Annotated in this window: 104 protein-coding genes and 4 tRNA genes (1 of these 108 cut by a window edge); 53 read left to right on the top strand and 55 right to left on the bottom strand. The window is 70.3% G+C overall.

The features are described 5' to 3' along the window. A protein-coding gene (locus ACZ6S4_RS21555) for a hypothetical protein (protein ID WP_465476627.1) crosses the window boundary here: on the top strand, window positions 1–653 show its 3' portion. Its footprint begins 571 nt before the window's first position; only the last 653 of its 1,224 coding nucleotides appear in the window; its start codon lies off the left edge, out of view; it ends in the stop codon at window positions 651–653. 67 nt (window positions 654–720) lie between these two features. Here the strand turns inward: ACZ6S4_RS21555 and ACZ6S4_RS21550 are convergent, their stop codons facing one another. Next, the gene (locus tag ACZ6S4_RS21550) at window positions 721–987 is read right to left on the bottom strand and encodes a hypothetical protein (protein ID WP_465476626.1); all 267 of its coding nucleotides are present in this window, start codon (window positions 985–987) and stop codon (window positions 721–723) included. Window positions 988–1,083: 96 nt separating this feature from the next. Here ACZ6S4_RS21550 and ACZ6S4_RS21545 point away from each other — a divergent pair, with 96 nt between their 5' ends. From ACZ6S4_RS21545 to ACZ6S4_RS21500, 10 genes are all read left to right on the top strand, one after another. Beyond that, window positions 1,084–1,425 carry a hypothetical protein gene (locus ACZ6S4_RS21545; protein ID WP_465476625.1) on the top strand — a complete coding sequence of 114 codons (342 nt, stop codon included), beginning with the start codon at window positions 1,084–1,086 and terminating at the stop codon, window positions 1,423–1,425. Between the two features lie 871 nt (window positions 1,426–2,296). Beyond that, complete coding sequence (locus ACZ6S4_RS21540; protein ID WP_465476624.1) at window positions 2,297–2,494, top strand: hypothetical protein; 198 nt, start codon at window positions 2,297–2,299, stop codon at window positions 2,492–2,494. Between the two features lie 524 nt (window positions 2,495–3,018). Next, complete coding sequence (gene pdhA, locus ACZ6S4_RS21535; RefSeq protein WP_465476623.1) at window positions 3,019–4,158, top strand: pyruvate dehydrogenase (acetyl-transferring) E1 component subunit alpha; 1,140 nt, start codon at window positions 3,019–3,021, stop codon at window positions 4,156–4,158. Then, entirely contained in the window at window positions 4,155–5,138 is a 984-nt protein-coding gene (locus ACZ6S4_RS21530) for an alpha-ketoacid dehydrogenase subunit beta (RefSeq protein WP_465476650.1), read from the top strand. The genes pdhA and ACZ6S4_RS21530 overlap by 4 nt, the downstream gene beginning before the upstream one ends. 5 nt (window positions 5,139–5,143) lie before the next feature. After that, a complete protein-coding gene (locus tag ACZ6S4_RS21525) occupies window positions 5,144–6,679 on the top strand; it encodes a dihydrolipoamide acetyltransferase family protein (protein ID WP_465476622.1) in 1,536 nt (511 codons plus the stop codon). 166 nt (window positions 6,680–6,845) lie between these two features. Continuing rightward, window positions 6,846–6,983: a hypothetical protein gene (locus ACZ6S4_RS21520; protein ID WP_433723510.1), complete on the top strand. Its 138-nt coding sequence runs from the start codon at window positions 6,846–6,848 to the stop codon at window positions 6,981–6,983. 1,191 nt (window positions 6,984–8,174) lie between these two features. Next, window positions 8,175–11,699, top strand: a complete 3,525-nt coding sequence (locus ACZ6S4_RS21515) for an LppU/SCO3897 family protein (RefSeq protein ID WP_465476621.1) — start codon at window positions 8,175–8,177, stop codon at window positions 11,697–11,699. A gap of 69 nt (window positions 11,700–11,768) precedes the next feature. Next, window positions 11,769–13,553, top strand: coding sequence for an NHL domain-containing thioredoxin family protein (locus ACZ6S4_RS21510; RefSeq protein ID WP_465476620.1), 1,785 nt, complete (start codon window positions 11,769–11,771; stop codon window positions 13,551–13,553). Between the two features lie 52 nt (window positions 13,554–13,605). Then, on the top strand, window positions 13,606–14,283 hold the full coding sequence (gene trhA / locus ACZ6S4_RS21505; protein ID WP_360813998.1) for a PAQR family membrane homeostasis protein TrhA: 678 nt from the start codon (window positions 13,606–13,608) through the stop codon (window positions 14,281–14,283). 7 nt (window positions 14,284–14,290) lie between these two features. Then, window positions 14,291–15,106: an alpha/beta fold hydrolase gene (locus tag ACZ6S4_RS21500; RefSeq protein ID WP_465476619.1), complete on the top strand. Its 816-nt coding sequence runs from the start codon at window positions 14,291–14,293 to the stop codon at window positions 15,104–15,106. Here the strand turns inward: ACZ6S4_RS21500 and ACZ6S4_RS21495 are convergent. Further along, window positions 15,088–15,444 (bottom strand): winged helix-turn-helix transcriptional regulator, encoded by a 357-nt coding sequence (locus tag ACZ6S4_RS21495; RefSeq protein ID WP_465476618.1) that lies wholly within the window; start codon window positions 15,442–15,444, stop codon window positions 15,088–15,090. The two genes, ACZ6S4_RS21500 and ACZ6S4_RS21495, sit on opposite strands and share 19 nt — an antisense overlap. A gap of 131 nt (window positions 15,445–15,575) precedes the next feature. On the opposite strand from ACZ6S4_RS21495, the gene ACZ6S4_RS21490 reads away from it, so the two are divergent. Then, window positions 15,576–16,421: an SDR family oxidoreductase gene (locus ACZ6S4_RS21490; protein ID WP_465476617.1), complete on the top strand. Its 846-nt coding sequence runs from the start codon at window positions 15,576–15,578 to the stop codon at window positions 16,419–16,421. Between the two features lie 64 nt (window positions 16,422–16,485). Here ACZ6S4_RS21490 and ACZ6S4_RS21485 read toward each other — a convergent pair whose 3' ends face one another. After that, the gene (locus tag ACZ6S4_RS21485) at window positions 16,486–16,782 is read right to left on the bottom strand and encodes a DUF6458 family protein (RefSeq protein ID WP_360546830.1); all 297 of its coding nucleotides are present in this window, start codon (window positions 16,780–16,782) and stop codon (window positions 16,486–16,488) included. A 103-nt stretch (window positions 16,783–16,885) separates the two neighbouring features. Here ACZ6S4_RS21485 and ACZ6S4_RS21480 point away from each other — a divergent pair, with 103 nt between their 5' ends. Further along, window positions 16,886–17,401, top strand: coding sequence for a SixA phosphatase family protein (locus ACZ6S4_RS21480; RefSeq protein ID WP_465476616.1), 516 nt, complete (start codon window positions 16,886–16,888; stop codon window positions 17,399–17,401). 59 nt (window positions 17,402–17,460) lie between these two features. On the opposite strand, the gene ACZ6S4_RS21475 is transcribed toward ACZ6S4_RS21480, so the two are convergent. Further along, window positions 17,461–19,314, bottom strand: coding sequence for an acyl-CoA dehydrogenase (locus ACZ6S4_RS21475; RefSeq protein ID WP_465476615.1), 1,854 nt, complete (start codon window positions 19,312–19,314; stop codon window positions 17,461–17,463). Between the two features lie 260 nt (window positions 19,315–19,574). Between ACZ6S4_RS21475 and ACZ6S4_RS21470 the strand changes: the two genes are divergently transcribed. Continuing rightward, complete coding sequence (locus tag ACZ6S4_RS21470) at window positions 19,575–19,763, top strand: hypothetical protein (RefSeq protein WP_465476614.1); 189 nt, start codon at window positions 19,575–19,577, stop codon at window positions 19,761–19,763. On the opposite strand, the gene ACZ6S4_RS21465 is transcribed toward ACZ6S4_RS21470, so the two are convergent. Then, the gene (locus ACZ6S4_RS21465; protein WP_465476613.1) at window positions 19,760–20,887 is read right to left on the bottom strand and encodes a PP2C family protein-serine/threonine phosphatase; all 1,128 of its coding nucleotides are present in this window, start codon (window positions 20,885–20,887) and stop codon (window positions 19,760–19,762) included. The two genes, ACZ6S4_RS21470 and ACZ6S4_RS21465, sit on opposite strands and share 4 nt — an antisense overlap. 101 nt (window positions 20,888–20,988) lie before the next feature. On the opposite strand from ACZ6S4_RS21465, the gene ACZ6S4_RS21460 reads away from it, so the two are divergent. From ACZ6S4_RS21460 to ACZ6S4_RS21450, 3 genes are all read left to right on the top strand, one after another. Beyond that, window positions 20,989–21,537, top strand: a complete 549-nt coding sequence (locus tag ACZ6S4_RS21460; RefSeq protein ID WP_465476612.1) for a phosphoribosyltransferase — start codon at window positions 20,989–20,991, stop codon at window positions 21,535–21,537. Between the two features lie 65 nt (window positions 21,538–21,602). After that, window positions 21,603–21,908, top strand: a complete 306-nt coding sequence (locus ACZ6S4_RS21455) for an SCO4225 family membrane protein (RefSeq protein WP_465476611.1) — start codon at window positions 21,603–21,605, stop codon at window positions 21,906–21,908. A gap of 22 nt (window positions 21,909–21,930) precedes the next feature. Continuing rightward, window positions 21,931–22,863, top strand: a complete 933-nt coding sequence (locus ACZ6S4_RS21450; RefSeq protein WP_465476610.1) for a phosphotransferase — start codon at window positions 21,931–21,933, stop codon at window positions 22,861–22,863. Between the two features lie 20 nt (window positions 22,864–22,883). Here ACZ6S4_RS21450 and ACZ6S4_RS21445 read toward each other — a convergent pair whose 3' ends face one another. Further along, window positions 22,884–23,165 carry a YciI family protein gene (locus tag ACZ6S4_RS21445; RefSeq protein ID WP_360813978.1) on the bottom strand — a complete coding sequence of 94 codons (282 nt, stop codon included), beginning with the start codon at window positions 23,163–23,165 and terminating at the stop codon, window positions 22,884–22,886. A gap of 115 nt (window positions 23,166–23,280) precedes the next feature. After that, a complete protein-coding gene (locus ACZ6S4_RS21440; RefSeq protein WP_465476609.1) occupies window positions 23,281–24,024 on the bottom strand; it encodes a hypothetical protein in 744 nt (247 codons plus the stop codon). A gap of 159 nt (window positions 24,025–24,183) precedes the next feature. Between ACZ6S4_RS21440 and ACZ6S4_RS21435 the strand changes: the two genes are divergently transcribed. Continuing rightward, complete coding sequence (locus tag ACZ6S4_RS21435) at window positions 24,184–24,450, top strand: ester cyclase (protein ID WP_465476608.1); 267 nt, start codon at window positions 24,184–24,186, stop codon at window positions 24,448–24,450. Between the two features lie 172 nt (window positions 24,451–24,622). Here ACZ6S4_RS21435 and dcd read toward each other — a convergent pair whose 3' ends face one another. Further along, window positions 24,623–25,201, bottom strand: a complete 579-nt coding sequence (dcd, locus tag ACZ6S4_RS21430) for a dCTP deaminase (protein WP_465476607.1) — start codon at window positions 25,199–25,201, stop codon at window positions 24,623–24,625. A gap of 75 nt (window positions 25,202–25,276) precedes the next feature. Here dcd and ACZ6S4_RS21425 point away from each other — a divergent pair, with 75 nt between their 5' ends. The 5 genes from ACZ6S4_RS21425 (at window position 25,277) to ACZ6S4_RS21405 (ending at window position 28,129) form a co-directional block, all read left to right on the top strand. Beyond that, a complete protein-coding gene (locus ACZ6S4_RS21425; RefSeq protein WP_465476606.1) occupies window positions 25,277–25,792 on the top strand; it encodes a pyridoxamine 5'-phosphate oxidase family protein in 516 nt (171 codons plus the stop codon). A 136-nt stretch (window positions 25,793–25,928) separates the two neighbouring features. Beyond that, window positions 25,929–26,002: transfer RNA gene (locus tag ACZ6S4_RS21420), tRNA-Gly, on the top strand. Window positions 26,003–26,123: 121 nt separating this feature from the next. Then, window positions 26,124–26,615: a hypothetical protein gene (locus ACZ6S4_RS21415; protein ID WP_465476605.1), complete on the top strand. Its 492-nt coding sequence runs from the start codon at window positions 26,124–26,126 to the stop codon at window positions 26,613–26,615. Window positions 26,616–26,672: 57 nt separating this feature from the next. Further along, window positions 26,673–27,242 carry an NUDIX domain-containing protein gene (locus tag ACZ6S4_RS21410; RefSeq protein WP_465476604.1) on the top strand — a complete coding sequence of 190 codons (570 nt, stop codon included), beginning with the start codon at window positions 26,673–26,675 and terminating at the stop codon, window positions 27,240–27,242. A gap of 470 nt (window positions 27,243–27,712) precedes the next feature. Beyond that, complete coding sequence (locus ACZ6S4_RS21405) at window positions 27,713–28,129, top strand: hypothetical protein (RefSeq protein ID WP_465476603.1); 417 nt, start codon at window positions 27,713–27,715, stop codon at window positions 28,127–28,129. An 11-nt stretch (window positions 28,130–28,140) separates the two neighbouring features. Here ACZ6S4_RS21405 and ACZ6S4_RS21400 read toward each other — a convergent pair whose 3' ends face one another. The 3 genes from ACZ6S4_RS21400 to ACZ6S4_RS21390 all read right to left on the bottom strand — a co-directional run bounded on the left by ACZ6S4_RS21400 (window position 28,141) and on the right by ACZ6S4_RS21390 (window position 31,460). Then, entirely contained in the window at window positions 28,141–29,031 is an 891-nt protein-coding gene (locus ACZ6S4_RS21400; protein WP_465476602.1) for a LamG domain-containing protein, read from the bottom strand. A gap of 76 nt (window positions 29,032–29,107) precedes the next feature. Further along, complete coding sequence (locus ACZ6S4_RS21395; RefSeq protein ID WP_465476601.1) at window positions 29,108–30,133, bottom strand: hemolysin family protein; 1,026 nt, start codon at window positions 30,131–30,133, stop codon at window positions 29,108–29,110. Further along, a complete protein-coding gene (locus tag ACZ6S4_RS21390; protein ID WP_465476600.1) occupies window positions 30,126–31,460 on the bottom strand; it encodes a hemolysin family protein in 1,335 nt (444 codons plus the stop codon). Before ACZ6S4_RS21390 ends, ACZ6S4_RS21395 begins: the two co-directional genes overlap by 8 nt. Before the next feature lie 108 nt (window positions 31,461–31,568). On the opposite strand from ACZ6S4_RS21390, the gene ACZ6S4_RS21385 reads away from it, so the two are divergent. Continuing rightward, window positions 31,569–32,228 (top strand): GOLPH3/VPS74 family protein, encoded by a 660-nt coding sequence (locus ACZ6S4_RS21385; protein ID WP_465476599.1) that lies wholly within the window; start codon window positions 31,569–31,571, stop codon window positions 32,226–32,228. Window positions 32,229–32,233: 5 nt separating this feature from the next. Here ACZ6S4_RS21385 and ACZ6S4_RS21380 read toward each other — a convergent pair whose 3' ends face one another. Beyond that, window positions 32,234–34,372, bottom strand: coding sequence for a (Fe-S)-binding protein (locus ACZ6S4_RS21380; RefSeq protein ID WP_465476598.1), 2,139 nt, complete (start codon window positions 34,370–34,372; stop codon window positions 32,234–32,236). Window positions 34,373–34,583: 211 nt separating this feature from the next. Next, entirely contained in the window at window positions 34,584–34,847 is a 264-nt protein-coding gene (locus ACZ6S4_RS21375; RefSeq protein WP_360546788.1) for a cell division protein CrgA, read from the bottom strand. A gap of 168 nt (window positions 34,848–35,015) precedes the next feature. Here ACZ6S4_RS21375 and ACZ6S4_RS21370 point away from each other — a divergent pair, with 168 nt between their 5' ends. The 4 genes from ACZ6S4_RS21370 (at window position 35,016) to ACZ6S4_RS21355 (ending at window position 39,291) form a co-directional block, all read left to right on the top strand. After that, on the top strand, window positions 35,016–35,825 hold the full coding sequence (locus ACZ6S4_RS21370; protein ID WP_465476597.1) for a DUF881 domain-containing protein: 810 nt from the start codon (window positions 35,016–35,018) through the stop codon (window positions 35,823–35,825). 1,115 nt (window positions 35,826–36,940) lie between these two features. Further along, window positions 36,941–38,341, top strand: a complete 1,401-nt coding sequence (locus tag ACZ6S4_RS21365; RefSeq protein WP_465476596.1) for a class E sortase — start codon at window positions 36,941–36,943, stop codon at window positions 38,339–38,341. A 9-nt stretch (window positions 38,342–38,350) separates the two neighbouring features. Continuing rightward, window positions 38,351–38,632 carry a hypothetical protein gene (locus tag ACZ6S4_RS21360; RefSeq protein ID WP_465476595.1) on the top strand — a complete coding sequence of 94 codons (282 nt, stop codon included), beginning with the start codon at window positions 38,351–38,353 and terminating at the stop codon, window positions 38,630–38,632. A gap of 8 nt (window positions 38,633–38,640) precedes the next feature. Then, complete coding sequence (locus tag ACZ6S4_RS21355; RefSeq protein ID WP_360813944.1) at window positions 38,641–39,291, top strand: aminodeoxychorismate/anthranilate synthase component II; 651 nt, start codon at window positions 38,641–38,643, stop codon at window positions 39,289–39,291. A 63-nt stretch (window positions 39,292–39,354) separates the two neighbouring features. Here ACZ6S4_RS21355 and pknB read toward each other — a convergent pair whose 3' ends face one another. The 7 genes from pknB to ACZ6S4_RS21320 form a co-directional block, all read right to left on the bottom strand. After that, a complete protein-coding gene (pknB, locus tag ACZ6S4_RS21350; protein ID WP_465476594.1) occupies window positions 39,355–41,157 on the bottom strand; it encodes a Stk1 family PASTA domain-containing Ser/Thr kinase in 1,803 nt (600 codons plus the stop codon). Then, window positions 41,154–42,536, bottom strand: coding sequence for a serine/threonine-protein kinase (locus tag ACZ6S4_RS21345; protein ID WP_465476593.1), 1,383 nt, complete (start codon window positions 42,534–42,536; stop codon window positions 41,154–41,156). The genes pknB and ACZ6S4_RS21345 overlap by 4 nt, the downstream gene beginning before the upstream one ends. 1 nt (window position 42,537) lies before the next feature. Next, complete coding sequence (locus tag ACZ6S4_RS21340; protein WP_465476592.1) at window positions 42,538–44,040, bottom strand: peptidoglycan D,D-transpeptidase FtsI family protein; 1,503 nt, start codon at window positions 44,038–44,040, stop codon at window positions 42,538–42,540. Beyond that, window positions 44,037–45,491 carry an FtsW/RodA/SpoVE family cell cycle protein gene (locus ACZ6S4_RS21335; RefSeq protein WP_465476591.1) on the bottom strand — a complete coding sequence of 485 codons (1,455 nt, stop codon included), beginning with the start codon at window positions 45,489–45,491 and terminating at the stop codon, window positions 44,037–44,039. The genes ACZ6S4_RS21340 and ACZ6S4_RS21335 overlap by 4 nt, the downstream gene beginning before the upstream one ends. Window positions 45,492–45,571: 80 nt before the next feature. Then, the gene (locus tag ACZ6S4_RS21330) at window positions 45,572–47,002 is read right to left on the bottom strand and encodes a PP2C family protein-serine/threonine phosphatase (RefSeq protein ID WP_465476590.1); all 1,431 of its coding nucleotides are present in this window, start codon (window positions 47,000–47,002) and stop codon (window positions 45,572–45,574) included. Next, window positions 46,999–47,481: an FHA domain-containing protein FhaB/FipA gene (locus ACZ6S4_RS21325; RefSeq protein ID WP_203769348.1), complete on the bottom strand. Its 483-nt coding sequence runs from the start codon at window positions 47,479–47,481 to the stop codon at window positions 46,999–47,001. The genes ACZ6S4_RS21330 and ACZ6S4_RS21325 overlap by 4 nt, the downstream gene beginning before the upstream one ends. Window positions 47,482–47,486: 5 nt before the next feature. Beyond that, window positions 47,487–48,272 (bottom strand): FhaA domain-containing protein, encoded by a 786-nt coding sequence (locus ACZ6S4_RS21320; protein ID WP_203769381.1) that lies wholly within the window; start codon window positions 48,270–48,272, stop codon window positions 47,487–47,489. Between the two features lie 168 nt (window positions 48,273–48,440). Here ACZ6S4_RS21320 and ACZ6S4_RS21315 point away from each other — a divergent pair. The 4 genes from ACZ6S4_RS21315 to ACZ6S4_RS21300 all read left to right on the top strand — a co-directional run bounded on the left by ACZ6S4_RS21315 (window position 48,441) and on the right by ACZ6S4_RS21300 (window position 51,685). Next, window positions 48,441–48,523: transfer RNA gene (locus tag ACZ6S4_RS21315), tRNA-Leu, on the top strand. 304 nt (window positions 48,524–48,827) lie between these two features. Next, window positions 48,828–49,901 carry an NAD-dependent epimerase/dehydratase family protein gene (locus ACZ6S4_RS21310; RefSeq protein ID WP_360828558.1) on the top strand — a complete coding sequence of 358 codons (1,074 nt, stop codon included), beginning with the start codon at window positions 48,828–48,830 and terminating at the stop codon, window positions 49,899–49,901. Then, entirely contained in the window at window positions 49,901–50,704 is an 804-nt protein-coding gene (locus tag ACZ6S4_RS21305) for a WecB/TagA/CpsF family glycosyltransferase (protein WP_465476649.1), read from the top strand. The genes ACZ6S4_RS21310 and ACZ6S4_RS21305 overlap by 1 nt, the downstream gene beginning before the upstream one ends. Window positions 50,705–51,007: 303 nt before the next feature. Further along, window positions 51,008–51,685: a hypothetical protein gene (locus tag ACZ6S4_RS21300; RefSeq protein ID WP_465476589.1), complete on the top strand. Its 678-nt coding sequence runs from the start codon at window positions 51,008–51,010 to the stop codon at window positions 51,683–51,685. A 65-nt stretch (window positions 51,686–51,750) separates the two neighbouring features. Here the strand turns inward: ACZ6S4_RS21300 and ACZ6S4_RS21295 are convergent, their stop codons facing one another. The 3 genes from ACZ6S4_RS21295 to ACZ6S4_RS21285 all read right to left on the bottom strand — a co-directional run bounded on the left by ACZ6S4_RS21295 (window position 51,751) and on the right by ACZ6S4_RS21285 (window position 53,489). Beyond that, complete coding sequence (locus ACZ6S4_RS21295; RefSeq protein WP_465476588.1) at window positions 51,751–52,203, bottom strand: hypothetical protein; 453 nt, start codon at window positions 52,201–52,203, stop codon at window positions 51,751–51,753. Between the two features lie 216 nt (window positions 52,204–52,419). Continuing rightward, window positions 52,420–52,644, bottom strand: coding sequence for a DUF397 domain-containing protein (locus ACZ6S4_RS21290; protein ID WP_360830576.1), 225 nt, complete (start codon window positions 52,642–52,644; stop codon window positions 52,420–52,422). After that, complete coding sequence (locus tag ACZ6S4_RS21285; RefSeq protein ID WP_465476648.1) at window positions 52,608–53,489, bottom strand: helix-turn-helix domain-containing protein; 882 nt, start codon at window positions 53,487–53,489, stop codon at window positions 52,608–52,610. Before ACZ6S4_RS21285 ends, ACZ6S4_RS21290 begins: the two co-directional genes overlap by 37 nt. 472 nt (window positions 53,490–53,961) lie before the next feature. Between ACZ6S4_RS21285 and ACZ6S4_RS21280 the strand changes: the two genes are divergently transcribed. Continuing rightward, window positions 53,962–54,261 (top strand): hypothetical protein, encoded by a 300-nt coding sequence (locus ACZ6S4_RS21280; RefSeq protein WP_360546758.1) that lies wholly within the window; start codon window positions 53,962–53,964, stop codon window positions 54,259–54,261. 6 nt (window positions 54,262–54,267) lie between these two features. Here the strand turns inward: ACZ6S4_RS21280 and ACZ6S4_RS21275 are convergent, their stop codons facing one another. Then, window positions 54,268–55,131 carry a PASTA domain-containing protein gene (locus ACZ6S4_RS21275; protein WP_465476587.1) on the bottom strand — a complete coding sequence of 288 codons (864 nt, stop codon included), beginning with the start codon at window positions 55,129–55,131 and terminating at the stop codon, window positions 54,268–54,270. Window positions 55,132–55,237: 106 nt separating this feature from the next. On the opposite strand from ACZ6S4_RS21275, the gene ACZ6S4_RS21270 reads away from it, so the two are divergent. Further along, window positions 55,238–57,265 (top strand): hypothetical protein, encoded by a 2,028-nt coding sequence (locus ACZ6S4_RS21270; protein WP_465476586.1) that lies wholly within the window; start codon window positions 55,238–55,240, stop codon window positions 57,263–57,265. A 1-nt stretch (window position 57,266) separates the two neighbouring features. Here ACZ6S4_RS21270 and ACZ6S4_RS21265 read toward each other — a convergent pair whose 3' ends face one another. Together ACZ6S4_RS21265 and ACZ6S4_RS21260 are read right to left on the bottom strand one after the other, a co-directional pair. Next, on the bottom strand, window positions 57,267–58,745 hold the full coding sequence (locus tag ACZ6S4_RS21265) for a glutamate-cysteine ligase family protein (protein ID WP_465476585.1): 1,479 nt from the start codon (window positions 58,743–58,745) through the stop codon (window positions 57,267–57,269). Between the two features lie 210 nt (window positions 58,746–58,955). Beyond that, window positions 58,956–59,531, bottom strand: coding sequence for a YceI family protein (locus tag ACZ6S4_RS21260; protein WP_212992285.1), 576 nt, complete (start codon window positions 59,529–59,531; stop codon window positions 58,956–58,958). Between the two features lie 92 nt (window positions 59,532–59,623). Here ACZ6S4_RS21260 and ACZ6S4_RS21255 point away from each other — a divergent pair, with 92 nt between their 5' ends. Next, a complete protein-coding gene (locus ACZ6S4_RS21255; protein WP_465476584.1) occupies window positions 59,624–60,133 on the top strand; it encodes a MarR family winged helix-turn-helix transcriptional regulator in 510 nt (169 codons plus the stop codon). 245 nt (window positions 60,134–60,378) lie between these two features. On the opposite strand, the gene ACZ6S4_RS21250 is transcribed toward ACZ6S4_RS21255, so the two are convergent. The 13 genes from ACZ6S4_RS21250 to ACZ6S4_RS21190 all read right to left on the bottom strand — a co-directional run bounded on the left by ACZ6S4_RS21250 (window position 60,379) and on the right by ACZ6S4_RS21190 (window position 78,581). Then, window positions 60,379–62,838, bottom strand: coding sequence for an ATP-binding protein (locus ACZ6S4_RS21250; RefSeq protein ID WP_465476583.1), 2,460 nt, complete (start codon window positions 62,836–62,838; stop codon window positions 60,379–60,381). Window positions 62,839–62,951: 113 nt separating this feature from the next. Next, complete coding sequence (locus ACZ6S4_RS21245; RefSeq protein ID WP_465476582.1) at window positions 62,952–64,109, bottom strand: acyl-CoA dehydrogenase family protein; 1,158 nt, start codon at window positions 64,107–64,109, stop codon at window positions 62,952–62,954. A 12-nt stretch (window positions 64,110–64,121) separates the two neighbouring features. After that, complete coding sequence (locus tag ACZ6S4_RS21240) at window positions 64,122–65,603, bottom strand: acyl-CoA carboxylase subunit beta (RefSeq protein ID WP_465476647.1); 1,482 nt, start codon at window positions 65,601–65,603, stop codon at window positions 64,122–64,124. 271 nt (window positions 65,604–65,874) lie between these two features. Then, window positions 65,875–67,131, bottom strand: coding sequence for a chaplin family protein (locus ACZ6S4_RS21235; protein WP_465476581.1), 1,257 nt, complete (start codon window positions 67,129–67,131; stop codon window positions 65,875–65,877). 291 nt (window positions 67,132–67,422) lie between these two features. Continuing rightward, window positions 67,423–68,523, bottom strand: coding sequence for a hypothetical protein (locus ACZ6S4_RS21230; RefSeq protein WP_465476580.1), 1,101 nt, complete (start codon window positions 68,521–68,523; stop codon window positions 67,423–67,425). Window positions 68,524–68,699: 176 nt separating this feature from the next. Further along, window positions 68,700–69,578 carry a hydroxymethylglutaryl-CoA lyase gene (locus tag ACZ6S4_RS21225; protein ID WP_465476579.1) on the bottom strand — a complete coding sequence of 293 codons (879 nt, stop codon included), beginning with the start codon at window positions 69,576–69,578 and terminating at the stop codon, window positions 68,700–68,702. Window positions 69,579–69,583: 5 nt separating this feature from the next. Next, window positions 69,584–70,945: an acetyl-CoA carboxylase biotin carboxylase subunit gene (locus ACZ6S4_RS21220; protein WP_465476578.1), complete on the bottom strand. Its 1,362-nt coding sequence runs from the start codon at window positions 70,943–70,945 to the stop codon at window positions 69,584–69,586. A 77-nt stretch (window positions 70,946–71,022) separates the two neighbouring features. Then, window positions 71,023–71,625, bottom strand: coding sequence for a TetR/AcrR family transcriptional regulator (locus ACZ6S4_RS21215; RefSeq protein WP_465476577.1), 603 nt, complete (start codon window positions 71,623–71,625; stop codon window positions 71,023–71,025). A 52-nt stretch (window positions 71,626–71,677) separates the two neighbouring features. Next, window positions 71,678–74,536, bottom strand: a complete 2,859-nt coding sequence (locus ACZ6S4_RS21210) for a tetratricopeptide repeat protein (protein ID WP_465476576.1) — start codon at window positions 74,534–74,536, stop codon at window positions 71,678–71,680. Beyond that, on the bottom strand, window positions 74,533–76,293 hold the full coding sequence (locus tag ACZ6S4_RS21205; protein WP_465476575.1) for an HSP90 family protein: 1,761 nt from the start codon (window positions 76,291–76,293) through the stop codon (window positions 74,533–74,535). Before ACZ6S4_RS21205 ends, ACZ6S4_RS21210 begins: the two co-directional genes overlap by 4 nt. Window positions 76,294–76,329: 36 nt before the next feature. Beyond that, a complete protein-coding gene (locus ACZ6S4_RS21200; RefSeq protein WP_465476574.1) occupies window positions 76,330–76,866 on the bottom strand; it encodes a VanZ family protein in 537 nt (178 codons plus the stop codon). 36 nt (window positions 76,867–76,902) lie between these two features. Next, the gene (locus ACZ6S4_RS21195) at window positions 76,903–77,802 is read right to left on the bottom strand and encodes a sulfurtransferase (RefSeq protein WP_465476573.1); all 900 of its coding nucleotides are present in this window, start codon (window positions 77,800–77,802) and stop codon (window positions 76,903–76,905) included. Window positions 77,803–77,807: 5 nt separating this feature from the next. Continuing rightward, window positions 77,808–78,581 (bottom strand): SGNH/GDSL hydrolase family protein, encoded by a 774-nt coding sequence (locus tag ACZ6S4_RS21190; protein ID WP_465476572.1) that lies wholly within the window; start codon window positions 78,579–78,581, stop codon window positions 77,808–77,810. Window positions 78,582–78,710: 129 nt separating this feature from the next. On the opposite strand from ACZ6S4_RS21190, the gene ACZ6S4_RS21185 reads away from it, so the two are divergent. From ACZ6S4_RS21185 to ACZ6S4_RS21170, 4 genes are read left to right on the top strand one after another with little or no spacing between them, the layout of a single operon-like run. Next, the gene (locus ACZ6S4_RS21185; RefSeq protein WP_465476571.1) at window positions 78,711–80,432 is read left to right on the top strand and encodes a proline--tRNA ligase; all 1,722 of its coding nucleotides are present in this window, start codon (window positions 78,711–78,713) and stop codon (window positions 80,430–80,432) included. Window positions 80,433–80,483: 51 nt separating this feature from the next. After that, entirely contained in the window at window positions 80,484–80,876 is a 393-nt protein-coding gene (locus tag ACZ6S4_RS21180) for a CBS domain-containing protein (RefSeq protein WP_465476570.1), read from the top strand. 24 nt (window positions 80,877–80,900) lie between these two features. Further along, window positions 80,901–81,371 (top strand): SufE family protein, encoded by a 471-nt coding sequence (locus tag ACZ6S4_RS21175; RefSeq protein ID WP_465476569.1) that lies wholly within the window; start codon window positions 80,901–80,903, stop codon window positions 81,369–81,371. Continuing rightward, window positions 81,368–82,009 (top strand): DsbA family oxidoreductase, encoded by a 642-nt coding sequence (locus tag ACZ6S4_RS21170; RefSeq protein WP_465476568.1) that lies wholly within the window; start codon window positions 81,368–81,370, stop codon window positions 82,007–82,009. Before ACZ6S4_RS21175 ends, ACZ6S4_RS21170 begins: the two co-directional genes overlap by 4 nt. Before the next feature lie 77 nt (window positions 82,010–82,086). Here the strand turns inward: ACZ6S4_RS21170 and ACZ6S4_RS21165 are convergent, their stop codons facing one another. Further along, on the bottom strand, window positions 82,087–82,605 hold the full coding sequence (locus ACZ6S4_RS21165) for a GNAT family N-acetyltransferase (protein WP_465476646.1): 519 nt from the start codon (window positions 82,603–82,605) through the stop codon (window positions 82,087–82,089). A gap of 256 nt (window positions 82,606–82,861) precedes the next feature. Beyond that, window positions 82,862–83,410 carry a YbaK/EbsC family protein gene (locus tag ACZ6S4_RS21160; protein WP_465476645.1) on the bottom strand — a complete coding sequence of 183 codons (549 nt, stop codon included), beginning with the start codon at window positions 83,408–83,410 and terminating at the stop codon, window positions 82,862–82,864. 93 nt (window positions 83,411–83,503) lie between these two features. Here ACZ6S4_RS21160 and ACZ6S4_RS21155 point away from each other — a divergent pair, with 93 nt between their 5' ends. Then, window positions 83,504–83,920, top strand: coding sequence for a hypothetical protein (locus ACZ6S4_RS21155; RefSeq protein WP_465476567.1), 417 nt, complete (start codon window positions 83,504–83,506; stop codon window positions 83,918–83,920). A 5-nt stretch (window positions 83,921–83,925) separates the two neighbouring features. Here ACZ6S4_RS21155 and ACZ6S4_RS21150 read toward each other — a convergent pair whose 3' ends face one another. The 3 genes from ACZ6S4_RS21150 to ACZ6S4_RS21140 form a co-directional block, all read right to left on the bottom strand. Further along, complete coding sequence (locus ACZ6S4_RS21150) at window positions 83,926–84,321, bottom strand: NUDIX hydrolase (RefSeq protein ID WP_360814312.1); 396 nt, start codon at window positions 84,319–84,321, stop codon at window positions 83,926–83,928. A gap of 141 nt (window positions 84,322–84,462) precedes the next feature. Continuing rightward, entirely contained in the window at window positions 84,463–85,749 is a 1,287-nt protein-coding gene (locus tag ACZ6S4_RS21145) for a class I SAM-dependent methyltransferase (protein ID WP_465476566.1), read from the bottom strand. Window positions 85,750–85,838: 89 nt separating this feature from the next. After that, window positions 85,839–86,357: an excisionase family DNA-binding protein gene (locus ACZ6S4_RS21140; RefSeq protein WP_465476565.1), complete on the bottom strand. Its 519-nt coding sequence runs from the start codon at window positions 86,355–86,357 to the stop codon at window positions 85,839–85,841. Between the two features lie 26 nt (window positions 86,358–86,383). Here ACZ6S4_RS21140 and ACZ6S4_RS21135 point away from each other — a divergent pair, with 26 nt between their 5' ends. From ACZ6S4_RS21135 to ACZ6S4_RS21120, 4 genes are all read left to right on the top strand, one after another. After that, on the top strand, window positions 86,384–86,980 hold the full coding sequence (locus ACZ6S4_RS21135; RefSeq protein WP_465476564.1) for a GNAT family N-acetyltransferase: 597 nt from the start codon (window positions 86,384–86,386) through the stop codon (window positions 86,978–86,980). 34 nt (window positions 86,981–87,014) lie between these two features. Continuing rightward, window positions 87,015–87,386, top strand: a complete 372-nt coding sequence (locus ACZ6S4_RS21130; RefSeq protein WP_465476563.1) for a YciI family protein — start codon at window positions 87,015–87,017, stop codon at window positions 87,384–87,386. Between the two features lie 91 nt (window positions 87,387–87,477). Beyond that, window positions 87,478–87,789, top strand: coding sequence for a hypothetical protein (locus ACZ6S4_RS21125; protein ID WP_465476562.1), 312 nt, complete (start codon window positions 87,478–87,480; stop codon window positions 87,787–87,789). Between the two features lie 58 nt (window positions 87,790–87,847). Beyond that, window positions 87,848–88,294, top strand: coding sequence for an SRPBCC family protein (locus tag ACZ6S4_RS21120; RefSeq protein ID WP_465476561.1), 447 nt, complete (start codon window positions 87,848–87,850; stop codon window positions 88,292–88,294). Between the two features lie 17 nt (window positions 88,295–88,311). Here the strand turns inward: ACZ6S4_RS21120 and ACZ6S4_RS21115 are convergent. From ACZ6S4_RS21115 to gyrB, 6 genes are all read right to left on the bottom strand, one after another. Next, window positions 88,312–88,384 (bottom strand) — tRNA-Ala (locus ACZ6S4_RS21115). 13 nt (window positions 88,385–88,397) lie between these two features. Further along, a complete protein-coding gene (locus tag ACZ6S4_RS21110; protein WP_360546700.1) occupies window positions 88,398–88,526 on the bottom strand; it encodes a DLW-39 family protein in 129 nt (42 codons plus the stop codon). 38 nt (window positions 88,527–88,564) lie between these two features. Continuing rightward, a tRNA-Ile gene (locus ACZ6S4_RS21105) sits at window positions 88,565–88,641 on the bottom strand. A 99-nt stretch (window positions 88,642–88,740) separates the two neighbouring features. Then, window positions 88,741–89,637 carry a DUF3566 domain-containing protein gene (locus ACZ6S4_RS21100; protein ID WP_465476560.1) on the bottom strand — a complete coding sequence of 299 codons (897 nt, stop codon included), beginning with the start codon at window positions 89,635–89,637 and terminating at the stop codon, window positions 88,741–88,743. 3 nt (window positions 89,638–89,640) lie between these two features. After that, window positions 89,641–92,151 (bottom strand): DNA gyrase subunit A, encoded by a 2,511-nt coding sequence (gyrA, locus tag ACZ6S4_RS21095; protein ID WP_465476559.1) that lies wholly within the window; start codon window positions 92,149–92,151, stop codon window positions 89,641–89,643. Window positions 92,152–92,289: 138 nt separating this feature from the next. Then, window positions 92,290–94,242, bottom strand: coding sequence for a DNA topoisomerase (ATP-hydrolyzing) subunit B (gyrB, locus tag ACZ6S4_RS21090; RefSeq protein WP_465476558.1), 1,953 nt, complete (start codon window positions 94,240–94,242; stop codon window positions 92,290–92,292). Between the two features lie 532 nt (window positions 94,243–94,774). Here gyrB and ACZ6S4_RS21085 point away from each other — a divergent pair. Further along, window positions 94,775–95,341, top strand: a complete 567-nt coding sequence (locus ACZ6S4_RS21085; RefSeq protein ID WP_360546693.1) for a hypothetical protein — start codon at window positions 94,775–94,777, stop codon at window positions 95,339–95,341. A gap of 13 nt (window positions 95,342–95,354) precedes the next feature. On the opposite strand, the gene ACZ6S4_RS21080 is transcribed toward ACZ6S4_RS21085, so the two are convergent. The 5 genes from ACZ6S4_RS21080 to dnaA all read right to left on the bottom strand — a co-directional run bounded on the left by ACZ6S4_RS21080 (window position 95,355) and on the right by dnaA (window position 103,825). Continuing rightward, entirely contained in the window at window positions 95,355–95,825 is a 471-nt protein-coding gene (locus tag ACZ6S4_RS21080; protein WP_465476644.1) for a DciA family protein, read from the bottom strand. A gap of 442 nt (window positions 95,826–96,267) precedes the next feature. Beyond that, entirely contained in the window at window positions 96,268–97,395 is a 1,128-nt protein-coding gene (gene recF / locus ACZ6S4_RS21075; RefSeq protein WP_465476557.1) for a DNA replication/repair protein RecF, read from the bottom strand. Window positions 97,396–97,476: 81 nt separating this feature from the next. After that, window positions 97,477–98,349, bottom strand: a complete 873-nt coding sequence (gene gnd / locus ACZ6S4_RS21070; RefSeq protein WP_465476556.1) for a phosphogluconate dehydrogenase (NAD(+)-dependent, decarboxylating) — start codon at window positions 98,347–98,349, stop codon at window positions 97,477–97,479. A gap of 37 nt (window positions 98,350–98,386) precedes the next feature. Further along, window positions 98,387–99,520: a DNA polymerase III subunit beta gene (dnaN, locus tag ACZ6S4_RS21065; protein WP_465476555.1), complete on the bottom strand. Its 1,134-nt coding sequence runs from the start codon at window positions 99,518–99,520 to the stop codon at window positions 98,387–98,389. 2,328 nt (window positions 99,521–101,848) lie between these two features. Then, window positions 101,849–103,825 (bottom strand): chromosomal replication initiator protein DnaA, encoded by a 1,977-nt coding sequence (gene dnaA / locus ACZ6S4_RS21060; protein ID WP_465476554.1) that lies wholly within the window; start codon window positions 103,823–103,825, stop codon window positions 101,849–101,851. Window positions 103,826–104,437: 612 nt separating this feature from the next. Between dnaA and rpmH the strand changes: the two genes are divergently transcribed. The 8 genes from rpmH to ACZ6S4_RS21020 all read left to right on the top strand — a co-directional run bounded on the left by rpmH (window position 104,438) and on the right by ACZ6S4_RS21020 (window position 111,018). After that, entirely contained in the window at window positions 104,438–104,575 is a 138-nt protein-coding gene (gene rpmH, locus ACZ6S4_RS21055; protein ID WP_125812322.1) for a 50S ribosomal protein L34, read from the top strand. 34 nt (window positions 104,576–104,609) lie between these two features. Continuing rightward, a complete protein-coding gene (gene rnpA / locus ACZ6S4_RS21050) occupies window positions 104,610–104,966 on the top strand; it encodes a ribonuclease P protein component (protein WP_360814991.1) in 357 nt (118 codons plus the stop codon). After that, window positions 104,963–105,232 (top strand): membrane protein insertion efficiency factor YidD, encoded by a 270-nt coding sequence (gene yidD / locus ACZ6S4_RS21045; protein ID WP_360546678.1) that lies wholly within the window; start codon window positions 104,963–104,965, stop codon window positions 105,230–105,232. The genes rnpA and yidD overlap by 4 nt, the downstream gene beginning before the upstream one ends. Before the next feature lies 1 nt (window position 105,233). Next, window positions 105,234–106,277, top strand: coding sequence for a membrane protein insertase YidC (gene yidC, locus ACZ6S4_RS21040; RefSeq protein ID WP_465476553.1), 1,044 nt, complete (start codon window positions 105,234–105,236; stop codon window positions 106,275–106,277). Window positions 106,278–106,438: 161 nt separating this feature from the next. Beyond that, on the top strand, window positions 106,439–107,014 hold the full coding sequence (locus tag ACZ6S4_RS21035; RefSeq protein ID WP_360546674.1) for a Jag family protein: 576 nt from the start codon (window positions 106,439–106,441) through the stop codon (window positions 107,012–107,014). 6 nt (window positions 107,015–107,020) lie between these two features. After that, a complete protein-coding gene (rsmG, locus tag ACZ6S4_RS21030; RefSeq protein ID WP_465476552.1) occupies window positions 107,021–107,848 on the top strand; it encodes a 16S rRNA (guanine(527)-N(7))-methyltransferase RsmG in 828 nt (275 codons plus the stop codon). Between the two features lie 831 nt (window positions 107,849–108,679). Further along, entirely contained in the window at window positions 108,680–109,945 is a 1,266-nt protein-coding gene (locus ACZ6S4_RS21025; protein WP_433732400.1) for a ParA family protein, read from the top strand. After that, window positions 109,942–111,018, top strand: coding sequence for a ParB/RepB/Spo0J family partition protein (locus ACZ6S4_RS21020; RefSeq protein WP_465476551.1), 1,077 nt, complete (start codon window positions 109,942–109,944; stop codon window positions 111,016–111,018). The genes ACZ6S4_RS21025 and ACZ6S4_RS21020 overlap by 4 nt, the downstream gene beginning before the upstream one ends. The last annotated feature ends 2,399 nt before the right edge of the window (window positions 111,019–113,417 follow it).

Here is a 113,417-nt window from a genome sequence, read left to right as displayed (position 1 = left end):
AGGTGGGCAAGCACCTGGAGATCACCGACGGTCTCAGCGACCTGCCGGCGGACGGCAACCTGGCCACCGACCGCGCCCTGGCCACGGCCCGGCTGGCCCTGCTGCCGGCCACCACGGTCCCGCCCCTGGCCGAGCCCCCGGAGCTGAGCGCACCGGAGCGCGAACGCCTGCTCCGCGACTTCCTGTCCTCACCGGAGGCGGCCCGCTTCGCCCTCGGCGACGTGTCGGCCGACGACGAGCTGGCCTCACTGCACTTCTGCCTGAGCCTGCTGCTGGACCACGCGGCCAGCCTCCCGGAGCCGAACCCGCTGCGCTGGAGCCCGGCGGTGGCCGGCCTGTTCCTGCTCGACTGGGTGCACCGGCGCGCGGTCCTCGACATGGACGACGCGGCGATGCTCCCCCGGGTGACCCGAGCCTGGTCGGCGTACGCAACCCGCAAGCGCGGCCTCCCGGCGGCAGCAGCGGAACAGACGGACACAGTGGTCGAGGAAATGATCCCGGAGTTCGCCCGCCTGTACGCAACGGGCGAGAAGCGCAGCCCGGCGACGGCGGCTGTGGCTCAGCTGATCTCGGAAGGCGTCGACCCGAACGACGCGGAAGCCATCGACGCCTGGATCGAAACCAACCGCCACCGCCTCACCGACGACTCCTGATCAAGGCGCCGCTGTTCGGCCCGCCTCGCCCGGCGAACCTCCACGTCGCCGGGTGAGGGCGGGCCTTTCACCAGCCGTTCTGCTGGTGGTCCTGGTTCTCCTGCTGCTGCTCCAGGTGGTGACGGCCCATCCGGGAGCTGCGGTGGTGCGCGCCCGTGCGGTCGTCGACGCGGTGCATGCGTTCGGAGCGGTGGGAGCCGCGGTAGGCGCGGGTCGCGGTTGTGGTCTGGGTGCCGCCTTCGCCACGGTCGGCGGCGGACGGCTGGTAGCGGTGACTGTTGTGGGTGCGGTCCGCGTTGCGGGCGGGCCGGACGTTCTGCGGGCGTTCGGTCACTTCTGACCTCCGGCGGGAGTCGGATCCGGCGGCCTCGGCCGTCCGGCGGCTGATGGAACGGATGAGCTGTTCGTGCTCTTTCGGCGAGCGCTTGTCTTGGCTCTTCGCCTGGCGGGTGCGCTCGTGGCGTTCGGTTGCCCGGCTGCCCTTGTCACGGTGGGCGGCCACCCGGCCGGTCCGGCCCTCGTCGCCGGCTGCCGGGCCGTTGTCCCCGTCCCGGGCTACCTGGTCGGAATCACCGCCGCGGGCTACCTGGCCGGAATCACCGCCGCGGGCTACCTGGCCGGGGTCACCCCCGCGGGGCGCCTGGTCGTTGTCACCATTGCCGGCCGATTGGTCGTCGCCGTGGTCGCGGGCCGCCCGGTCGTCATCGCGATCACGCGCCGCTTCGATGTGGACGGTGATCCGGCGATCGGCGGACCGACGGCGGTCGGATGACCGGCGGCGGTCACCAGACCTGGCGCGGTCAGCGGACCCGCGGCGGTCGCGGTCGTCACAAGCCCGATCACGCGCCCGGCCGGAATCATCCCGGTCACCCGCCCGATCGGCGTCGTCCCGATCACGCCCGTGGCCGGAGTCGTCCCGATCTGAGTCGTCCCGGTCACCGACCTGGTCCGAGTCGTCCCGGCCACCGACCTGGTCTGAGTCGTCCCGGTCGTGCGGCCGGTCCGGGTCATCCTGCTGACCCGGGTGGTCGTGGTGGTGCGGCCGGTCCGGGCGCTGGTGGTGCGAAGGCCGCCAAGAGCAGTCCGTCCGATCCCAGCACCAAGGCGGCCGAGCGGGCTTCCGCGGCGGATCCGGCGTCTCCCCACCCGGCGAGTCGTCCGAGTCCCCCGGCTGCTGCGGCCTGACCGGCACCGACGGCCAAGACGGCCGCACCGGCGGACGAACCGGAGCCGGCTTCCCGCCACCGGACGAGCCGGACGAACCGGAGGACGAGCCGGACGAGCCGGACGAACCGGAGGACGAGCCGGACGAGCCGGACGAACCGGAGGACGAGCCGGACGAGCCGGACGAGCCGGAGCCGGACGAGCCGGACGAGCCGGAGCCGGACGAGCCGGACGAGCCGGAGCCGGACGAGCCGGACGCGGACCCGGACCCAGAACCCGAGCCGGACCCCGACGACCCGGGCCGCCAGGACTCCCCACGATCACCCGAAGGACTGGAAGATCCAGAAGAATCCGAACCCCGCGCCGGCGCCACCACCCCCGAGGACCCGTTGCGCGTGCTCTGGCCGTACCCCTTGCTGGTTTTGATCGGCGCGGCCGGCCGCGGCTTGGCCTTGCGCCTCTGAGCCTGGCCCTGCACCGTGCCGGAGCCGCTCGGCGAGCCGGTGCCCGCCGATGCCGTCGGCGCCGGCCGGACCGGTCCGGTCGAGGCCGGCGGGATGAACGGGACGTCCATCGCGCCGGTCCGGTCGTCGTCGAGTTCGCGGGAGCCGGCGGTGATCGCCGCCAGGGTGGGCAGCGACGCGAGCCCGACCAGCATCGCCACGATGAGCACGTAGCGCCGGGTCGGCCCGGAGAAGCCCTCGGCGCTGTAGACGCCGTTGAGCCGCTTGCGCATCACCTTGATCGGCGGCACGAGCCCGTCGTCGTCCGGTTGCTCCGGCACGGCCAGCACCCCCTGCGTAAAGATCAACTTGGATCTGTCTCGGCTATCGGGGTGAACGACGCATGGCCGTTCGGGCAGCGGTGAAAGTTGTCCGTTCCGACAGAAGTGATGGCACGAAAACCACTTAACCGGACAAACATGGGCACGAATGACTCCGCAAGATTTCGGATCTGTGATCGACCTGACCTGTGGCGCCACTCACGTTCTCTGCGAGGATGGGGGCGACGGCACCGCCGCCGTCGCGGCTGGACCAAGCAGCGGGACGCGGTGGGAGCCGTCACTCCCCGGCGGGGTCTGTGATCACGCCGAACAGCCGCGCGGCAACCTCACCCGGGCCAGGCGCGGCGAACCCCAGCGGTCAGCCGCGCGGACGGGCAACACCCGCCGTGGGCGCAGAGATGAAACAGGGAGACACGGATGGCGAACGGCGAAAGCGAAGTCGGGGCAGACGCTCCGGCCGGCGGCTTCGTTCAGCTACTGACGCCCGACGGTGAGCGCATCGACAGCGTCACCACGGCGGACGGCGTTACCTACTCGGTCGACTTCACCGACAGCGAGTACCGAGAGCTGTACCAGGACCTTGTCACGGTCCGCCGCCTGGACGCCGAGGCGACCGCCCTGCAGCGGCAGGGTGAGCTGGGGATCTGGGCCAGCCTGCTGGGCCAGGAGGCCGCTCAGGTCGGCTCCGGCCGGGCCCTGCGCCCGCAGGACATGGCGTTCCCGACCTACCGCGAGCACGGCGTGCTCTACACCCGCGGCATCGACCCGATCATGCCGTTCGGCCTGTTCCGGGGCGTCGACCAGGGCGGCTGGGACGCGAACAAGTACAAGTTCAACGGCTACACGATCGTGATCGGCTCGCAGACGCTGCACGCCACCGGCTACGCCATGGGCGTCACCATGGACGGCAAGACCGGCACCCCGGACGGGGAGGCCGTCATCGCGTACTTCGGCGACGGCGCCACCAGCCAGGGCGAGGTCAACGAGGCGTTCGTCTGGGCCGGCGTGTTCCACGCCCCGATGGTGTTCTTCTGCCAGAACAACCAGTACGCCATCTCCGAGCCGCTCGAGCGGCAGACCCGCATCCCGCTGTACCGGCGCGCGGCCGGCTTCGGCTTCCCCGGTGTCCGGATCGACGGCAACGACGTGCTGGCCACGTTCGCGGTGACCCGGGCGGCACTCGACCAGGCCCGCAACGGCCAGGGCCCGACGCTCATCGAGGCGTACACGTACCGGATGGGAGCGCACACCAGCTCGGACGACCCGACCCGCTACCGCATCGCCAGCGAGGTGGAGTCCTGGAAGGCCAAGGACCCGATCAGCCGGCTCAAGGCGTTCCTGACCAAGCAGCAGCTCGCCGACGACACGTACTTCGCCGAGGTCGACGAGTCGGCCCGCAAGCTGGCCTTGGACCTGCGCGAACGCGTGCTGGCCATGCCCGACCCGCAGCCGGTCACCATGTTCGACCACGTCTACCCGAACGGCTCGCCCGAGCTCGACCAGCAGCGCGCACAGTTCGCCGCCTACGAGGCCTCGTTCGAGGGGAGCGCCCACTGATGAGCGAGACGATCACCCTTGGCAAGGCCCTGAACCACGGCCTGCGCCGCGCGCTCGAGAACGACCCCAAGGTCGTCATCATGGGCGAGGACGTCGGCAAGCTCGGCGGCGTCTTCCGGATCACCGACGGCCTGCAGAAGGACTTCGGCGAGAACCGGGTCATCGACACCCCGCTGGCCGAGGCCGGCATCGTGGGCACCGCGGTCGGCCTGGCCATCCGCGGCTACCGGCCGGTCTGCGAGATCCAGTTCGACGGGTTCGTCTTCCCGGCGTACAACCAGATCGTCGCCCAGGTGGCGAAGATGTACTACCGGTCGCTGGGCAAGGTCCGGGTGCCGATCGTCATCCGGATCCCGTACGGCGGTGGCATCGGCGCGGTCGAGCACCACTCCGAGTCGCCCGAGGCCTACTTCGCGCACACTCCCGGCCTCAAGGTCGTGACCTGCTCGAACCCGGCCGACGCGTACGCGATGATCCAGCAGTCGATCATCTCCGACGACCCGATCGTGTTCTTCGAGCCGAAGCGCCGCTACTGGGAGAAGGGTGTGGTCGACCTCGACGCGCCCGGCGACTTCCCGCTGCATGCTTCGCGGATCGTGCGTGACGGGTCGGACGCCACTGTGATCGCGTACGGGCCGATGGTCCGTACCGCCCTGGACGCGGCGCAGGCCGCGGCCGAGGACGGCCGCAACCTGGAGGTCGTCGACCTGCGCACGCTCTCCCCGCTGGACCTGGGCCCGGTCTTCGAGTCCGTCCGGCGGACCGGCCGGGCCGTGGTCGTGCACGAGGCCCCCGGCAACCTCGGCCTCGGCGCCGAGATCGCCGCCCGGATCACCGAGGAGTGCTTCTACTCCCTGGAGGCGCCGGTGCTGCGCGTGACGGGCTTCGACGTGCCCTACCCGGCCGCCCGCGTCGAGGAGGAGTACCTGCCCGACCTGGACCGGGTGCTGGACGCCGTCGACCGTTCGTTCGGCTGGTGACGCCGATGTCCCGGATCAAGGAGTTCACGCTGCCCGACCTGGGCGAGGGCCTGACCGAGGGCGAGATCCTGGCCTGGCTGGTCAAGGTCGGCGACACGATCGAGCTGAACCAGCCGATCGTCGAGGTGGAGACGGCCAAGGCGGCCGTGGAGATCCCGGCCAAGTGGGGCGGGGTCGTCACGCAGATCTTCCACGAGGCCGGCACGACGGTCGAGGTCGGTGCGCCGATCATCTCGATCGACACCGATCCGGGCGCCGGCCCGGTGCCGTCCGCGGAGTCACTCGCGGCGGTCGAGATCGCGCCCGAGGAGGGCTCGGTCGAGCCCGGCATGATCGGTGGCCCGGCTCCGGGCGGCCGCACGGCCGTGCTGGTCGGTTACGGCCCGAAAACCGCAACTGCCAAACGCCGACCCCGCATCGGTACGCCCACAGCGTCGACAACCGCAGCACCGCCCACCGCACCTCCGGCAGCTGCACCGACGCCCGTGGCCCAGCCGACCCCGGCTACCTCCCGCCCCCCGGCGGCCGCAGCGCCCGCACCGCCCCAGCCCGCTCCCGTGACACCGGCTCAGCCGGCCGCGGGCGCGACAGCCCGGCCCACCGGACCGGTGCTCGCCAAGCCGCCGGTGCGCAAGCTGGCCCGCGATCTCGGGGTCGACCTGACCACGATCGCCGGCACGGGCCCGCTCGGCTCGATCACCCGCGACGACGTCCAGCAGGCGGCTGCTTCCCCGTCGGCGCCGTCCTCGACGCTCGATTCGGCGCTCGCAGAGACGGACGTCACTGAGTCGCTCGTCACCCAACCGGCGCCCGCGTCGGCCGCGGTGTTCGACGCCTCGCGGGAGCAGCGCATCCCGATCAAGGGCGTCCGCAAGCTGACGGCCGAGAACATGGTCGCGTCGGCGTTCACCGCGCCGCACGTGACGGAGTTCCTGACCGTGGACGTGACCCGGACGATGAAGTCGCTGGAGCGGCTCAAGGCCCGGCCGGAGTTCCGTGACGTGCGGATCTCCCCGCTGCTGTTCGTGGCCAAGGCCGTGCTGCTGGCGGTCAAGCGGCACCCGATGGTCAACTCCACCTGGTCCGCGGCGACGAACGAGATCGTCGTCAAGGACTACGTCAACCTGGGCATCGCGGCCGCGACCCCGCGCGGCCTGATCGTGCCGAACATCAAGGACGCGGGCCGGCTGACCTTGCGTGAGCTGGCGGACACCCTGACTGCCCTCGTGCAAACGGCCAAGTCGGGCAAGACCCCGCCGTCCGACATGTCCGGCGGAACGTTCTCGATCACCAACGTGGGTGTCTTCGGCATCGACACGGGAACGCCGATCCTGCCGCCGGGCGAGGCGGCCATCCTGGCCTTCGGTGCCATCCGGCCGACGCCGTGGGTCCACAAGGGAAAGATCAAGATTCGCCAGGTCACCACCCTCGGGCTCTCGTTCGACCACCGGATCATCGACGGCGAGCTGGGCTCGAAGTTCCTCCGCGACATCGGTGGCTTCCTGGAAGATCCAGAGGCGGCAATGCTCTCCTGGACCTGATTTTCGTCGGCAACCGGTTTTCCCAGCCTTCGATCCTTAGGCAGGTAAGCGGGATCACCCCTTAAATCGTTGGCGGTACGTGTTCCGGCGCGGTTCAATGGAGTCAGCGCCGGAACACGGCACCACAGCAACGAGGCCAGCGATGGCCCAAGGGAGTGAGCACCGCATGAGCACCATCGAGCGCATCCGCAACCGCCGCATCGCCAAGCGCAACGCCCGCGCGATCGACCGCGCGTGGAAGTCGGCGCCGACGCAGTCGATGCGGGACGAGATCGCGATCCTCAGCCAGCAGCGCATGTACTGAGCACCTGCTGAGCAACACGGCACTCGACGGCCCGCCCGGTTCTCCGAGCGGGCCGCCGTCGTTCCAAAAAGGGCAATTGACTACTAAAGGGTGCCCTCTTCCGTGATTTACGACGCACCGCCACGCTCTCCACGGCGTACACCGGGATTTCTTCCGCCCGCGACGCCCGGTACGGTTGGCGACGGTCACCTGCCCGGCTCGGCCGGCCGGGCGGGGCAGTGACCGGGCGACGCCCAGCTCTGCAGGGTCGGCCGCGTCCGTGGCAAGCTGGCACGGCCGACAGTCATGGAGGAGGCGCGTATGACGTCCGAGGGCCAGCACGCCGGCCACCAGCCGGGGGCCACGTCGGGCAGCGGAGCCGACCCGTTCGGCACCGACGGCTTCCCGCCGGACGCCTTCCCGCCGGACTCCGACGGTCACAAGACCGCCGACCGGCCCCCGTCGTACCCGCACGCCCAGGAATCCTTCCCGAGCGCGTACGCCCCGCCGCCGCACGCCACCCCGAATGGCGGCTCGCCGTTCGTGGTGCCCGCGGTGCCGCCGGCCGGCCAGCAGCCGGCGCCGCAACAGCCGCCCGGCTTCCCGCCGCCGCTCTCGCAGCGCGGATCCCAGCAGCCTGGGTCCCCTTCCGGACCCTCGTCGCCCGGCGCCGCCACTCCACTCGCGCAGCGCGGCTCCCAGCAGCCCGTGTCGCAGTCGTCCGGATCTTCCTCGCCCGGTTTCCCGCCCCCGCTCTCCCAGCGCGCACCGCAGCAGCCCGGATCCCCGGCGTCCGGACCGTCATCGCCCGGCTTCCCGCCGCCGCTCTCGCAGCGCGGACCTCAGCCCGGGTCGCCGTCCTTCCCAACCCCGCTGTCTCAGCGTGAGCCCCAGTCCGGGTCGCCGTCTTTCCCGGCCTCGCTGTCTCAGCGTGAGCCCCAGCCCGGGTCGCCGTCCTTCCCAACCCCGCTGTCGCAGCGCGAGCCCCAGCCCGGGTCGCCGTCCTTCCCGCCGCTTTCGCAGCGTGGACCGCAGCAGCCGGGTTCCCCGGCCGGCTTCCCGCTGTCGCAGCGGGAGCCTGGCTCCCCTGCGGCACCTGACTTCCCCCCGCCGTCCGCCGGCCAGCAGGGGCCGGATCCGGCGCGAACGCCGGGCCCGGCGTTCGGCCCGGGTGCGGCCCAGTTCGCGTCGAACTCCAGCGGCTCCGCCCGCGTGCCCGAACCCGGCGCCCTGCCCCAGCGCCCGCCGGCCGCGGCCCAGGGCAACCCCGACTCGTCCGCCGCGCCGGAGTCCGCGTGGGCGCCCCCGCCGTCGGCCCAGCCGGCCGGCGCAGCCCAGGACAACCCGTTCGCCCGCGCCGCCGAGCCGCACCCGTACCGCGGCGGTGGCGAACTGCCTCAGCGTTCGCCCGGCATCGCCGGTGGCCCGCTGGACGGCCCGGTCGGCGAGTTCAACGGCTTCACCCCGACCCGCCAGCCGGCCGAGTCGGCACCGGACGTCGCCCGTCGCCCCGGCGGCTCGCCCTTCGACCGACAGGAGCCGGCCCCGGCCGACCAGTCACCGTCCGCTCCGGCTGAACGGTCATCGTTCGCGCCGGCGCCCCGGGAGCCTTTCGGTGGCCCCCCGGCAGGCGAGGCGTTCGGTGCTGCCCGCTCCGACGACGACCAGCAGTCCCGCGAGCGCCCCGCGGGCATCTCGGCTTTCGGTGACCAGCGGGTCCGCGTTCCCGGCGCGACTCTGACCGGCCTGCCGGACGCGCCGCCCGCCGGAGGGGACAGCGACGCTTTCCCCGCCCGCAGCGGCAGCGAGAGCAACGGCTTGCCGTCTCGCGGAGGCCACGACAGCGGCGGCTTCCCGACCCGCGGCGGCAGCGAAAGCGGCGGCCTGCCAACTCGCGGAGGCCCCGACAGCGGCGGCTTCCCCACTCGCGGCGGCAGCGAAAGCGGCGGCTTCCCCACTCGGGGTGGCTCCGGCAACGGCAGCTTCCCGATCCGGGGCGCCGGCGCCCGCGGCGGCGACAGCCCCGCCCGCGGTGACGGCGCCTTCTCCGCCCGCGGCGATTCGTTCGCAGCCCGCAACGACGCCGAGGACATCGCCTTGCCCGCCGACAGCGGCGGCGCATTCTCCGCTCGCAACGCCGACAGCTCCTTCGGTTCGCGGAGCGACGCGGACAGCGGCGCCTTCCCCTCCCGCGGCGACGGCAATGGCTTCCCGGCCCGTGGCGACGGCAATGGCTTCCCGGCCCGTGGCGACGGCAATGGCTTCCCGGCCCGTGGCGAGTCCGACGGTTCTTTCCCCGCTCGCGGCGCCTCCGACAACGGCGGCTTCGCCGCCGGCAGTGGCGCTTTCTCCGCACGTAACGCCGCCGACAACGGCACGCCGCCGAACCGTGGTGGCGCCTTCCCCGCAGGTGGAGACGACGACGTGGACAGCGAAGGCTTCCCCGGCGGAAGTCGCCCCGACAGCAATCCCTTCCGTGACGGCTCGTTCCGCCGCGAAGGTGCCGACGGCGATTTCCCCGCACCGACCCGTAGCGCTTCCGACCGCCCGGGTGACGGTGACGAGCAGTCGTCGCCGTTCGCCCGTCCCGAGGCCGGCCGCTTCGACGCCGACCAGCCGTCGGACGGGCCCGGCGGCAACGGCTACGCCCAGCGCATCCCCGGCGCGTCGTTCGCGGCGGCCGGCCCGCCCGACGCCGTTCGCCCCGAGAGCGGCAGCGGCGGATATCCCCAGCGTGTCCCCGGCGCCTCGCTCGGCAGCATCGGTTCGCCGGTAGCAGCCGAGCCCCGCAGCGCCGCGGCCGTACCGCAGCCGCGGGACCCCGCCGAGCGCCCCGAGTCCGGCGAGCCGCCCGCGGCCGGTCCGGCCAAGGGCACCGCACGTCCGGTGTCGGCCAGTGCCTCCGTGCCCGTGGCGAGCCGGGTGGCGCCGCCCGCGGACGCCGAGGAGGTGCCCCCGCCGGCCGCAGCGAGCCCGCAGCCGCGTGTCTACGGTCGTCCGGCCCCGGTTGACGAGCCCGCGCCGCAGTCGCCGTACCAGGACGAGGATCAGCCGGTCAGCGGCGCGTTCGGCGCGGCACCCACCTCGGGTGCCCGCGAGTCCGCGCCGACCTCCGGCGCCTACGGCCAGCCGCCGGAGAATCCTTACGCCCGCCCGGCCGACGGCACCTACGGCAAGCCGCCCGCGAGCCCCTTCGCGCCGCAGGCCGACGGCACGTACGGCGCGCCGCCCGCAAGCCCGTTCGCCCCGCCGGCCGACAACCCCTACGCCAAACCGGCCCCCGCGGACAACCCCTACGCCAAGCCGGCACCCGCGGAAGGCACCTACGGCACGCCGGCATCTGCCGACGGCACCTATGGGAAGCCGGCGACCGCAGACGGCACGTACGGCACGCCGGCATCCACCGACGGGACATACGGTCGACCGTCCGAGGCCCCGTTCGGCACCCGGCCATCGTCCGGCGCATCCCCGTTCGGGGACGGCCAGAGCGACCGGCCGGGCGGCCTCAGCGATCGGCCCGGCACCCAGGACGATCGGCCCGGCAACCAGGGAGACTGGCCCGGCAGCCTGAGCGACCGGCCCGGCAGCCAGGGAAGCCGGCCCGGCGGCGGCCAGGACGACCGGCCCGGCAGCCAGGGTGACTGGACCGGCGGTCAGAGCGACCAGCCCGGCAACCAGGGCAACTGGCCCGGCAACGCCCAGGACGACCCGTTCGCTGTCCGTCCGTCCTCGGGTGCGTTCGGCGCGCCCCCGGAGCACGGCGGCCATTCAGCGGAGTCCGGTGCCCCTGAGGCAGCCCCGACCTCCGGTGCGTTCGGCGCGGCACCCACCTCCGGCGGCGCCCAGTCGCCCGGTCGCGCCTCGGGCCGGGCTTCGGCCAGCGCCCGGGTCAGCCCGCCCGGCCAGCCGTTCGCGCCCGCCTCGCCCGCTCCCGGCCAGGCGCCGGATCCGCGGGCCGCGGCGGCCCAGTTCACCGAGTTCACTACGGACATCGCCGGTCGCGGCCGGGCCGGTCAGCCGGATCAGCCGGGCGCGGTGCCCGGCAACCCGGCCGCCCGCACCACGCCGCCGGACCAGTACAGCGAGAACACCACGGACGTGTCGGGCCGCGGGCAGAGTTCGGACCAGCCGTACGTCCCGGCGCCCGCGTTGCCGTCGATGCACGCCGCCCCGCCGCTGGAGAACGGCTTCCCGCCCGCGCCGGCGCCGGATGCCACCCAGCCGTTCGGGGACCGGCCGCGGATGGGTGGTGTCTTCCCGGGGCCGGCCAGCCGGGCCACGGTGACGCCGCCCGGCCCGGAGCAGACCGCGTCCTGGCCCCAACGGCCCGAGGAGGACCCTGACCAGGGCCGGTTCGACTCGTTCAAGGCGGATGCGCCGGAGATCGTGCCGACCGAGGTGGCCAAGCCGGAGACGCCGCATGTCCGGATGCTGCCGGTGATTCTCGGTGTCATCCTCGGCGCCGGCCTGATCGTCGGTCTGACGCTGGGCGTGACCTGGCTCATCGCCCGGGGTTCGCACGACGGGGGCAACGCCGGCTTCTCGGTGAGCGCCGGTGACTGCGTCAAGCGCGACGGCAACGAGGCGGTCACGGCCAACTGCAGCGACGCCGGGTCGTTCGAGGTGACGGCGATCGTCGACACCAAGGAGCAGTGCCCGGACCCGAACCAGCCGTACGTGGTCAACCCGACCGACAACGGCCGCAGTCAGGTGCTCTGCCTGAAACCACGGCCCTGATGATGTGACGTGCGCGAAGCGCGGCCACCCCGGACCTGGGGTGGCCCGCGCGTCGGGCACGATGGGTTCATGACCGCGCGCGTACGGGCCCCCGAGCTGCGGGGCCGGGGCTGGCTGAACACCGGTGGCCGTTCTCTGACCCTGGCCGACCTGCGCGGCAAGGTGGCGATCCTCGATTTCTGGACGTTCTGCTGCATCAACTGCCTGCACGTCCTGGACGAGCTGCGCCCCCTCGAGGAGAAGTACGGCGACGTCCTGGTCATCATCGGCGTGCACTCGCCGAAGTTCGAGCACGAGCGGGACCCGGCCGCCCTGGCCGCGGCCGTCGAACGGTACGGCGTGCACCACCCCGTCCTGGACGACGCCGACATGCACATGTGGCAGCAGTACGCCGCCAAGGCCTGGCCCACCCTCTCGGTGATCGACCCCGAGGGTTACGTCGTCGCCTCGATGGCCGGTGAGGGTCACGCCGAGGGCCTGACGCGCCTGCTGGACGAGCTGATCGCCACCCACGAGGCGAAGGGCACGCTGCACCGCGGTGACGGCCCGTACGTGCCGCCGGCCGCCCCCGACACCCTGTTGCGTTTCCCGGGCAAGGCCGTCGAGCTGCCGAACGGCAATCTGCTCGTCTCCGACTCGGCCCGCCACTCGCTGGTCGAGCTGACCGCTGACGGCGAGTCGCTGGTGCGCCGGTTCGGCACGGGTGAGCGTGGCCGCACCGACGGCCCGGCCGAGGTGGCGAGCTTCTCCGAGCCTCAGGGCCTCTGCCTGCTCCCCGCGGGCACCGCCGACTACGACGTGGTGGTCGCCGACACGGTCAACCATCTGCTGCGCGGCCTGCGGCTGGTGACCGGCGAGGTCATCACCGTCGCCGGCACCGGCCGGCCGTGGCGTTCCGCGGACGACGACGGGGTGGCACTCTCCTCGCCCTGGGATGTGGCCTGGTTCGAGGGTCAGGTGATCGTCGCGATGGCCGGCATCCACCAGCTCTGGTGGTTCGACCCGGCCACCGGCGGCTCCGGCGTGTACGCGGGCACCACCGTCGAAGCCCTGCGCGACGGCAAGCTCCCCGACGTGTGGATGGCGCAGCCCTCGGGCCTGTCCGCGGCCGGTGACCGGCTCTGGATCGCCGACAGTGAGACGTCGGCGCTGCGCTGGGTCGAGGCCGGTGAGCTGCACACCGCCGTCGGGCAGGGCCTGTTCGACTTCGGCCACGTGGACGGGCCGGCTGCCGAGGCGTTGCTGCAGCATCCGCTGGGCGTGTGCGGGTTGCCGGACGGCTCGGTGCTGATCGCCGACACCTACAACGGCGCTGTCCGGCGTTTCGACCCGGCCACCGGCGAGGTGTCCACGGTGGATTCCGGTCTGAGCGAGCCGAGCGACGTCCTGCTGACCCGGGCCGGTGAGGTGTTCGTGGTCGAGTCCGGCGCCCACCGCCTGGTGCGGCTCGCGCCGGGCGCGGTCCGTACGGTCGCCGGCGAGCGACACCGCACCGAGCGCCCGCCGTCTTCGCTGGCGCCGGGCGAGGTGACCTTGGATGTGGTCTTCACCCCGGCCCCGGGGCAGAAGCTGGACACGTCGTTCGGCCCCTCGACCCGGCTGGTGGTTTCCGCCTCGCCGCCGGAGTTGCTGCTGGAGGGCGAGGGCACGTCCACCGACCTGTCCCGCCGCCTGGTGCTCAACCCGGCCGTCGCCAAGGGGATCTTGCAGGTGGTGGCGCAGGCCGCCACCTGTGACGCGGACGTGGAACACGCCGCGTGTCACCTCACCAGGCAGGACTGGGGTGTTCCGGTGCTGGTGGAGCCGGGTGCGCCGGCTCGGCTGCCGCTGATCCTTCGCGGCCTCGACAGCTGAGGTGACCCGCTTCACTACCGGCCGGTAACCTACGGTGCCGTAGCCTGGAACCGTGACGACCGAAGCCCCGTTCCAGATGAAGCCTGCCGACATCGGCAAGCCGCGTTTGCGCGGCCGGCTGCACCAGTACGCGTTCTTCGTCGCGTTGATCTGCGGCGTTGTGCTCTGTTCGATCGCCGCGACCCGGCCCGGCATCGCACCCTTCGTGAGCACCCTGATCTACAGCATCACGGTGTGCGGCCTCTTCGGCATCAGCGCGCTCTACCACCGTCGCCAGTGGGGTGAGCGCGGCTATCAGATCATGCGGCGCCTGGACCACTCGATGATCTTCATCTTCATCGCGGGCACCTACACGCCGTTCTGCGTCCTGCTGCTGGAGCGCGACAAGGCGACCTTGCTGCTCACCCTGATCTGGACCGGTGCCGTGGGCGGCGTGGCCCTCAAGAGCATCTGGCCGCACCTGCCCCGCTGGGTGGGCGCACCGCTCTACCTGGCGCTGGGCTGGGGTGCGGTGGCCATCCTGCCGGACATCCTGCACAACGGCGGCGTGGCCGACCTGGTGCTGCTGGCGGCCGGCGGAGTCATCTACAGCGCCGGCGCGGTCTTCTACGCCATGCGCCGCCCGAACCCGTGGCCGGACGTCTTCGGCCACCACGAGTTCTTCCACGCCTGCACTCTGCTGGCCGCTCTCTGCCACCACATCGCGATCTACTTCGCGCTCTACGCGTAAGGGCCCTATGGAGTTCGACCTGAAGCTCGGCGACGGCCGCACCCTGCACGCGTACGACACGGGCGGGGACGGCACGCCGGTCTTCTGGTTCCACGGCACCCCCAATCTCGGTGCGCCGCCCGTACCGCTGATGCGCGACGGGATCCGCTGGCTCTCGTACGACCGGCCCGGTTACGGCGGCTCCACCCCGCGCCCGGACCGGGACATCGCCTCCGCAGCCGGCGATGTCGCAGCCGTCGCGGACCAACTCGGCCTCGACCGCTTCGCCGCCATGGGCCACTCCGGTGGTGGCCCACACGCCCTGGCCTGCGCCGCCCTCCTGCCGGGCCGCGTCACCGCAGTGGCGACACTCTCCGGGCCGGCTCCCTACAGCGCCGAGGGGCTGGACTGGTTCGCCGGGATGGCCCCCTCGAGCCTCGCCTCCCTGCGCGCGGCGGCCCAGGGCCGGGCCGCCAAGGAGCACCACGAGGCCACGGTCACCGACGCCGAGCCCGGCTTCACCGATCGCGACCAGGCCATGTTCGCCGGCGAGTGGTCCTGGATCCTGGACGTGGTGCACCCGGCGCTGGCCGCCGGCCCGGCCGCGCTGATCGACGACGATCTGGCCTACGTCGCGCCGTGGGGCTTCGACCCGGCCACCATCACCGCTCCACTGCTCGTCGTGCACGGCGGCGCAGACCTGATGGTGCCGGGCTCGCACGGCGTCTGGCTCGCCGGGCACTGTCCCACCGCCGAGCTGTGGCTGCGCCCCGAGGACGGGCACATCTCGATCCTGACCTCCGCGAAAGCGGCGCTGGAGTGGCTTCAGTCCCGCGCGTCGTAGGCGTGACGGGCTTCGATCACGTCCGCGATGTGCTTCTCCGCCCACTCCTGCAACGCGTCGACCAGGGTCAGCAGGCTGCGGCCGAGTGAGGTCAGGGCGTAGTCGACGCGGGGCGGGACGACGGGGTAGACCGTCCGGGTGACCAGGCCGTCGCGCTCCAGGGCGCGCAGGGTCTGGGTCAGCATCTTGGGGCTGATGCCGGGGATGCGGTGACTGAGTTCGGTGTAGCGCATCGCGCCGTCGGCCAGCGATGCGACGATCAGCACGCTCCAGGCGTCACCGATGCGGTCCAGCAGCTGACGGCTGGGGCAGTTCTTGGCGTACACGTCGGCTTCCACCAGGGAACTATCCCTCAGGTGTGTACTGCACTTCAAGGTGCTCTCTATCTCATGGGAAGTAAGGCGCGAGCTGCACAGTTGTGCCAGGGGACGGTCGACCGGCCGTCGGAAACGCTTGTTGAGGAGTTCGCATGACCATCGTCGTCACCGGCGCCACCGGGCATTTCGGCCGCCACGCCGTCGAGTCCCTGCTCTCGCGCGGTGTGCCCGCCGACCAGATCGTGGCGATCGGCCGCAGCATCGAGAAGATCCAGGACCTCGCCGACCGTGGCGTACGCGTCCAGTACGCCTCGTACGACGAGCCGGAGTCCCTGCGCAAGGTCTTCGCGGGCGCCGACAAGCTGCTCTTCGTCTCGGCCAGCGAGCCCGGCAAGCGCATCCCGCAGCACCAGAACGTGGTCGACGCGGCCAAGGACGCCGGCATCGGCCAGATCGTCTACACCAGCGCGCCGCACGCCGACTCGTCCGGCATGATCCTGGCCACCGAGCACCTCGCCACCGAGCGGGCCCTCGCCGCGTCCGGCATCCCGTCGGTGATCCTGCGCAACGGCTGGTACCTGGAGAACTACGACCTGCGCGGCGCCCTGGAGCACGGCCTGGTCGGAGCCGCCGGCGACGGCAAGCTCAGCCTGGCCACCCGGGCGGACCTGGCCGAGGCGGCGGCCGCGGCGGTGCTCGCGGACCAGCACGACAAGCAGGTGTACGAGCTGGGCGGCGAAGGCGTCACGCTGGCCGAGCTCGCCGCCGAGGTCTCCCGCCAGTCCGGCCGCGAGGTGACCTACACCAACCTGCCGCAGGACAAGTACGTCGAGTTCCTGGTCGGCGTCGGCGTCCCGGAGGGCTTCGCCGCCGTTCTGGCCGACTCGGACCACCACGCCGCCTCGGGTGCCCTCTACACCGGCACTGAGGACCTGGCCGGCCTGCTCGGCCGCCCGGCCACCCCGCTGGCCGACGCGGTCCGCGCGCAGCTGGCCTGATCCGGCCCCCCGGGTACGACGAAGGGAGTGCCACCGGCGCGGTGGCACTCCCTGTCGCCTGCTGTCAGGCGCCGTACGGCGGCGGGGGCGGGGGCTCGCGACGGGTGGTCTCGCGGTACTCCTGCACGACCTCACCGTCACGGTAGGCCGGGTCGTTGGTGACGACCGGCCGCTGCTGCACGGCGGCGGCGGGACGGCGGCGGCTGTTCCAGTACCAGAGGGTGATGGCCAGGCCGATGAGGCCCGCCAGCATGAGTACGTAGCCGACGACGTTGATGTCCAGACCGCTGATGTCCGCGTTGACAGCGAACGCCAGGATCGCTCCCAGCGCGAGTAGGAAAATACTTCCGCCGATGCCCATAAATGGCCTCCCATGGCTCGTGGCTGCCGCACCGAGCCGCGGCAATACGTCGACCCGGGTGTCTACCCAGGCGGCGGATTCCTCAATCAGGCAAGCTGGGCGCATGACTGTGCGGACGTTGGTCCTGCTGCGGCACGCCAAGGCCGAGACCCCCGGTGAGCTGCTGGATTTCGAGCGCCGGCTCACCGAGAAGGGTGACGCCGATGCCGACGCGGCCGGCTCCTGGCTGGCCGACAAACGGCTGCGCCCGGACCTGGTGCTGTGCTCGTCGGCGCGCCGGACGAGGCAGACCTGGCAGGGCGTGTCGGTGGCGCTCGCGCAGGCCGATCCCGAGTCGCCCAGTCCCGAGGTGCACTACGAGCAGCGGCTCTACGACGGCGGCCGCACGGAGGTCATCGATCTGCTCCGGGCCGTGCCGGACGCCGTACGCACGGTGCTGGTCATCGGGCACAACCCCACGATGTCCGACGTGTCGATCCTGCTGCGCCCGTACGACGAGGAAGCGCAGCTGACGGCGCTGCGGACCGCCGGGCTGGCCGTGCACCGGGCCGAGGGGCTCTGGTCGCAGACCGAGCCGTTCACGATGCCCCTGATCGCCGAGCACACTGCCCGCGGATAGACAGAAGCCGGCGGACGTCGTTGTCCGCCGGCTTCCGCCATCTCAGGAGAGTGTGAAGATCAGAACGCCTCTTCGGGCAGGTCCATCACGTCGAGGGTGGTGTTCTCGATGATCCGGCGGTCCGAGCCGATGCGGGGCAGCACCTCGCGGGCGAAGAACCGGGCCGCGGCGATCTTGCCCTCGTAGAAGGCCTTGTCGCCCGGGCTCACCTCGGCGCCCAGCGCCTTGAGGGAAGCCTCGGCGCCGCGCAGCAGCAGCCACGAGACGACCACGTCGCCCAGGGCGAGCAGCACCCGGCGGGACGTGAGGCCGACCTTGTACAGCTCGCGGGTGTCGCCGCCCTGCACCGCCTGCAGCCAGCCCATCTGGATGCCGAGGATGGCCTGCAGCTCGCCGAGCGCCTTGCCGAGCGATCCGCGCTCGACCTTGAGCTGACCGTTGCCGGCCTCGCTCTCGATGAACTCCTGCATCTCGGTGGCGAGCGCGGCGAGGGCCTGACCCTGGTCCTTGACGATCTTGCGGAAGATCAGGTCCAGGCTCTGGATCGCCGTGGTGCCCTCGTACAGGGTGTCGATCTTGGCGTCGCGGACGTACTGCTCCAGCGGGTAGTCCTGCAGGAAGCCGGAGCCACCGAAGGTCTGCAGCGACTCGTGACCGAGCAGCTCGTACGCCCGCTCCGAGCCGACGCCCTTGACCAGCGGGAGCAACAGGTCGTTGATCCGCTCGGCCAGCTCGGCGCCCTCTTTGTCCCCGGCGGCCTGGGCGATGGCGACCTTGTCCTGCCAGGTGGCCGTGTAGATGACCAGCGAGCGCAGACCTTCCGAGTACGCCTTCTGCAGCATCAGCGAGCGGCGTACGTCCGGGTGGTGGGTGATCGTGACGCGCGGGGCGGCCTTGTTGGTGTTCTGCACCAGGTCGGCGCCCTGGACGCGGTTCTTGGCGTACTCCAGCGCGTTCAGGTAACCGGTGGAGAGGGTGGCGATCGCCTTCGTGCCGACCATCATCCGGGCGTACTCGATGATCATGAACATCTGCCGGATGCCCTGGTGCACGTCGCCGAGCAGCCAGCCCTTGGCGGGCGTGCCCTCACCGAAGGTCATCTCGCAGGTGTTGGAGACCTTCAGGCCCATCTTGTGCTCGACGTTGGTGGCGTAGACGCCGTTGCGCTCGCCCAGCTCGCCGGTCTCGGGGTCGAAGTGGAACTTCGGCACGATGAACAGCGACAGGCCCTTGGTGCCCGGGCCGCCCACGCCCTCGACGCCGACCGGGCGGGCCAGCACGTAGTGGATGATGTTGTCGCTCAGGTCGTGCTCGCCCGAGGTGATGAAACGCTTGACGCCCTCGATGTGCCACGAGCCGTCGGGCTGCGGGATCGCCCGGGTGCGGCCGGCACCGACGTCGGAGCCGGCGTCGGGCTCGGTGAGCACCATCGTCGAGCCCCACTGCTTGTCGACGAAGAGCTTCGCCCACTTCTTCTGCTCCTCGGTGCCCTCGACGTGCACGACGTGCGCGAAGGAGGGACCGGACGAGTACATCCAGACCGGGGCGTTGGCGCCCAGGATCTGCTCGGCGATCGCCCACCACAGCGCCCGCGGGGCGAGGGTGCCACCGAGCGCCTCGGGCAGGTCCATGCGCCAGAACTCGGACTCCATGAACGCGGCGTACGACTTCTTGAAGGCCTCGGGCAGGTCCGCGGTGCTGGTCACCGGGTCGAAACGCGGCGGGTTGCGGTCGGCCTCGATGTAGCTGGCCGCGAGGTCCTCGCGAGCGAGGCGGTTGACCTCCGCGAGCACGTCGCGTGCGGTCTCGGCGTCGATGCCGTCGAACGGCGCCTGGCCGAAAGCACGATCCGCCCCGAAGACCTCGAAGAGGTTGAACTCGAGGTCGCGCAGGTTGCTCTTGTAGTGACTCATGTGTTTCTGGCCCCGCTCTCCGGACGCGAGTTACCCGTCAGTAACCAACACTGTATTACCCGCTGGTAGGGACCGACAAGTCCGCTTCGATCATTTCCTGTCCGTCGGGTTGGGGGTCAAACGCCTCCGATCAGGTGGGAATCGGGGCAACCGTTCGGTCATTTGCAAGTCGCCGCGCCGCTGGGACGTATCGACGGGCCGAGCCCATCGTTGCTCCGGATGTACGCGACGAAACGTACGCCCGACCCGGGGAGGTCAGTATGTTCGCCACGATCAAGAGTCTGATTCCGGAGCCCCGGCAGGCGGACCAGCCGCGCCACTACGTGGGACGGCACCGTCAGCCGGAGACGATCGCCGCACGCGCCGCGGTTGCCGTGGTGCCTGTGCCGGCAGCCGAGGCGCAGACGCCTGACACCGCGCCGGCCGAGCCGGACAAGACCGAGGACTAGCTCCCCGCGGCGCCGACTTCCCAGCTCGGCATGGCCATGGACGCACTGCCGTCCGGGCCGGTGTACTCCAGCAGCACCAGAGCGATGTCGTCCTCGAGCTGCCCGTGCACCCAGTCGACCAGGGCGGTCTCGAGCGACGCCAGGCCGTCCCCGACCGTGCCGTGCCCCAGCAGCCGCCAGGCCCGGTCCGCGGTCGGGAAGAACTCGCCGTCCCGGCGCGCCTCGCCCAGGCCGTCGGTGAAGAGCAACAGCCGGTCCCCCGGCTCCAGCCGCTCCACCCGGGGCCGGGCCACCGGCATGAACCCCAGGGGCGGCGCCGGCGCCGGCGGATCGAGCGCGATGACCTGCCCGCGCCGCAGCAGCAGCGGGGCCGGGTGTCCACAGTTGACGATGGTCAGCGTGCCGCCCCGCTCCTCGACCAGCGCGGCGGTCACGAAGTCCTCGTCGCCGACGCTACGGGCCACCGCCCGGTCCAGATCCGTGACGATGGAGCGCAGGTCGGCCCGCTCGAACGCCACGTGCCGGTACGAGCCCAGCACGATGCTGGCCAGCCGTACCGCGTCCAGGCCCTTGCCCCGCACATCGCCGATGATGATCCGTACGCCGTACGGGGTGTCCAGGGCTTCGTAGAGGTCTCCCCCGATGTCCGCCGCGGCCGACGCCGAGATGTAGCGGCCCGCCACCGCGAGGTTGCCGACCTGCGGGCCCAGCGGGCGCAGCACCGCCTGCTGGGCGACCGCCGCCAGGCGCAGCAGCTCGGCGATGCGGTTGTCCTTGCGCTGCCGGATGGTCGCGACCGCAGCGGCGATCCCGGTGGCCAGTGTGATGCCGACCACGTTGACCATTCCGACGGTGTCGAAGCGCCCGTCGGTGCCGGCGAAGACCATCCCGACGACCGTCGCGATCGCGCCGACGGCCAGCACGGTCTGCCAGTAGGCGAACACGGCGGCCAGGAACGGCACGGCCGCGTAGAGCCCGACGAAGTTGGCCTGTGGGCCGTCCGCGATCTCCACGCCCGACACGACAGCGAGCAGCACGAGGGCCGCGCCGAGGCCGGCGCGGGATGCTGGGCTGAGCGGGCGGCGGCCCGCCGGGAGAATCGGCATGGGTACGCCGAACAGCATGCCTGATCCACGTGGGCGGCTGCATCAACTTGACCCCTAGTCTGAGCGGGTTCTGCCCACTCGGCGCCGGGACACCGCGCCCGCGGTGACACCATGGCGCTGTGGCATCCGACCTGCGTGACCGGCTTCGCGCCGGATTCCGTTGGACCGACCCCGGTCCGGGCACCGATCTGCTCGTCAGCGACCGCTCCGGCTGGTGGCGGGACCCGTTCGTGCTGGACGGCCTCGGCCCGGGACTGGCCGGACTTTTTCCGGACGCCACGCCCACGGTGGTGGTCTCGCCGGAGGTGACCGGCTTCCTCGTCGGCCCGCTGGTGGCCCGCGCGCTGGGGGTGGGGTTCGTGGAGGCGTACCGGGCGGGGGCGCGGCTGCCGATCGCCGAGCCGATGACGTGGGCGCGGGTGCCGGCCGATCACCGCGGTGCCGGCCAGCAGCTCGGCGTGCGTACCCGATTGATCGGCCCGGCCGACCGGGTGCTGGTGGTCGACGACTGGGCGGTCACCGGCGCCCAGGCCCGGGGTCTGCGGGACCTGGTCGCGGCGCTGGGCGCGACGCTCATCGGTACGGCGGTCATCGTGGACGAGTGCGACCCGGCGGTCACCGCCGAGCTGACCATCCGTGGGCTGCTCACCGGCGCGGATCTGAGCTGAGTACCGGGCTTTCCTGAGTAGCGCTACTCAGGAGCGCGCCCGGCGGCCTCACCACGATGGACCGCATGACCAATTTCTTCCTCGGCACCTGGACCACCCGCGTCTACCTGTTCGCCGTCGCGGTCACCTCGGTCATCCTGCTCGGCGGAAACCTCGCCACCGGCAACCACGAGCCGTCGTCGGCCGCGGTCTACCTGATCGGCCTCACCGCGCCGGTCTCGATCATCTTCGCGCCGGTGTTCCTGCTCGGCGACGGCTGGCTGGCCGTCGCGATGCTGTGGCTGAGCGTCGCAGCCGGCGTCCTGCTCAACACCCTGCTGATCAACACGATCGTGGGCGAGGTCGGCCGGCTCCGCTCGCACCGCGCGTAACCCGGTCCTCCACAATGACCGGGTGCGCGCTTTCGTGACCCCGGCAGACCTGCAGAATCTCGTACGCGACACGTACGGCACCGATCGCCGGCTCCGCGAGTTGTCCCGCCTCGCCGGCGGCACCACCAAGGGTGTTTACCGGCTCACCCTCGACGACGGGTCGACCGTGCTGCTGTACCGCTGGGCGGCGGAGGAGAACTTCTGGCCCGCGCGGACCGGGCTCGACGTCGGACCGTTCCAGGCCGACGCCGGGCGTGACGGATTCGTCCGGTGCCACGGGCTGCTGCGGGACCTCGGGGTGCGCGTACCGGAAATCGTGATGATGGGTCCGGACCGCGCGCTGGTCGAGGATGTCCGCGGCGGCACGCTGGAGGCGCTGCTGGAGCGCGACCCGGCGGCCGGACGCGAAGCCCTGGGCCGGTTGGCCGAGATGCTCCGGACGATGCACAGCCATCAGGCGCCCAGCTTCGGCTTCCCAGGCGAGACCCCGGCGGGCTTCGCCCGGCAACGCGGCCTCAACTCGCTGGTCGAGGCGGCGGCGCGGGACCCGCGCATCGCGGCGGTGCGCGGCCGGCTGGAGGAAGAGCTGCACGCGCGCTTCGGGGCCGTGCGACCCCGATCCGGGTACGGCCTGATCCACGGCGAACTCGGCCCCGACCACGTGCTGATCGGCCCCGACGGCGAGCCGGTCCTGATCGACATCGAGGCGACGATGTTCTTCGACGTGGAGTGGGAGCACGCGTTCCTGGAGCTGCGCTTCGGTTCGCTTTATCCGGCGCTGCGCACGGTGGAGCTGGATGCGGCTCGGCTGGCGCTCTATCGGCTTGTGCACTACTTGTCGCTGGTTGCCGGGCCGCTGCAGCTCATTGAGGGCGACTTTCCGCATGCGGAGTTCATGCGGGAGATCGCCGAGGGCAACGCGCGGCGCGCCCTCGCCGAGATCGGCGTCAGCTAGGCCTTTTCAACCGGCTGGCGTCAGGCGGTTGGGCTTTTCCAGTCGGCGAGGACGCCGCGGGTGGGCTGCCAGCCGGTCGCGGCGTAGTCGGCCAGGCCCTGGCGCACGTAGGGGTCGTCGGCGAGCAGCTCGTGCGCCCGGGCCTCCGACTCGACGTCGAGCAGCAGGATGCCGCCGACCGGTGGGTCCTGGCGGCCGGCGGAGACCAGCACGCCGGCCCGCTGCAACTCGTCGACGAAGGCCAGGTGCGCGGTCCGGGCCTCGTCGACCTGCTCGAGCGGGGCGCGATAGGTCGAGATCATCAGGTACACGGTGGTGTCCTCTCAGCCGCGGAAAGCTCGCGGCAATCGTACGAGGACGGGGAGGGGCGCGCGGCCGGGTCCTGGTGGACCCGGCCGGTGCGTCAGATGTCGGTGCTCAGTGCCACCAACCGCCGGACTTGAAGCCGGTCGACCACTGGTGCTCGGTGCACTGCCGGGCGGTGGCGAATCGCTGCTCGTCGAGGATGGCGGTCACTCCGGCGTTGTAGGTGCCGAGCCCGAAGCCGATGCCCGTGACGGTCATCCGGGGGTTCTCGGCGACGACCTGGGCGAAGGTCTTGGTGGCCGGGCCGCCCGCGGTCTTGGGCAGACCGGTGATCGTGGTCGAGGACGTCCACAGCGGACCGTCGAGCACGTTCCACTCGGTGCGGACCTTGCGCTGCGGGTTCCCGGCGCCGATCGAGCTCAGGTAGTAGTACGGCTCGAAGATGAGCACGCCGTCACCGGCGGCCGTCTTGACGAAGACGTGGTACGAGGGCAGCGCGGCGTCGTTGACGGCGTTGTTGTCCCCGGCAGTCGTGTCGAGCTTGACGGTCTCGTAGCTCATCTCGGTGACCGTGCTGGCCGCCACCGGCTTGAAGGATTCGCGCCACGACGCCTTGTCGGCGTTGCTCGACCGGGCAGTGGTCAGCTTGACGCCGTCGGTGACGACGGTGGCGGTGGCCGTACCGACCTTGGTGATGCCGGCGGTGGTGCTGTGCTTCTCGATCTTGCAAGGCTGGTGCGACGAAGCGCTGGCCGGCTGCGCGTTCACGGCGAGCGCGCCCGAGGCGGCCATCACCAGAGCGGCGGCGAGAACGCGACGCGAGGTGAGGCGGAAGATCGTACCGTTTTGGTTCATTCGAGCATTGTATTGAGTTTGGGGCGTTATCATCCGGCGCCGGTCCCGGCCGATCGCGCCCGACGATGCGATGGATTTGTCTTGGCCTGCACTTTTGCCCTCTCCCGTGATCGCTGCGCTTGGTTGCCCACCGGGCGCGTCTACCCACGCTGGGCCAGGATGGGGTCGTGGACAGCGACGCTGTGCGGGACTGCGGGCCATGTCGAGCCGTTCCCCGACTACCGGTGGGCAGTGCGGCATCTGCTGGTCGACGGCGACCGGCTGTCCGCTCACTTCACTGACACCGGCGTGCACGCGCCGACGGGCCGGACGATCGACACGCAGGAGTTCGCGGTCTACCGGATCGCCAACGGGAAGATCGTCGAGGTGTGGGGCGCTTGGGTCATCGCCGGCTCGTCGGTGCTGACCCAGCTGCCCGGCGCCTGATCGGTCTTGCGAGCACGCAGCCGGCAGGGTGAGGGTGGCCGTTCATGAGCCGCCAGGCGATTGGCCGCCCTCGCCCGGTCTCGGCGGGAGCGACGGCCAGTGCCATGCAACCAGGCACGACACGGCGTTGATCTTGCTTTTGACTCTGATCTCGTTCTTGTTTTTGGATCTGTCAGGTCGTCGGCCAGGTGCGGAAGTTGTGGTAGCTGCGGCTCGGGGTCGGGCCGCGCTGGCCCTGGTAGCGCGAGCCGTAGACCGCCGAGCCGTAGGGGTGCTCCGCCGGGGACGACAGGCGGAAGATGCACAACTGGCCGATCTTCATGCCCGGCCACAGCTTGATCGGCAGGTTGGCCACATTGGACAGCTCCAGCGTCACGTGCCCGGAGAAGCCGGGGTCGATGAAGCCGGCGGTCGAGTGGGTCAGCAGGCCGAGGCGGCCCAGGCTGCTCTTGCCCTCCAGCCGCCCGGCGAGCTGGTCGCCCAGCGTGATCACCTCGAGCGTCGAGGCCAGCACGAACTCGCCCGGGTGCAACACGAACGGCTCGCCGTCGCCGGTCTCGACCTCGGCGGTCAGGTCGTCCTGCTGCTCGGCCGGATCGATGTGCGTGTACAGATGGTTGTTGAACACGCGGAAGAAGCGGTCCAGCCGGACGTCGATGCTGGACGGCTGCATCAGCTCCGGCGCGAACGGCTCGAGAGCGAGGTTTTCCGACTTGATCTCGGAGACCAGGTCACGGTCGGAGAGCAGCATCGCCACACCATACCGACCGGCATTGGAGTGCGTGTTCAGTGGTCGACTAGAACATATGTTCGATATGATGTTCGCATGGCTTCCTGGTCCGAATTCGCTGCGGCTGAGCCCGAGCTCGCCGCGGCCGTCCGCGCACTGCTCCAGCAGTACGGCCCCGGCATGGGCTACCTCGCGACAGTCCGCGCCGACGGCGGACCCCGCGTGCACCCCGTGTCCCCAGTCATCACCGACGAAGGCCTCTACTGCTTCGTGGTGAGTTCGGCGAAACGCCGTGACCTGGAACGCGACGGCCGCTACGCCCTGCACTCGTACCCACCGGAGGAAAGCGACGACGAGGCGTACGTGACCGGCCACGCCCACCCGGTGACCGACCCAGCAGTGATCAACCGCCTGGCGGAAGCCCTCCGCGCCTCCGCCCTGGTCGACTGGCGCCTGTTCGAGTTCGACATCACCACAGCCATGCTCCGCCGCCACGGCCCCGCCGGCGCCCTGCCCCTGGCCATGACCCTGCGATACCCCCCGATCACCCGATCGTGGCGCGACCCGGCCGCCGACTTAGGCCGCCCCCTGGTCGCCGCCGCAAGGTCGTAGGCACCGGCCGGCCACCGCTCTGCGTCGCGGGGCGCTGCCAGGTTCGGGAGGGAGCTGGGCCGCACCAGGTCCGGCCGGTGCCTACTCGGGGCGGCTCCGCCATGAAGCCCGGCAATCGGGTACAGTGGGGCCGCTCGCGGGTGTAGTTCAATGGCAGAACATCAGCTTCCCAAGCTGACAGTGCGGGTTCGATTCCCGTCACCCGCTCCACGAACGAAGCGCCTGGTCACGGCTGATGCCGAGGCCGGGCGTTCGTCATCTTGGCGCGCCACCAGTCGCTGTCGTGCCATTGCCTCTTCTCAGTGGGAGGCGTGGCAGGAGAATCGCTCGGGTGGAGACCATCCGGTGGGCCGACGTCGCAGAGTGGTTCGACCCGTCGCAGAACGGGAGCGCCCCTGACGTGGTGGTGCCTGATACCGCGAGCGTGGACTGGCAAGCGCTGTTGGAGCTCATCGGGTCCGAGGGCTGGCGGTGTGAGTACGAGTTCGGCGACGAGCGGCGACCGCTGCCGGTAGCAGCCGCTGAGCTGTTCGATACGGGCCCGGAGGGGCTGCTGCGGAGTCTGCGGGTCTGGCCCGACCCCGGCTTGGAGTGGATCATCCGACCGTGGACTCTCGAGGAGATCGTGAGCGATGTCAGCCTGCACGAGATCCAGGGCCAAGAGAGGCTGGACGCCTTCTGCCGATTCCTGCGCACGCTTGGTGCCGCCCTCGGCAAGTCCGTACTCGTATACGCCGAGGGGGCTTTCGACAGCTACCCACCGATGATGGCGTACGAGTCGACCAAAGACCGGGTGGCTTTCCTGGCCGGCTCCTGGAGCTGACGTCGGACCCCGAGATCGTTGGCCGGCGATGTCATACCCCCTGGCTAGGTTGCGGGCATGAGTCGTGACGAGTTGCAGCGGCGGTCGCTGGCGGCCGCGTTGGGCGATGTTGGTGCTGCACGGGTCGAATATGACGACGTCGCGGGCTGGGTGGCTGCTGCTGGTGCCAGTCCGGAGGATCCGTTGGGGGCCGAGGTCTGGGTGTTCGACCCGGACCTGTCCCGGGTGCTGCTGGTGCAGCATCCGTGGCGGGGTTGGGTTCCGCCCGGCGGGCAGGTCGAAGCTGGAGAGACGCCCCGTGAGGCAGCGCGTCGTGAGTTGTGCGAGGAGACCGGAGTGGATGTCGATCTTTTTGATCGACCGGCTGCTGCCAGCGTCCGCTCGTATCATCCCGACAAGCCGGCGACCCTGGGACTGTCCTATGTCGCGATCGCCGATCCTGAGATTCCATTGAGGGCCGAGCCCGGTCAGCCGGCCGCGTGGATGAGCCTGGATCACTCGTGGGAGAGCTGGTTCCCCGACGACCTGGACCGCATGCGCCAGCACGCGGAGTGGCTGGCCGGCTTTTCTACATCTGAGCGGCCAGCGTCGATAGACGTGGAGGCCCGCACCTTAAGATCGGGATGACAGCGTGGCCGCGACAGTGCCGGCTCGTGGTCGAGACGGAGGCTCGGGCCAGCGGTGATGGCCCGAGCCTCCGCCTGTTCTCGGCGGGCGTGCCGTCGAGGAGACTGGGTCCATGGATCCTGAGCTGGCCGCCCGCCAGCGCCTTCCTCTACGCCCAGGACGGATCCGGGCAGGGGATCTCGATCGCACTTGGACGGCCGCCGGCTCACCAGATCGCCGAGCTGGCTGACCAGGTGCAGGAGGGCGGTCGAGGCACTGTGGACGCTGGGCCGGCCCACCAACTGGCCGTCGTGCCCGCGCCATCCGTACAGCCATCCTCTCGCGGCCATGGAGAGCCACGGGCGGGCGGTGTGGCAATGCCCTGCCGACCGCTTCGAGGTCGCGGCGATCGGCCGGCTTCGGACCTGACCAGGTGGTCTTCCTGACCGATTCGTGGCGCTGAGCGAATGCGGTGGCCGTACGATTTCGGGGTGGCAGGTGACGACGTCGGCTCCTCTTCTCGGGAGTCGCGCGAAGATCAGCACGAGGTCGACGCGGAGGTGCGGGACACCGAGGCCCGGCAGATGCTGGACGGGCTCCAGGACCGGCAGAGCTCCCTGAATGAGCGCGAGACGCAGCTCGCCGATCGGCAGTACGACGCCGACGCGCGCGACGCGGAGCTCGATCGCCGTACCCGCAAGCTCGATGACCAGGAGCGGCTGTCCCAGCGACAGGATTCCTGGCTCGGTGCACGAGAACGGCAGCTCGATGCGCGCGAGGAGAAGCTGCACGACCGAGAGGCTCAGGTCAACCGGGCCGTGTCGGGCATCGACGAGCGCCGGCTCGAGCAGGAGGAACGAGACCGGGCCGCGGATCAGCGGGAGATCGACGACTCCTTGCTGGAGTAGGACCTGATCCGTCAGGCGATGGTCAGGAAGACGTTGTCGATCTGGCCGGAGAACTGGTCGTTGCCCTTGCCCGCGCCCTTGCCGCCCACCCGCAGCGGTTCCGCGTTCGCGATCGACAGGTTCGCCGGGAGGCGGACCCAGGCGCGTTCCAGGCCGTCGACCGTCAGGGTCAGGCGGTCCCGGGTCCGGGCGCACATCAGGTTGTGCCAGCGGCCGTCCGCCACGTCGATGAGGGGTTCCGCTCGATAGATCTGGGTGCGGCCGGCGATCACGCAGCTCGGGTGGCCCTGCCGGTGATCCACCTGCAGCTTGAACTGGCTCACCCCACCCACCGAGTAGCCCTTCTGGAAGACGTTCGCGCCGTCGGCCAGGTCCCGGTGGGTCATCATGATCGATGCTCCGTAGCGCATCGGGCGGGTGCCGGGGTTCAGGGCGTCCTCGCGGAAGCCTTCGAGGATCGCCCTCGGGCACTGCCGTTCGCGGGCCAGGGTGCAGCGGGTCGGGTACTGCACGGCCAGGCCGTTGCCCTGGGGGACCAGGCTCAGGGTGCCGCCGTTCTGGGCGAGCGCTCGCAATGCGTACGCGCCGTGCGTGTCGGTCAGGGGCTGGTTCACTCCTCCGTCGAAGGTGTAGCGGACGGTGACCGGGGACTTGGCCACTCCGATCCGTCCACCCGTCTGGGGTACGGCGGCGAAGCCGGGGTTCGTGGGGGTGAGTACGCCGCCGGAGGGGCGCGGCTGGAGGGCGACGTACTGCGGACTGATCCGGGGCGGCTCGGTGGTGCCGGGCTGGACCAGTTGGGATGCGAACAGGCCGGAGCCGAGGGCGGCGGTCGCTACCAGCGCGCCGAGGGGGGTGACGCGCCGGCGTGCGCCTCGCGGGGACCGTCGAGAGTCGAACATGCGTTTATTGTCCGGATCGCCGCTTTAACTAGCGTGTTCAAACTCCGTTCGGGCGTAAATGTGGGCTAAAGCACCCTTATGTGGTCGTCCGAACGGACGGCTCCCCGATCACGGCATGCAGGACGTCATCAAGCGCGATCACGCCGAGCGGTCGGCGCCCGTCACTCACCAGGACGATGTGCCGGCGGTCGCGTCGCATGGTCAGCAACAGGTCGGCCAGCGTGCGGTCCGGGGCCACCACGGCCAGGGGACGGATCATCTCGGCCGGCATCGGGAGGCTGCGCTGCGCTCCCTCGTACCCGAGGAGGTCCTTGACGTGCACGAAGCCCAGCACCCGCCGGGTCTCGCGCTGCACGACCGGTAGCCGCGACCGGCCGCTGCGGGTCGCCACCGCCTCGATGGTCGCCGGCGACGCGTCGTCGGCGACCGTGGTCACGCCCGACCAGGGCTGCAGGGTGTCCGCCGCGGTCCGGTCGTGGAGGCCCAGCGCGGCGTGGATCCGGGCGTACTGCTCGGTGCCGAGCAGGCCCTCGGCCCGCGCCTGGGTGACCATGCCGGCCAGCTCCTCGGCGGTGAACACCGTCTTGACCGCGTCGGTGGCCTCGATCTTCCACAGCGACAACACCATCCGCGAGGCCCAGCGCATCGCGACCAGCAACGGCTTGGTCCCGGTGCAGAAGGCCAACATGAACGGGCCCAGCACGAGCGCCGAGCGTTCCGGCCCGGCCAGGGTGATGTTCTTCGGGACCATCTCGCCGACCACGGTGTGCAGGAAGACGACGACGCCCAGCGCCAGCACGAAGGCGACCGGGTGGATCGCGTTCTCGGGCATCCCGATCGCGCCGAACGGGCCCTCCAGCAGGTGCGCCAGGGCCGGCTCGGCGATCGCGCCCAGGCCGAGCGAGCAGATGGTGATCCCCAGCTGGGCGCCGGCGATCATCAGAGGGATCTGATTCATCGCCGACAGCGCCCAGCGGGCCGGCCGGGAGGTGGCGGCGAGCGGTTCGAGAGCTGTACGCCGGGAGGCGATGAGCGCGAACTCCCCTCCGACGAACAACGCGTTGCCGAGCAGGAGCACGACCGTGACCAGCAGCTCAGTCATCGGAACTCTCCGGCGGCGCGACGACCCGGACCTGCTCGATGCGGTGCCGGTCCACCTCGATGACGGTGAACTCCCAGCCGTCGTCCTCGAGCGACTCGCCGACGACCGGGATGTGCCCCAGCCGGGAGAGCAGGAAGCCGGCGAGCGTCTCGTACGGGCCCTCGGGCAGCCGGAAACCGGTCTGCTCGGCCACCTCGTCCTCCCGCAGCAGCCCGTCGACCAGGAACTTCCGGTCGTCGCCGGGCGCGGTCAGCTCCTCGCTGCCGGCGTCGGGGAAGTCCACGTCGTACTCGTCAGCGATCTCGCCGACCAGCTCCTCGACCAGGTCCTCCACCGTGACCACGCCGTCGGTGCCGCCGTACTCGTCCACGACGATCGCCATGTCCGCGTCGGCGGCGCGCAGGGCGGCCAGGACCTTGTCCAGGTCGAGGCTCTCCGGCACGAACACGGGCTCGCGGGCAACCGTGGACACCGCGGTCGAGGCGCGGCGTTCGGGCGGGACACCGAGGGCGTCGGACACCCCGACCACGCCGACGACCAGGTCGAGCGTCGACTCGTACACGGGGAAGCGGGTATGGCCCGTCTCGCGGGCCGCAACGATGAGATCCGCGACGCTCGCGGTGGTCTTGAGCCCGACCACGTCGACGCGCGGGGTCATCGCCTTGGCCGCGCGTTTCTCGCCGAAGCGGATCGTGCGGCGCAGCAGCGTCGCCGTCTCCGTGGGCAGCGCGCCGGCCCGGGCGCTGATCGCGGCCAGCAGACCCAGCTCCTCGGGGGAACGGGCACTGGCCAGCTCCTCCTGGGGCTCGATGCCCATCCGGCGGACCAGCCAGTTCGCCGAGCCGTTGAGCGCGCCGATCAGCCACTTGAAGAGCTTGGAGAACGTGCGCAGGGGGGCCGCGGTGGCCAGCGCTACCCGCATCGGCCGGGCCAGGGCCGCGTTCTTCGGCACCAGCTCGCCGAAGAGCATGGAGACGATCGTGGCCAGCACCAGCGAGAGCACGTGGGTGACGGTCTCGGTGGCACCCCCGGCGATCGGCTCGATGGCCGGGCGGAAGATCCGCGACAGCGCGGGCTCGGCCAGATAGCCGGTCAGCAGGGCGGTGAGGGTGATGCCGAGCTGGGTGCCGGAGAGCTGGAAGGAGAGCTCATGCAGAGCGTGCCGGACCGTACGGGCGCGCCGGTCGCCGTCGTCGGCCCGCTTGTCGATCTCCGCCCGGTCGACGGTGACCAGGCCGAACTCGGCTGCCACGAAGAACGCGTTGCCCGCCGTGAGCAACGCGAACGCCGCCAACGGGAGCACCGTCGTCAGGAGCGGGCCGTCCATGATCGGTTCACCTCGGCCCTCATTGTGCCGGAACGCGGCATCCCGCGGGCGCTCGTGTCCGGTGCCGCGAATCACCTCTGCCGCTAGCCGCCCGGCTACGGTCGCATCATGAACCTCGCCGAAGAGTTCGTGCTGCTCGCCTACGGCGACGACGGCGTGCCCGACACCGACAGCGTCCGCCTCGACCACGGCCTGGGGGGCGCCCTGCTGCTGGAGCTGGCGATCAGCGGCCGGATCGGCGTCGAGGACAAGAAGGTCGTGGTCCTGGACCCGACGGCGACCGGTGATCCGCTGGTGGACCAGGCCCTCGACCGGATCGTGGCCGACGACAAGCCGCGCAAGCCCGCCCACTGGGTCAAGAAGTTCACCGACACCCGCAAGCCGGCGTTGGACCGGCTCGTCGAGCAGGGCGTGCTGACCCGGGAGCAGGACAAGGTGCTGTTCGTCTTCCCCCGGACCCGCTATCCGGCCCCGAACGGCGTGGAGCCGGCGCCCGAGACGGAGGCGCGGCGACGGTTGACCGCCGCCGTTTCCGGAGCCGGGCCGGTCGAGCCGCGTACCGCTGCGCTCTGTGCCCTGGTGGGCGCGACCAACCTCGACCGCAAGGTCTTCCGCACGCTGGACCGCAAGCGGGTCGACGAGCGGCTCCGCGAGATCTCCGCGGGCGACGCGACCGCCGCGGCGGTCCGGCAGACCGTCGAGGAGATCCAGACCGCGGTCATCGTCGCGGTGGTCGCCGCCTCCGCCGTGAGCGCGGCGACCTCCTAGCCGGGTTAGGCGGGGGCCTTGTCGCCCTTGATCGATCGGAGCAGCACGCTCGCCACGTCGACAACCTCGACGTTCTCCTGCTCGCCCTTGCCGGTGACCCCGTCGCCGATCATCGTGTAGCAGAACGGGCAACCCACGGCGATCGTCTTCGCGCCGGTCGCGAGGGCCTCCTCGGTGCGCTCCACGTTGATCCGCTTGCCGATCTTCTCCTCCATCCACATGCGGGCGCCGCCGGCGCCGCAGCAGAAGGACCGCTCGGAGTTGCGCGGCATCTCCACGAGGTTGGCCGCCTCGCCGAGCACCTCGCGGGGCGCGTCGAAGACCCGGTTGTGCCGGCCCAGGTAGCAGGGGTCGTGGTAGGTCACGTCGCCCTCGATCGGCTGGACGGGCGTGAGCTTGCCCTCCTTGACCAGGTGCGCGAGCAGCTGGGTGTGGTGCACGACCTCGACCTCGAGGCCCAGCTGCGAATACTCGTTGCCCAGCGTGTTGAAGCAGTGCGGGCAGGTCGCGACGATCCGCTTGACCTTCGCCTCCTGCAGGGTCTCGACGTTCTGCTGGGCCAGCATCTGGAAGACGAACTCGTTGCCGATCCGGCGGGCCGGGTCGCCCGTACAGGTTTCGCCCTCGCCGAGGATGGCGTAATTGACGCCGGCCTCGTGCAGCAGCGTGGCGACCGCCCGGGTGGTCTTCTTGGCCCGGTCCTCGAACGCGCCGGCGCAGCCGACCCAGAACAGGTAGTCGAAGTCCTCGGTCTCGCCGACCCGCGGCACCTCGAAGTCGAGGCCCTTGGTCCAGTCCTCGCGGGTGTTCTGCGGCGCGCCCCAGGGGTTGCCCTTGTTCTCCAGGTTGCGCAGCATGACGCCGGCCTCGGCCGGGAAGCTGGACTCGATCAGCACCTGGTAGCGGCGCATGTCGACGATGTGGTCGACGTGCTCGATGTCCACCGGGCACTGCTCGACGCAGGCGCCGCAGGTGGTGCAGGACCAGAGCACGTCCGGGTCGATCACGCCGCCCTCGGCCTCGGTGCCGATCAGCGGCCGGTTGCCCTCGGCGAGCGCCAGCACGTCCATGTGCGCGAGCTGGGCCTCGGTGGCCTTCTCCTCGCCGGTCAGGTCCTTGCCGCCGCCCGCGAGCAGGTAGGGCGCCTTGGCGTAGGCGTGATCCCGCAGCGACAGGACGAGCAGCTTGGGCGAGAGCGGCTTGGCCGTGTTCCACGCCGGGCACTGCGACTGGCAGCGGCCGCACTCGGTGCAGGTGGAGAAGTCGAGCAGGCCCTTCCAGGTGAACTGCTCGACCTGGGCGACGCCGAACTGGTCCTTCTCCGGGTCGGCCTCCTCGAAGTCGAGCGGCTTGCCGTCGCTCATCATCGGCTTGAGCGCGCCCAGGCCGGAGCCGGCGGGCTTCTCCGGGCTGCTCTTGAAGAAGATGTTGAAGAAAGCCAGGAAGCGGTGCCAGGCCACGCCCATCGTCACGTTCAGCGCGATGGTGATCAGCCAGCCCATGGAGATGAAGATCTTGACCAGGGCGACCCAGGTGGGCCCGTCGGCCGCGGCGGGCAGCAGGGCGCCGACGCCGTGGCTGACCGGGGTGGCCCAGGCGGCGTACTCGAAGGTGTCGTTGGCGACCTTGAAACCGCGGATCAGGAAGCCGCAGATCAGGACGCCCACGATGATGGCCTCGACGAAGTAGCCCTGCCACATCGTGGAGCCGGTGAACCGGGAGACCTTCTTGCGCTTGTCGCGCTGACGCCGGTAGATCAGGTAGAGGATGCCGAGCAGGCCGAGGACGCCGATCCACTCGGTGATCAGGCCGTAGACCGTCCAGTGCCCGATGATCGGCAGCCCGCCCTCGGGGTCGACCACCTCGAAGTAGGCCTCGACCACCAGCAGGAAAAGGATCATGAACGAGACCATCACGAACCAGTGCGCCGCACCGACCGCGGTCCACTTCAGCATCCGGGTGTGACCGAGAGTCTCGACCAGCATCGTGCGGGTGCGGGTGCCCTTGTCGCCGGAGCGCGTGGGGTCGGGCCGGCCCAGTCGGATCACCGCGGTCATCTGCATGACCGCCCGGACCGCCAGGACCACGGCGACGAGGGTGACGACGCCCGCCAGGACGGTGGCGACGATCTGCACTGTGCCCATGTGGTTGTGCCTCCTGGAGTCAGCTGGCCCGCCGACCTATGTTACCCGTGAGTAATCAGAATGCGAGCGGCAGTCCGGGCAGGTGTTGCAGTCGTCTGGTGGAACGCAGTCGACAGCGCACCCCACGGCTCGGACGCCGGGGTGCGCTGTCGGACAAATCAGACGCAGATCACGCTACCGCTCGGCCGGGGGCCGCGCGGCAGGAGCGGCACTAGCGCCAGCGGGAGAGGATGCCCAGGGAGGCGACCATGCAGCCGAAGCCGACGAGGAGGTTCCAATACCGCCACGCCTCGACCGGGTACTGCTGCTCCGAGAGGTAGTACACCACCAGCCAGGAGATGCCGAAGACGATCAGCGCGACTGCCGTGATGGGCAGCCACACCGGACTCGGCTTCTTCGACGCCGCCGTCCCGGACGGACGAATGTCCGTCGGCGGGGTGTAGACCTTCTTCTTTCGAACCTGTGACTTCGGCACGGTGCTCTCCTGAGGGCAACAAGTGGTGAACAACCCACCCCTGAGCGGCTCCGGGGACCCCGAAAGCTGCCCGTGGCGAATACTGTTCGATAGCTAGCGTAGTCAAGGCGGCGCGCGCACAGGCACCCGCCGGTGCGTTTTTCGGCCGAGCCAGGGAGGACAACCGACGTGGAGTACACCACGGGGGCGCCCTCGTGGCGACTTGTCCTGCGACGAGCCCTTGGTGGACTACGTCCCCGTCGCAAGGCTCAACGGCAGCGCGGATGGTCGGTCGCGGTCCCACTGATCGGACTCGCAGCCGGTCTGTTGTTCACCACATCGGCGACGACAGCGGACGGCACCTCCCTGCGCGACGACCGCCGGCCGCAGCTCGCCCAGCTCATCGCCGACAAGCGCACCCGGCTCGAGGACCGCGAGAAAAGAGCCGCTGACCTGCGCGCGGCCGTCGACCAGGACGCGGCCCGGCTGGCAAACGTCGACGAACCGGTCAAGCAGGCCCGCCAGCGCGCGGACGCGATGCGCGGAGGCGCGGGCTTCACCGCCCTGCACGGCCCCGGCATCACGGTCGTCCTCAACGACTCTCCGCAGCGGACCACCGGCACCGGCACGGACGACCCCGAGAACGACGACCTCGTCGTCCACCAGGGTGACGTCCAGGCGGTGGTGAACGCATTGTGGGCAGGTGGGGCCGAGGCAATGGCGATCATGGATGTCCGCGTCATCTCCACGAGCGCGGTACGCTGTGTCGGCAACACACTGCTGCTCCACGGGCAGGTCTTCTCGCCGCCGTTCAAGATCACGGCGATCGGCGAACCCACGGCGATGCATCGCGCGTTGGAGTCCGCAGAGGGAGTCCAGCAATTCCGTACGGCAGTGGCGGACTTCGGACTCGGCTATCAGGAAACCGTCGAGAGGAACGTGACTGTGCGGGCGTACGACGGGTCGAGTGACCTCCGATCCGCCGAGGCCACGGAGTGATGGAAGCGTCGGACGCCCAGCAGGCTGCGGCGAACTCCGGTCGGCACCGCGCTCCCGACGGCGACGCGCAGACGGCTTTCATTCCCCGGATCACGGACGCTTCGCCGGACGGCGTACCCGGTGGGCCGCTGGACCCGCCGCCCAGCTTGGCGCCGGCAGCGCCTTGGGCCGCGCCGGCCGGTCCGGTTTCGCCCGCGCAGGGGCGCTCAGTGCCCGCTCAGGCTCCGGTGTCGCCCGGTTCGCCCTTCCCGGTACCTGCGGGTTCTGAAGTCGCTGGTGGGGCTGCTGGGGCTGTTTCAGCCGCCGACACTGCTGTGCTGCGGGGTGAGGCTTCGGGGGCGGTTGATCCGGTGGTGGCTCGGGCTGCTGCGGCTGCTCGGGCGGCGGCCCGGACCGACGGCGCCCCGGTGGTGGGGCACGCTGGTGGCCGGACAGATAGCTCGCCTGTGGTGGCTCGTGCTGCTGATACTCCCGGCCGGACCAATAGTTCGCCGGTGATTGCCGGTGCGGCGGCGGTTGTTCCTCCGCCGCCTGTGGTGCCGGCGCCCGCGGCTGCTCCTGCTGGCTTTGATTTCTTCGCGGCTGCGGCTGAGGAGGCCCGGGTTGCTCGGGAATCGGCGCAGGCTGCGGGTGGTGGCTTCGCGGGGCCGGAGATCGCGGCTACGCCGAGCCCTGCGAACGGCTTTGCGCCGGCGGCTGGCCCGGCGGTGGGTGAGTTTGCGCGGCCGAGCAGCGCGTCCCCCGCGAGTGACTTCGCGCGGCCGAACGGCAGCGCGCCCACTGCAAGTGACTTCGCGCGGCCGAGCCGCGCTAACGGCTTCGGGCCGGCTCCGGGTGACGCTCCGCCGGCCGAGGACTTCCGCCCTGTCAGCGGCTCGGCGTCCGCCGCGGCCGCCGTCCGGCCCGCCAGCGACGCCCCCTACTCCCCGCCCGGCGGCTTCGACCAGCCTCGCAGTCCGGGCCGGCGTTCGGCCCACGGCACGGAGAACGACGTCTACCCGGCGCCGACCAGCACCTACCGCGGCCCACTCGCCGAGGACGGACGACCCCTCCGAGACGAAGGCCAGCCGGTAAACGGATACGCCTCGCCACGCCGCGCAGCAGCCGACGAAGCCATGCCCCGCCGCGCAGCCACCGAGGAAGCCGCCCCGCGCCGGACAGCCGCCGACGAGGCCATGCCGCGCCGGACGTACCCCGACAGCTTCAGCCGGGCGAACGGCCTGGACCCGAGGACGGCCGACGCCTACCCCCAGGACGCGGGCCACGCCGAGGCGGCGAACGGCTTCGGCCGCCGACCCGGCCAGACGCCCCCCGGCACGGACCAGCAGTCGCCGAACGCCGCCGGCCGGGATCGGCTCGGCAGCCCCTCGGTGGCGGACGCCTTCCGTTCTCGCAGCGAGCGCCGAGCCGTCCCCGACAGCAGGCGCAGCGCCCGCGAGCAGGACGGTCATGAGCTGCTCGGCAGTGGTGCGCTTCCACCCCGCCAGGGTCAGGACCCGTCGGCCACTGCCATCATTCGTACCGCGGATGCGCCGACCGGGCTGCTGCCCTCGGTCCGGCCCAAGGTCAGTTCCAAGTCGGCCACGGATGTGAGCAGCTCTGTGCGTACCCCTCTGCCCGGCGGGTCCGGCACCGTCGGTGCCGCTTCCGTCGCCGCTGCCGCTTCCGTCGCCGCTGCCGCGGCCGCCGCCGCTGCCGATCCTGATCTCGATGACGGCGCGGCGGAGGACGCCAAGCCGCGGCGAGGTGAGAAGGTCGTCAAGTTGCGGCCCGAGCAGACCGACGAGGGTTACAAGAGCGTGTATTCCGAGCTGACCCGTCCGACGCTGGGTTCGCGGATCCGGTCCGCGGTGCGGGTCTCCGGCGAGCTGATGATCACCTTCGGGTTGATCGTGCTGCTGTTCGCCGGGTACGAGGTGTTCGGCAACTCGGCCAAGGTCGACAACGAGCAGGACACTCTCGCCACCGAGCTCGACGATCAGTGGAACGACCCGACCGTCGCGCCGAGCACGCCGGTCAAGGCTGCGCCGGCCGCGCCCGGGAAGAACCTGGTCGGGCGGCTCTACATCCCCAAGCTGGGCATGCAGTGGGTCGTTGTGAACGGGGTGCGGCCGCAGGACATCCGGTACGCCCCTGGGCACTACCCGGACACCGCGGAGCCCGGCGAGGTCGGCAACTTCTCGGTGGCCGGCCACCGGATCCGCAAGATCTTCTGGCGGCTCGACGAGCTCAAGCCGGGTGATGTGATCGGCGTCGAGACCCGCACCAACTGGTACGTCTACAAGGTCAGCGAGAGCCTGGTCGTCAAGCCCAGCGCCGTCGAGGTGGTGGCCCCGGTCCCCGGCAAGCCGAAGGCCAAGGCGAGCAAGGCGATGCTCACGCTGACCACCTGCAACCCGAAGTTCAACAACTACGAGCGGCTCATCGTGCACGCCGAGCTGGTCGACACGGTCAAGCGGGACGCGTCGCAACCCGGCGCCGGCCGGCCCGCCGACATCGGCAAGACGAAGGCATAGGAGGTAGCGATGTATGCCTGGATCTGGCGCAAGCTGCCCTTCGGCCTGTGGGGCAAGCTGACCGGTTCACTCGCGCTGGTCACGATGGTCGGCGCGCTGCTCTGGTACGTCGTCTTCCCGTGGGCCACGCCGTTGCTGCCGTTCGACGACGTGCAGGTGAGCACGGGCACTGAGCAGAACGGCTCGGCCGAGCAGGACCCGAACGCGGTGCCGGGCGACGACTCGCAGCTGGGACCCGACGAGATCCCGTACAACGAGCACACCAACGATCCCCACCCGTCTGCCAGCTAGGTGATCCCGTGCGCATCCTCGTGATCGACAACTACGACTCGTTCGTCTTCAACCTGGTGCAGTACCTGGGTCAGCTGGGTGCCGAGTGCGAGGTCCGCCGCAACGACGAGATCACCGTGGCCGACGTGGCCGGCTTCGGCGCCGCCGGGGTGCTGCTCTCGCCCGGGCCGGGCACGCCGGAACGCGCCGGCATCATGATGGACGTCATTCAGGAGTACGCGGGCAAGCTGCCCATGTTCGGCGTCTGCCTCGGCCATCAGGCGATCGGCGCCGCGTTCGGTGGCACCGTCACCCGCGCCCCGGAGCTGCTGCACGGCAAGACCTCGACGGTGCAGCACAAGGGCACCGGCGTCCTGGCCGGTCTGCCCGATCCGTTCACCGCGACCCGCTACCACTCGCTGGCCGTCCTCCCGGAGACCCTGCCGGAGGAGATCGAGGTGACCGGCTGGACCGAGTCCGGCGTGGTCATGGCGATGCGGCACCGCACCCTGCCGATCGAGGGCGTGCAGTTCCACCCCGAGTCGGTGCTGACCGAGGGCGGCCACACCATGCTGGCCAACTGGCTGGCCTCCTGCGGCCTGCCGGAGGCGCTGGACCGGGCCCCCGAGCTCGCCGCCGAGGTGGAGAGCCGCCGGCGCTCGGCCTTCGCCACCGCCTGAGCCGCCCCGCACAGCCAGAAAAGCCCGGACGCGAACCCGCGTCCGGGCTTTCTCGTGTGTGGCTCAGTTGAGCAGGCCGCCGACCGTACCGGTGCCCGTGCCGCCGCCGTCGCCGCCCGGCGGGTCCGGGATGTCCGGGTCCGCGGAACCCGAGTCGTCCGGGTTCGGTTCCTGCTCGGCGATCACGGTCAGGGTGATCTGGGTGTCCTTGGGCTTCTTCTGCTTGGCGTTCGGCGTCTGGTCGACGACCTGACCCGGCGTGCCCTGCTGGTTCGAGGGCTCGACCTCGATGTTGGTGAAGCCCGCCTGCTGGAGCAGCGCCTTGGCCACTTCCTCGGTCTTGCCGACCACCGACGGCACCTCGGTCAGGTTGCCCCGGGAGATCTTGACGGTGATGGTCGTGCCGGGCTTGACCTTCTCGCCCTCTTTCTCGACCGAGATCACCCGGCCGGTTTCCGCGTCGCTGTCGACCTCCTGGAAGTCGGCCTTGAGGTTGGCCTCCCGCAGCGCCTCCGCGGCCACTTCCTTGCTGCTGCCGCGCAGGTTGCTGGGCACCCGGGTGTCCTCCGGGCTGACGCACATGGTGAGGGTGACCTGCGTGTTGACCGGGACCGTCTGGGCCGGACTCGGCGACTGCTTCTCGACCCTCTTCTTGCAGTCGTCCGTCGTGACCGGGTCGCCGACCGTGATGTCCTGGAAGCCCGCCGCGGTGAGCTTCGCCCTGGCGTCACTCTCCGACAGGCCCTCGACCTTCGGCACCGCCGCGTTCGCGATCGGGTCGGGCTCGTTGTCCTTGTTCTGCGACAGGACCAGGCCGATGCCCAGCGCCACGACCGCGAGCACACCCAGGGCGGCGAGGACCGCCATCACCCAGGACGACGTCTTGCGTTCCGGCGGCTGCGGGCCGCGCGGCCCCACGCCGGCCGGGATCGCCCGGGTCATCGCCGTCTGCTGGCGCATCGGCGGCCCGGACATCGCCATCGTCTCGGCCTCGGACATCACCGGGGTCGCCATGACCGGGCGCCCGGCGACCGCGCGCAGGGCGTCGGCACGCATCTCCTGCGCGCTCTGGTAGCGGTTCAGCGGGTTCTTGGCCAGCGCCTTGAGCACGATCGCGTCGACGTCCGGCGGGACCTCGCGGTTGATGTCGCTGGGCGCCTTCGGGTCCTCGCGGACGTGCTGGTACGCCACGCTGACCGGGCTGTCCCCGACGAACGGCGGGTGCCCGACCAGGAGCTCGAACAGCACACAGCCGGCGGCGTACACATCGGAGCGGGCGTCGACGGACTCGCCGCGCGCCTGCTCGGGGGAGAGGTACTGCGCCGTACCGATGACCGCGCTGGTCTGGGTCATCGTGGTGGCGCCGCTGGCCAGGGCGCGGGCGATGCCGAAGTCCATGACCTTGACCTGGCCGCCCTGGGTGATCATCACGTTGCCGGGCTTGATGTCCCGGTGGATGATCCCGTGTCGGTGGCTGAACTCCAGCGCGGCGCAGATGTCGGCGATGGTCTCCAGGGCCCGGCGCGGCTGGAGCCGCTGCTCGGCCGCCAGGACCTCCTTGAGGGTCCGGCCGTTGACGAACTCCATGACGATGAACGGCAGCTTCTCGCCGGTTGACGACACCTCTTCGCCGGTGTCGTAGACGGCGACGATCGCCGGGTGGTTCAGGGCGGCGGAGTTCTGCGCCTCGCGGCGGAACCGCTCCTGGAACGTGGCGTCGCGCGCCAGGTCGGTGCGCAGCATCTTGATCGCGACGTCCCGGCCCAGCCGGAGGTCACGGCCCTTGTGCACCTCGGCCATGCCGCCGTAGCCGAGCAGCTCGCCGACCTGGTACCTGCCGCCGAGCAGGCGGGCCTGCGCCGTCATAGCGTCTGTCGTCCTTCGGTCGCATGGTTCAGGCTGAGGGGAGCCGCAGCCTGCTTCGTAAGACGGTACGACGCCACCGGCGCCCGTGGGTCAGCCGAGCCCGCCTGAACGACCGTGGCACGCGGACCGCTCCCGCCCATCGCGGCGTTGCTCTGCTTGAGCAGGAACGAGATCACACCGGCACAGAGCAGGACAAGCAGAGCCAGAACGACAGCGAGGACGATCAGCACCTGCCGTCCGCCGGAACCCTCCGGCTGCTTGCCGCCCTGCATCGGCTGCTGCATCGGCGGTGCCGAAGGATGCCGGTACGGCGGCTGACCGGACGGCACGGAAGCCGCACCACGCGCCTGAGCCCCGGAGACGGGCCGCGGGACCGGCGGATACGGCGGGCGGGCCTGCCCGGAGACCGGATGTCCGGGCGGGCCGGAAGCGGGAGCACCGGAGTGCGGCCGGTTGGCCACCACCGGGCCACCGGACTGCGGCCTGTTCATCGCCGGGCCACCCGACTGCGGACGGCCGGCGGGCGCGGAACCGTTCACAGCGGGCTGCTGCACCTGGGTGGTGAGCGACGAGGCGGCCTGGCGGGCCACCGCGGCCATCGCCGAGGCGGTGGGCCAGCGCGCGCCCGGATCCTTGGCCAGGGCACGGTCCACGATGGCGCGCACGGCCGGCGGGATGTCGGCCGGCAGCGGTCGCGGGGTGTCCCGGACGTGCTTCATGGCGATCTCGATCGGGGTGGCGCCGTCGAACGGCCGGTGGCCGGAGAGGCACTGGTAGGCGACCACGCCGAGGGCGTACACGTCGGAGGCGGCCGTGGCGACCGCGCCCGAGGCCTGCTCCGGGGAGATGTAGGACGCCGTGCCGAGCACCGAGCCGGCCACGGTGAGCTGCCCGACCAGGGCGGACCGGGCGATGCCGAAGTCGGTGAGCACCAGCGTGCCGTTCGGGCGTACCAGAAGGTTGCCGGGCTTGACGTCGCGGTGCACGATGCCGTTCGCGTGCGCGGCCTGCAGGGCGTCGGCGGCCTGCGCGACCAGCGCCATGGTCCGCGCCGGCGTCAGCCGGCCGACCCGGCTCAGGGTGCGCGACAGGGCGTCGCCCTCGACGTACTCCATCACCAGGAACGCGAGCTGCTGGTCGCTGCCGTAGTCGTAGACGTCGACCACGCCGGGGTGGTTGATCGTGGCCATGGTCCGGGCCTCGCCGCGGAACCGCTCGGCGAAGCCGGGCTCGTCCAGCAGGGCCGGGAGCAGGATCTTGACGGCGACGGTCCGGCCCAGCACCTCGTCGGTGCCACGCCACACGTCACCCATGCCACCGCCGGCGATCCGCTCGTCCAAGCGGTACCGGCCGCCGAGGGTGACCCCAGGGCTGATCATGTCAGTCCCCTCCCCGGCCCGCCGCGGCCTTCATGATGAGCCCGGCGATCCGGGCCGCCTCGGCGCTCGGGTGATCGCCAGGCACGTTCTCCAGCATGACGCAGACAGCTGAGACTGCCTCACCCTTGTCGTTGAAGGCGAATCCGATGAACCAGCCGTGGTTGTCGGCGCCGGTCGCGTTCTGCGCCGTACCGGTCTTGCCGCCGACCTCGAAGCCGCTGATCTTGGCACGCTTGCCGGTGCCGTTCTCGACGACACTGACCATCATCTCGCGCAGGTCCTTGGCGACGTCGCCGCTGACCGGGGTGCGCAGCGTCTCCGGGGCGGCGTTGTAGATCGGCCGCCGGTCGGGGCTGAGCAGCTGCTGGACCAGGTACGGCCGCATCTGCCGGCCGTCGTTGGCCACCGCGGAGGCGATCATCGCGCCCTCGAGGGTGGTCATCCGGACATCCTTCTGCCCGATCGAGGACTGAGCCAGCCCGGCCTGGTCGACGCTGCCGTCCGGGTTCTTGATCTCACCGGTGCTGCTGGCCGCGACCGGCAGCCCCGAACCCTTGAGGTTGCCGACCGTCAGGTCGTTCTGCTCGAAGCCCCAGTCCCGGGCCGCCTTCTTGACCTTGTCGCCGCCGAGCTTGACGCCCAGCTGCGCGTAGCCGGTGTTGCAGCTGTCGGTCAGCGCCTCCTTGAGGGTGACCTGCGCGCCGGGACAGGTCTGGTCCTCGGAGTTGCGGATCGGAGCGCCGGAGCCGGGCGCGGTGTAGCTCTGCCCGGCCGGGATCTCGGTGCTCTGGTCGTAGCCGTTCTGCAGGGCCGCGGCCGAAATGATCACCTTGAAGGTGGAGCCGGGCGGGTAGGTCTCGGACAGCGCGCGGTTGAGCAGCGGCTTGTCCTTGTCCCCGTTCAGCTTCTTGTACGCCGCGGCGGCCGCATCGACATCGTGGCTGGCCAGCGGGTTCGGGTCGTAACTGGGGAACGAGGCGAGCGCCTGGATGGCGCCGGTGCGCGGGTCGATCGCGACCGCCGACCCCTTCTTGGCGCCACCCTGGTTGTTGGTGAGCTGCTTCCAGGCCGTTTCCTGGGCCTTGGTCTTGATCGACAGCACCACGTTGCCGCCGCCGCTCTTGTCCCCGGTGAACATGGCGCTGACCCGGTCGGCGAAGAGCTTGTCGCTGGCGCCGGAGAGGAACTCGTTCTCGGTGCGCTCGATGCCGACCTCGGCGATGTTCACCGGCTTGTAGCCAACGATCGGGGCGTAGACCTGCTTCTCCGGATACTGCCGGAGGTACTTCAGCTCGTCGTCGGTCAGCTTGTTCTGGGCGAGCGCCTGGCCGTCCGCCTCGATGACCCCGCGCGGCACCTCGTACTCCGCGACCTGGACCCGGCCGTTGTAGTCGCTGGTGCGGTACGCGTCGGCCTTGTAACCCTGAACCCAGTTCAGGTTGGCGAAGAGCAGGCCGAACAGGACGAGGATGACCACGCCGGCCTTGCGCAGGGGTGCGTTCACGGCTTGATCACCTCCGTCATGGCGCCGTGCAGCTGGGCGGGCGGTTGCTTCGGTCCACCGGACGCGGGCGCCGGGCCACCGCTCGCGGGTCTGCGGCCGGCGTCGGAGATCCGCAGCAACATCGCGATGAGCAGCCAGTTCGCCATGAGCGACGAACCACCGGCGGACAGGAAGGGCGTTGTCTGACCGGTCAGCGGGATCAGCCCGGTGATGCCACCAAGGATGACGAAGACCTGCAAACCCAGGGTGAACGCCAGGCCACCGGCGACCAGCTTGCCGAACGAGTCGCGTACGCCCAGGGCCGCGCGCAGGCCGCGCTCGACGATCAGCAGGTAGCAGATCAGCAGGGCGGAGAGGCCGAACAGGCCGATCTCCTCGCCCATGCCGGCGAAGATGAAGTCGGTGCGGACCTCGGGCACCTTGCTCGGCGAGCCGGCCCCCGGGCCGGTGCCGAACAGGCCACCGGTGCCCAGGCCGAGCAGGCTCTGCACGAGCTGATAGCTGCCGCCGAGGCGGTTGTAGTTCTCGGCGGCGAAGGGGTCGAGCCAGACCGTGGCGCGGTCGTAGAAGTTGGCGAACGGGCCACCGACCGACGCCCCGAGCAGATACGCCACGTAGACGCCGCCGAAGAACATCACCAGGCCGATGATCAGCCAGCTGACCCGTTCGGTGGCGACGTAGAGCGTCACCACGAACAGGCCGAAGTAGAGCAGGGCCGTGCCGAGGTCCTTCTCGAAGACGAGCACGAGCAGGGAGAGCATCCACACCGTGATGACCGGACCGAGGTCGCGGCCGCGTGGGAAGTCGATGCCGAGCACCCGCCGGCTGGCCAGCGAGAGCACCTCACGCTTGCGAACCAGGTAGTACGCGAAGAAGGAGACCAGGGCCAGCTTGGCGAACTCACCGGGCTGGATCGAGAACGACCCGATCCGGATCCACAGCCGGGCCCCGTTGATCTCCGAGATGCTGGCCGGCAGCACCGCCGGGATCATCACCAGCACGATGCCGACCAGGCCCAGGGTGTACGCGTACCGGGAGACCGTCTTGTGGTCGCGGATCACGATCAGCAGCACCGCGGCCAGCACCAGGGCGGCCAGCGTCCAGGCGAGCTGACGGCCACCGACCCCGGCGAAGATGCCCGGTTCGGGCTGCTTCTGCGCGATCGACCGGGCCAGGTCGAGCCGGCGCAGGAAGCCGACACCGAGGCCGTTGATCAGCGCCACGGTGGGGATCAGCACCGGGTCGGCGTACAGCGCGGTGAAGCGGACCACCAGGTGCAGGGCGACGAACAGGACACTCAGCAACGCGGCCGGCACCCAGAACGTCGGCGTGATCTTGTCGAACTGGTTGGCCTCGACGATGGCGCCGTACGCGGCCACGATGACCATCGCCAGCGCGAGCAGACCCAGCTCCGCGTTGCGCCCGGTCTTCGTGCCCGGGACACGGGGCATCTCACCCGTGGTCGCGGGTGTGGGAGCCGGAAGGGCGGGCGCGGTCAAGAAAGAGTCCCCAGACTTCGGTGAGCGGACGCTCAGTCGACGGGCCGGCACCCGACCGGGTCGACGACCGGCGGGGCAGACTCCGAAGGCAGGGCGTCCGGCGTGATGGTGGGCGCGAGAGCCGGCGCCGACGAGGAGGTGGGCCGGCCGGGAGGCGACGTCTTCCCGGCCGCGGACGGCGTGCCGGACGGGGTCACCGGCTCCGACACCGTCGGCGCGGCGCTGCCGGCCACGCAGATCGGCTTCAGGTTGGGGTTGGACGGCTCGTCGCTGGTCAGCTCCTGGAGCCTCCGCCGGGCGTCAGGCTGACTGTCCGCGTGGATGCCCTGCTTGACCCGGTCCTGGGCGACCGAGGTGAGGTCGTCCAGGCGAGCCGGACTGGTCTCGTTGACACTGGAGAGGTCGAGGCCGGCGATCTGGCCGGGCACGCCGCGGAAGATCGCGAGCTGGCCCTGCTCGGTGGCGCCGACGTAATACTGCTTCTGGGTGTACTGCCAGCCCAGGTAGAGGCCGCCGCCGAGGATGCCGAGCAGCACGAGCAGCAACAGGCTCGTGCGGACCGGGTGCCTCTTCGGCTGCGGCTCCGGCTCGTCGCGGTCGTACGGCGGGCCGGAAGGCTGGGCGGGCCGCGGTGGCGCCTGCAGGGCCGCCGCGCGGGCAGCAGCACTGGAAGCGTCCGCGACGGTCGAGTTGCCGCGGTCACGGGCGGCCGCGCCGCCGACGATCGGGGCCTGCTCGACGATGTCCGCGTCGGTCGCGTCGGCGACCACCACGGTGATGTTGTCCGGGCCGCCGCCGCGCAACGCGAGTTGCACGAGCCGCTCGACGCACGCCTGCGGATCCTGGATGTCACGCATGCTCTCGCCGATGGTCTCGGCACTGACCACGCCGGAGAGCCCGTCGCTGCAGATGAGATAGCGGTCGCCCTTGAGGACCTGGCGGACCGAATACTCCGGATCGATGTCCCGGCCGTCGAGCGCCCGGGTGAGCAGCGACCGCTGCGGGTGGCTGCTCGCCTCCTCCGGGCTGATCCGGCCCTCGTCCACCAGCATCTGGACGTAGGTGTCGTCCTTGGTGATCTGGGCGAACTCACCCTGGCGCAGCATGTAGGCGCGCGAGTCGCCGATGTGCACCATGCCGATCTTGCTGCCGGAGAAAAGCACCGCGGTCAGCGTGGTGCCCATCCCCTCCAGATGCGGATTGGCGTCGACGGTGTCGCGCAGCGTCTGGTTGGCCGTGCCCACGGCATGCCGGAGGGCGTCGACCAGCGCATCGCCGGGGACGTCCTCGTCGAGCGGAGCCATGGCCGCGATGACGATGTTGCTGGCGACGTCACCGGCGGCCATGCCGCCCATGCCGTCGGCGACGGCAAGGAGCCGCGGTCCGGCGTAGACGGAGTCTTGGTTTCCGTCTCGGATCAGACCGCGGTCGCTCTGGGCGGCGTAGCGCAGGGTCAGGGTCATGGCCGTAACTCGAGTGAAGTGCGGCCGATCCGGATCGGCACGCCAAGGGGGACGGGAGTAGGTCCGGAGACCTTACCGCGATCGAGATAGGTGCCGTTCGTCGAGCCGAGGTCCTCGACGAACCACTGACCGTCCCGCGGCACGAGCCGGGCGTGCCGGGCCGACGCGAAGTCGTCCGTGATGACCAGCGTCGAGTCCTCCGCACGTCCGATAGTGATCTGAGCCTCACCCAGAGTGATCCTGGTGCCGGCCAGCTGACCGGCTGTCACCACGAGCTGCCGGGCAGCCTTGCCCCGCTTCGCCTTCGCCGGCCGGCCCTGCGGCACCACGCCACCCACCCCTCGGGGCGAGGCGACGAGACTCTTGGACCGGACCCCGGCGAAGAGATCCTTACGGATGACTCCCACCACCGTGAACACGAAGATCCACAGCAGTATCAGGAAGCCGAAGCGGGCGACGGTGAGGACAAATTCTGGCAAGGTGCCTAGCCGTCCACTCGGAACGTGAGGGTGGTCGTCCCCAACTGGATCATGTCGCCCGGGTTGAGCGCCACGGCCGACACGCGCTGGCCGTTGACCATCGTGCCGTTCGTCGAGCCCAGGTCGGTCAGCACGACCTGGCTGCCGTCATAGTCCAGCCGGGCGTGGCGCCGGGAGATCCCGACATCCGGCAGACGCAGATTCGCCTGGTCCCCACGGCCGATGACCGTCGAGCCCATCTGCAACGGATACGTGCGGCCGTCACCGGAGACCAGGCCGACGTTGCGGCCGTTGTGCCCCCCGTGCGGCGGATACCCGCCCTGCTGCTGGTCGTACGGCGAATACGCCGGCGCAGCGTCGTAGGCGGGCTGTTGCACAGGCGCGACCTCGCCGCCGGTGTACACCTCCGCTGTGACACGGAACATGCCGGTATCGAGCCCGTCACCGCGCTCGATCTCGACGATGACGTCGCCGTAGACCGTCCAGGCCTGCTCACCGATGAACTCCGCCTGCGACTGGGCCAGCTCCTGGGCCAGTGCGGCGGCATACGGTGCCAGCCTGCTGTGGTCGTACGGCGAGAGATCGATCACGTAGCGGTTGGGCACCAAGGTGCGACCACCAGCGAGGATAGCCTTGTGCGCCTCGGCCTCCCGCTGCATGGCATTAAGAATCTCCACCGGGTGCACGACACCCTTGAACACCTTCGCGAAGGCACCCTCGACCAGGCCTTCCAACCGCTTCTCAAAGCGCTGCAGCACGCTCACCGGCTCCTCCTCGGGTTCCGAGGACATGATGGTATCCGGCCGCCGCTTCCGCATCTCTGCGAAGAGCAACCGGTCGCTCCTGACCCTCGTATTGCGGCCCCTGACGCCGTGCTAGTCTTCCCTGGCGCCAAGGGCAGTATCTGCTCGCGGTGTAACGAGGGACAGCGTAGTCTGTTCCGGCTAACTGAATGCCACGGGGATGTGGCGGAATGGCAGACGCGCACGGTTCAGGTCCGTGTGTCCGAAAGGACGTGGGGGTTCAACTCCCCCCATCCCCACCCGATCACCTGGTCGCCCCCTGTCCGCGGAAAGCGCGGACCTGGGGGCGATCGGCATATCTGCTCCGGGGGCCGAGCCCCCGGACGCCCCGCGGTGCGGTGGACGCGCTGGCTGTGTCACTCGCGCCTGTCGGTGGCTCGCCCTCGCTTCGCTCGGCATCGGGACGCGTAAGGGCTCCTCTTCACCTCTCCCCTCTTGTCTCCTGGGTTCGTGCCTGCTCTCTTGGGTGACAGCGGAGCGTGAGGGGGGTGGCGTTATGCTCTCGACTGGTTTTGCCCCCGAGACCTCTGGGAGAGTTTGCTCGTGGCCGTCGCCCTGGTAACTGGATCAGGTGGTCTCATCGGCTCTGAGGCGGTTCGGCACTTTGCCGGGCTGGGCCTTGATGTCGTCGGGATCGACAACGACATGCGGCAGGAGTTCTTCGGCGCGGAGGCGTCGACGGCCTGGAACGTGCAGCAGCTCACCGCGGACCTCGGGACGGCGTACTCGCACCACGGGGTCGACATCCGGGACCGCGACGCACTGTCGCGAATCTTCCAGCGGTACGGCAAGGACATCGCGGTCGTCATCCACACCGCGGCGCAGCCGTCGCACGACTGGGCCGTGCGGGACCCGTTCACCGACTTCGACGTGAACGCCGGCGGCACCCTCAACCTGCTGCAGAACACCCGCGAGCACTGCATCGACGCGGCCTTCATCCACTGCTCCACCAACAAGGTGTACGGCGACACCCCGAACCGGCTCCCGCTGATCGAGCAGGAGACCCGCTGGGAGATCGACCCGGCGCACCCGTACGCCGACGGCATCACCGAGGACATGTCGATCGACCAGTGCCTGCACTCGGTCTTCGGCGCGTCGAAGGTCGCCGCCGACGTGATGGCCCAGGAGTACGGCCGCTACTTCGGCATGAAGACGGCGATCTTCCGCGGCGGCACCCTCACCGGGCCGGCCCACTCGGCGACCGAGCTGCACGGCTTCCTCGGCTACGTGATGCGCGCCAACATGGAACGCCGGCTCTACCGGATCTTCGGCTACAAGGGCAAGCAGGTCCGCGACGCCATCCACAGCCACGACGTGCTCAGCGCCTTCGAGGCGTTCTTCCGCAATCCGCGCTCGGCGGCGGTCTACAACCTCGGCGGCGGCCGGCACTCGAACTGCTCCAACCTCGAGGCCTTCGCCATGGCGGAGAAGATCAGCGGCACCGAGATGGTCACCGAGTACGTCGACGACAACCGGATCGGCGACCACCAGTGGTGGATCGGCTCGATGGCGGCCTTCCAGGCGGACTACCCGCAGTGGAAGCAGGTCTACGACGTCCCGATGATCCTCCAGGAGATCTACGAGGCCAACGTCGACAAGTGGGTGCCCCAGCCGTGATCGCCCAGGGCAAGAAGAACGTCCTCGGCGTGCTGGTCGACGCGGTGGACTACGACGCCGCTGTCGCCCAGATCCTCGACGCCGCCCGCGAACGCCGCCACTACGCCGTCACCGCGCTCGCCGTGCACGGGGTGATGACCGGCGTGCAGGACAAGGCGCACAACGCCCGGCTCAACTCGTTCGACCTGGTCACACCGGACGGGCAGCCGGTCCGCGGCGCGCTCAACCTGCTGCACCACGCCGGCCTGACCGACCGGGTCTACGGCCCCGAGCTCACCCTGCGCGTGCTGCGCCAGGCCGCGGCCGAGGGCCTGCCGGTCTACCTGTACGGCTCCACGGAACCGACCCTCAGCAAGCTCGTACCGGCGCTGGAGCGGATGTTCCCGGCGCTGAAGATCGCCGGGGTCGAGGCGTCGAAGTTCCGCGCCGCCCAGCCCGGCGAGGACGTGGAGATCGCGGACCGGATCAAGGCGTCGGGCGCGCGGATCGTGCTGGTCGGGCTCGGCTGCCCACGCCAGGAGATCTTCACGTACGCGATGCGCCCGCTGCTCGACATGCCGCTGCTCGCGGTCGGGGCGGCCTTCGACTACCACGCCGGGCTGTTGAAGAACCCGCCCGCGTGGATGCAGAAGTACGCCCTCGAGTGGCTGTGGCGCCTCGGGCTGGAGCCCAAGCGGCTGTGGAAGCGGTACATCCTGCTGAACCCGGCCTACCTGTCCCGGCTGGCCATGCAGAAGCTGGGCCTGTGGAAGGCGACGCCGCCCGCACCGGCCACCGAGCCCGTCCAGACCTTCGCGGTCTGAGCTGTCCAGAGGCTCCGAAACGGTCGGCCGGGCGGTGCCGGGGTCTCACGGCGTTGCCGCCGGAAACCCCGGCCGACCTCCCCAGGTCGAACCCGTGGCCGGCACCGATGCATCGGCGCCGTCTGGCACCCGACACTAGGACACCGGTCACGGCCGCAACAGGGGGCATTGTCCCCTTCGCCCATTGGGATGAGTTCGCTTCGTAAAACTTTGCTCACTCAAAGTCACGATCAAACCCCTACGGGTTGACCGTCCGGGCATATCCCGGTTTTGCCGCTTGCGCGACGGGTGAAGGCTGTCGATGTGAACACCACGACGGACCTCATCCTGATCGGCGTACTCGCCGGGGTCTGGCTCACCGCCGGACTGCTCGCGGACGCCCTGCCGAGCGCTCGCACGGCTCGCGAGCTGCGCCGGCGCGCTCGCACACTGTCCATGCTGGTCGGTGGCGGGGTCGCGGTGTTCATCGCCGTACCGCTGGTCACCGGTGTGCTGTCCGGGGAGTCCGCGGCTCCGGCGGCTGCTGTGCTTCCCGCCGTACCCGCGCTGGTCGTGGTGCTGGTGACCGCGCGGCGCCTCGCTCAGGTCCGGCGCGGCGCGGGCGCGTTCGCCACCGCGCCGCTGACGCCGGCGCCGCCGGCGCTGCTGGCTGCCGCCGCCCATCCGCTGGTGGCGACGCCGCTGCAGATCACCGGGCTGGCCGCGCTGGCCGGCGTGCCGATCGCCGCCGGCGTGATCGAGGTGCCCGGCGCCCAGGTCGCCGGGATCGTGCTGACCGTGGTGGGGATCGCGGTGCTCGCGCTCGGCATCCGGCACGCGATCCGGCACAGCCGGCTCAACGTCAAGGTTTTCGCACCGATCGGCAAGGTCCGGCTGCGGGCTGTGCCGGCGCGTCAGACGTCGGCGGAGACCTACACCGCGCTGCCGCTGGAAACCGGCCCGGCCGAGAACTACGCATCCTCGGCCCACCGGGCCGCCTAGCGCCGCCGGGGCAGGCGGTCCGGGTGGAGCTCACCGGGCCTGCCCGTGGACGGCGTCGCGGGGAGTTACTTGCGCTTGGCTTCCTGGACGTAGAGCAGCTCGAGGATCGAGCGCGCCGCCTCGAACCAGCGGTCCAGCCAGCCCGAGTCCGGCATCGTCCCGCGCACCGGCAGCTCCAGCAGCAGCCCGCGCAGCAACGGGTGGTCCGCCATCGACTGGGAGCTGCCCGCGTCGACCCAGCCGCCGCTGGTCGGGAAGACCGGTTCGGTCAGTCCCTGCAGGTCCAGCGAGGGCAGCTTGGCCGCCCGGTCCAGCGCGCTGGTCGGTTCGATCGGGGTGCGGGTCGGCAGGCCGGACAGACCGGTTCCGCCGCTGCCGCGCGAGACCAGTTCGCCGTCGCCGTTCTCCGCGGCCAGGGCCGCGTCGCGGCGGGTCTGCCGGTACGCGCTCACGCCTCCGCTGAAGCGGTCCTGCGCGGTCACGGATCCGTTGCTGAGGTTGTCGGAACCCATCGTCATCTGTTTCGCCTTGCCTCGCTCGTATGGATCGCCTGCCCGCACCGTCACGCGAGGGGGACGGTCAGCCGTACGGGCCGACGGCGGTTCTCCGGACGCGCGGTCCGGTCCGCGCTTAGAGCGTTCAACGAGGCCGACCCGAACGGGCGACGGCGCAAATGGGGCAAAATGCAGCGACCGCCCCCACGCTCGCGGCGGGGGCGGTCGGGGTCACGTGCTCTACAGGTCGAACTCGCCACCCTTGGCCCCGCCCACGAAGGCGTCCCACTCGGCGGCGGTGAAGATCAACGCGGGTCCCGTCGGATTCTTGGAGTCGCGAACCGCGATGGCCTGCTCGACGAAGGCCACCTCCACGCAGTTGTCACAGTTCGGGCCACTGCGTGTGCTCTTGAACCACTGCGCGCGGCTCAGGTCGATCCGGAAACCCTTGGTCTCACTTTCCACAATGGCTCCTCTGCCAGCCTAACGATCATGTCTCTGGACTCCTCGGGAGAGAGGGCCGACGATCGGACGGTGTCGAAGATGGAGTTGTACTTGCGCAGCTCGTCGCTCTTCTCCAGAAACAGCCCGCCGGTCGCGTTCTCGGCGAACACCACATTGGGGTCCTCGGCATCGGGGAAGTCGAGGATCGCGAATGTGCCGTCCATGCCGGCGTGGGCCCCTGCCGCGAACGGCAGGATCTGCAGAGTGACGTTCGGCAGCCGGCTCGCCTCGACCAATCGGAGCAATTGGTCCCGCATGACCTGGTCGCCGCCGACGGGGCGACTCACCACCGCTTCATCGAGCACCACCTGAAGATCGATCGGATCGTCCTGAATCAATAACGCTTGGCGAGCCATCCGGACGCGTACCCGTTGCTCTATTTCTCGATCGCTGTCATCCGATCGTGCGGCCCTGATCATCGCTATTGCGTACTTATCGGTCTGAAGCAGACCGGGAACCACCTGCTGTTCGTACGCCCTGATCGACCGGGCCGCCGCTTCCAGCCCGACATAAGCGCCGGTGAGCACCGGGCTGAACGGGTGCCACCATCCCTTTTGCCGGGCTTCGCGGGATATCTGCACTAATTCTTCCGATTCGACACCGTTGACGCCGTAAATGTCCAGCATGTCCTTTACGTCGCGAGGAGTGGCACTCGTGTGGCCGGTCTCGATTCTGGACACCTTGGAGGGTGAACAGCCGAGACGCTCGGCCACCACGTCGATGGTCACGCCGGCCGCATCGCGGTATCTGCGTAGCTCAGCTCCGAGTCGGCGGCGGCGGATGGTGGGGCTGCGGCGCGGATTCACGCTCACCTCCGGGCTGCGTGGCATCATGCGACCGGACGGCGCGGGCTCCACCGTACGGCGTTGTCGCCCTCAGTCTCTCTGGTGGTCTCTTGATCCCTCAAGCGTCCACAGTGATCGTTTAGTCACTTTCGGCTGACCTGCAACTTGCATCGATTCGCCTCGTGGTGCAATCTTTCCGTATGGCGCACGTCACTTAGTGTTCTTGTGGGAACCTGGGATACAAGCGCCGGGTACGCAGCAATGCACCAAAAGCGACGCCGCGCACTGGGGGACCGACCGTAGCGACTGTCCTCGCCGGACTTGAAGAAGTCCGCGAGCAGCGACCGGGCCGGGAGCGGCTAAACCGCACCGTCGCGATGATTGGCACAATCGTTATGGTGCAAAGATGCATCAGCCGGGCACACTGGACCATCTGTGTTCACCGTGCGGCAAAGTGCAATTTGCCCCTACTGGGTTCAGGACAGGAGATGACGTGCTTCCTCGGTCCGGCGATGTCATACACGTGACGAAGGCGGCCAGCGTCCAATTCGCGGCGCCCATGCTTTTCCGGGTCATCCGGGTGCACGACTGGCCGACGTACGAAGGCTGGATCTGGCTGGACGGCTACGAGCTCAACGCGTCCGGTGACGCGGTTGAGCGCCGGTCCATCTTTGTGCAGGTCGGCGGCCTGCGACAGGTCGGCAAGGCTCCGGACCCGCGCACCCGCAACGGCCGCCAGCCGGGCATGACCACGGGCGCCATCCAGGCCCGCGCCCTGCGCGCCAACCGCTGACCGGAGTCAGTCCTCCTCCTGCTGTCCGGTCGGCCCGGTGGTCTGTGTCTGCGTGGGGGTCGGCGACGTCGTCGGCCCCGCCGCGATGATCAGGGTGATCACCGTGTCCGCCGGCACCTGCTGGCCCTCGGCCGGGTCGCTGTCGATCACGGTCCCGGCCGGAGAATCGCTGGTCACATAGCGCAGGCGATAGTTCAGGCCCTTGCGGTCGAGTGCCCCCCGCGCCTCGTCCGAGGACAGTCCCTTCAACGCCGGCACGGTGATGTCGCTCGGGGTGGCGGGCGCCGAGGTGGTCGGCTGGGTCGTCGCCGGCTCCGTGGACGGCGGCGTGGAGGTGGGCACGGTCGTCACGGCCGTGGTGGCCGGCGGCGCGGGAGAGGCAGTCACACCCGGAGTGGCATCGTCGCTGGTGGACTGCACGATCAGGTAGATGCCCCAGCCCAGCAGGGCCAGTAGCAGCAACGCGATGATGCCCACTGCGATCGGCGTCCACCAGCGGCCGCGCGGCTCGCCGGCCGGCGCCGCTGCCCAGTCTGTGCTGGCGTAGTCGTCGCCGTAGCCGGGTCGCGGCGGACGGACCCCGGCCCGGGCGGACCACACCTCATCGCCGTCGTCGGCCCAGTTGTCCGTGCTGCGGGGGTGACGCTCTGTGCGCGTACCGTCGGTCGCCGCGGCCGGAATCACCGACGTCGCGTCGTCCGCGGCCGGCGGGAAGAGCTGCGTGCGGTCCGCGTCCCCGGCAGCGCGGGGCAACTGCGCCGTCCGGTCATCCTTCAGGGGACCACCGATCGGGGGAACTTTCTCATCCTCGGCGAACGGAAAGTACTCACCTGTCTCATCAAGGCGGCGGCGCTCGTCGTCGTCGGACATCGCCGGATCCTCTCCGTTCGGGCGTCCTCTGCCGCCAACCTAACCAATCTTGGCGCATCAACTCATTGATTCGCAGGCATCGTCACCGACGGCTACAGTGCCCGGCATGGCCGACAAGGGCTGGACAGCGCGAGTGGCAGCCGCGGCCGGAGTGGCCGCGGGGACGGGCGCCGCCCAGCTCGGCCTCGGCTACGGCCTGGGCGTGGTCGTGTGGCCGGCGGTGCCCGCCGACGACAGCGTCTGGCTGGGCAGCCTCGGCTGGGCGACCTGGATCGCGGCGAGCGCGACCGTGTTCGGCGCGGTCATCGCGGGCCGGCTCGGCCGCGGCACCGACGGGCCCTGGCGCTTCGCGCTGGCGGCCTCCGCGGCGGTCGGCGCCCTGCTGACGGTCGTGCTGATCGCGCTCCCGGCCCGGGCAGCGGTACGGACGGACACCTTCTCACCCCAGACGATCGCCGGCGGGTACGCGGTGATCGGCGTGCTCCTGGGCCTGGCCATCGCGTACTGGGCGGTCGTCTCGAGACCGGTGGCAGCGAACCTGATCGCGACGGCGGCCTGGCTCTGGTCCCTGGCCGTGGCCGCGGTCATGGCCACGATCTTCTGGCACCGCCCCTCCGCGACGTACCTGTCGAGCTGGCAGTTCTTCTCCCCGGACTCCCCCGACGACCAGTACGGGACGATCTACTGGCCGAGCGCGTTGCTGACGTTGCTCGCGGCGCTGGTGGTCGGGGTCATCGGCGCTCTCCCCGCGGTTCGGCGCGGTGACCTGGGGGTGGGCGCGGCGTCGTCCGGGGCGGTCGGGCCGCTGCTGGTAGCGGCGGCTTTCTTCGTGCTGGCTCCGCAGCTGACCGGCACTCCTGGTCCGTTGCAGTCGGCTTACCTGATTGCGCCTTACGCGGTGCTGGCCGGGCTGGCGGGGTCGGCGCTCACAGTCGCCTTGGGCCAGCGTGGTGCTGCACGGCGGGCGGCCGGATCCGCGTCGGGGAGTACGGCCTTGCCGGCAGCTTCCGACGACGCGGCATTGTCGAGTTCTCGCAGCTCGAAAGCCCACGGCTCAAGATCTCGCAAAGCCGGCGCGGTGAGCGCCAAGGCGGCCGACTCCGGGCCCACACATGCTGGACCCGCCGACGGAGCTGGCAGCGCCAGGTCCGCCGGCGCCGGAGCAGCGACTGACCCGGAGGTCGGATCCCCGCGAGCCCGCGCCGCTCGCTCGGAATCCGCCGGGTCGGGAGCTGCGGTTGTGCCGTCGCCCAGGCCTGCGCCGAAGGACCGGGCTAAATCAGACACTTCAGGCACTCAAGTGGCCGAATCCACCCCTCCGCCGGCTGATGCGGCCCGCGAACGGCGGTCCTTCATGGACCGGTTCCGGCGCGGCAAGGCAACACAGCGTGACGCTGAGCCGGCCGTCGACCCCTCGGCGATCGCTACCGGCCGCGCCAAAGCCCCTGCTTCCGCGACCGCCTCGGCCCCCGCGTCTGCGTCTGCGACCACCGCGCTCCCCGCGGCACCACGTTCGGCCGCGGCACCGGCTCGGGCCGGCTCCCCGCCGGCAGCGGCCCCGAGCCGCGGACGGTCGCGGCCAGCCGGCTCTCCCAGGTCCGGAGCTCCCTCGGTCGATGGCAGCGCACGGCCGGCCGGCTCGTCCACCCCGGGCCGGTCCGACACCCGCTCGACGGTGGCCCCGCCGCCCGCCTCTCCCCCGATCGCGAAGATCAACGACGCTCAATCGGGTGAAAAGCACCCCGCAGCACCGAGGACCAACAGCGCCCCGGGACCGGATTCGCAGGCTGGACCAGCGGATACCGCGATTTCCGATAAAACGCCCCCTGCGCAGAAGACCCCCGCGAAGTCCACAAAGGCGACTCCCGCGCGCGCCACCCCACAGCCGTCAGCTCCCCGACAAGCGCGAGCAACCGGCAGCCGCGCCGCAACGCCGGCCAAGTCGGCGACCGCCACCAAGCCGGCCGCACCGAAGGACGCTGCCCCGAAGGACGCCGGCTCAAAGGACGCTGATGCGAAAAGCGGATCCTCGAGACGCGCCGGGCTGATCGACGAGGACGACACCGCCGAGCTGCCGGTGCAGGATTCCGGGCGTCGGCCGGGCCGTCGCGCCGGTGATGAGCAGACTCGCTGAGTTATTCGACCGGCCAGGTGTGCACCGGCTCGTTCGTCTGCTGCAGTGAGCTGTATCGAAGCAACATGTCGTGCAAAGCCCCCTGGCGGTCCAGGCCGCGGCGGTGTTCCGCGGACCACACCGCCTCCGTCTGCCACGTCGCGCCGTTTCGGCCGGTGCGGCAGCGGGCTTCGATGATGCCGAGCAGCCGGTCGCGGTGCACCCGGTGCACGCCGAACAGGTCGAGTCCCGCGTGGGCCTTGGCCAGCAGCGTGTCGAGCACCAGCTCGGTCACCTGGGTCTCGCCGGCGCCCGGCCAGTACATCGTCGTTTCGATGCCGCGGCGGGCTGCGGCGTGGCAGTTGTCCTCCGCCGCGCCGAAGGAGAGTTGCGACCAGATCGGCCGGTCCTCCTCGGCGAGTTGCCGGACCAGGCCGAAGTAGAAGGCCGCGTTCGCCAGCATGTCGACCACCGTCGGGCCGGCCGGCAGCACCCGGTTTTCCACTCGCAGGTGGGGACGGCCGTTCATCACGTCGTAGACCGGGCGGTTCCAGCGGTAGACAGTGCCGTTGTGCAGGCGTAACTCGCCCAGACAGGGCACTCCGCCGGCTTCGAGGACCGCCACCGGGTCCTCCTCGTCCATGATCGGCAGCAGCGGCGGGAAGTACCGGACGTTCTCCTCGAACAGGTCGAACACCGAGGTGATCCAGCGTTCGCCGAACCACACTCTGGGGCGTACCCCTTGGGCTTTGAGCTCGTCCGGCCGGGTGTCGGTGGCCTGCTCGAACAGCGCGATCCGGGTCTCCGCCCAGAGCTGCCGGCCGTGCAGGTACGGCGAGTTCGCCCCCACCGCCACCTGGATCCCGGCCACCGCCTGCGCCGCGTTCCAGTACGCCGCGAACTGGTCCGGTGGAACCTGCAGGTGGAACTGCACACTCGTGCAAGCCGCCTCGGGCGCGATCGAGTCGTTGACCGTCTGGAGGCGTTCGACGCCGCGGATGTCGACGCTGAACTGTTCGCCGCGGGCGCCGACGATCTGATCGTTGAGGGCGCGGTACCGCTCGTTGGCCGAGAGGTTCGCCAGCACCAGGTGCCGCGGTTGCAGGGTGGGCAGGCTGCCGATGAGCACGATGGTGCTGTCCGCCTTCTTCGCCCGGTCCTCGGCGCGGCTCAGGCTTTCGAGGAGGTCTTCCTCGTAGTCGGCGAAGCCGTTACCGGTGATCAACCGGGGGCGGGCGTTGAGCTCGAGGTTGAACTGGCCGAGCTCCGTCTGGAAGGTCGGATCCGCCAGATTGGCCAGGATCTCGGCGTTGCGCATCGCCGGTTCGGCGTCCGCGTCCATCAGGTTGAGCTCGATCTCGAGGCCCGTCATCGGGCTCTCCGCGTCGAAGGCGAAGTCGTCCAGCATCAGAGCCAGCACGTCGAGGCAGCGCCGGACCTTCTGCCGATAGTGGACCCGGTCGTCCTGCGAGAAGACGACCCCTGAGAGGTCCTTACCCATCGTTCCTCCTGGCACGTTCGCGTGACGCTCTCACGGTATGTGCACCCGCTAACCAAGGCCAGGGACGAACCGGACGCACATCAGCTCTGGGTGAGCACGCGGCAGCGCAACGTTTACCCTCGCACTCGGCCGGTGATGCCGCCAGTCGGACGGCCGGACACGGCGAAGCGCCGCCCGAACGGACGGCGCTTCGCTGCGGATCGGTGGAGGTCAGGCCTGGCGGATGGCCTCGCCCTCGATCTCGATCTTGACCTTCTTGCCGATCATGACGCCGCCGGACTCGAGCGCCATGTTGTAGGTCAGGCCCCAGTCCTCGCGGTCGATCTCGGTCGTCGCGCTGAAACCGAAGACCTGCTGACCGTACGGGCTGGTGGTCGCACCCTCGAACTCGACGACGAGCTCGACGGGCTTGGTGACGTCCTTGATGGTGAGCTCACCGTCGAGGACGAACTCGGCGCCGGCGTGCGACTTGATGCCGGTGCTGCGGAAGGTGATGGCCGGGTACTTCTCGGCCTCGAAGAAGTCGCCGGTGCGCAGGTGGTTGTCCCGGTCGACATTGCCGGTCTGCACGCTCGCGGTGACGATCGAAGCGGTGACCGAGGACTGCAGCGGGTCTTCGGCGATGGTGATGGTCGCGTCCGCCTCGGCGAAGTTGCCGCGGACCTTGCTGACCATCAGGTGACGCACCACGAAGCCGACCCGCTTGTGCGCGGCGTCCAGCTGGTAGGTGCCGGCGGCCGGGATCTGCAGGCCCTCGAACTCACGGGTGCTGGCGACGTCGGTCATGACATTTCCTCTCGAAGGCAGAGCCAGGTTGTTGTCTGACGGAGCAACTATATGCCAAGCAATATTCCCCGTGTCAAGAGACCGCTGGTAAGATGACTCACGTGGGTACCGACTTTGATGACCCCCGGTTCACCGCCATCGGCCTCTTCGCCGAGGCGTTCACCGGGTTGAGCAGCCGTTTCGCCGCGCAGTTCGAGCAGCACCGGGTCTCCCCGGTCGAGTTCGAGGTGCTGATGCGCCTTGCCCGCTCGCCGCAGAACCGCTTGCGGATGACCGACCTCGCCGGCCAGACCTCCCTGTCCACGAGCGGGGTGACCCGGGTCGTCGACCGGATGGACCGCGGCGGCCTGATCCGCCGCGAGGCGTGTCCGAACGACCGTCGCAGCTCCTTCGCGGTGATCACCGACGCCGGCCTGGCCCGGCTCGACGAGATCCTGCCGGGGCACCTGGAGCTGGTGCAGCGGTGGTTCATCGACCAGCTCACCCCCGACCAGCTGGCGCAGATGCTGGAGTCGCTGCGGACCATCCGCGACGCGGTCAACCCGTGCGCGACGGCGGGCAGCTCGGAAGAGGACGCCTTACCGGCCGTGCCGGGCCACTGAGCCGAACGGGGCAGTAACCGGCAGAAGTACCGGCAGAAGCCCGTCAGCGCCTGGGCAAAAGCCGCTTAAATCCTCAAATCCCCCGGTGCCGCCGGTTAAGGTGATCTCCGCAGGGGGACGCGGCGCGGCCGAGGCCGAAGGCTGGGCAAACGGGGGTGCCTTCGTTCACGCCGCGTGACCGGGGCGTTGGGACGGCCGGCGTGTGGGGGGCACACAAGCGCCGGTCGTCCACGCCCCGGCACAGCTCAGGTCTGCTCCCCGAGCCCGCGCAACGCTTCCGGTCCGAGCAGCTCCCGCTCCCGGGGCAGCAGCGTGATCCCACCCGTACGGCAGAGCTCGGCCAGCCCGGCCACCGCCTCCTGCCGGCGCTCCGCGTCCGGAGTGCTCCGCACCACGCCGACCAGCGCCTCCACCGTGTCACGGGGATCGTGGCCACCGGCGTACGCCTCGGCGGCAGCCGCGAAGCTCTCCGCCGCCCGCTTCTCCTCGCCCTGCCGCAGGGCGATCGCCGCCTCCACGATCGCCGCCGGCCCGTCGGCGGGCGCTTGCGGTTCGGGCCCGCGCAGCTCGGCCAGCACGTCGAGCGCCTCCGCGACCCGGCCGCTCTCGGCCAGCGCCAGGCCGACCGTCGCGAGCACCCGGCGCCGGTGGCCCGGATCACCGACGTCCTCCAGTTCGGCCATCGCGTCCCGGCCCAGCCGGGCGGCCTGCTCGAAACGGCCGTCCAGCCGCTCGACCTCGGCGAGGTTGGCCGCCGCCACCGCCCGCAGCCGGTGCTCGCCGCACCGGCCGGCCAGCCTGTCCACCTCCGCGAGCCGGTCCCGGGCCGCGCCCAGGTCGCCTTCGCGGATCTCATGCCAGGTGAGGTTGTTCTCCGCGACTGCCATGTCTCGGGTGTGGCCGCTGCTTCGGGCCAGCTCGAGCGCGGCGGCGCCGTGCCCGCGGGCCCGCTCGTATCCACCGGCCGTCATCCACAGGGCCGCCAGCTGGGTGTGCGCGGTGAGCTGCCCCGGCACGTCGCCCAGGGCCGCGAAGTCGGCCAGTGCGGCCTCCGCGGAGCCGATCTCCTCGGTGCCCGAGCCGTGCTCGAGCGCCAGCTGGGCCAGCCCCACCTTGGCCCAGGCCCGGACCAGCGGATCGGCGTCCGCCGTACGGGGGTCGGCCAGCAGCCGACGCAGCCACTGCCGGCCGGTGACATCGCGCCCACGGAAGCGCCACCACCGGGGCAGCGCGGCCGCGAGCCGCAGCGCGATGTGCGGATGCTCGCGGGCCGCGAAGGTCAGCGCGGCGCCCAGGTCACCGGCGACGTCGTCCAGCCGGGCGGCGGCCTCGGCGAGCCGGCCGCCCTTGAGGTCGGGCGCGATCTCCTGCGCCAGGTCGGCCATCACCTCGGCGTGCCGGTGCCGCGCCGCGGGCAGATCACCGTCGGCGGCGGCCCGTTCCAGGGCGAAGTCGCCGACGACGTCCAGTAGGCGGAACCGGAAGGCGCGGGCGCCGCGGGCACTGAGCAGGCCCAGCTCCAGCAGCCGGTCCAGCAGGTGCACCGCGTCGGTGGCCGAGCCGTCCGCGATCACGGCCTCGGCCAGGTCCAGCGACCAGCGGTTGCGGAAGGTCGCGAGGCGGTGCAGGGCCCGCTGCTCGTCCGGCGCGAGCAGGCGGTAGCTGGCCGCGACGGCTTCCCGGACGGAGACCACGGCACCGGGTGCGGGCCGGCCGGACAGGTCCAGGACGCGGTCGCCGTACCGGTCGAGGATCTCCGCGACGGTGAGCACCCGGCCGCGGGCGGCGGCCAGCTCCAGCGCGATCGGCAGCCCACCGAGCCGGCGGACCAGCGCGGACAGCGGCGCCACCTCGTCCGGCTCGATCGGGCCGCCACGGACCCGGGCCAGCCGGTCGAGGAAGAGCGCGACCGCCGGATAGCCGGCCACGTCAGCGAGCTCGGGCCCGGCTTCCTCCGGCGGTGCGACCAGCGGCGCGACCGGCCAGACCCGTTCGGTGGGCAGGCCGACCGGGTGCCGGCCGGTGGCCAGGAAACGCAGCGTCGGGTGCTGGCGCAACAGCCGGCTGAGGGCCTCGGCGACGGCCTCCGAGGCGCGGTCGACCGCGTCGACGAGCAGCAGCGCGGACCGGCCGGCGAACCGGGGCGCCAGGTCGTCGGGCCGGCCCACGCCGAAGACCGCGGCGACGCCACCGAGCACCTCGCCGGTGGTGGAGCCGTCGGTGACGACGATGCCGGCGACCCCTCCCGGATGTGCGGGGGCGGCCCGGTGCGCCACGGTGAGTGCGAGGCTGGTCTTGCCCACCCCGGCCAGGCCGACCAGCGTGACGCCCCGCGGTCCGTCGTCCCGCGCCGGGGAGAGGCGGGTGACCAGCTCGGCGACATCACCGTCGCGGCCGATCAGATCACCGGCCGGCGGCAGGCGTACGTAGCGCGGCTGCGCGGACGCACCGGCCTGTTGACCGCGCGCGGCGGCCAGGAACGCGATCCTGTCCGCGCCCGCCAGGCCGAGTGCGGCCGCGAGCAGTTCCACCGTGGTCCGCTGCGGTCTGGAGGCGCGACCCCGTTCGAGGTCACGCACCGTCCGCACACCGACCCCGGCCCGAGCCGCCAGCTCGTCCTGGGTCAGCTTCGCCCGCAGCCGGTAACTGCGCAGCACGGCGTCGAATCCCGGACCATCATGGTCCGCCCCGTGATCGGACGTCATGTCTCGAACCTAGGCACCCAGATCGATGGATGCCGACTTCAGCATGCAATTTGTCGAGTAACCGACGCTGCCGCCGTCGGATTTGCCGCAGAAACCGACCGGGAGTCCAAGATCTACAGTCCGAGGCCGCGCGCGATGATCATGCGTTGCACCTCGGACGTACCCTCACCGATCTCCAGGATCTTCGCGTCGCGGTAGAAGCGGCCCACCGCGGACTCGTTCATGAAGCCGTAGCCGCCGTGCACCTGGGTCGCATACCGGGCGTTGTCCATTGCGGCCTCGCTCGCGTACAGCTTGGCCAGGGCCGCCTGGTGCTTGAAGTCCTCGCCGGCCAGCATCCGGGCCGCGGCCTCGTAGTACGCGACCCGCGCCGTGTGCGCGCGCATCTCCATGTCCGCGATCATGAACTGGACGGCCTGGTAGTTGCCGATCGGCCGGCCGAACGCCTGGCGTTCCTTGGCGTACTTGACCGACTCGTCGACGCAGCCCTGGGCCAGGCCGACCGAGAGCGCCGCGATGGCGATCCGGCCCTCGTCCAGGATGCGCAGGAACTGGGCGAAGCCGCGGCCCCGCTCGCCGAGCAGGTTGGCCGCCGGTACGCGCACGTCGTCGAAGGCCAGCTCGTGGGTGTCGGAGGCGCACCAGCCGACCTTGGAGTAGCCGGGCGCGACGGTGAAGCCGGGAGTGCCCGACGGCACGATGATGGTGGACAGCTCCTTGCTGCCGTCCGCCTTCGTGCCGGTCGCGGCCATCACCGTGACCAGGCAGGTGATGTCGGTGCCGGAGTTGGTGATGAACGCCTTGGAACCGTTGATCACCCACTCGCCGGTCCGCTCGTCGAGCACCGCGCGGGTGGTGGTGGCGCCGGCGTCGGAACCCGTGCCCGGCTCGGTGAGCCCGAACGCGGCGAGCGCCTCACCGCTGGTCAGCCGGGGCAGCCACTCGGCCTTCTGCGCGTCCGTACCGAAGCGGTAGATCGGCATCGCACCCAGCGAGACGCCCGCCTCCAGGGTGATCGCCACGCTGCTGTCGACCCGGGCCAGCTCCTCCAGGGCCAGGCAGAGCGTGAAGTAGTCACCGCCCATGCCGCCGTGCTCCTCGGCGAAGGGCAGGCCGAAGAGGCCCATCTTGCCCATCTGCCGGATCACTTCGTAGGGGAACGTCTTCTTCTCGTAGTGCTCGGCGATGACCGGTGCCACCTGCTCGCGGGCGAACTCCCGCACGCTGCTGACCAGCGCCTCCTGCTCCTCGCTGAGCCGGAAGTCAACCATGACGGTTCCTTTCTAGACCGGGGTGACGCCGTGCCGGCGCCGGGAGAATCCGCGGTCCTTGCCGCGCGCGGCGGCGAACCGGCGGACGAGCTCGCCGCGCAGGTCGGCGGGCTCCACGATGGTGTCGATGACCAGCTCGCTGGCCAGCCGCAGGATGTCGATGTCGCGCTCGTACTCGGCGCGGCGCTCGGCCACGAAGGCCGCCCGCTCGTCCTCGGGCAACGCCGCGATCTTGTTGGCGTAGACGGCGTTCACGGCCGCCTCCGCGCCCATCACCGCGATCTTGGCGGTGGGCAGGGCGATGGTCGCCTCCGGATCGAAGCCGGGACCGGCCATCGCGTACAGGCCGGCGCCGTAGGCCTTGCGCACCACGACGCAGATCTTGGGCACGGTGGCCTCGGAGATCGCACTGATCATCTTGGCGCCGTGCCGGATGATGCCCTGCTTCTCGACCGCGCTGCCGACCATGAAGCCGGGCACGTCCGACAGGAACAGCAGCGGCACGTTGAAGGCGTCGCAGAGCTGGACGAAACGGCTGGCCTTGTCGGCCGAGTCGACGAACAGCACGCCACCCTTGAACATCGAGTTGTTGCCGACCACGCCGATGACCTGGCCGTCGAGCCGGGCGAAGCCGACCGTCAGCTCCCGGGCCCACAGCGCGTGGATCTCGAAGAAGGAACCCTTGTCGACGATGCCCTTCACGTACCGGCGCATGTCGAAGGCCTGGCGCTCGCTGACCGGGACCAGCGCGGCAAGATCAACGGCGGCGGGCTCTTGGGCCTCGGTCGCCGGCGGCTGCTGCGTCCAGTTCGCCGGCAGATAGGACAGGTACGAGCGGACCACATCGAGCGCGTCCTGCTCGGTCTTGCAGAGGAAGTGCCCGACCCCGGACTCGGCGCAGTGCACCCGAGCGCCGCCCATGGCCTCGAGCGTCGTCTTCTCCCCGGTGACCATCTCGACCATGCGATCGGAGCCGAGATACATGCTCGCGTTGCCCTCGACCATGGCGACCACGTCGCAGAAGGCCGGGATGTAGGCGCCGCCCGCGGCCGACGGCCCGAACAGCGCGCAGACCTGCGGGATGGAGCCGGAGGCCCGGACCTGGGTGTGGAAAATCTTGCCGGCCCCACGCGGGCCGGGGAACAGGTCGACCTGGTCGGTGATCCGCGCGCCCGCGGAATCCACCAGATAGATCATGGGTACGCCGTACTCGTACGCCCGCTCGATGATCCGGATGATCTTCTCGACCGTGCGGGCGCCCCAGGACCCGGCCTTGACGGTCGAGTCGTTGGCCATCACGCACACCTCGCGCCCGTCGATCCGGGCGTTTCCGGTGATCACGCCATCCGCGGGCAGTCCGTCCGCCAGGCTGTTGGCGTAGAGCCCGTCCTCGACGAAGGAGCCGTCGTCGACGAGCAGCGCGATCCGCTCGCGGGCGAAGAGCTTGCCCTTCGCGGCGTTGGCGGCGTGATAGCGCTCGGCGCCGCCGGCCATCGCCCGCTTGCGCGCCTGTGCGAGCGCGTCTTCGCCATACAGATCGGGTGCCACCTGGTCCCCTTCATTCGATCCCTGAACGATCGTTAGGCTAACGCATTCGGGGGACGGAGACCAGACACGCCGAACGGGAGCCCCCGCAGGTAGCGGGGACTCCCGTCCGTTTCGTGCGACCGGCGCTGTGGAGGAGCGCCGGTTTACTGCCCGACGCCCAGGGGCGTCGCTCGGGTCACGCCCGGGACCGGCGTGACCCGGGCCTCATCGCAACTACTTACTTGCCGAGCGTGTCGAGGACGCTGAGGCCACCGACGTTCAGGCCACCCGCGTTGCTCAGGTTCTGGGTGAGGCCGTCCACGGCGCCCGCCTCCTGGGTGCTCTTGCGAGCCGGCTTGCCGTACTTGTCACCCTGGTTGCCGCCGTCACCGTCGACGTCGTTGTCGTCCTTGTCGCCGTAGCCGTCGTCCTTGACGTCACCGTCGCCGGCCACGTAGTCGTCGTCGTCCTTGCCACCGTTGTCGCCACCGTTGCCGTCGTGGCCGTGGCCGTTGTCGCCACCGTTGCCCTTGTGGCCGTGGCCGTGGCCGCGGTCACCGTCGACGTCGTTGGCGCACGCCGCCGCCGAGTTCGCCAGGCCGAGAACGGCGAGCGAGTTGCCGCAGACGTTGATCGGGATGCTGATCGGCGCCGCGAGCTGGGTGCCGTTCAGGATGCCCACGTTGCGGGACGAGTCCTGCGAGAAGTCGTGGCCACGGGCCGACTCGTTCTTCGCGACGGCGGCCGAGTTGGCCTCGCCGGCGACACCGATCGAGTTGCCGGCGATGTTCAGCGGCGCGGAGATCGGGGCGTAGACCTGGGTGCCGTTGGCGATCCCGTAGTTGCCCGAGGTGTCCTGCGAGGTGGACTCGCGGCGGTGGCCGCCACCGTCACCGTTGACGCACGCGGCCTGCGACTGGGCCAGGCCCAGGATGCTGAGCGCGTTGCCGCACAGGTTGATCGGAACGTCGATCGGCGCGTAGACCTGCGTGCCGTTCAGAACCCCGAAGTTGCCGGAGGAGTTCTGGTCGCCACCGCGGCCACCCTTGTTGCCCTTGCCGTGCTCGACCTTGGTGCTCTCGACGTGGTTCACACCGGCGCCGGAAGCGTTGGCCAGGCCCAGCACGGCGGCGGAGTTGCCGACCACGTTCACCGGCACGGAGATCGGCAGGTACGCCTGGGTCCCGTTGGCGATGCCGAAGTTGCCGGAGGTGTTCTGCGAGACGCCGCCCTTGCCACCGCGCTTGCGGTGCTGGCCGCTCTCGACGAAGTTGATGCCCGAGCCGGCCGAGTTGGCCTCGCCGGCCACGCCGATCGAGTTGCCGACCACGTTCAGCGGCACGGCGATCGGGGCGAACACCTGCGTGCCGTTGAGGATGCCGACGTTGCCGGAGCTGTCCTGCGAGACGTCGGCCTGCGCTGCGCCGGGGGCGAACAGCAGGGCGCCGGCCGCCAGGACACCGACGCTGAGAGTCTTACGAACCCAAGTCTTCATGGAAAGAAGATGCCTTTCAGAATTGTCAGAGAATGGTGAGACGCGTATTCAATTGATCGGTGCTTTCGGGCGCAGCGGTGCCACGAGCGTTTTTCATGGACTGCCCTGACCCCGCCTGTCGACGTGCGCCCATTACGTGTGACGCATTGCAGAGAGGTGGCGTACCGCCAGATGGGCCCCGAGGTGATTCGCCGCCTGTTCGCAAGCGGTTGGGGAATCAGGCCCGTGGTGCGGGCACACCGCACCCGCTCCGAGTGCCGCGGGTGACGGAGATGCCGGCCGGTGCCGGTACTAGTCAGGTGAGACGGTCGGTGCCTCGGCGTCATGGCGCCGGACCTCGACGTCGGCCGCGATGGGCAGCCGGTGGCACGCCACCGTACTGTCCGCGACCTTGGCCGGAAGGAAGGCCGCCGAGCCGCCCTCCGTCGCAGTTGACGGCCCGGAGGCCGGAACGCCGTTCGCTGCCCCGAGGTGCACCCGCAGAGGCGCGGGTCCGTCACCGCCGGGTGTGTCGCTGACCGTCTCCGGCTCGGCCGCCGTGGCGGCGGCCCGGTGCCGGTCGGCAGCGAAGGTGTGCTGCCGGGCGACGGTCTTTCCCACCTGGTCCCGCCGGTCGGGCTGACGCTCGGCCGCCGGTACCTCCTCGTCCCTGTGCACGACCTCGCCGACCGGGCTGACCTGGTCGGCGACGATGTCGCCGGCACCGGTCAGGTCCTCATCGGACGGCTCGGCGTCCACCTCGGAGACGTCGGTCCCCGAGACCTCGGAGCCGCTCACCCGCGTTGCGGAGTGCCGCACCGGCAGCGCCGGCGCACTCCCCGCCCGCGGCGGCTCGGGCTCCCGGACATCGGTGACCGGGACGAGTTTCCGGGTGTCCACCGCTTCACCGGAAAGGCGAAGTGGGGCGGTCAACCCCCGGACGACGCTGTCGACCCCGCCCAGGACGGGATCCGCATCGTTGCTGCTCTTCGTGGCCGGGGCCGGCGTTCCCACGAGGCCCGGGAGCGCCACCGCGGCGGCGAGACGTCGGTGGTGATCGGATTCCAGCGGCTTGACGGCCGCCTTGAGGACCCGGTCCACCACCGGGACGCTGTGGCTCTCGCCGTGCACCACAGAGCCGATCAGCGACGAGCCGAGGGACAGACCCTCACCCGCCGGATCACGGTCCGCGGCGTGCGCGGCAGCGCCGGTGAGCAGCCAGGCCGCGCCGGCCAGACCGCCGACGACCAGTGCACGCAGGCCCCACCGGGATCCGGTGCGTCCTGCGCGGTGCTCCTTGCGCCGCTCCGCCCCCTGGCTGTGGGGCGGCATGAGCGCGGAGACACCGGCGGGCCGGACCGACGCGGAGCGGTACGCCGTACGCGCATCGCGCTCGACCACCCGTCCCGTCATTGTCCTGCCCCTGTCCGTCGGCTCGTGACTCCTGTGCCGACTGCCCGCCCGGAAGGAACAAGGCGATATCGGCCACTCGGTATTGGTAACGAAGCGGCACAGCGAGGGTCACGCAGGCATTCCGGAAAATTGATCGCGTCGCACCGGAAGCGAAAGAACGGTAAAGAGAATTCGGATCAGACCAATCTGGTACGCGGCCCGGCCCGAAGAACACCCGACGGGAGTGTGCGACCCAGCAGGTCCTCGGCGAGTTGCGCCACCGCGATCAGCTTGTCCAGGTCGATTCCGGTACGAAGGCCCATGTCCTCGAGCATGTGCACGAGTTCCTCGGTGGCGATGTTGCCCGAGGCGCCCGGCGCGTACGGGCAGCCGCCGATCCCGCCCACGCTCGCGTCGAATTCGGTGACGCCCAGCTCCAGGGCGGTCAGCACGTTCGCCAGCCCCGTACCCCTGGTGTTGTGGAAGTGCAGCAGGTCCGGGCGTACCTCGGTGAGCAGGTCACGGACCCGGCGCGGGGTCGCCATGCCGGTCGTGTCGCCGAACGCGATGCGGTCGGCGCCGTCGGCGCGGACCCGCTCCACGATGGACGCCACCCGCTTGGGGTCGATGTCACCCTCGAACGGGCAGCCGAAGCTGGTGGCCACGATGACCTCGAGTTTGGCGCCGGCCGCGTGGATCAGCGGGATGAGGCCGGTGATGTCGTCGAGCGACTCGTCGGTCGAGCGGTTCAGGTTGCGCCGGTTGTGGGTGTCGCTGGCCGACACCACCACCTCGATCTCGCCGAAGCCCGCCGCGATCGCCCGCTCGGCGCCGCGGGTGTTGGGGATCAGCGCGGAGTAGCGGACGTCGGGGTTGTGCCAGGCCCGCGCCCACACCTCGTCGGCGTCGGCCATCTGCGGGATGGCCCGGGGGTGCACGAAGGACACCGCCTCGATCCGGCGCACGCCGGTGCCGGAGAGGGCGTCGATCAGCCGGACCTTGTTGTCGGTCGGGATCGGCTCCTCGTTCTGCAGGCCGTCGCGCGGCGCGACCTCGCGGATCGAGACGGTGTCCATCAGCGCTACCCCTTCTTGACCTTGGCCGGGCGCATCCGGGCGACGATGCCGGTGTCGTAGTCGCCGGACAGGAACTCGTCGTGCTCCAGCAGCTCGGCGAAGAACGGCAGGTTGTGCTTGGGGCCGGCGATCTCGAAGCCGGCCACCGCGGCCCGCGCCTTGGCCAGCGCGTCGGCCCGGTCGGTGCCCAGCACGATCAGCTTGGCCATCAGCGAGTCGTAGAACGGCGTGACGGTCGTCCCCGGGCCGTAGCCGGCGTCGACGCGCACGCCGTCGCCGGTGGGCTCCACCCAGGTCGTGACCTGGCCCGGGCCGGGCAGGAACCGCTTCGGGTCCTCCGCGTTGATCCGCAGCTCGATGGCGTGGCCCGTGGTGGCGTGGATGGTCGCCGGGTCGAAGGTCGGCGCCGCCCCGGACGCGATCCGCAGCTGCTCCTCGACCAGGTCGATGCCGTGGATCAGCTCGGTGATCGGGTGCTCGACCTGCAGCCGGGTGTTCATCTCCAGGAAGAAGAACTCGCCGGTGGTGGGGTCGAGCAGGCATTCCACCGTGCCGGCGTTGCGGTAACCGACCGCCTCGCCGGCCTTGACCGCGGCGGCCAGGAAACGTGCGCGCAGCTCCGGTGACACCGCCGGGGAGGGCGCCTCCTCGACGAGCTTCTGGTTGCGGCGCTGCACCGAGCACTCGCGCTCGCTCAGGGCCACCACCCGGCCGTCGGCCAGGCCCAGGATCTGCACCTCGACGTGGCGCACCCGGGGGAAGTAGCGCTCGATCAGCACCGAGCCGTCGCCGAACATCCGCTCGGCGAACGCGCGGACCTTGTCGTACTCGGTGCGCAGGCCGTCCTCGTCCTCGGCGACCGCCATGCCCATGCCGCCACCGCCCGCGGCGGCCTTGACCATCACCGGGTAGCCGATCTCGGCAGCCGCCTCGATCGCGGCCTCGACGATCGCGGCCGGGTCGTGCGTGCCCGGCGCGACCGGGACACCGGCCGCCGCCATCAGGTTGCGAGCGTTGATCTTGTCGCCCATCGCGGTGATCGCGTCGGCGGACGGCCCGACCCACACCAGGCCGTTGGCCTCGACCGTACGGGCGAACTCGGCGTTCTCACTCAGGAAGCCGTAGCCGGGGTGCACGGCCTGCGCCCCCGTCGACTTGGCGGCCTCCAGGATCGCCTCGGTGTTGCGGTAGCTCTGGGCCGGGTTGGCCGGTCCCACGCACACCGCCTCGTCCGCCTCGGTGACGAACGGCATCCCCGCGTCCGCCTCCGAGTAGACCGCGATCGACCGGATCCCCAGCCGCCGGGCGGTCCGGATGATCCGGCGGGCGATCTCGCCCCGGTTGGCGATGAGTAGCGACTCGATCATCTCGCTCTTTTCCCTCGTGCTTCCCGGCCGTCTCGGCGGCCGGCCACTCGCAGTGCCGGGACCCGCGACCCGCCGGGTCAGCGGCCGATGAGGGCGTGCACCGTCGCCTCGCGCAGCAGCACGGCCCGGCGGCGGCGATCGACCTCACCACCGAGGAACGGCGTCGAGTTCATCAGGCCGAACGCGGAGTGGGCCAGCACCCGGGCCTCCGCCGGCTCCAGCTCGGGGCGCAGCGTGGCCAGCACGGTGACCCACTCCTCGACGTACAGGCGCTGCAGGCGGCGGATCTGCCGGCGCGGCTCCTCGGGGAGGCGGTCGAGCTCGTGCAGGTGCAGGGCGATGACCGCGGGATTGGCCAGCGCGAACTCCACGTGGAACTCGATCAGGTCGGTGAGGGCGGCGTGCGCGTCCTGCGGGTGGCGGCCGACGCGTTCCTTGCCGCCGTGCAGCAGGCCCTCGCTGACCGGGATGAGCGCGGCCACCAGCATGGCCTCCTTGCCGGCGAAGTGGTGATAGAGGGCCGGGCCGGTCACGCCGGCGGCGGAGCCGATGTCATCCATCGAGACACCGTGATATCCGCGTGCGGCGAAGAGGCCGACCGCGATCTCGAGGATCTCGTCCCGGCGCGAGCGCCGGCGGGGGGCCGGCGGGCCGGGACGCTGCTGCTGATCTACCGTCACCTGGCAACTCTAACCCGCTGTCAAGCCGAAGCCTTAACGGCCGTTCAGCCGATTAGTCCTCCTCCACCCCTTCGGTACGGCGCAGCCGCGCGGCCTGCTCCAGGTTGCCCCCGGCCTCCAGCGCCTCGGCCAGCACCCGGGCCGTGACCTGCCGTTGCGGCGCGTCCTGGGCCATCTCCCCGAGCACCGGCCAGAGCAGGTCCTCGGCCTGCTGCGGGTGTCCGGCCCGCAGCAGCGCCTCACCGAGCAGCGTCGCGACCTGGTCGGCCTCGCCGGCCGAGCCCACCTCGCGCAGCCGCTCCGGCGCATCGGTGACGTACGGCACAGCTTCGGCCGCGCGACCCCGGGCCAGCAGCAGCCGGGCCATCTCGAAGCCCAACATCGCCCGCTCCCACACCGCGCCCGGCTCGTCGCTCACCTCGGCGGGCAGGCCGGAGTGCTTGCGCTCGGCCAGCCGGTACGTCTCCTCGGCCGCCGCCACGTCGTCCGCCCAGTGCAGGGCCATCACCCGGCGGCGCAGCAACCGCAGCTCACCGAGCGGATCGCCGGCCACCCGCAGATCCTCGGCCCCGGCACCGAACCACTCCGCGGCCTCGGCGTCACGGTCCAGCCGGAACAACAGGTCGCCGGCGTTCTCCCGGATCTGACCACGGCCGGCCGGATTGTCGGCCAGCCGCCCGACCAGTTCCTCGTAGAGCGCGAGGGAGCCGGTGTTGTCACCGAGCTGGCGATAGAGCCCGGCCAGCAGGAACCGGGTGTTGTCCGCGGCCTCGTCGTGGCCGAGCCGTTCGAGCCCCGCCAGGGCCTCCTCGGCGACCTCGGCCGCCTCCACGATCCTTCCGGCCTGCCGGTATGCGTCCGCGAGCTCCTGCCGGATGAAGGCGCCGCCTTCGTCCAGGTCCTGCTCGGCGCAGAGCGCGACGGCCTCGACCAGATCGTCGATCGCCTCAGCGGGGCGGTCGAGGTGCACCAGGGCCCGTCCCCGGCCGAGCCGCGCGGTCAGGGCGGCGGCCGGCTCACCCGCGGCCAGGACCTCACCGAACGCCTCGGCGGCCTCCGCCGGATCGGAGGTGAGCTGGCCGAACAGGGCGGCGGCGTCGGCCAGCCGCAGAGCCGGACCGTGCTCCTGGAAGTAGGCGCGTGCCTCGGCCGCCGCTGCCAGGGCCTCCTCGTGACGACCGGCGGCGGCCCGGTTCGAAGCGCGCCGGGCCAGATAGAAGGCCCGCAGGCGCGGATCGTCGGTCTCCGCGGCGGCCTGCTCCGACCGGTCGTGCGCCGCGTTGGCCTCCTCGGGGCGGTCCTGGACCAGGTTGATCAGCGCCAGCCGGGACCAGGCGGCCGCCCGCTGCCGGGCGTCACCGTGCTCCTCCTGATAGGCGGTGTCCGGCTCGATCAGCGCCCGGCCCTCGTCGGCCCGCCCGGCCAGCGCCACCGAGACGCCGAGCCGGCCCCGGGCCACCGAGGCGTCGCCCTCCGAGCCCGCGGCGGTGAACAGGTCGATCGCCCGGCGCCAGACAACCGCCGTGCCGTCCTGGTCGTCGGCGCGCCACAGCTGGCTGCCGAGCAGCATCGCCCGGCGGGCCGCGCGCTGCATCACCGCGGGATCACCGTCGGCGGCGGCCACCACGTCCTCGCCGCCGAACTTGGCGTCGTACACGGCCAGGACCACGTCGGCCTCGTCGTCGCGGTCCTGCAGCTCGTGCTCCTCGGCCAGGTCGAGCAGCGTGTCGGCGTCCGCGTCGGCCGGGATCTCGACCGGCCCGGCGGGCTTGGGCACCGGCTGAGGCGCGGGGGCCGGACGTCGCCGGGCGGACGCGGACAACGGCAGGACCACGTCGTAGGGCTGCGCGGCGATCTCGGCGGCGATCAGCCGGCTCTGCGCCGTGGTGCCGTTACGCGCGTCGAAACGCAGCGACAGCGCGGTGGCGAACGCCGCCAGCTCCTCGGCGAGATCCTCCGCCGTGACGTCGTCCTTCTCCCGGCGGTGCACGACCGTCTTGCCGTGGCCGAGGGCAACGAGCCGGCGCAGCAGCAGCGCCGACGACGCGGCGAAATTCATGCCCGCGGCCGGGGACGGTGCCCGCTCCAGCCAGTCGATGTGCCGTTGCAGGATCTCCAGCCCGCGGTTCTCGTTGCCGGTCCGCGCGCAGAACGCGATGTGATCACCGATCTCCCACAGATCGGCGAGGTTGCCGCGCATCAACCGGTACGACCGGCGGTGGGCGTCCGCCGCCTCCTCCAGCCGGCCGGTGCGCAGGTACGGCACCATCAGGCCGCTGAGGATGGTCTGCGGCTGCTCGGTGCAGCTCAGCCGGCCGGCCAGCACCGGCTCGGCCAGAGCCACGGCCTCCTCGTCGCGGCCGCGGCTGGAGAGATAGGTGACCTGCGCCGACGGGTCACAGCCGGCACAGTCGGAGAGATCGTCGCGGGGCGTCGTGTTCCACTGCTCGTAGAGCCGGTCGGCCTCGTCCTCCAGGCCGACGTGCCGGGCCACCACGTACCGGTGCTTGTGAACCGCCTGCAGGCTGTGGCCGGCCTCCAGGTAACGGCGTTCCATGTCGTCCAGCACCGCGTAGGTGCGGGCCAGCGGCACCTCGGGGAACTTGGTCAGCGCCGACACCATGTACTTGAAGTGCCACAGCAGGTCCTGCTCGGTGCGGGCGTGGAAGGGGGCCGGGTCGCGGTCGAAGTCGCTCAGGCACCAGGAGAACGTGACGAACGACTTGGCGACCTCACCGCCGTACGTGTACGCCGTCGTGGCCAGGATGCGCGCCTGATAGCCCAGCTCACGGTCGCCGAGCGCGTCGGCGTGCCGGATGACCTGCTCGATGACGGCGATCTGCGCGGCCCCGTACGGCATCCGGTGGGCCTCCTGGAGCAGCCCCCACAGCTCCTCGGCGGACCGGCTCACGGCGTCTCCCCCGGGACCGCCCGGCCCAGCAGGCCGAGGAACGACGTGTTGAGCAGAGCCGCGTCCGCGGGCCGGATCGGGTGGTAGCCGAGCAGCAGGGCCTGGCCGTACAGCGCCTCGACGGCCAGTGCCGTCAGGTCGGCGTCCCCGATCGCGGTGACCCGGCGGACCAGCGGGTTGCGGTGGTTGAGGACCAGCTGCGGACGGTCCGGCGGGTCGCTGTCGGCGAGCGCGTCCAGCACGCCGCCCCACAGCTCGTCGGCCTTCTCCCGGGTGGCGGTGAACTCCTCGTGGAAGTGCGCCGCGCGGCTGACCAGGTAGAGCGCGGGCAGGTTGGCCGGCTCGAAGGTGCGCACGACCACCTCGCAGCCGAGCCGGTCGAGCCGGCGCTGGGCGGCCGACAGGAACGGGCGCAGCCGCAGCTCGGTGGCGGCGTCGAGGGCGTCGAAGCGGGTCGCCAGGTCGGTCGGCTCCAGCCGCTCGACCTTGATGGCCCGGTCGAGCTGCGGCAACCGCTCGATGATCTCGGCGTCGTAGGTGTAGCCGCCGTTGATCAGCCCCACGTCCTGGGCCGCGGCGACGGCCGCCAGCTGGCGGAACTCGTCGGTGGTGGCCGCGTACCGGATGAGGCCGTGCCGGGTGCGGAACTCGGCCAGGGTCATCTGGCCGGTGTTGGTCTCCATCGGCCACCACTGCTCGACCAGGCGCAGCATCTCGTCGTCGTGCAGGGCGAGTGCCTTGACCCCGAGGTGGTGGATGCGCAGGAACTCGGCCAGCCGGCGCGGGTCGGTCGACGCGAGCCGGACCAGCCAGCCCCGCAACTGGTCGGCGATGGCCTCGCGGGTGGCGACCAGGAGACTGTCGTCGTAGAGGGCCTCGCGGCTGGCGGTCGGGCGCAGCTCGGTGCTGTCGACCACGCAGCGGGCGAAGAAGGCCCACTCCGGCAGCAGGCCCTCGACGGCCTCGGCCAGCAGCATGCGCTTGAGGTAGACCCGGTGACCACCGCGGGTGGCCGGATTGACCGGGGTGGGTAGCACGAACGCGGCGCCGGTGAGCCCGGCCTCGGGCACGTCCAGCTCGATCACGTCGAACGGGGTGAAGCCGAGGGTGCGTTCGGCGTACGAGATCGCGGCCCGGCGACCGGCGGCCCAGGGGACCTCGCCGACAGTGACGGTGGTGCCGTCCACCGTGACGTCGACCGGCAGCAGCGAGCCGTAGAGGGTGGCGAGCTGGGTGACCGTCGGGCCGGCCAGGAACATCTCGGACCCGCGGCGCGGGATCAGGGTCACCGACGTGCCGGGCTCACGCTCCGGCCCGGGCCGCACGTCGTAGCGACCGTCGGCGTACCCCGTCCACAGCACCGGCGGCGCGTCGGCATGGCGGGTGTGCACCCGGATCTCGTCGGCGACCAGGAAGCAGGAGAGCAGGCCGATGCCGAACTGGCCGAGGAACTCGTGCCGGGCGAAGCCGAGCTCGTCGCGCTTGGAGCTGCGGCCGATGGTGGCCAGCAGCTCGTGCACCTGCGCGTCGGTGAGACCGATGCCGTTGTCGGCGATGCGCAGGCTGCCGTCCCCGGTCGTGCCGGCGGACTCGATGCTGATCCGCGCGGTGTCACCGGTCTCGTCCTGCCGCGCCGCGGTGATCGCGTCGACCGCGTTCTGCAGCAGCTCGCGCACGTAGACCCGCGGGCTGGCATAGAGGTGATGGCTGAGCAGGTCGACGATGCCCCGCAGGTCGACCTGAAAGGTGTTGCTCACGTCGGTTCGTCGCCCTCCCCGTCGGCGCTGAGGCGCTCAGGGTACCGGCACGATCTGACCTTCGGTGTCCGCCTTTTCCGTGACCCACCACCGGCCCGAACAGGCGGCCGCGAGCACCGCACCGGCCGTGTTGACGATCACGTCGTCCAGGCTGGAGACCCGGCCGATCGCAAGAACCCACTGCAGGGCCTCGATCACGACCGCACTGACCGCGGCGATCCCCAGGATGCGCGGCAGCGAGGCGGCCCAGCCGAACCGGACCGGCAGGAAGAAACCGACCCCGGCCAGGACGGCCAGGTTGCCGGCGAACTGCGCGACCGCCGTGCCCGGATCCCCGGAGAACCAGGACGGCAGGTCGTGCAGCGGCACGAGGTCGACCGACCGCGGCGTGCCCTGCGGCGTGAAGAGCATGCCGATGAACGGCAACGTCCAGCAGAGCAGACCGACCTCGGCGAGAGCGTCGCGCCGGGACCGGCTCCGGCGCCGCCACCGGTACGCGCCGACGCCGGCCAGCGGCAGGAGCAGCAGCGTGGCGATGATCGTGGTGCTGTGATCCCGCCAGGCTGCTCCCATGCCGCCGAATCTAGGCGGCGGCCGCCACGCCGACCGTCAGGAAAGACCGCCCGGCTCGGTGCCCTTGGCGATGGGGGCGCGCACCAGGTTGCCCCACTCGGTCCAGGAGCCGTCGTAGTTGCGGACCTGCGGATAGCCGAGCAGGTGGTGCAGCACGAACCAGGTGTGGCTGGACCGCTCGCCGATCCGGCAGTACGCGATCACGTCGTCACCGGTCTCCAGCCCCAGCTCGTCCCGGTAGATCTTGGTGAGCTCGTCGGCCGGCTTGAAGGTGCCGTCCTCGTTGGCCGCGGACTTCCACGGCTTGCTGAGCGCACCGGGGATGTGCCCGCCGCGCAGCGCGCCCTCCTGCGGGTACGCCGCCATGTGGGTCAGCTCACCCGTGTATTCCTGCGGCGACCGCACGTCGACCAGCGGGCGCCCGCTCGAGATGTGGGCCATGACCTGGTCCCGGAACGCGCGCAGCGGACCGTCCTCGCGCTGGGGCACCGGGTAGGTCGCCGGCGCCCGCTCGGTGCGGTCGCGGGTCAGCTCGCGTCCCTCGGCCACCCACTTCTGCCGGCCGCCGTCGAGCAGGCGCACGTCACGGTGCCCGAACAGGCTGAAGACCCAGAGGGCGTACGCCGCCCACCAGTTGAAGTTGTCGCCGTAGAACACGATCGTGTCGTCCCGGCCGATGCCCTTGGCCTCACACATCGCGGCGAACGCGGCCGGGTCGAGATAGTCCCGGGTGAGCTGGTCGTTGAGCTCGAGGTGCCAGTCGACCTTGACCGCGCCGGGGATGTGGCCGCTCTCGTAGAGCAGCACGTCCTCGTCGGACTCGACGACCACGAGTCCGGGGGTGTCCAGGTGGGCGGCGAGCCACTCGGTGGTGACCAGCTTGTCGGGGTGGGCGTACGCCTGCAGGGCCGGCGCCGGATCGTTCTCTACTGACATGTCACTCACGCTATCGCTTCGATGGGTCGCAACTCGGGACGCTTAGCCGTCACGAGATCACCGGAGGAGGCGCCGGCGAGCCGCCGTTTGATCCAGGGTGCGAGGTGCTGCCCGGCCCAGCGCAGGTCGGCGCCGCGGGCCAGCAGCCACGGGGTGGGCGCCGGCATCGGCGGCACGAGCAGCCACTCCTCGTCGACACCGACACCGAGGGCGTCGAGCACGTGCGCGGCGACCCGGCGGTGCCCGGCCGCGGACAGGTGCAGACGGTCGGAGCTCCACAGCAGCGGATTGTGGAACGCCTCGTCGGCGAAGAGGTCGATCAGGATGGCGCCGTGCCGGTCGGCCAGCTCGCGGGCACCGTCGTTGAGAGCCGCGGCCCGGGGCCCGACGATGCGCTGGCCGGGCAGGTGGGCGGTGACGTCCGCGAACCGGAACAGGATCACGTCGGCACCGGCGGCCCGCAGCTGCGCGATGGCCGGATCGATCTTGTGCACCAGGCCGTACGCGTCGACCCGGCGGCGCAGGATGTCGTTACCGCCGGCGGCGAAGCTCACCAGGCTCGGCCGCATCTCCAGGGCAGGGCCGACCTGCTCGGTGAGGACCTGGTCGAGCACCTTGCCGCGGACGGCGAGGTTGGCATAACCGAAGTCGGGGCCGGCGTCGACGGCGAGCCGGGCGGCCACCAGGTCGGCCCACCCGCGGTAGGTGCCGTCCGGGTACGAATCGTCCATGCCCTCGGTGAAGCTGTCGCCCAGCGCGACAAAGTTGTTCCAGCTCATGGCCTTTTCCCCCGTTCCGTGCGGCCGCTTGAGCCAGTTTTGCACCGGCCCGGCCGCGCGTCAGCGTGACGCTGGCGACACCGGATAACCGGATGATTCCTGTCGGTGGTGGCCCCTAGGCTTCCTCGCATGCTGCGGATGTCCACCATGCTGCTCAAGACCCTGCGCGAGGAGCCGGCCGAGGCGGAGGTGCCGAGTCACCGGCTGCTGCTGCGGGCCGGTTACATCCGGCGCTCGGCTCCGGGCGGCTACACCTGGCTGCCGCTCGGCAAACTGGTGCTGGACCGGATCACCGCGATCGTCCGCGCGGAGATGGCAGCGATCGGCGGCCAGGAGGTGTCCTTCCCCGCCCTGCTCCCCCGCGAGCCGTACGACGTGACCGGCCGCTGGACTGAGTACGGCGACGATCTGTTCACCCTCAAGGACCGCCGCGGCGCCGACTTCCTGCTGGCGCCCACCCACGAGGAGATGTTCGCCCTGCTGGTGCAGGACATGACCAGCTCCTACCGGGACTTCCCGCTGATCCTCTTCCAGGTGCAGACCAAGTTCCGCGACGAGGCCCGCCCGCGCGCCGGTCTGCTGCGCGGCCGCGAGTTCCTGATGAAGGACGCGTACTCGTTCGACCTCTCCGACGCCGGTCTGGCCGAGTCGTACGCCCGGCACCGCGCGGCGTACCAGCGCATCTTCGACCGCCTCGGCCTCGACCACACCATCGTGTCGGCCATGTCCGGGGCGATGGGCGGCTCGGCGTCGGAGGAGTTCCTGGCCACCTCCGAGGTGGGCGAGGACACATTCGTGGCCTGCACCACCTGTGGCTACGCGGCCAACACCGAGGCTGTGGTGACCCCGGTCTCCCCTGTCCCGGAGCGCGAGCACCGCCCGCTGACCGTCCACGACACTCCGGAGACCCCGACGATCGCCGCGCTCGTCGAGCTGGCCAACCAGCAGGCCCTCGACGGCCGCACCGACTGGACCGCGGCCGACACCCTCAAGAACGTCGTCGTCACCGTGCACCACCCGGGCCGGGAGGACAGCCTGCTGGTCATCGGCGTGCCGGGCGACCGCGAGGTCGACCTCAAGCGGCTGGACGCGGCCCTGAGCCCGGCGACCGCCACCATGTTCGACGACTTCGCCGCCCGGCCCGACCTGGTCAAGGGCTACATCGGCCCGCAGGGTCTCGAGCTGCGCTATCTCGCCGACCCCCGGGTGGCGCCCGGCACCGCCTGGCTCACCGGCGCCAACGAGCCCGGCCGGCACGCGACCTCGGTGGTCGCCGGCCGCGACTTCACTCCCGACGGCACCATCGAGGCGGCCGAGGTCCGCGCCGGCGACGGCTGCCCGGCCTGCGGCGAGGGCGAGCTGGCCATCCGGCGCGGCATCGAGATCGGGCACATCTTCCAGCTCGGCTGCCGCTACACCGACGTCTTCGCGGTCGACGTGCTCGGCGCGGACGGCAAGCCGGTGCGCCCGACCATGGGCAGCTACGGCATCGGGGTCTCCCGCGCGGTCGCCGCCGTCGCCGAGCAGCACCACGACGACCGGGGTCTGCTCTGGCCGGACGAGGTGGCCCCGGCCGACGTGCACGTCATCGCGGCCGGCAAGGACGGCCAGATCGACGCCGCCCTGGCTCTGGCCGCGGAGCTGGAAGCCCAGGGCCTGCGGGTGCTGGTCGACGACCGGCCGCAGCTGTCGGCCGGCGTCAAGTTCACCGACGCCGAGCTGATCGGCATCCGTCGCACCGTGGTGGTCGGCCGCCGGCTGGCCGAGGGGTACGCCGAGATCCGCGACCGCCGCACGAACGAGCGACACGACATACCGCTCGCCGACGTGGTGCGTGTAACGATCGGATAGCACGGGTACGGGCTGGGCACGAGTGACACGAGAACGGGGAGGTCACCACACATGGCGAGGACCACGGTCGCTGAGGTCATGACCAGGCGGGTGGTCTACCTGCCGGGCGACACCATGCTGGACGAGGCGGCGCAGGCGATGCGCGACCAGTCCATCGGCGACGTCGTGGTGACCGCGGGCCCGACCATCTCCGGGCTGGTCACCGATCGCGACATCGTGGTCCGGGCCATTGCCGACGGCCGGCCACCGAAGTCGACGACCCTGGCCTCGATCGCCAGCCAGGAGCTGATCATGATCGAGCAGTCGGCCGGGGTGGACGAGGCCATCCAGGCGATGCGCGAGCGCGGCGTCCGCCGGCTGCTCGTCTGCGACGCGGACCGCAACGTGGTCGGCATCATCAGCCTCAGTGATCTGGCCCTCGTGCCGACCGCGGCCGCGGCCTGACCCCCTCGACGTAAGGTCGGAGCCGTGAGCGACATGCCTGCCAAACTGGCCGAGATCGTGGACGACTTCGCCTCCGCACCGCGCGACGTGGTGCTGGAAATGCTGCTGGAGTTCTCCGACGCGGTGCCCGCGCTGCCCGACTCCCTCAAGGGCCACGAGGGTATGGAGCAGGTGCCGGAATGCCAGACGCAGTTCTTCCTGCGCGCCGAGGTGCAGCCCGACGACACGGTCCGCACCTACTTCGACTGCCCGCCCGAGGCGCCGACGACGCGGGCCTTCGCGGGCATCCTCGCCGAGGGTCTGGAGGGCGCGTCGACCAGCGAGATCCTGGCGGTGCCGGACGACCTCTACAACCGGATGGGGCTGGCCACGGCGATCAGCCCGCTGCGGATTCGCGGGGGCACGGCGATCCTCGGGCGGCTCAAGCGGCAGATCCGCGAGCAGTCCCCAGCCGACCGCCCCAACGCCACCCTTGACCGGATTGAAGAATCTTGAACATAGAGATCTGGTACGACCTCGTCTGTCCCTGGTGCTATCTGGGCAAGCGCCGGCTGGAGGCGGTGCTGCTCGGTTTCCCCGGGGGCGCGTCGATGACCTTCCGGGCGTACCAGCTCGATCCGGCGCCGGTCCCGGCGCCGCTGCCGATCTGGCAGGCCATGACGGCCAAGGTCGGCGACCCGCGGCAGGTCGACCAGATGATCGCGCACGTGACGGCGATCGTCCGCGGTGAAGGGCTGCCGCTCGACTACGAGCGGGCGGTGGCGGCCAACACGTTCGACGCCCACCGGTTGGTGGCCTGGGCGGCGGCGCAGGAGCTCCAGCTCAACATGATCGAGACCTTGCAGCACGCGCACTTCGCGCAGGGCGCCGATCTCGGCTCGCACGCCGTGCTGGCCCAGCTGGCCGGGTCGATCGGCCTCGACGCGCGGGCGGCGTTCGCCTATCTGAACTCGCCGGCCGGCACGGATGCGGTCAACGCTGATCTGACCGAGGCTCGCGAGCTGGGGATCACCAGCGTGCCGACCTACGTGGTCGACCGAAGGTTCGTCATCCAGGGTGCGCAGGAGCCGGCGGCGCTGCGTTCGGCTCTGGAGGAGATTGCCCGGCGAGAGGCCGTCGATTCCGCTCGATGAGCGGTCTGCGCTTCCCCGCTCACCGCTCCACCGCTCACCGCTCCACCGCTCCACCGCTCACTGTTTCACGTGAAACGTTATTGATCGTGGTGGATGGGTCGGATCATGGCGATTCGGTGCTCGGGGTCGAGGCCGTGGGCGGCTTCCTCGATCATCAGCGCCCGCAGCTCGGGCCCTTGCTCGGCGCCCGGCAGCACGGTGAAGCCGAGCCGCTCGTAGTAGGGGCCGTTCCACTGCACGTCGCGGAAGGTCGTCAGAGTGAGGGCGGGTAGGCCCTGACCGGCGGCCCAGCGTTCGACGTGGTCGATCAGGGCGCGGCCGATCCGCTGGTGGGCGTGGTCGGGATGGACGCTGACCTGCTCGATGTGCGCGTTGCCGTCGACCCGCTTGACCAGGATGAAGGCGACCGGCCGGCCGGTGTGACCGACAGCCACCCAGGAGAGGCCGGCACGCTGGTATCCAGTCAGAACCTCGACGGTGGGTACCGGGTCATCGGCTATGTCGGTCATGCCGACGGCGCGGAAGAACTCACCGGCGGCCAGCTCGATCCGCTGGATGACGGCCAGGTCGGCGGGCCGCGTCGGCCGGATCTCCATCACGCCCCCGACCGAACCAGGACCACGTCAGCCGGTCCACCCATTCCACTCGCGGTCCGGTTGCGGCCTGCGCGCCACGATCACGCCCGGCCAGATGTCGCCGGCGAGCCCCGTCGACCGCGCTGCGCGCCAGGATCAAACCCCGGTCGGATCTCGCGAGCGAGCCCGTCAACCGCGCTGCGCGCCAGGATCAAACCCCGGTCGGATCTCGCGAGCGAGCCCGTCAACCGCGCTGCGCGCCAGGATCACGCCCTGGTCAGATTTCGCGGGCGAGTCCGTCGATGACCTCAGCGCCGGGCAGCGCCCCCAGCGCCGGCCCCGCGATGGCGATCTTGCTGTGCCGCACTCCCGAGCCGATGATCACGTGCGGCGTCGCGACGACCCGCGCGTCGACCAGCACCGGCCACGACTGCGGCAGCCCGATCGGCGTGATGCCCCCGTACTCCATGCCCGTGAGCCGCACCGCGTCGTCCATCGGCGCGAAGCTCGCCTTGCGCACGTCCAGGTGCCGGCGCACGATCCCGTTCACATCGGCACGGGTGGTCGCCAGGACCACGCAGGCCGCGTACCGGGTGAGCTCGCCGCGGCGGCCGGCCACGATCACGCAGTTGGCCGACTCCCCGAGCGTCACGCCGTACGCCTCGCAGAAAGCGGCCGTGTCGGCCAGGTCCGCATCGATGGGCGCGACCAACACCTGGTCCCCGTCGATGGGCGCCTCCGCCGGCCACACCTCCAGCGCGGCTGCGACCGGCGCCGCGAGCAGGTCGAGGCGGGACATCGCGGGTTCGAGCTTCAGGGTTCCGATCACGTCGGACATCCTCCCCCGAACCGCCCTCGGATAACCAGAAAGTCCCCCCGCTCCTCAGGCCCGGCGCGATCTTGCCGACTGTCAGTGGGTGTGGAGGAGAGACGCAGCGCACGGGTCGGGACCGTCAGCGGTCTCGCTCTACTGGCCGGCGGCACGGCCGTCGCGGCAGTGGCCGGCGGCGCCCACTCCGTCTTCTCCACCGTGCTGCTCGGCCTGCTCGCTCTCGGGATGGGCCACGCGCTCCTGACGGAGATCCAGCGGCAGGCCCGCCGCTGCGGCCTCGGCGGCTGGGCCGCCCAGGACACGATCAACACGGCGTTGCTCGCCTGCTGGGCGGTGGGCGCGCTGAGCATGACGCTCCTGGCCGTCGCGCCGATCATGGTCCGGGCCGTGGGGGCCCTGCTGACCCTGGGGTACGCGCTGAGCTGCGCCTACTTCGTCCTCGAACGCCGCCGCACGATCACGTTGCCGGCCGCCGAGGCCGCGGCCACCCCCGCGGACCAGTAACCGGGTCAGTCCACCGGCAGCGCGACGATCATCGGCGGGATCGGCAGGCCGGGCCCGTCCGGGCGTACGTCGGGCAGCGGCACCCAGTCCAGCCCGACCGGCAGCGGACCACCGACGTGCGCCCCGAGCTGCGGCTCACCGTCCGCCACGGTCACCGCGAACACCGACGTCATCCCCGACGGGTACGGCGTGTCCAGCAGGTACCGCGCTTCCTTGACCACCAGGCCGACCTCTTCGAGCACCTCACGGCGTACCGCATCCTCGGCGGTCTCGCCGGGGTCGATGCCGCCGCCGGGCAGCGTCCACCATTCCCGGTTGCCGTCACGCAGGCTGCGCTCGTGCACCATCAATACCCGGCCGTCCCGCACGATGATGGCCGCGGCTCGCTTCCGTCCACTCACGAATGAAGGCTAACTGTCAGACCGTGGCCATATGGTCACGGGTAACCGACGCGAATGCCTGTCTCCTGGCCCTGCCGACCCCGCCGACCGGCGCTTTTTCGGCGGTCGGCCGACCCGGGCACCACCTGGCCGTGGCAACGGTCACATCGATGCACCTGACCACTCTCGACGGGTCGGCGGCATGTGGCTGGTGCCGTCGCGACGCGCGCGCACGCACAACACCTGGTTGACCCCGATCCGCGCCTGCTCGAACGACATCGCCGAAGCCGCCATGTACAACCGCCAGACCCGGGCCCGTCCCGCCCCCGCCAGCCGCACCGCCGTTGACCAGTTCGCTTCCAGGTTGGCCACCCACGCCCGCAATGTCTTCGCGTAGTGCTCACGCAACGCCTGCACGTCACGGACCTCGAAGCCGGCTTCCTCCAGCAGCGACACCGTCGTCCCCAGCGGCGCCAGCTCCCCGTCCGGGAAGACGTACGCGTCGATGAAGGAGCGCCGCTTCCGTTCCGCCGGGGGAGCCGGGTGCAGGGCCGCGATCTGGTGGTTGAGCAGCCGCCCGCCCGGCTTGAGCTGCCGGAACAGGATGGCGGCGTACTCGGCGTACGGGCCGGTGCCGACGTGCTCGGCCATGCCCACGCTGGAGATGGCGTCGAACGGGCCGTCGTCGACGTCGCGGTAGTCCTGGATCCGGATCTCCACGTGCGCGGTGAGCCCGGCCTCGGCCACCTGCTTGCGGGCGTGGTCGGCCTGTTCGGCCGACAGCGTGATGCCGACGACGTCGACGCCGTACTCGCGGGCCGCGTGCAGCGCGAGGCCACCCCAGCCGCAGCCGACGTCCAACAGCCGCATGCCCGGTCTGAGCTCCAGCTTGCGGCAGATCAGGTCGAGCTTGTCGCGCTGCGCGTCGGCCAGCTGGTAGCCGGCGTCCGTGCTGGTCCAGTAGGCGCAGGAGTAGACCATGGTCTCGCCGAGCACGAGCCGGTAGAAGTCGTTGCCGACGTCGTAGTGGTGGGTGATCGCCTGACGGTCGCGGCCCCGGCTGTGCCGCGAGCCGCGCATCGCGATCTCCTCCGGCGGCGGCTTGGGCTGCGGTCCGAGCAGGCCGAGGCGTACGAGCTCAGCGGCGACGGCACGTTTCGGCAGCCCCTGGACGTCGGCACCGCGGAAGATCAGCGCGGCGAGCCGGCCGAGCGCGTCGTAGAGGTCACCCTCCACGTCGAGGTCGCCGGAGACGTACGCCCGGGCCAGGCCGAGCTCGTCGGGCCGCCAGATGAGCCGGCGGAGGGCGCGTCTGTTCCGGATGATCAAGATCGGCGTACCCGTGGGGCCGGTCTCGGATCCGTCCCAGGCGCGGAGGCGGACCGGCAAGGGCGACTGCAGCAGGTTTTCCAGCAGTTCGCGCAGCTGGACGGCGGTGGAAGAAGGCATTGAACCTCCCGGATGCCGACAGGAACTTAGTAGGGCTAACTATTCACCCGGCAACCTTCGGCCAGAAGAGGCTGTGACGCACGAGTCAGTCAGACGCTGCGCAGCACCCGCTCGAACTTCTCCGGCGGCATCGACCGGGCGTGGTCCCGCCGGCTCTCGGCGAACGCCGCCACCACCGCCCGCCGTTCGCTCTCCGGCAGAATCCCGGCAAACGGCGACGACTTCCGCAGCTCGACGGCGTAGGCGGCCGACGAGGTCAGCGCCTCCAGCACGGCCTCGACCCCCTGGTCCAGCACGGCGTCCCACCGGTCCAGCCACTCCCACGCCCGGCCCTCGGGGTGGATCCGCCGCAGCCGGCGCAGGTTGATGGCCGCGGCGGCCAGCACCGCCCCGGGATTGCGGACCAGCCGGCCGGCGACGGCCCGGTGCAGCCACAGCGTCTCGAGCTGGTCCCGGTCCATCCGCGGCTGGATCAGAGCCTCGGCGTCGCAGCGGCGGATGCGCCGCCGCGAGCCGATCATCACGTACGGCAGCAGCCCCCGCAGGCAGAGGTCAACCACATGCGCCCGCGACGAACGCAGCAGCACAGCCGCCTCGCCAGTCGTCAACCACTCTCGTGTGCGCATCGTCACACGTGGATATTGACCGGGTGCCCCGACCCACCGCAACAACCGAACGGCTCTTGACTCTTTCACCAGGCAGCCGCCTCAATGGATCGGCTGCGGCGCCGGTGGAGGTGGTGCGCCCCCGTAAACTTCGGCGGGTGATCGTGCGGATGGCCGGCGCGGCGGATGTGGCGGCGCTCGCGGAGCTGCGGGACCTCGGGCCGGACCAACTGGCGGCGTTCGCCGGCTGGATGAAAACCCATGCGGAGACGCACCTCCCGTTCGTCGCCGAGGTCGACGGGTCCGTGGTCGGCAGCGCCTGGCTGCACGTCGCGGAGCGGGTCCCCGGCCACGAGTCGCAGAACCGCTGGTACGGCGACGTCCAGTCGGTCATGGTCCACCCGGAACACCGCAACCAGGGCGTCGGCGCGGCGCTGATGGCCGCGATCCTGGCTGAGGCGGTTCGCCGGGACCTGGAACACGTGACCGTCCACTCGGGCCGCCGCGCAGTCGACTTCTACCTGCGCAACGGCTTCAGCCACCATCGCCAGATCCTCATCTGGGAACCAGTTTCCGGCGCTTCGTCGATTCCCGGGCAAGGCGTTCGTAGCACAGACGAGAGGTGACCGGAGAAGGTCGCCGGGACAAGGGAGTCATGGGATGACCCGATACCTGATCTCGTTCAACGAAGGCGCGATGGACCACATCCCCGCCGAGGAGATGGCCGACGTGGCCAAGGCCTCACACGCGGTGGTCCAGGAAGCGGTCAACGCCGGCGTGTGGGTGTACGGCGCCGGCCTCGAAAGGCAGCGGGCGAGCGTCGTGGCCACGAACGGGACGGTGACCGACGGTCCGTACCCGGAGACCAAGGAGATCATCGGCGGCTTCTCGGTCGTCGAGGTCGCCTCCCGCGAGGAGGCGCTGGAGTGGGCGGCGAAGATTGCCGCCAGTTGCCGGTGCGCGCAGGAGGTCCGGGAGCTCTTGCCGGACCCGGAGACCGACGCGATGGTCCGCGACAACAACACGCGATAGCGCCCGGCCTCCGGTCGGCGTGCGGGCGCCGAGTCTGATGTGGTGAAGCCCGGCGCCCGAGGGCCGGCGGGCAAGATGCCATGATCGCCTCGTGTCGCTGTGGGACGTCGTCTGGCGCTTCGGGATTCCGCTCGTCGTGGTCGGCGGCGCCGCGGCTGCTGTCTACGTCGGCCTCTCCGACCCGCCCGACACCTTCTCCCGGCCACGCGGCTGGCAGTGGGCGTGGGTCGGGATCTGGCTCATGATGGCCGGCGACGCGGCCTTCGGTGAGAACCGGTGGTGGTTCGAGCGCACCTGCAAGGGCACTGCCGCGCTGCTCTTCGCCGTAGCCGTCGGAGCTGCCGCATGGCGCCACCATCGATGGCGGATGCGTGTACGAAGCGCGGAGCCTCCACTTCAGTGACCCGCCCGGGACCCTCCGCCCGATGGACGCTCCCACGTCGGTGTGCTCGGATCACAGAATGCGATTCGACCTGGAGACGAAGGCCTCGCCGGAGCAGGTGCGCCGCGCCCTCATGGACTTCACCGATCGCCGGCCGCACATTTGGAATCGCACCCTGGACGCGAAGGAGTACGAGCTACGCGAGCAGGGCGACACCTGGGCGACCGCTCGGGAGAGCACTCCCGGATCACCGTTCTGGGTCGTTGCCCGCTACGACTGGTCCGAGCCGGCCTTGATCCGCTGGACCGTCCTGGAGAGCAGCTACAGCGGCCACGGCGACGGCTTCGTAAAGATCGAGCCCGGCGACAACGGAGGCAGCCGACTACACGTCGAGTGGGACAGTACGGGAGCCCGCATCTTGCAACGGCCGCTGCTGTTTCTGCTGCATCACGGCCCGATGGGTCGGATGATCTCGCGGATGTGGGCCTCGGCACTCGACCGGTATGCCCAGAGCGACCCGGGCTAGAAGGCTGCGCTGGTTTGTGGAGCCCAGGGGACTTGAACCCCTAACCCCCGCCTTGCAAAGGCGGTGCTCTGCCAGTTGAGCTAGGGCCCCCGGTAGGTGGGGCTCAGCGCAGGTCGGGCGCCGTCGTCGCCTCGTGCCACAGGGCGCGCTCGTCGCTGGAGGCCTTGACCCTCTTGACGACCAGGGCCGCCGCGCCGACGACGCCGGCAACGATCAGGAGCTTCTTCAGCATGGCTGGATCCCCTTACATCTGCGGCGGGAGGTGATGCTTGGTGGGGCTAGCTGGAATCGAACCAGCGACCTCAGAGTTATCAGCTCTGCGCTCTAACCGACTGAGCTATAGCCCCGTGACAGCGACACGAAGATTACCGTACCCCGTGGCGCTACCCAAAATTGGGGGCGGCCGCCGTGCCGGACACGGCGGCCGCAACCACGATCGGGGTGGATCAGTCGCGCTCGGCGAGCGTCAGCTCGACGCCGCCGACCAGGTCGGCGCACACGTTGTAGATGAACGCGCCCAGCGTGGCCAGTGCGGTGAAGAGCACCACGTTGACCGCGCCGATCAGCATCGACGTGCCGATGACGCCCCAGGCGGTGATGCGGAAGCCGCCGCCGGCCGCCGCGGCCTCGGTGCCGCCGCCGGTGGTGTTCACCAGGCTCTGCAGGCTGTTGTTGACCGTCTGCCAGACGCCCATGGCGTCTAGCGAGAGGTACAGCACCGAGGTGGCCACGACCACGACGATGAACAGGACCACAGACACGGCGAAGGCGAACTTCATCACGGACCAGGGGTCGATCCGCTTGAGGTTCAGCCGGGCCCGGCGCGGGCCACGCGCCGCGGCCGACGTCACCGTCGAGCGCGCGGAACGGACCGCCTCGGAGACCCGGGCGGCGCCGACAGCGGCCGAACCGCTGGCGGCCGCGTTGCCCGCCGGGCGTTTGGGGGCCTCAGCAGGGCGCTGGGGCGCGGCACCGGGCTTCGCCTGGGGCTGAACCCCGGTGCGCCCGGCCTGCGCGCCCTGCGGCGCTGCTGCGGACCCGCCGCTCTTGCCCTTGGTGACGATCGGCACCGTGGCCGAGCCCTTGGCGACCGAAGGGCCCGCCGGGGCGGCCGATGGCCGCTTCTGCTCGGCCTGACCGTCACTGTCGGCGGGCGGTTCACCCGGCGGCGGGGCCATGCCCGGCGCACGGGTGAACTTCGGCTGGGACGGGGCATCGGCGGGTACCGCCGCGCGGCCGGCTCCCTCGCGTCCGGTCGGTGCGGCGCCGTCCTTCTTCGGCTCCGCGTCGACCGGAGATGCCGAGGATCCCGGGCCCCCCGACTTCGCCTGTGTCTCCGGCATCAACTAGTCCTGTTCGTCAGGCTCGTCGGCATTGCGAGCAAGCGCCACGATGGTTACACCTTCTGGGAGGTCCATCAGCTTGACCCCCATTGTGTTCCGATCCCGCGTGCGCCGTACAGGCTTCACGGGAGTCCGGATGACACCACCATTGCTGGTGATGGCAAATAGTTCATCCTCCGGGTCGATCACGAGCGCTCCGACGAGCCCACCACGACGCTCCGTGATCTTGGCCGTCAGCACACCCTTGCCGCCCCGGCCCTGCACCGGATACTCCTCGATCGGCGTCCGCTTCGCATACCCGCCGTTGGTTGCCACCAAAACGTCCATGCCCTCACGAACCACCTCCATCGCGAGGAGTTCGTCCGCCTCGCTGAAGCGCATGCCGATCACGCCCGAGGTCGCCCGCCCCATCGGCCGCAGCGCCTCGTCGGTCGCGTTGAACCGGATGGCCTGAGCCTTCTTCGAGACCAGGAGCAGGTCGTTCTCCGGCGCGGCCAGCGTGGCGCCCACCAATTCGTCATCCTCCCGCAGGTTGATGGCGATGATGCCACCGCTGCGGTTGGAGTCAAATTCCTCGAGGCGGGTCTTCTTCACGAGGCCATTCTTGGTGGCGAGCACAAGGTAGGGCTCGACCTGGTAGTCCGGGATCTGGATGACCTGCGCGATGTGCTCGTCCGGAAGGAAGGCGAGCAGGTTGGCGACGTGCTGGCCCTTGGCGACGCGGTTGGCCTCGGGCAGCTCGTAGGCCTTCGCGCGGTAGACCCGGCCCTTGTTGGTGAAGAACAGGATCCACGAGTGCGTGGAGATCACGAAGAAGTGGCTGACGATGTCGTCCTGACGCAAGGATGCGCCGCTCACGCCCTTGCCGCCGCGCTTCTGCGAGCGGTACAGGTCGACCTTCGTGCGCTTCGCGTAGCCAGTTCGTGTGATCGTCACCACAACGTCCTCGCGGGCGATGAGGTCCTCCATCGAGACCTCGCCGTCGAAGGGGATGATCTGGGTCTTGCGGTCGTCACCGAAGCGGGCCACGATCTCGGCCAGCTCGTCGGAGACGATCGCCCGCTGCCGCTCGGGCTTGGCCAGGATGTCCTTGAGGTCGGCGATCTCGAGCTCGATGCGGGCCAGCTCGTCGATGATCTTCTGCCGCTCCAGCGCCGCCAGGCGCCGCAGCTGCATGTCCAGGATCGCGGTGGCCTGGATCTCGTCGACGTCGAGCAGCTGCATCAGGCCCTGGCGGGAGTCCTCGACCGTGGGCGAGCGCCGGATCAGGGCGATCACCTCGTCGAGCATGTCCAGCGCCTTGACCAGGCCGCGCAGGATGTGCGCGCGCTCCTCGGCCTTGCGCAGGCGGTAGGCCGTGCGCCGGCGGATGACGTCGATCTGGTGGTCGACGTAGTGGCGGATGAACTGGGCCAGGTTGAGCGTGCGCGGCACCCCGTCGACCAGCGCCAGCATGTTGGCGCCGAAGGTCTCCTGCAGCTGGGTGTGCTTGTAGAGGTTGTTCAGCACGACCTTGGCGACCGCGTCGCGCTTCAGGACCAGGATCAACCGCATTCCGGTACGCCCGGACGACTCGTCGCGGATGTCGGCGATCCCGGTGAGTTTGCCCTCCTTGACCAGCTCGGCTACCCGTTCGGCCAGGTTGTCGGGGTTCACCTGGTACGGCAGCTCGGTGACGACCAGGCACGGCCGGCCCCGGGCGTCCTCCTCGACCTCGACCACAGCGCGCATCCGGATCGAACCACGGCCGGTGCGGTACGCGTCCTGAATCGCCTGCTGGCCGACGATCAGGCCGCGGGTCGGGAAGTCGGGTCCCTTGACGATGCCCAGGATCGCCTCGAGCGTGGTGGCCTCGTCCGCCTCCGGGTTGTCCAGGTACCACTGGACGGCGGCGGCGATCTCCCGCAGGTTGTGCGGCGGGATCTTGGTGGCCATCCCGACCGCGATGCCCTCGGACCCGTTGACCAGCAGGTTCGGGAACCGCGCGGGCAGGATCGTGGGTTCCTTGGCCCGGCCGTCGTAGTTGTCCTGCATGTCGACGGTGTCCTCGTCGATGTCCCGCAGCATCTCCATGGCGAGCGGCGAGAGCTTCGACTCGGTGTAGCGCATGGCGGCCGGCGGGTCGTTGCCCGGCGAGCCGAAGTTGCCGTTGCCGTCGATCAGCGGGTAACGCAGCGACCACGGCTGGCCCATCCGGACCAGGGCGTCGTAGATCGAGGAGTCACCGTGCGGGTGGTAGTTACCCATGACGTCGCCGACGACGCGGGCGCACTTGACGTAGCCGCGGTCGGGGCGGAAGCCGGCGTCGTACATCGCGTACAGGATCTTGCGGTGCACCGGCTTGAGGCCGTCCCGCACGTCCGGCAGCGCCCGACCGACGATGACGCTCATCGCGTAGTCGAGGTACGAGCGCTGCATCTCGACTTCGAGGCCGACCGGCTCGACCCGCTGGCTCACTCCGCCGCCGGGCAGGTCCTGGGGTTCCTCGGCGGGAGTCTCGGGAGTATCCGTCACAGTTAACCCTTACTAACAGTCAAACCCGACAAACGGCGTCAGGCTACGCATTTCGCTGTGGATAACGTTGTGGAAAGCGGTGATTCGCTGTGCATAACCCGAGGTGAGCGGCGTCAAGTGACGCCGCTCACCCGTACCTCAGATGTCGAGGAACCGCACGTCCTTGGCGTTGCGCTGGATGAACGAGCGCCGCGCCTCGACGTCCTCACCCATCAGGACGCTGAACAGCTCGTCCGCGGTTGCGGCGTCGTCGAGGGTCACCTGCTTCAGCGTGCGGGAGCCCGGGTCCATCGTCGTGTCCCACAGCTCGCGGAAGTTCATCTCGCCGAGACCCTTGAACCGCTGGATGTCGTCCGGCTTGGCGTTCGCCTTCTTCTGCTGGCGCAGCTCGATCAGGCCGTCCCGCTCCCGGTCGGAGTAGGCGTACTGGGCGTCGTCGCCGCGCTTGTTCCACTTGATCTTGTAGAGCGGCGGGGCGGCCAGGTAGACGTGGCCCAGCTCGACCAGCGGTCGCATGAAGCGGAACAGCAGGGTGAGCAGCAGCGTCTGGATGTGCTGGCCGTCCACGTCGGCATCGGCCATCAGCACCACCTTGTGGTAGCGCAGCTTGGCGACGTCGAACTCCTCGTGGATGCCGGTGCCGAGGGCCGTGATCAGCGACTGGACCTCGTTGTTCTTCAGCACCCGGTCGATCCGGGCCTTCTCCACGTTGAGGATCTTGCCGCGGATCGGCAGGATCGCCTGGATCTGGCTGTCGCGGCCCTGCTTGGCCGAACCGCCGGCCGAGTCGCCCTCGACGATGAACAGCTCGGAGACCCGCGGGTCAGTCGACTGGCAGTCGGCCAGCTTGCCCGGCATCGAGCCGGACTCCAGCAGCGACTTGCGCCGGGCCAGCTTGCGGGCCTGCTGCGCGGCGATCCGGGCCCGGGCGGCCTGCGAGGCCTTGGTGATGATCTGCTTCGCGTCGGCCGGGTTGCGGTCGAACCAGTCCGCGATCTGCTCGTTGGCGATCTTCTGGACGAAGCTCTTCATGTTGGTGTTGCCGAGCTTGGTCTTGGTCTGACCCTCGAACTGCGGGTTGGTCAGCTTCACCGAGATGATCGCGGCCAGGCCCTCGCGGATGTCCTCACCGGAGAGCTTCTCGTCGCCCTTGAGGAACTTCTTCTCGGCGCCGTACCGGTTGACGATGCTGGTCAGCGCGGCCCGGAAGCCCTCCTCGTGGGTGCCACCCTCGTGGGTGTTGATCGTGTTGGCGAAGGTGTAGACCGACTCGCCGTACGACTCGTTCCACTGCATGGCGATCTCGAGAGCCATGCCCTCGTCGTTCGCCTCGGCCTCGAACTCGATCACCGTCTTGTGGATCGGGGCCTTGGTCTGGTTGAGGTGGCGCACGAAGTCGGCGATGCCGTTCTCGTACATGAAGGTGACCTCGCGGGCCTTGCCGTCCTCGTCGACGAACTCGGGCCGCCGGTCGACCAGGTTGATCGTCAGGGCCTTGTTGAGGAAGGCGTACTCCTGGATCCGGCGGTAGATCGTCTGCCAGTCGAACTCGACCGTCTCGAAGATCGTCGGGTCCGGCCAGAACTGGACCATCGAACCGGTGCGCGAGGTGGTCTCGCCCTTCTCCAGCGGGCCCGGCTTGGAGGCGGTGTAGTGCTGCCGGTAGACGTTGCCCGACTTGTGGATCTCCACGAACATCTTGGTGGAGAGGGCGTTGACCACCGACACACCGACGCCGTGCAGACCGCCGGAGACCGCGTACGCCTTGCCGTCGAACTTGCCACCCGCGTGCAGGACCGTCAGTGCGACCTCGACGCCGGGCTTCTTCAGCTTGGGGTGCAGGTCGACCGGGAAACCGCGGCCGTTGTCGGTCACGGAGACGCCGCCGTCCGGCAGCAGGACGACGTCGATGGTGTCGCAGTAGCCGGCGAGCGCCTCGTCGACGGCGTTGTCCACAACTTCCCAGACCAGGTGGTGCAGGCCCCGCTCGCCCGTGGAACCGATGTACATACCGGGGCGCTTGCGGACCGCCTCGAGACCTTCGAGCACGGTGATGGAACCGGCACCGTATTCCTGCGTGTTCTCTGCCACCCTCGGCCACTTTCTCGCGCCGGCCCGCGCGAGGCGGGCTGGTCACGGGGTTGGCGGGCGGCCGGCGGCCACCGACGGGCAGGGCGAGCCACCGGCGACGAGCCGCGGGAAGAAGGCGGACCACCGGTGGAGCCGAGCGCGCCGGTCGCCGCGGTCACCCGCGGATCGTGATCGGCTGGAAAAATCGCGTAGCGTGACGGAGTGCCGTCACGGGGCGGACTTTCCCGGTCTCCGTCGATTCTACTCCGTCGGAGCGAGTTGTAGAGGGTCCGGCACCCTCGTCCGGGTACCTCAGATTGCCGTAGCGCGATTGAGGGCCACTCCCACGAGTCCCCCTACACGGAATGCGAGCCCCCCGCAACGGCGAACCGTTCGACGCCCGGACCCCGAGGCGCGCCTCCTCGCGGGTGGGGCCACGCGCTGCGACACTGCCTGACGACAACAGGCGACGGTGTCGTAACCTCGCCCGCGCGGCCCGGTACACGGCCGGACGGGTCCGCAGCCCGGCAGTTCGAGGAGAGGTGAGCCCGCCATGGCGCTGGACAAGGGGCTGGACAACGTCGCCGTGCACTGGCCGCGGACCAACCGGTTCTACGACCCGGTCGCCCCCGCGGAGTTCGTCGACTTCGGCGCCGTCGCGGACGCGCCGGACATCGCCGCGCCCACCGGCGCGCTCGCGCTGCACATCGCCAAGACCGGCACGGTACGGGCAACCGCCTACACAGAGCTCGTCGACCTGCTGCTGGGGCTGGAAGGCGTCCTCTACGCCACCGACGCAGCCGCGGAGGACGAGGACCCGGTCATCGACCCGGACGGCTGCGCCTGGATCGCCGGCGGGCTGGAACGCTTCGTGGAAGGCCACCAGCCGTACGGCGACCTGGTCACCTTCGACAGCGTGGCGAACGTGATGCGGGCCGCGGTGGCCGGTGGACGCCTCGCCGAGCAGCAGCTGCGCTGGCTGGACCAGCGGCTGGCGGCGCTACGGGACGAGGCGGGCAACGCACCGCACTGGAGCTTCGCCCGTACGGAATTGGCGGTGCTGTCGGGCTTCTACCGCCGCTGCGCCGAGCGGGGCTTCGCGGTCTTCGCCGACTACTGAGCCGCCCGGACCGTCAGCCGTACGTGTCGCGCGGGCCGCGGCCCTGCACCCGGCGCGGGCCTTTCGCCCAGGACGGCGCCGCCGGGCCGTGGATGTTGAGCTTGGTGACCACGTTGTGGCCGACCTCGGCGGCGATGCGCTTGAGCAGGTTGCCGGCGAGCAGGCGGAGCTGGGTCGCCCACGCGGTCGACTCCGCCTCCACGGTGAGCACGCCGGCGTCGAGCTTGACCGGGCGGCTGTGCTGGGCGACGTCCGGGCCGACGACCTTTTCCCAGGCGCCGAAGACCTTGGCCTCGGCGGCCGGCTTCTGCCAGCCGCGCTGCTTCATGATCCGCTCGAGCATCACGCCGAAGAGCTGCGGATCGCGCGGATCCGGCCCGGGGCCGGAATAGCCGCGCAGGCGGCGGCCGGTGCCTTCGTCATTTCCGGTACGGCGGCGCGGCGCCTGTTGAGCGGCCCGCCGCCTGGCGAGCGCGGCGTCCAGGACCGCTCGGGCAAGCTCGGGCCCGACCGCTGTCCCGCCGTCCGCCGCGACTCCTGGTGCACTCGCTGAGCCCGCCGGACCACTGTCACCGGCGCGCCCGTCAGAACCGGGGGTCGCACTGTCGGCCCGGCCGGGGGTAGGTCTGCCGGCGTCTACCGACGGCTCCGCCGCGACGCCCTTGCCGCTCCCCGAGCTGTCGGAACCGGGGGCCGCGCTGCCTGCCCGGGCGCGGACTGGTCTGCCGGTGCCACCGGCCCGCGCGTCCGCGCTGCCTCCCCGGGGTCGGGCGGGTCTGTCGGTGCCCGGGGCCCATGATGCCGGCTTGCGGCCTGTCGCGTCTCCCCCGCCGCCGACCGCGGGACGGCCGCTATCGGCAGCGTCTCTTCCGGCAGCCCGTCTTGCGGCGCCCCTGGCAGCCGCTGGCGGCTTTTCCGGGGTTCCCTCAGACACGGGTCACCGTTCCTGGTCCGACGTCGTAGCGGGCCCCCTGCAGGGTCGCGGGGACATCCTCCGGCACCGCGCACGTCACCAGCAACTGTGTCGCGTCCGAGACCAGCGCCGCCAGCCGCTCCCGGCGGCCCGAGTCCAGCTCGGCGAAGACGTCGTCGAGCACGAGCACCGGCTCGATCCCGTCGGCGCGCAGCAGGTCGTAGGCCGCCAGCCGCAGGGCCAGCGCGAACGACCAGGATTCGCCGTGGCTCGCGTACCCCTTGGCGGGCAGTTCGCCCAGGGTGAGGGAAAGATCGTCGCGGTGCGGGCCGACCAGGGTGACGCCGCGCTCGATCTCGTTCTGCCGCCGCTCGGCGAGCGAGGCGAGCAGCGCCTGCTCCAGCTGCGGGCGGTCCGGCGCCAGCGATTCGCCGAGCCGAGACGCGTACGCGATCGAGGCCGTCGACCGCCCGGCCGCCACCGCGTCGTAGGCCTTGGTCAGATGTGGACCGAGGGCCGCGGCCAGCTCGAGCCGGCCGGCCAGCAACTCGGCCCCGTGATGCGCCAGGTGCTGATCCCAGACGGCGAGGGTGGACAGATCCTGCCCGCGCGTCCCGCCGACCTTGCGCGTCAGGTACGCCGTGCGCAGCAGGGCGTTGCGCTGCTTGACCACCCGGTCGTAGTCGGCGCGCACCCCGGCGAACCGGGGCAGCCGGGCCACCAGCAGGTCGTCGAGATAGCGCCGGCGCTCGGCCGGATCACCACGGACCAGCTCCAGATCCTCCGGCGCGAACAACACCATCCGCAGCGCGCCGAGCACCTCGCGGGACCGGCGTACGGGTGATCTGTTGAGCCTGGCCCGGTTTGCCCGGCCGGGCACGATCTCCAGCTCGACCAGCAGCTCGCGACCATCGTGGACGATCTCGCTGCGGATGACGGCCGAGCTCGCACCGGCCCGGACCAGCGGCGCGTCGGTGGCCACCCGGTGACTGTCCAGAGTGGCCACGTAACCCAGCGCTTCGATCAGGTTGGTCTTGCCCATGCCGTTCTGGCCGACGAGCACCGCGACGCCGGGGTCGAAGTCGACCGTCACCCGCTCGTACGAACGGAAGTCGGTCAACTCGACCCGGCGCACGTACATCTCAATAATTTCCTTTGCAGTGCGGCGAAGCCGCCTGGACCGCTCAGCTCCTTTGCAGTGCGGCGAGGCCGCCTGGACCGCTCAGCCGACGACGGCGTGGCCACCGAACTGCTGACGCAGCGCGGCGACGGCCTTCATGGCGGGCGAGTCGATCTGCCGCGACTCGAAGCGGGTGAACAGCGAAGCGGCGATGACGTGCAGCGGAACGGCCAGCCGGACCGCCTCGTCGACGGTCCACCGGCCCTCACCGGTGTCCTCGGCGTAGCCCTTGAGCTTGGCCAGCTCGGGGTCGCCGTCCAGGGCCCGGTCGAGCAGGTCGAGCAGCCAGGACTTGACGACGCTGCCCTCGCGCCAGCTCTTGATCGCGCCGGGCACGTTGTCCACGTACTCGGAGGCCTCGAGCAGCTCCCAGCCCTCGGCCAGGGCCTGCATCATGCCGTACTCGATGCCGTTGTGGACCATCTTGGTGTAATGGCCGGCGCCGACCGGGCCGGCGTGCACGAAGCCGTACGGGCCGGCGGGCTTGAGGGCCTCGAAGATCGGCATGCAGGTGGCGACGTTCTCCTCGGAGCCGCCCACCATCAGCGCATAGCCGTTCTGGTTGCCCCAGATGCCGCCGGAGACGCCGCAGTCCATGTAGCCGATGCCCTTGGGCGCGAGCCGGTCCGCCCGCGGCTGGTCGTCGGTGAACTTGGAGTTCCCGCCGTCGATGATGATGTCCCCGGCGGACAGCAGCCCGCCCAGTTCGTCGATCGTGCTCTCGGTGATGTGACCGGCCGGCACCATCGTCCAGACCACCCGCGGCGCGGCGAGCTTCTCGACCATTTCGGCGATGCTGGCGACATCGGAGATGTCCGGGTTGCGGTCGTAGCCGACGACTTCGTGCCCGGCGGAGCGGATCCGCCCGCGCATGTTGCCGCCCATCCGGCCGAGACCGACAAGGCCGAGCTGCATGGTGTTCCCCCTAGATGAGTGGTTCTTCCGCCCAGTATCAGCGGGTTACCCGGATCGGCATGATCAGATAGCGGTAACCCGGCACGATTTCGCCGTCTTCGGCTGCGGGGGAGATCACAGCGGGCTTGAACGCGTCGACGAACGAGAGTACGGCGGTCTGGGCGCCCAGGTTCTGCAATCCGTCGATCAGGTACTGCGGGTTGAAGCCGATGGTCAATGGCTCGCCGGTGAAGGTGGCCTCCATGGCCTCGCTGGCCCGGGCCTCCTCCGTGCCGCCGGCCTCGACGACCAGGCCGTCCTCGCCGAAGCTGAGCAGCACCGGGGTGGTGCGCTCGGCGACCAGGGCGACCCGGCGGACCACCTCGACCAGCGAGGCGACGCTGACCCGGGCCTCGGCGTTGTGGCTGGCCGGGAAGAGCGAGCGGACCGGCGGGTAGTTGGCGCCGTCGAGCAGCCGGCTGGTCGTGCGCCGGGTGCCGCCCGCGAAGCCGATCATGCCCTCGCCGGCGTTGCCCTGCGCCAGGGCCAGGATGACGTCGCCGCCGAGCGGGCCCATCGTCTTGGCGGTGTCGTTCAGCGTCTTCGCCGGGACGAGCGCGTTGAGGCTGATGTCGGGGTCGTCGGGGCTCCACTGGAGCTCACGCATGGCGAGCCGGTAGCGGTCGGTGGCCAGCATCGCCATCGACGTGCCGTTCAGCTCGATCCGCACACCGGTCATCATCGGCAGCGTCTCGTCGCGGCCGGCCGCGATGGCGACCTGCTGGACGGCCGAGGCGAACGTCTGCGCGTCGACCGTGCCGGCGCTGGACGGCATGTCCGGCAGGGTCGGATAGTCCTCGACCGGCATCGTCGGCAGTGTGAAGCGCGCACTGCCGCAGACGAGCTCGAGATGCGCACCGACAGCGGCGATGTCCGCCGGCTTGTTCGGCAGTGCCTTGGTGATCTCAGCCAGCAGCCGGCCGGAGACCAGGGCGGCGCCGTCGGCGTCGGCCTGCACCTCCACGCTCACCTGACTGGAGACCTCGTAGTCGAAGCCGGAGACGTGCAACCTGCCGTCGGTCACCCGCAACATGACGCCGGCGAGCACCGGCACCGACGGGCGGCTCGGCAGGCTCTTCGCCGTCCACGCCACAGCGTCGGCGAGTGCGTCTCGCTCCACCCGGAACTTCATGCCATGCCCTCCGCGTCACTCTTTCTCGACGAACCAGCATCGGATGTGCTGATGGCGCCCACTGAACTCTATGGCGCGGGTCGGCGCAGCATGCGTCCGACCCCGGTGCTGTGGGTAAGTCAGGGATGGTTCGGACCGCCGAGCGGCTCATCCACACCTTCCCCAACGCTGATGATTGCTTTTTGGATTTCCCTGGAGAAGACATAGTCGTCTTCGTCGGTCCTGTGCAAAGTGTGGAGAACTCCCGTCTGCGCAGGTCAGCGGGTTATCCACCGGTGATTCACATGTGGGAAACCAGGGTACAAACCCCGGTCTGCGTCCACAGTCGTCGACCCGACTCCGGTTGTCCACCGTTGTCCACCGTCTGTCCACCGGTTATCCACCGGGTTTGTGCCCAGGCCTGGGGATAACGCCGGAACGCTACCGGCTCGTCGTCCCCAGAACCTTCAACAGGAAATCCACACGCGTCCACAGCCTGTGGGGACAACCGTGACGGTGCGTGTCTGTCCACATCGATTTCCCCAGGCCCCATCCACATCTGTGGGGTACGGCCCCGAAGGTTTTCCACCGTTGGGGATAACTTCCTGTGAACGCCTGTGAACTGCTGTGGATAACGTTGGCACGATCCCGTCTCGTCGCGGCGTTGACACGAACGGGGTGGGGATAAGTCGGCCGATCCAACGCCGCGGTCGGGTGGTGTCAGGGGTTCGGTGGGGGCCGGGCGAGTCCTCCGCGGGCCGAGGAGGCCTCCGCGGGGGCGCGGTCAGGCGACCGCGGGGCGGGGTCAGGCGTCCGTTGGGGGCAGTCAGTCCTCCGTTGGAGCGCGGCTGGGGTCTCAGCGGGGTGCGGCTGGGCCTCTTTGCTGGGGGTGACGGCCTCTGCCGCGCGATACCAGGGTCGTCGGCTGGAGAGGCGGCGGGTTTCACGCCACCGGGGTCTGGCTGCTCTCGGCCGGCTGACCGCCTTCGTCGGCGGGGATGAGGCAACCTCAATCCTGATGTAGATCGAGTCGGTGGGCGGATTCGGCTCGTGGCGCGAGGAGCGTCGATCGGAGGATCCGTTGATCCTCGGTCGTGGCACGGGGCTCCGCCGGCGGCTGACGGGATCTTCGTAGGTAAGGCCCGGGCTGGGGCGACCGGGCTGGGCCGACCGGGCTGGGCCGACCGGGCTGGGCCGACTGGGCTGGGCCGACTGGGCTGGGCCGACTGGGCTGGGCCGACTGGGCTGGGCCGACTGGGCTGGGCCGACTGGGCTGGGCCGACCGGGCTGGGCCGACCGGGCTGGGCCGACCGGGCTGGGCCGACCGGGCTGGGGCAACCGGGCTGGGGCAACCGGGCTGGGGCAACCGGGCTGGGGCAACTGGGCTGGGGCAACCTGGCTGGCCGACGGGGCTGGGCCGAAGGGGCTGGGCGACCGGGCTCGGCCGACCGGGCTCGGCCAACCGGGCTGGGGCAACTGGGCTGGGGCAACCTGGCTGGCCGACGGGGCTGGGCCGAAGGGGCTGGGCGACCGGGCTCGGCCGACCAGGCTGGGGCGCCTGCACTAGGCGATCGAACGTGGCGAACCGGACCAGGTCGTCCGGGACCAGGCCGTGCGGATGAGGACCTCTGGGATCAGCTCGCCCGGATCAGATCGCTCGCACCAGGCCGTCCGGGACTACGTCGCTCGGACGAGGCCGAGCTGGCCCGGATCTCGCCGACCTCACGGCTCTGGTGGGAACGTTCCCCCGGGACCAGGCCGTCCGGGACCAGGTCGTTCGGGACGAGGTCGTTCGGACGAGGCGACGGGACGAGCCGACCGGATCTGGGTGACCCGGGCAGGTCCGGGCTTCGCCCGACGGTGGACGAGATCTCGTAGGAAGGGCTTCGCCAGCGGTCGACGGGACCTCTGTCCTTCGTCCCAAAGGCGTCACTCGACGGTGAGGAGATCGAGTCCGGCGTGATGAGCTGCTCGCTCGGCGGAGTGGAGGGCTTCACCTGGCGGTAGGAGAGTCTCGACTCGGCTGAGTTGAAGGACTGCCGGCGCGGAGCCCTACATCCGCGCGGTCGGGGCAACCGGTGACCGCGGAACGATTCCGCTTCGCCCGCCAGAGGCGATCAGCGATCTCGTCAAGACGCCGGACCATCCCCCTCAGCGAAGACCTGGCCGCCGCCTGACGGAGATGTCGCACGACCGGCGGTAACCCGGCAGCTATGTGGACAGCCGTCGGGGTCGGTGGCGGGTCAGCCCGGCGGGGGATCGCCGGGCTTGAGGTGGTCCTGGCTGATTGCTGTGGTCGCTTGAGCCGGTGTTGCGGTTGGGGGTGCCGCTGCGCGTACCGGAAAAGGTTTAGGTGTTTTGTTTGATGCGGTTGGTCAGCTCGGCGATCTGGTTGTAGAGGGATCGCCGCTCGGCCATGTGCTGGCGAATTTTTCGGTCCGCGTGCATCACCGTGGTGTGGTCGCGGCCGCCGAAGGCCTGGCCGATTCTTGGCAGCGACAGCTCTGTCAGTTCGCGGCAGAGGTACATCGCTACCTGGCGGGCGTTGACCAGCACCCGCGACCTCGAGTGGCCGCGGAGGTCTTCCAGGCTCACGCCGAAGTAGTCCGCCGTGGACACCATGATCTGGTCGGCCGTGATTTCCGGGCCGGCGCCGTCGGGCATGAAGTCGCGCAGGACCTCCTCGGCCAGCGAGAGCTGGACCGACGACCTGGTCAGGCTGGCGAATGCGGTCACCCGGATGAGGGCACCCTCGAGTTCGCGGATCGAGTTCGAGACGCGGGAGGCGATGAATTCCAGGACGTCGTCCGGGGCGTACATGCGTTCCTGCGCGGCTTTCTTCTGCAGGATCGCGATGCGGGTTTCCAGGTCCGGCGGCTGGATGTCCGCGAGCAGGCCCCATTCGAAGCGGGTGCGCATCCGGTCTTCGAGGGTGGCCAGCTGGCGTGGGGAGCGGTCCGAGCTGATCACGATCTGCTTGTTCGCGTTGTGCAGCGTGTTGAACGTGTGGAAGAACTCTTCCTGGGTGCGCTCGCGGTTCTCCAGGAACTGGATGTCGTCGATCAGCAGGATGTCGACGTCGCGGTAGCGGCGCTGGAAGGCCTGTGTCTTGTCGTCGCGCAGGGAGTTGATGAAGTCGTTGGTGAATTCCTCGGTGGAGACGTAGCGCACCGAGCGGGCGTGGCCGAGTGTCGTCGCGTAGTGGCCGATCGCGTGCAGCAGGTGCGTTTTGCCCAGCCCGGAACTGCCGTAGATGAACAGCGGGTTGTATGCCTTGGCTGGGGACTCGGCGACCGCGACCGACGCCGCGTGGGCGAATCTGTTCGACGAGCCGATGACGAACGTCTCGAACATGTATTTCGGGTTAAGCCGGTTGCCGTCGTTGCCGCCCGGCCGACGGTCGCGGTCCTGGCCGCGCATGTCCATCGGGGCGCGGCCCGGGCCGTTGTCGCCGCTGTGCTGCCTTATCTGCAGGGTGTCGTCGCGGCGGTCCTGGGCGTGCATCGTCGGGCGCTCGTCCGGGCGGCGCTGGTTGTCGCGCAGCTGAGCTGAATCGGTGGCGATCCGGCGGCCGGTGGACTCGTTCGGCGCCTCGGCGAAGTGCGGCATCTGGCGCGGGGCCTCGCGACGCTGCGGCTCTGCTTCCGTACGGGTCTGGGCCTGCTTCTCCTGCTGGTCCTCCGCGGCCGTCTTCGGGCCTTCCGCCGGGCGCACCGGCATCGGCAGCGGCGCGGCGAACAGGGCGTCCTGGCCGTCACGGGAGTCGCGGGCCGACGGGACGGCGCGCGGGAACGGCGCCTGGGCGGAACCGGTCGGTCCGTCGGCCGACTCGTAGCTCTGCTCGTACGACTTCTCGTAGCCCTGATCGTAGTTGTCCTGGTGACCGAAGGACGGCGGCTGTGGATAGCGGTCCGGGTACGCCGGCGGCTGCTGCTCCGCGTAGCGCGGCGGCTGCTGCTGCTGGTCGGCATAGTGCTGCTGCTGATCCGCGTAGTGCGCGGGCGGTTGCGTCGGCGGCTCGGGAGGCGGCGTGCCGTAGACCGTGCCCGGGCGGCCGGTGCCGTCCTCGGGCGGGCGGACCGTCACAGCCACCTGGATCGGCCGGCCGAGCCGGCGCGACAGGGCCTCGGTGATCGCCAGCCGCAGCCGCGACTCGATCACATCCCGGGTGTACGTGTCCGGCACGGACAGCAGCGCGGTGTCCTCGACTATGGCGCGCAGCCGGGTGAGCCGCAGGTACGCACGCTGCTGAGCGGACGCGATCTCGTCCGCCAGCTCGTCCGTCGCAGCGGTCCACACCCCGCCAAGGTCGACCGTATCGGCCACCGCCGCGCCACCCCCATCGCCACCGGTCTCCCGGTGGCCTTGTCCGGCTTCCGCCGCCCTTGCCAGTCGTCACCCGTACGGGCCACGGACCGGCTACCCCCAACCCAGCACATCCAACGTGCTGAACACGTACGGCGCCACCGGCTGTCCACAGGTTATCCACAACCTGTGCACTCGTCGGCGGTCGCTCCCCGGCCGGTTGGTCGGCGGACTCCCCCGGAGCCTGTGCTGGCGCGGGAAAACAGGCTCACCTGGCGAACGATTAACCGGCTCGTCCGGTTTTGGCCGACTCGACGCGTCAGCGCTGCAGACCAGCAAACGGGCACGCTAACAGCGCGGCGGCACCCGCATCAACCGCCGGTACCCACCCCGGGGCAGACCTGGCACGAAAAGATTCACTCCGTGCGCAGACGGACCAGCGTGCGTGACGAAGCCCCCGTACCGGGAAGTGATCTGTCGGCGTGCCGACCCGGCGATGGTTGACCACCCCAGGGGTGCTGCGTAGGGTCGGGCGGTTGCTCCGCCGCGCTCTGCTAAAGTGGCGTCTTGCAGCTTTGATGCCCCCTGGACGCCTACGGTCTCGTGGGTGCCCTACGAAGACGGAGTTTTGACGTGAGCAAGCGCACTTACCAGCCGAACAACCGCCGTCGTGCGAAGACCCACGGTTTCCGGCTGCGCATGCGTACCCGTGCCGGCCGCGCCATCCTCTCCACCCGCCGCGCCAAGGGCCGCGACAAGCTGTCGGCCTGAGCCGACGCTGGTCCGGCCGGATGTCCAGGTAGTCGTGCTGGCCGCGGCGCAACGACTGAGGCGCAGCACTGACTTCGCCGCAGCGGTTCGCGGTGGGCGCAGGGCCGGGCGCAGCACGGTGGTCGTCCACCTTCTTATCGATGAGCCGGCGCAAGCCTCCACGGCGCGCGCCGGCTTTGTCGTGTCCAAGTCCGTGGGCAACGCGGTGACCCGTAACAAGGTCCGCCGGCGGCTGCGGCACCTGGTCCGGCCCCGTCTCGCCGATCTTCCGGACGGCACTCTGCTGGTGGTTCGCGCACTGCCCGCCTCGGCGTCGGCGTCCTTCGAGACGCTGGGCACCGACCTCGATGCCGCCCTGGCCGCGGCCCGGTCACCCCGGCGGCGGCGATGAGCACGCCACGCGGGCCGGTCGCCCGGGTGCTGACGTGGGGGATCGTCGCGTACCGTCGTTACCTGAGCCCGGCACTGCCGGCCCGCTGTCGGTTCTACCCCTCGTGCAGCGCGTACGCCCAGGAGGCAATCGCGGTGCACGGCGCTTCCCGAGGGACCGCCCTGGCGATCTGGCGGCTGTTGCGCTGCCACCCCTTCCACCCTGGCGGGTTCGATCCGGTGCCTGACCCGATCCGTCACCGTCCTGCTGATGTGACTGGAGCATGAATTGAGTCTCGACTGGATCTACATCGCGATCTCGTGGATCCTTCTTCGCTGGCATGACCTCTGGGACGCGATCGGCGTCTCCGACGGCAGGGTGCTGGGCACCAACTGGTCCTGGATCCTGTCGATCGTCTTCCTGGTCGTGACGCTGCGGGTGATCCTCTTCCCCGTCTTCGTCAAGCAGATCAAGTCCCAGCGCGCCATGCAGGCGCTGCAGCCCAAGGTCAAGCAGCTGCAGGAGAAGCACAAGGGCGACCGGGAGACGCTCCAGAAAGAAATGATGGAGCTGTACAAGGTCGAGAAGGCCAACCCGCTCATGGGCTGCCTCCCGATGTTCCTGCAGATCCCCGTCTTCCTGGGCCTGTTCCACGTGCTGCGCCGGCTCAACCCGGAAAACGGCCAGCCCACCCTGTACGGCTGGACCGCCGAGCAGTTCCGTGAGGCCACCCACTCGGCGCTGTTCACCGCGCCCCTGCCGGCTCAGTTCGGCTCCTCCGCGGAAGACCTGACCCGGCTCGGCGCGACCAACGGCACCGTGGTCAAGATCATCGCCGCCGTCCTGGTCCTCATCATGATGGCGACGACGTACCTCACCAGCCGCCAGATGATTCTCAAGACCGGCTGGGCCGAGGACCCGCAGCAGAAGATGATCCAGCGCCTGATGCTGTACGGCATCCCGCTGTCGCTGCTCGTCTCCGGCTCGCTGTTCCCCATCGGCGTGGTCATCTACTGGGTCACGAACAACCTCTTCAGCCTCGCCCAGCAGCAGTGGGTGCTCCGCAAGTTCCCGCCGCCGCCGATGGCCAACGGCAAGACCCCGTCGTCGTCCGCCCGTCCGGCCGGTGCGACCAGCGCCAAGTCCGGCGCCAAGGGCCCGCAGAACCCGGTGCAGAGTGGCCGTACCGGTGGCCTGTTCGGCCGCAAGCCGGCCGCCCAGCCGGAGCCGACGACCCCGGTCGTCGACACCAAGGCCCTCGCGCCGAAGCCCGGCGCCAAGCCGGTGAACCCCAAGAAGGGCGCGCGACCCGCGAACAAACCACAGGGATGACGCAGCCGCGGCCCGGGCGACGCCCGGGCCGCGCGCGGCCCTGCCGGGGCGGCGACAAAGACCTCCTCGCGCCGGCGTCGACCTGATCGTTCCCAGGCGGCACCGGTGCGGGAAACAGCGGACCGAGCAGGTCCGGCCCGAGTGAGTACGGAGATGAGACCGTGACCGACACCAGCACTCCCAGCGCAGAGCAGTCCACCGAGGAGACCGCTTCCGCCACTGCCGCGGAGTCCGCCGGTACCGAGGAGACCAAGAAGTCGGAGACCGTCACCTCGGACTCCGATCTGTTCCGGCAGAGCGAGATCGCCGCCGACTACGTGGAGGGCCTGCTCGACATCCTCGACTACGACGGTGACATCGACGAGCTCGTGTCGGCGGGCCGCCCGATGGTCGAGGTCGTCGGCGGCCGGCTGCAGCCCCTCGTGGGCCAGCGCGGCGCGACGCTCGAGGCGCTGCAGGAGCTCACCCGCCTGGCGATCTTCCGGGCCACCGGCTCGCCGAGCCGGCTGCTGCTGGACATCGGCGGCTACCGGGCGACGCGGCGCAAGGAACTGACGGCGGTCGCCCGCAACGCGGTCGAAAAGGTCAAAGAGCACGGCGATCCCGTACGCCTGGAGCCGATGTCGGCCTTCGAGCGCAAGTGCGTGCACGACGTGGTCAACGCTATCCCCGGCGTGCAGAGCGAGTCGGAGGGCGTCGAGCCCAGCCGCCGCATCGTGGTTCGACCGGCTGACTGAGCTGACATGACCGACCCTCGCTCCGGCGCGGGTGACAACGGCCCGGGCGCTGTGGTGCCCGGGCCGTCGTCGTCTGCCCCCACCGATGTCACCCCTGTCGTTCCGCCGGCCTTCTCCGCTGCGGCCGAGCGCGCCTTCGGTGACCGGCTCCCCCTGGCTACCCGCTATGCCGAACTCCTGATCACCGACGGCGTCGTGCGGGGTCTGATCGGACCCCGCGAGGCCCCGCGGGTCTGGGAACGGCACTTGATCAACTGTGCCGTTATGTCCGAGATGATCCCGTTAGGTGCTTCAGTGACCGACGTCGGGTCTGGTGCCGGTTTGCCCGGTATCGTGCTGGCAGTGGCTAGGCCGGATCTCACGATCACGCTGGTCGAGCCATTGGCACGACGAACCGCTTTCCTGTCCGAAGCGGTGACCGCACTCGGCCTCGCCACGACCGTCACAGTCGTCCGGGGCCGCGCTGAGGACGTCGCCGGTGGGCCCCCCGCCGCCGCCGACATCGTCACCGCACGCGCGGTCGCGCCACTGGACCGGCTCGCCGGTTGGTGCCTGCCCCTCGCCGCCGTCGGCGGCCGGCTCCTGGCGCTCAAGGGCGCCTCGGCCGCCGAGGAGGTGGCAGAGCACCACGAGGCGATCACCCGGCTCGGTGGCGGCGACCCGGTCGTCCGGCTCTGCGGAGCCGGACTGATCGATCCGCCGACCACGGTCGTCGAGATCGTGCGGGAGCGGGCCGTCGTGGCACCAAGGCCGAGGCCGTCCGGAAGGGCGGCCGACCCGGGCCGCTCCGCCGGTGGGCGCGGCTCCGGGAAAAGGAGATCGCGGAGGGGATAGATGGCCAGGCGGGGCGTGCGGAAACGAACGGGAAAGCTCCCACGACCCCAGCGAGGCCCGGATACGGGCCGGCCTGTTGCGGGTTCTGTTTCGGCTGCTGAGGCTGATCCGGCGGCTGGTCTTCCTCGAAGAGTTGATGTGGCTTCGGCCGGACGCCCTTCAGGAAGTGCTGACGTTGTTTCGGGTGCTGGTCCTGGGTCGGGCTCGTCCCCGGGCCGGCACGCCTCTACTGCATCTGTTGCCAGTGCTGGCGCGGCCACTTCCCTACCCGGCTACTCCTCGGCGGGTTCTGGTTCTTCCTCTGGTCCAGGCGCGGCTTCGGAGGCCGATGCTCTCCCTGGTGACGCCCCGCCCGGCCCGCGCCGCGGCGACAACCGCGACCCGGTCACCGCATCCTCGTCCGGTCGTGGCCCTGCGGGTGGAGTCTCTTCTGCGCCCGGACCGGGAGGCGATTCAAGATCTGGCCAAAGCGCTCTGGATGAGCCCCACGTGGGACCGTCGGTGGACTATGTGCGCTCGCTTGGGGGACCACACTCCGGGGACGGACGCGGTGTAATAGAGGCGTCCGCACTGGACGAGAATGGTGCTGGGCCCGCCGGCGACAGGGTCAAGATGCGGTTGGTGCCCGGATTCATGGTCTTCGAGGCGTCCGACGGGTTGTTGGGATCAACTCATCAGGCGGACAACCGTGGCGACGCTCGCCCGGCGGCCGTAGGCTGGCCGCGCGTCGATAGTGTGGACCGGACGGTGGGAGCGCCAGACGCCCCGCCGCTTCCTGCCGGACCGCACGCTCGCGGTGCCGACCCAATCCAAGCAGGCAGGGACAAAACGGTGCATGAGTATGGCAGGGGCCCGGACGGTGCCCCAGGCTGGGACCGTGTTTCACGTGAAACCGATCCACACGCCGGCTCGGATCGAAGCGGAAGCTTGAGTGTGAGCTTCGACAGTGGGGAGCAAGGCGTGCCGCAACCACGTGCAGGGAACGGCGGGCAGGTGTACGGCACCCCGGTGACTGAGCCCGAGGTCAGCGCGTCGGAGCCTCGACGTCCTGCTCCGGCGCCACGGTCGGGGCCGTCGTCTGCGCCTGTTTCGGGTTCTGCGACCGTACCGTCGTCAGCTCCTGTCTCTGCGGCACCGGCCGCTCCGGCAGCCGTGGCGACGCAGCCGTCTGCGGACGGCGCGGCGGCAGACGAGCATGTTTCACGTGAAACGCCGGACCGGGATGAGGACGATCCGCCCCTCGCCATGGAAGCGTTGCGAGCTGTGCAGATCCTCAACCCGAGCGGCGAGATTCACATGCCGCGCCCCGACCATCCGCGGGTGCTCTGCGTCGCGAACCAGAAGGGTGGCGTCGGCAAGACGACCACGACGGTGAACCTCGCGGTCGCGCTGGCGCTGCACGGCAATCGCGTGCTGGTGGTCGACCTCGACCCCCAGGGCAACGCCTCCACCGGCCTCAACGTCCCCCACCACGCCGGCGTGCCCGACGTCTACGACTGCCTGATCGACAACGTGCCGCTCGCGGAGGTGGCGCAGTCGGTCGAGGGCATCCCGAATCTGTACTGCGTCCCGGCCACGATCGACCTGGCCGGCGCCGAGATCGAGCTCGTGTCCGTGGTGGCGCGCGAGTCGCGGCTGCAGCGCGCGATCGCCGGACACCCGGAGAAGTTCGACTACGTCTTCATCGACTGCCCGCCGTCGCTCGGCCTGCTGACGGTCAACGCGCTCTGCGCGGCGCAGGAAGTGCTCATCCCGATCCAGTGCGAGTACTACGCGCTGGAGGGCCTGAACCAGCTCATCAACAACATCAACCTGGTGCGCCAGCACCTCAACCCGACGCTCGACGTCTCCACCATCCTGCTGACGATGTACGACCGCCGCACCCGCCTGGCGGACGCGGTCGAGCAGGACGTGCGGAACCACTTCGGCTCGAAGGTGCTCGAGGCCGTGATTCCGCGCAACGTCCGCGTGTCGGAGGCTCCGAGCTACGGCCAGTCCGTGATGACCTACGATCCGGGTTCGCGGGGCGCCACGAGCTACTTCGAGGCAGCTCTGGAAATCGCGATGCGCGGGGTCAACACGGGAGGCGCGGCATGAAGAACCGTCCACGGGGCGGCCTGGGGCGTGGCCTCGGCGCATTGATTCCCACCGCTCCCCCGGCGACCGGTGGCACGACGACGACCGAGGAGCCGCCGCCTCCTCCCCCGGCTGCTGTTCCGGATCCGACCCCGGCGCCGACTTCGGCGCCGCCTGTCGCTGAGGTGACTGCGCCGCCGCAGTTCACCGCGCCGGCTGCGCCGCCCGCTTCCGTGCCGGTTGCCGAGGACGACGGTGGTCTCGCTCCGGTGCCGGGCGCCCGCTTCGCGGAGCTGCCGGTTACTGCGATCGAGCCCAACGCGAAGCAGCCGCGGCACGTTTTTGATGAGGAAGCGCTCGAGGAGCTGAAGACCTCCATCCAGGAGGTCGGCTTCCTGCAGCCGATCGTGGTACGGGACATCGGCGGCGGCCGGTATGAGCTCGTCATGGGTGAGCGGCGCTGGCGTGCCGCCCAGGCCGTCGGCAAGGAGACGATTCCCGCGATCATCCGCGACACTCGCGATGATGCGATGCTGCGGGATGCTCTGCTGGAGAACATCCACCGGGCGAACCTGAACCCGCTCGAAGAGGCGGCGGCGTACCAGCAGCTGCTCGAAGAGTTCGGCGCTACGCACGAGGAGCTGGCCCGGCGCATCGGTCGGAGCCGGCCGCAGATATCGAACACCATAAGGCTGTTGAACCTGCCGGCGCCGGTGCAGCGACGGGTCGCGGCTGGGGTGCTGTCCGCGGGACATGCTCGGGCGTTGCTCGGGCTCGAGGACTCCGACACGCAGGAGCAGTTGGCGCTTCGCATCGTGGCGGAAGGGCTTTCGGTACGCGCGACCGAGGAGCTGGTGTCGCTGGCGATCGCGGATGGGCCGGCGAAGAAGTCGGCACCGACGCGGCGGGCGAAGGTGCATGCGCCGGCGCTGAACGATCTGGCCGACCGGTTGTCGGACCGGTTCGACACTCGGGTGAAGGTCGACATCGGCCGGAACAAGGGCAAGATCACGATCGAGTTCGCGACGGTTGATGACCTGGAGCGGATCGTGGGGATGATCGGCGTGGAAGAAGAAGGCGCCGAGTCTGACTGATCGTTTGCCGCCACGGCTGGGTGGCGGGGATGGGTTGTGGAATGCAAGGCACGTGATTTTGGCGGATCACGTGCCTTCTTCATGTCCTGGCTCTGGTGGAGCCGGTTCGTCACAGTGGGTGAGTTTGGGACCGTCTTCGAGGTCGGAGTCGGTTCTGTCAGAGCCATTCTCCTGAGGTTTCTGGCGAGGGTGGATCTTCGAGATGGGCGAAATCTGACGCCCAATTCGCCCTGTTTTGGGGTTGGCGCTTCGGTATTGGACTTAGTTCTGGCTTGATCATGACTCCGGCTCATGTTTCGACGGCTGCGTGCTTTGGGCGGCTGTTCTCGTCGACTTCCGTGGCAGCGCCCACGAGGACGTCCATGGTGGCGAGGACTGCGGCTTTCTGCGGCACGGGCAATTTCGGCCAGCTCGTCCCAAGGGCATCACTGTCCACCCGGTCGCCGGGAGCGTCGTGCTCTAGTTCGCATCAGGGACTGATCCTCAACGCCGATCAGATGGGGCTTGTTGAGTGCGGCCCATCCGCGGAGGCGTGGCGAGGGTTGGCCATCCTGATCGGTCTGTTGCCAACGGCGTTTGATTGAGGCTTCGGTCATGAGTCGGTCCATGTGCCTGGTGCTGGTGCTGGGTGCTTCGTGGTGATCTGGTTTGAGCTTGTGGGCCGAGTCGCGGCCGGCCGGTGACTGAGCCGGACGGTTAGCTAGGGGCCTGATTTTCAGCGACAGCGCGTTGGCTTCAGTCGGTCGTTTCCCTTTCCACCACTGCTCGCCTCTGGGTCTGCCGCACCGGACGCGAGCAACCCGCGGCCTCGGTCTTCGTGGCGAAGCACGGCTTCCATCCGCAACGGTGTGTGCTCCGAGGGGATGCCTGAGTTGGTTGCGTCAGTGGGCGGCTGGAGGTGAGGAGCGCTGGCATGTCAGGGTGCTCGCCGGTCCGACGCTCATCGGCTCTGGCCGTCCGCGGTGTGAAGAGTGGAAGCGTGCGTTCCGATGCATAGCTTGAGGCTGCTGATGGCAGAGAATCTCGTTGTGCCCGGGTCTCGCGCATTGTCTGACAAGGAAGGCGTCGGCCTCGATCGAGTTGAAGCGGTAGGAGCTGGCTTGTGGTCGCTGCCGCGACTTCGGCTGTGGCGTGCCCGTCGTCCGTTCTGACGAGGTCGGAATCTTCGAGGCCTTTAGTTGAGACGGGGTCAAGGACCGAAGGCCATGCCCTTGGCCGAGGAGCGCAAGGGTCGGTCCGCATGAGGCGCACCCCGGTGAGCAGGACTCGCAGCGTGTACTTCGTCAGGGAAGCCCGGGTCTGTTCCGCTTGGCGCGAGTGCCTTGCCGATTCTTCGGCCTGTTGATCCCTGGTCAGTTTCACGTGAAACGGCGGAGGCGCTTCGAGGGCAATGAAGGCGGCAACTAGTCGCTGGCGACCTGACAAGTCAGATTCTCGTAGCCTGGCCCTACGTTGAGAGCCGGCTCGTGTCGTGCTTCGGCCTCAGCGGCGGCACGCGACGGCTCAAGCAATCTGGTGGCCTCGGCGGCTCTGACCAGATCGAAAGCGCTCGTGTTTGAGCTCGTGGGTTAAGCCGATTGCTGAGCTGATGGGTGCAGTGCTCTGGTTGATGAGAGCCGCCGAGGTATGTGCTCGACAAGCCAGCGCCGCTGGGCCGGCGATGACTGGTTAGCTGGCCAGTCGCGGCCGGCAGGTGAGGCTGGGGCGTCACCGCGGATGACTGAGCGGTGTTCCAGAGCAGCGGGGTCGTCTCGGAGCTCCGTTAGAGGCTCGTCCTCACTTGGCAGCTCGGTGCGGCCGTCCGTAACCGGCGATTACCGCGGTGGGCCTCTGGCGACCGTTGAGGTCCTTGCTGATGGACGCTTCGACAATATGGTGACGGCCTTGGCTTGTTTCTACTCGGGTCGCCAGTGGGCCTGGAAGCGGCACACGGCGGGTCCGCGTCCCGGGTCCCGGCGCTGGCGCCCTCTTGCGCTGTGGAACAAGAAGAGCTCGGTGCAACGGTTTTACGAGAAACCATGTGTCATGTCTTCAGACTCGCCTCTGCTTGCGGGCCGGCCCGTAGGTGAGCTATGCCGGGAGCCAGTGGGACGAGCCTCATCTGGCTCATGACGTTGCTTCCACACGGGCAGAGCTCCGCCCCTGCAGCTGCTCAGCAAGATCTCCGTGGTACCGGGCTTTCGTGCATTGTGGCGAGGCGTTCAGGACCAACACCTTGGGCCAAGGATCTGGGTTAAGCATGGGCGCCATATTTCGGTCCGGCTTTGGTGGCCGAACTACTGTCCTCGGGACGTTGGAGCTGGGCCGGTGGTTCTGAGCCTGGCGATCAAGTCAGGCTGCCTCCGTCTGACACGAGGTCGCTAGTTTCACGTGAAACAGCCTTCTGTCACGCTCTCTCG

This window comes from Actinoplanes sp. NPDC051405 (assembly GCF_055586185.1).
This window is presented reverse-complemented; position numbering and strand designations above follow the sequence as displayed.

Bases quoted from the DNA above. Each gene is read 5' to 3' on its own strand.
- ACZ6S4_RS21385 (WP_465476599.1), top strand. From the start codon at position 31,569: ATGAACCTCGCCGAAGAGTTCGTGCTGCTCGCCTACGGCGACGACGGC.
- ACZ6S4_RS21200 (WP_465476574.1), bottom strand. From the start codon at position 76,866: ATGGGAGCAGCCTGGCGGGATCACAGCACCACGATCATCGCCACGCTG.
- ACZ6S4_RS21320 (WP_203769381.1), bottom strand. From the start codon at position 48,272: ATGTCCTCGGAACCCGAGGAGGAGCCGGTGAGCGTGCTGCAGCGCTTT.
- ACZ6S4_RS21100 (WP_465476560.1), bottom strand. From the start codon at position 89,637: ATGCCGGAGACACAGGCGAAGTCGGGGGGCCCGGGATCCTCGGCATCT.
- ACZ6S4_RS21510 (WP_465476620.1), top strand. From the start codon at position 11,769: ATGACCGCGCGCGTACGGGCCCCCGAGCTGCGGGGCCGGGGCTGGCTG.
- ACZ6S4_RS21020 (WP_465476551.1), top strand. From the start codon at position 109,942: ATGAAGAACCGTCCACGGGGCGGCCTGGGGCGTGGCCTCGGCGCATTG.
- ACZ6S4_RS21485 (WP_360546830.1), bottom strand. From the start codon at position 16,782: ATGGGCATCGGCGGAAGTATTTTCCTACTCGCGCTGGGAGCGATCCTG.
- yidD (WP_360546678.1), top strand. From the start codon at position 104,963: ATGAGCACGCCACGCGGGCCGGTCGCCCGGGTGCTGACGTGGGGGATC.
- ACZ6S4_RS21365 (WP_465476596.1), top strand. From the start codon at position 36,941: ATGCCCCGCCGCGCAGCCACCGAGGAAGCCGCCCCGCGCCGGACAGCC.
- ACZ6S4_RS21220 (WP_465476578.1), bottom strand. From the start codon at position 70,945: ATGATCGAGTCGCTACTCATCGCCAACCGGGGCGAGATCGCCCGCCGG.
- ACZ6S4_RS21265 (WP_465476585.1), bottom strand. From the start codon at position 58,745: ATGGGTAAGGACCTCTCAGGGGTCGTCTTCTCGCAGGACGACCGGGTC.
- ACZ6S4_RS21185 (WP_465476571.1), top strand. From the start codon at position 78,711: ATGCTGCGGATGTCCACCATGCTGCTCAAGACCCTGCGCGAGGAGCCG.
- recF (WP_465476557.1), bottom strand. From the start codon at position 97,395: ATGTACGTGCGCCGGGTCGAGTTGACCGACTTCCGTTCGTACGAGCGG.
- pdhA (WP_465476623.1), top strand. From the start codon at position 3,019: ATGGCGAACGGCGAAAGCGAAGTCGGGGCAGACGCTCCGGCCGGCGGC.
- ACZ6S4_RS21260 (WP_212992285.1), bottom strand. From the start codon at position 59,531: ATGACCGACGTCGCCAGCACCCGTGAGTTCGAGGGCCTGCAGATCCCG.
- ACZ6S4_RS21425 (WP_465476606.1), top strand. From the start codon at position 25,277: ATGGCTTCCTGGTCCGAATTCGCTGCGGCTGAGCCCGAGCTCGCCGCG.
- ACZ6S4_RS21360 (WP_465476595.1), top strand. From the start codon at position 38,351: ATGTATGCCTGGATCTGGCGCAAGCTGCCCTTCGGCCTGTGGGGCAAG.
- ACZ6S4_RS21390 (WP_465476600.1), bottom strand. From the start codon at position 31,460: ATGGACGGCCCGCTCCTGACGACGGTGCTCCCGTTGGCGGCGTTCGCG.
- ACZ6S4_RS21525 (WP_465476622.1), top strand. From the start codon at position 5,144: ATGTCCCGGATCAAGGAGTTCACGCTGCCCGACCTGGGCGAGGGCCTG.
- ACZ6S4_RS21440 (WP_465476609.1), bottom strand. From the start codon at position 24,024: ATGAACCAAAACGGTACGATCTTCCGCCTCACCTCGCGTCGCGTTCTC.
- ACZ6S4_RS21470 (WP_465476614.1), top strand. From the start codon at position 19,575: ATGTTCGCCACGATCAAGAGTCTGATTCCGGAGCCCCGGCAGGCGGAC.
- ACZ6S4_RS21120 (WP_465476561.1), top strand. From the start codon at position 87,848: ATGCGATTCGACCTGGAGACGAAGGCCTCGCCGGAGCAGGTGCGCCGC.
- ACZ6S4_RS21250 (WP_465476583.1), bottom strand. From the start codon at position 62,838: ATGACGTCCGATCACGGGGCGGACCATGATGGTCCGGGATTCGACGCC.
- ACZ6S4_RS21145 (WP_465476566.1), bottom strand. From the start codon at position 85,749: ATGCCTTCTTCCACCGCCGTCCAGCTGCGCGAACTGCTGGAAAACCTG.
- ACZ6S4_RS21275 (WP_465476587.1), bottom strand. From the start codon at position 55,131: ATGTCCGACGACGACGAGCGCCGCCGCCTTGATGAGACAGGTGAGTAC.
- ACZ6S4_RS21410 (WP_465476604.1), top strand. From the start codon at position 26,673: ATGAGTCGTGACGAGTTGCAGCGGCGGTCGCTGGCGGCCGCGTTGGGC.
- ACZ6S4_RS21455 (WP_465476611.1), top strand. From the start codon at position 21,603: ATGACCAATTTCTTCCTCGGCACCTGGACCACCCGCGTCTACCTGTTC.
- dnaN (WP_465476555.1), bottom strand. From the start codon at position 99,520: ATGAAGTTCCGGGTGGAGCGAGACGCACTCGCCGACGCTGTGGCGTGG.
- dcd (WP_465476607.1), bottom strand. From the start codon at position 25,201: ATGCTGCTCTCCGACCGTGACCTGGTCTCCGAGATCAAGTCGGAAAAC.
- ACZ6S4_RS21345 (WP_465476593.1), bottom strand. From the start codon at position 42,536: ATGATCAGCCCTGGGGTCACCCTCGGCGGCCGGTACCGCTTGGACGAG.
- ACZ6S4_RS21235 (WP_465476581.1), bottom strand. From the start codon at position 67,131: ATGAAGACTTGGGTTCGTAAGACTCTCAGCGTCGGTGTCCTGGCGGCC.
- rsmG (WP_465476552.1), top strand. From the start codon at position 107,021: ATGACCGACCCTCGCTCCGGCGCGGGTGACAACGGCCCGGGCGCTGTG.
- ACZ6S4_RS21190 (WP_465476572.1), bottom strand. From the start codon at position 78,581: ATGAGCTGGAACAACTTTGTCGCGCTGGGCGACAGCTTCACCGAGGGC.
- ACZ6S4_RS21475 (WP_465476615.1), bottom strand. From the start codon at position 19,314: ATGAGTCACTACAAGAGCAACCTGCGCGACCTCGAGTTCAACCTCTTC.
- ACZ6S4_RS21180 (WP_465476570.1), top strand. From the start codon at position 80,484: ATGGCGAGGACCACGGTCGCTGAGGTCATGACCAGGCGGGTGGTCTAC.
- ACZ6S4_RS21395 (WP_465476601.1), bottom strand. From the start codon at position 30,133: ATGACTGAGCTGCTGGTCACGGTCGTGCTCCTGCTCGGCAACGCGTTG.
- ACZ6S4_RS21335 (WP_465476591.1), bottom strand. From the start codon at position 45,491: ATGCCCCGTGTCCCGGGCACGAAGACCGGGCGCAACGCGGAGCTGGGT.
- ACZ6S4_RS21435 (WP_465476608.1), top strand. From the start codon at position 24,184: ATGGGGTCGTGGACAGCGACGCTGTGCGGGACTGCGGGCCATGTCGAG.
- ACZ6S4_RS21465 (WP_465476613.1), bottom strand. From the start codon at position 20,887: ATGCTGTTCGGCGTACCCATGCCGATTCTCCCGGCGGGCCGCCGCCCG.
- ACZ6S4_RS21110 (WP_360546700.1), bottom strand. From the start codon at position 88,526: ATGCTGAAGAAGCTCCTGATCGTTGCCGGCGTCGTCGGCGCGGCGGCC.
- pknB (WP_465476594.1), bottom strand. From the start codon at position 41,157: ATGACGGCGCAGGCCCGCCTGCTCGGCGGCAGGTACCAGGTCGGCGAG.
- ACZ6S4_RS21195 (WP_465476573.1), bottom strand. From the start codon at position 77,802: ATGTCAGTAGAGAACGATCCGGCGCCGGCCCTGCAGGCGTACGCCCAC.
- ACZ6S4_RS21330 (WP_465476590.1), bottom strand. From the start codon at position 47,002: ATGACCCTGACCCTGCGCTACGCCGCCCAGAGCGACCGCGGTCTGATC.
- ACZ6S4_RS21165 (WP_465476646.1), bottom strand. From the start codon at position 82,605: ATGGAGATCCGGCCGACGCGGCCCGCCGACCTGGCCGTCATCCAGCGG.
- ACZ6S4_RS21500 (WP_465476619.1), top strand. From the start codon at position 14,291: ATGGAGTTCGACCTGAAGCTCGGCGACGGCCGCACCCTGCACGCGTAC.
- gnd (WP_465476556.1), bottom strand. From the start codon at position 98,349: ATGCAGCTCGGCCTTGTCGGTCTCGGCCGGATGGGCGGCAACATGCGC.
- ACZ6S4_RS21480 (WP_465476616.1), top strand. From the start codon at position 16,886: ATGACTGTGCGGACGTTGGTCCTGCTGCGGCACGCCAAGGCCGAGACC.
- ACZ6S4_RS21445 (WP_360813978.1), bottom strand. From the start codon at position 23,165: ATGATCTCGACCTATCGCGCCCCGCTCGAGCAGGTCGACGAGGCCCGG.
- ACZ6S4_RS21270 (WP_465476586.1), top strand. From the start codon at position 55,238: ATGGCCGACAAGGGCTGGACAGCGCGAGTGGCAGCCGCGGCCGGAGTG.
- ACZ6S4_RS21520 (WP_433723510.1), top strand. From the start codon at position 6,846: ATGAGCACCATCGAGCGCATCCGCAACCGCCGCATCGCCAAGCGCAAC.
- ACZ6S4_RS21400 (WP_465476602.1), bottom strand. From the start codon at position 29,031: ATGTTCGACTCTCGACGGTCCCCGCGAGGCGCACGCCGGCGCGTCACC.
- ACZ6S4_RS21255 (WP_465476584.1), top strand. From the start codon at position 59,624: ATGACTCACGTGGGTACCGACTTTGATGACCCCCGGTTCACCGCCATC.
- ACZ6S4_RS21085 (WP_360546693.1), top strand. From the start codon at position 94,775: ATGGCGCTGGACAAGGGGCTGGACAACGTCGCCGTGCACTGGCCGCGG.
- ACZ6S4_RS21245 (WP_465476582.1), bottom strand. From the start codon at position 64,109: ATGGTTGACTTCCGGCTCAGCGAGGAGCAGGAGGCGCTGGTCAGCAGC.
- ACZ6S4_RS21240 (WP_465476647.1), bottom strand. From the start codon at position 65,603: ATGGCCGGCGGCGCCGAGCGCTATCACGCCGCCAACGCCGCGAAGGGC.
- ACZ6S4_RS21295 (WP_465476588.1), bottom strand. From the start codon at position 52,203: ATGACGATGGGTTCCGACAACCTCAGCAACGGATCCGTGACCGCGCAG.
- ACZ6S4_RS21225 (WP_465476579.1), bottom strand. From the start codon at position 69,578: ATGGACACCGTCTCGATCCGCGAGGTCGCGCCGCGCGACGGCCTGCAG.
- ACZ6S4_RS21130 (WP_465476563.1), top strand. From the start codon at position 87,015: ATGACCCGATACCTGATCTCGTTCAACGAAGGCGCGATGGACCACATC.
- ACZ6S4_RS21230 (WP_465476580.1), bottom strand. From the start codon at position 68,523: ATGACGGGACGGGTGGTCGAGCGCGATGCGCGTACGGCGTACCGCTCC.
- ACZ6S4_RS21490 (WP_465476617.1), top strand. From the start codon at position 15,576: ATGACCATCGTCGTCACCGGCGCCACCGGGCATTTCGGCCGCCACGCC.
- ACZ6S4_RS21380 (WP_465476598.1), bottom strand. From the start codon at position 34,372: ATGGGCACAGTGCAGATCGTCGCCACCGTCCTGGCGGGCGTCGTCACC.